This is a genomic window from Ancylobacter dichloromethanicus (genome assembly GCF_018390645.1).
Lineage (GTDB): Bacteria > Pseudomonadota > Alphaproteobacteria > Rhizobiales > Xanthobacteraceae > Ancylobacter > Ancylobacter dichloromethanicus.
In genome coordinates, this window is sequence record NZ_JAHBGC010000020.1 from 112,798 (window position 1) to 225,341 (window position 112,544).

General features: G+C 68.4%; 105 protein-coding genes and 2 tRNA genes (2 of these 107 only partly in view). 60 read left to right on the forward strand and 47 right to left on the reverse strand.

The features are described from left to right. The 5 genes from ilvD to KHC23_RS09270 form a co-directional block, all read right to left on the reverse strand. A protein-coding gene (gene ilvD / locus KHC23_RS09250) for a dihydroxy-acid dehydratase (protein ID WP_213371752.1) crosses the window boundary here: on the reverse strand, window positions 1-913 show its beginning. The gene continues 920 nt to the left of window position 1, outside the view; 913 of the gene's 1,833 nt are visible here — the first part of the coding sequence; its start codon is at window positions 911-913; its stop codon lies off the left edge, out of view. Window positions 914-1,019: 106 nt separating this feature from the next. Then, complete coding sequence (locus tag KHC23_RS09255; RefSeq protein ID WP_246544487.1) at window positions 1,020-1,331, reverse strand: hypothetical protein; 312 nt, start codon at window positions 1,329-1,331, stop codon at window positions 1,020-1,022. A 180-nt stretch (window positions 1,332-1,511) separates the two neighbouring features. Next, entirely contained in the window at window positions 1,512-1,841 is a 330-nt protein-coding gene (locus KHC23_RS09260; RefSeq protein WP_213371754.1) for a hypothetical protein, read from the reverse strand. A gap of 159 nt (window positions 1,842-2,000) precedes the next feature. Continuing rightward, window positions 2,001-2,243 (reverse strand): hypothetical protein, encoded by a 243-nt coding sequence (locus KHC23_RS09265; RefSeq protein ID WP_246544488.1) that lies wholly within the window; start codon window positions 2,241-2,243, stop codon window positions 2,001-2,003. Window positions 2,244-2,397: 154 nt separating this feature from the next. Continuing rightward, a tRNA-Ile gene (locus tag KHC23_RS09270) sits at window positions 2,398-2,473 on the reverse strand. A gap of 266 nt (window positions 2,474-2,739) precedes the next feature. Between KHC23_RS09270 and KHC23_RS09275 the strand changes: the two genes are divergently transcribed. Next, entirely contained in the window at window positions 2,740-3,459 is a 720-nt protein-coding gene (locus KHC23_RS09275; protein ID WP_213371756.1) for an SIMPL domain-containing protein, read from the forward strand. Here the strand turns inward: KHC23_RS09275 and KHC23_RS09280 are convergent. Together KHC23_RS09280 and KHC23_RS09285 are read right to left on the reverse strand one after the other, a co-directional pair. After that, window positions 3,438-4,409, reverse strand: a complete 972-nt coding sequence (locus KHC23_RS09280) for a diacylglycerol/lipid kinase family protein (RefSeq protein WP_213371758.1) — start codon at window positions 4,407-4,409, stop codon at window positions 3,438-3,440. The two genes, KHC23_RS09275 and KHC23_RS09280, sit on opposite strands and share 22 nt — an antisense overlap. A 185-nt stretch (window positions 4,410-4,594) precedes the next feature. Further along, entirely contained in the window at window positions 4,595-5,656 is a 1,062-nt protein-coding gene (locus KHC23_RS09285) for a tetratricopeptide repeat protein (protein ID WP_246544489.1), read from the reverse strand. A 195-nt stretch (window positions 5,657-5,851) separates the two neighbouring features. Between KHC23_RS09285 and KHC23_RS09290 the strand changes: the two genes are divergently transcribed. The 3 genes from KHC23_RS09290 (at window position 5,852) to KHC23_RS09300 (ending at window position 9,388) form a co-directional block, all read left to right on the forward strand. Further along, on the forward strand, window positions 5,852-8,179 hold the full coding sequence (locus tag KHC23_RS09290) for a TonB-dependent receptor (RefSeq protein ID WP_246544490.1): 2,328 nt from the start codon (window positions 5,852-5,854) through the stop codon (window positions 8,177-8,179). A gap of 86 nt (window positions 8,180-8,265) precedes the next feature. Then, window positions 8,266-8,949 (forward strand): Fe2+-dependent dioxygenase, encoded by a 684-nt coding sequence (locus KHC23_RS09295; protein ID WP_213371759.1) that lies wholly within the window; start codon window positions 8,266-8,268, stop codon window positions 8,947-8,949. 73 nt (window positions 8,950-9,022) lie between these two features. Next, a complete protein-coding gene (locus tag KHC23_RS09300; protein ID WP_213371761.1) occupies window positions 9,023-9,388 on the forward strand; it encodes a DMT family protein in 366 nt (121 codons plus the stop codon). Window positions 9,389-9,391: 3 nt separating this feature from the next. On the opposite strand, the gene KHC23_RS09305 is transcribed toward KHC23_RS09300, so the two are convergent. The 3 genes from KHC23_RS09305 to KHC23_RS09315 form a co-directional block, all read right to left on the reverse strand. Beyond that, entirely contained in the window at window positions 9,392-10,552 is a 1,161-nt protein-coding gene (locus tag KHC23_RS09305; RefSeq protein WP_373878506.1) for a PQQ-dependent sugar dehydrogenase, read from the reverse strand. Between the two features lie 212 nt (window positions 10,553-10,764). Next, window positions 10,765-11,109 (reverse strand): hypothetical protein, encoded by a 345-nt coding sequence (locus tag KHC23_RS09310; RefSeq protein WP_213371763.1) that lies wholly within the window; start codon window positions 11,107-11,109, stop codon window positions 10,765-10,767. A 130-nt stretch (window positions 11,110-11,239) separates the two neighbouring features. After that, window positions 11,240-11,881 carry a glutathione S-transferase family protein gene (locus KHC23_RS09315; protein ID WP_213371765.1) on the reverse strand — a complete coding sequence of 214 codons (642 nt, stop codon included), beginning with the start codon at window positions 11,879-11,881 and terminating at the stop codon, window positions 11,240-11,242. Window positions 11,882-12,025: 144 nt separating this feature from the next. Here KHC23_RS09315 and KHC23_RS09320 point away from each other — a divergent pair, with 144 nt between their 5' ends. The 4 genes from KHC23_RS09320 to KHC23_RS09335 all read left to right on the forward strand — a co-directional run bounded on the left by KHC23_RS09320 (window position 12,026) and on the right by KHC23_RS09335 (window position 15,903). After that, window positions 12,026-13,228 (forward strand): pyridoxal phosphate-dependent aminotransferase, encoded by a 1,203-nt coding sequence (locus KHC23_RS09320; RefSeq protein WP_213371767.1) that lies wholly within the window; start codon window positions 12,026-12,028, stop codon window positions 13,226-13,228. A 109-nt stretch (window positions 13,229-13,337) separates the two neighbouring features. After that, entirely contained in the window at window positions 13,338-13,829 is a 492-nt protein-coding gene (locus KHC23_RS09325; RefSeq protein ID WP_213371769.1) for a DUF992 domain-containing protein, read from the forward strand. A gap of 170 nt (window positions 13,830-13,999) precedes the next feature. Further along, window positions 14,000-15,004: a protein-methionine-sulfoxide reductase catalytic subunit MsrP gene (gene msrP / locus KHC23_RS09330; RefSeq protein ID WP_213371771.1), complete on the forward strand. Its 1,005-nt coding sequence runs from the start codon at window positions 14,000-14,002 to the stop codon at window positions 15,002-15,004. Between the two features lie 392 nt (window positions 15,005-15,396). Further along, entirely contained in the window at window positions 15,397-15,903 is a 507-nt protein-coding gene (locus KHC23_RS09335) for a DUF2380 domain-containing protein (RefSeq protein ID WP_213371773.1), read from the forward strand. A 21-nt stretch (window positions 15,904-15,924) separates the two neighbouring features. Here the strand turns inward: KHC23_RS09335 and KHC23_RS09340 are convergent, their stop codons facing one another. Both KHC23_RS09340 and trxB read right to left on the reverse strand, forming a co-directional pair. Then, window positions 15,925-16,824, reverse strand: coding sequence for a LysR family transcriptional regulator (locus tag KHC23_RS09340; protein WP_213373178.1), 900 nt, complete (start codon window positions 16,822-16,824; stop codon window positions 15,925-15,927). 47 nt (window positions 16,825-16,871) lie between these two features. Further along, on the reverse strand, window positions 16,872-17,852 hold the full coding sequence (gene trxB, locus KHC23_RS09345; RefSeq protein ID WP_213371775.1) for a thioredoxin-disulfide reductase: 981 nt from the start codon (window positions 17,850-17,852) through the stop codon (window positions 16,872-16,874). 274 nt (window positions 17,853-18,126) lie between these two features. Here trxB and KHC23_RS09350 point away from each other — a divergent pair, with 274 nt between their 5' ends. Genes KHC23_RS09350 through KHC23_RS09365 form a run of 4 tightly spaced genes read left to right on the forward strand, consistent with a single transcriptional unit; the run spans window position 18,127 to window position 21,165 of the window. Then, window positions 18,127-18,603 (forward strand): Lrp/AsnC family transcriptional regulator, encoded by a 477-nt coding sequence (locus KHC23_RS09350; protein ID WP_213371777.1) that lies wholly within the window; start codon window positions 18,127-18,129, stop codon window positions 18,601-18,603. Continuing rightward, entirely contained in the window at window positions 18,600-19,496 is an 897-nt protein-coding gene (locus tag KHC23_RS09355) for a glycosyltransferase family 8 protein (protein ID WP_213371779.1), read from the forward strand. The genes KHC23_RS09350 and KHC23_RS09355 overlap by 4 nt, the downstream gene beginning before the upstream one ends. Before the next feature lie 2 nt (window positions 19,497-19,498). Continuing rightward, window positions 19,499-20,122, forward strand: a complete 624-nt coding sequence (locus tag KHC23_RS09360; protein WP_213371781.1) for a methyltransferase domain-containing protein — start codon at window positions 19,499-19,501, stop codon at window positions 20,120-20,122. Then, window positions 20,119-21,165: an ELM1/GtrOC1 family putative glycosyltransferase gene (locus tag KHC23_RS09365; protein ID WP_213371783.1), complete on the forward strand. Its 1,047-nt coding sequence runs from the start codon at window positions 20,119-20,121 to the stop codon at window positions 21,163-21,165. The genes KHC23_RS09360 and KHC23_RS09365 overlap by 4 nt, the downstream gene beginning before the upstream one ends. On the opposite strand, the gene KHC23_RS09370 is transcribed toward KHC23_RS09365, so the two are convergent. The 4 genes from KHC23_RS09370 to carA all read right to left on the reverse strand — a co-directional run bounded on the left by KHC23_RS09370 (window position 21,162) and on the right by carA (window position 27,598). Next, complete coding sequence (locus tag KHC23_RS09370; RefSeq protein WP_213371785.1) at window positions 21,162-22,238, reverse strand: glycosyltransferase family 4 protein; 1,077 nt, start codon at window positions 22,236-22,238, stop codon at window positions 21,162-21,164. The two genes, KHC23_RS09365 and KHC23_RS09370, sit on opposite strands and share 4 nt — an antisense overlap. A gap of 20 nt (window positions 22,239-22,258) precedes the next feature. After that, a complete protein-coding gene (gene greA / locus KHC23_RS09375) occupies window positions 22,259-22,732 on the reverse strand; it encodes a transcription elongation factor GreA (protein ID WP_213371787.1) in 474 nt (157 codons plus the stop codon). Between the two features lie 145 nt (window positions 22,733-22,877). Further along, window positions 22,878-26,198: a carbamoyl-phosphate synthase large subunit gene (gene carB / locus KHC23_RS09380; protein WP_213371795.1), complete on the reverse strand. Its 3,321-nt coding sequence runs from the start codon at window positions 26,196-26,198 to the stop codon at window positions 22,878-22,880. A gap of 194 nt (window positions 26,199-26,392) precedes the next feature. Beyond that, a complete protein-coding gene (gene carA, locus KHC23_RS09385; protein WP_213371797.1) occupies window positions 26,393-27,598 on the reverse strand; it encodes a glutamine-hydrolyzing carbamoyl-phosphate synthase small subunit in 1,206 nt (401 codons plus the stop codon). A gap of 255 nt (window positions 27,599-27,853) precedes the next feature. Between carA and KHC23_RS09390 the strand changes: the two genes are divergently transcribed. The 3 genes from KHC23_RS09390 (at window position 27,854) to KHC23_RS09400 (ending at window position 29,418) form a co-directional block, all read left to right on the forward strand. Then, window positions 27,854-28,309 (forward strand): GatB/YqeY domain-containing protein, encoded by a 456-nt coding sequence (locus KHC23_RS09390; RefSeq protein WP_213371799.1) that lies wholly within the window; start codon window positions 27,854-27,856, stop codon window positions 28,307-28,309. Between the two features lie 78 nt (window positions 28,310-28,387). Then, complete coding sequence (locus KHC23_RS09395; protein ID WP_213371801.1) at window positions 28,388-29,113, forward strand: AzlC family ABC transporter permease; 726 nt, start codon at window positions 28,388-28,390, stop codon at window positions 29,111-29,113. Next, the gene (locus KHC23_RS09400) at window positions 29,110-29,418 is read left to right on the forward strand and encodes an AzlD family protein (protein ID WP_213371803.1); all 309 of its coding nucleotides are present in this window, start codon (window positions 29,110-29,112) and stop codon (window positions 29,416-29,418) included. Before KHC23_RS09395 ends, KHC23_RS09400 begins: the two co-directional genes overlap by 4 nt. A gap of 105 nt (window positions 29,419-29,523) precedes the next feature. On the opposite strand, the gene KHC23_RS09405 is transcribed toward KHC23_RS09400, so the two are convergent. Beyond that, on the reverse strand, window positions 29,524-30,072 hold the full coding sequence (locus KHC23_RS09405) for an SRPBCC family protein (protein WP_213371805.1): 549 nt from the start codon (window positions 30,070-30,072) through the stop codon (window positions 29,524-29,526). Next, a complete protein-coding gene (locus KHC23_RS09410) occupies window positions 30,069-30,449 on the reverse strand; it encodes an ArsR/SmtB family transcription factor (protein ID WP_213371807.1) in 381 nt (126 codons plus the stop codon). The genes KHC23_RS09405 and KHC23_RS09410 overlap by 4 nt, the downstream gene beginning before the upstream one ends. A 188-nt stretch (window positions 30,450-30,637) precedes the next feature. On the opposite strand from KHC23_RS09410, the gene dnaG reads away from it, so the two are divergent. From dnaG to KHC23_RS09425, 3 genes are all read left to right on the forward strand, one after another. Then, a complete protein-coding gene (gene dnaG / locus KHC23_RS09415; RefSeq protein ID WP_213371809.1) occupies window positions 30,638-32,575 on the forward strand; it encodes a DNA primase in 1,938 nt (645 codons plus the stop codon). Between the two features lie 175 nt (window positions 32,576-32,750). Then, window positions 32,751-34,751 (forward strand): RNA polymerase sigma factor RpoD, encoded by a 2,001-nt coding sequence (gene rpoD / locus KHC23_RS09420; protein ID WP_213371811.1) that lies wholly within the window; start codon window positions 32,751-32,753, stop codon window positions 34,749-34,751. A gap of 210 nt (window positions 34,752-34,961) precedes the next feature. Further along, entirely contained in the window at window positions 34,962-36,224 is a 1,263-nt protein-coding gene (locus tag KHC23_RS09425) for a glycoside hydrolase family 108 protein (RefSeq protein ID WP_213371813.1), read from the forward strand. 14 nt (window positions 36,225-36,238) lie between these two features. Here the strand turns inward: KHC23_RS09425 and KHC23_RS24640 are convergent, their stop codons facing one another. From KHC23_RS24640 to KHC23_RS09435, 3 genes are all read right to left on the reverse strand, one after another. Beyond that, the gene (locus KHC23_RS24640) at window positions 36,239-36,370 is read right to left on the reverse strand and encodes a hypothetical protein (RefSeq protein WP_271188604.1); all 132 of its coding nucleotides are present in this window, start codon (window positions 36,368-36,370) and stop codon (window positions 36,239-36,241) included. 119 nt (window positions 36,371-36,489) lie between these two features. Continuing rightward, on the reverse strand, window positions 36,490-36,669 hold the full coding sequence (locus KHC23_RS09430) for a DUF1328 family protein (RefSeq protein WP_213371815.1): 180 nt from the start codon (window positions 36,667-36,669) through the stop codon (window positions 36,490-36,492). 160 nt (window positions 36,670-36,829) lie between these two features. Then, complete coding sequence (locus KHC23_RS09435; protein ID WP_213371816.1) at window positions 36,830-38,197, reverse strand: MFS transporter; 1,368 nt, start codon at window positions 38,195-38,197, stop codon at window positions 36,830-36,832. A 98-nt stretch (window positions 38,198-38,295) separates the two neighbouring features. Here KHC23_RS09435 and KHC23_RS09440 point away from each other — a divergent pair, with 98 nt between their 5' ends. Continuing rightward, window positions 38,296-39,210, forward strand: a complete 915-nt coding sequence (locus KHC23_RS09440; protein ID WP_213371817.1) for an aldose 1-epimerase family protein — start codon at window positions 38,296-38,298, stop codon at window positions 39,208-39,210. 29 nt (window positions 39,211-39,239) lie between these two features. Here KHC23_RS09440 and otsA read toward each other — a convergent pair whose 3' ends face one another. The 3 genes from otsA to otsB are packed head-to-tail and all read right to left on the reverse strand — an operon-like array spanning window position 39,240 to window position 43,218. Next, window positions 39,240-40,661: an alpha,alpha-trehalose-phosphate synthase (UDP-forming) gene (otsA, locus tag KHC23_RS09445; RefSeq protein WP_213371818.1), complete on the reverse strand. Its 1,422-nt coding sequence runs from the start codon at window positions 40,659-40,661 to the stop codon at window positions 39,240-39,242. Beyond that, on the reverse strand, window positions 40,646-42,442 hold the full coding sequence (locus tag KHC23_RS09450; RefSeq protein ID WP_213371819.1) for a glycoside hydrolase family 15 protein: 1,797 nt from the start codon (window positions 42,440-42,442) through the stop codon (window positions 40,646-40,648). The genes otsA and KHC23_RS09450 overlap by 16 nt, the downstream gene beginning before the upstream one ends. Then, window positions 42,439-43,218, reverse strand: coding sequence for a trehalose-phosphatase (gene otsB / locus KHC23_RS09455; RefSeq protein ID WP_213371824.1), 780 nt, complete (start codon window positions 43,216-43,218; stop codon window positions 42,439-42,441). Before otsB ends, KHC23_RS09450 begins: the two co-directional genes overlap by 4 nt. Before the next feature lie 334 nt (window positions 43,219-43,552). On the opposite strand from otsB, the gene ettA reads away from it, so the two are divergent. Both ettA and tam read left to right on the forward strand, forming a co-directional pair. Continuing rightward, window positions 43,553-45,208: an energy-dependent translational throttle protein EttA gene (gene ettA, locus KHC23_RS09460; RefSeq protein ID WP_213371826.1), complete on the forward strand. Its 1,656-nt coding sequence runs from the start codon at window positions 43,553-43,555 to the stop codon at window positions 45,206-45,208. 25 nt (window positions 45,209-45,233) lie between these two features. Continuing rightward, window positions 45,234-46,001, forward strand: coding sequence for a trans-aconitate 2-methyltransferase (gene tam / locus KHC23_RS09465; RefSeq protein WP_213371828.1), 768 nt, complete (start codon window positions 45,234-45,236; stop codon window positions 45,999-46,001). 96 nt (window positions 46,002-46,097) lie between these two features. On the opposite strand, the gene KHC23_RS09470 is transcribed toward tam, so the two are convergent. Further along, the gene (locus KHC23_RS09470; protein ID WP_213371830.1) at window positions 46,098-47,120 is read right to left on the reverse strand and encodes a patatin-like phospholipase family protein; all 1,023 of its coding nucleotides are present in this window, start codon (window positions 47,118-47,120) and stop codon (window positions 46,098-46,100) included. Between the two features lie 254 nt (window positions 47,121-47,374). Between KHC23_RS09470 and KHC23_RS09475 the strand changes: the two genes are divergently transcribed. Continuing rightward, the gene (locus tag KHC23_RS09475; protein ID WP_213371832.1) at window positions 47,375-48,607 is read left to right on the forward strand and encodes a lytic murein transglycosylase; all 1,233 of its coding nucleotides are present in this window, start codon (window positions 47,375-47,377) and stop codon (window positions 48,605-48,607) included. A 16-nt stretch (window positions 48,608-48,623) separates the two neighbouring features. Here KHC23_RS09475 and prmB read toward each other — a convergent pair whose 3' ends face one another. After that, entirely contained in the window at window positions 48,624-49,565 is a 942-nt protein-coding gene (gene prmB, locus KHC23_RS09480) for a 50S ribosomal protein L3 N(5)-glutamine methyltransferase (protein ID WP_213371835.1), read from the reverse strand. A 263-nt stretch (window positions 49,566-49,828) separates the two neighbouring features. Here prmB and KHC23_RS09485 point away from each other — a divergent pair, with 263 nt between their 5' ends. Further along, window positions 49,829-50,143, forward strand: a complete 315-nt coding sequence (locus KHC23_RS09485; protein WP_246544491.1) for a hypothetical protein — start codon at window positions 49,829-49,831, stop codon at window positions 50,141-50,143. A 64-nt stretch (window positions 50,144-50,207) separates the two neighbouring features. On the opposite strand, the gene KHC23_RS09490 is transcribed toward KHC23_RS09485, so the two are convergent. The 4 genes from KHC23_RS09490 to KHC23_RS09505 are packed head-to-tail and all read right to left on the reverse strand — an operon-like array spanning window position 50,208 to window position 53,603. Next, window positions 50,208-51,035, reverse strand: coding sequence for an SGNH/GDSL hydrolase family protein (locus KHC23_RS09490; protein ID WP_213371837.1), 828 nt, complete (start codon window positions 51,033-51,035; stop codon window positions 50,208-50,210). 1 nt (window position 51,036) lies between these two features. Beyond that, window positions 51,037-51,834: an SGNH/GDSL hydrolase family protein gene (locus KHC23_RS09495; RefSeq protein WP_271188606.1), complete on the reverse strand. Its 798-nt coding sequence runs from the start codon at window positions 51,832-51,834 to the stop codon at window positions 51,037-51,039. An 11-nt stretch (window positions 51,835-51,845) separates the two neighbouring features. After that, window positions 51,846-53,036 carry an OpgC family protein gene (locus KHC23_RS09500; protein WP_213371839.1) on the reverse strand — a complete coding sequence of 397 codons (1,191 nt, stop codon included), beginning with the start codon at window positions 53,034-53,036 and terminating at the stop codon, window positions 51,846-51,848. Window positions 53,037-53,045: 9 nt separating this feature from the next. Beyond that, a complete protein-coding gene (locus KHC23_RS09505; RefSeq protein ID WP_213373181.1) occupies window positions 53,046-53,603 on the reverse strand; it encodes an HdeD family acid-resistance protein in 558 nt (185 codons plus the stop codon). A gap of 185 nt (window positions 53,604-53,788) precedes the next feature. Here KHC23_RS09505 and KHC23_RS09510 point away from each other — a divergent pair, with 185 nt between their 5' ends. Then, a complete protein-coding gene (locus KHC23_RS09510) occupies window positions 53,789-54,409 on the forward strand; it encodes an MOSC domain-containing protein (protein ID WP_213371841.1) in 621 nt (206 codons plus the stop codon). Between the two features lie 78 nt (window positions 54,410-54,487). Here KHC23_RS09510 and KHC23_RS09515 read toward each other — a convergent pair whose 3' ends face one another. Beyond that, a complete protein-coding gene (locus tag KHC23_RS09515; protein ID WP_213371843.1) occupies window positions 54,488-55,618 on the reverse strand; it encodes a L,D-transpeptidase in 1,131 nt (376 codons plus the stop codon). Window positions 55,619-55,778: 160 nt separating this feature from the next. Further along, window positions 55,779-56,321, reverse strand: coding sequence for a tRNA (N6-threonylcarbamoyladenosine(37)-N6)-methyltransferase TrmO (gene tsaA / locus KHC23_RS09520; protein ID WP_213371845.1), 543 nt, complete (start codon window positions 56,319-56,321; stop codon window positions 55,779-55,781). Between the two features lie 74 nt (window positions 56,322-56,395). Between tsaA and KHC23_RS09525 the strand changes: the two genes are divergently transcribed. The 6 genes from KHC23_RS09525 (at window position 56,396) to KHC23_RS09550 (ending at window position 63,710) form a co-directional block, all read left to right on the forward strand. After that, entirely contained in the window at window positions 56,396-57,394 is a 999-nt protein-coding gene (locus tag KHC23_RS09525; RefSeq protein WP_213371847.1) for an ArsR/SmtB family transcription factor, read from the forward strand. Next, window positions 57,394-58,326 (forward strand): methylenetetrahydrofolate reductase [NAD(P)H], encoded by a 933-nt coding sequence (gene metF, locus KHC23_RS09530; protein ID WP_213371849.1) that lies wholly within the window; start codon window positions 57,394-57,396, stop codon window positions 58,324-58,326. Before KHC23_RS09525 ends, metF begins: the two co-directional genes overlap by 1 nt. Window positions 58,327-58,377: 51 nt before the next feature. Next, the gene (locus tag KHC23_RS09535; protein WP_213371851.1) at window positions 58,378-58,608 is read left to right on the forward strand and encodes a hypothetical protein; all 231 of its coding nucleotides are present in this window, start codon (window positions 58,378-58,380) and stop codon (window positions 58,606-58,608) included. A gap of 163 nt (window positions 58,609-58,771) precedes the next feature. Next, a complete protein-coding gene (locus KHC23_RS09540) occupies window positions 58,772-59,149 on the forward strand; it encodes an endonuclease domain-containing protein (protein WP_213371853.1) in 378 nt (125 codons plus the stop codon). 11 nt (window positions 59,150-59,160) lie between these two features. After that, window positions 59,161-62,895 (forward strand): methionine synthase, encoded by a 3,735-nt coding sequence (metH, locus tag KHC23_RS09545; protein ID WP_213371855.1) that lies wholly within the window; start codon window positions 59,161-59,163, stop codon window positions 62,893-62,895. Window positions 62,896-62,900: 5 nt separating this feature from the next. Continuing rightward, complete coding sequence (locus KHC23_RS09550) at window positions 62,901-63,710, forward strand: LssY C-terminal domain-containing protein (RefSeq protein WP_213371857.1); 810 nt, start codon at window positions 62,901-62,903, stop codon at window positions 63,708-63,710. Window positions 63,711-63,796: 86 nt separating this feature from the next. On the opposite strand, the gene KHC23_RS09555 is transcribed toward KHC23_RS09550, so the two are convergent. Together KHC23_RS09555 and KHC23_RS09560 are read right to left on the reverse strand one after the other, a co-directional pair. Next, entirely contained in the window at window positions 63,797-64,567 is a 771-nt protein-coding gene (locus KHC23_RS09555; protein ID WP_213371859.1) for an outer membrane protein, read from the reverse strand. A gap of 115 nt (window positions 64,568-64,682) precedes the next feature. Further along, on the reverse strand, window positions 64,683-65,951 hold the full coding sequence (locus tag KHC23_RS09560) for an amidase family protein (protein WP_213371861.1): 1,269 nt from the start codon (window positions 65,949-65,951) through the stop codon (window positions 64,683-64,685). A 205-nt stretch (window positions 65,952-66,156) separates the two neighbouring features. On the opposite strand from KHC23_RS09560, the gene KHC23_RS09565 reads away from it, so the two are divergent. The 7 genes from KHC23_RS09565 (at window position 66,157) to KHC23_RS09595 (ending at window position 70,848) form a co-directional block, all read left to right on the forward strand. Continuing rightward, on the forward strand, window positions 66,157-66,399 hold the full coding sequence (locus tag KHC23_RS09565; RefSeq protein ID WP_213371863.1) for a hypothetical protein: 243 nt from the start codon (window positions 66,157-66,159) through the stop codon (window positions 66,397-66,399). Next, entirely contained in the window at window positions 66,396-66,584 is a 189-nt protein-coding gene (locus tag KHC23_RS09570; protein ID WP_213371865.1) for a hypothetical protein, read from the forward strand. Before KHC23_RS09565 ends, KHC23_RS09570 begins: the two co-directional genes overlap by 4 nt. Before the next feature lie 174 nt (window positions 66,585-66,758). After that, window positions 66,759-67,607 carry a pyridoxal kinase PdxY gene (pdxY, locus tag KHC23_RS09575; protein WP_213371867.1) on the forward strand — a complete coding sequence of 283 codons (849 nt, stop codon included), beginning with the start codon at window positions 66,759-66,761 and terminating at the stop codon, window positions 67,605-67,607. A gap of 5 nt (window positions 67,608-67,612) precedes the next feature. After that, the gene (locus KHC23_RS09580) at window positions 67,613-68,509 is read left to right on the forward strand and encodes a PhzF family phenazine biosynthesis protein (RefSeq protein ID WP_213371869.1); all 897 of its coding nucleotides are present in this window, start codon (window positions 67,613-67,615) and stop codon (window positions 68,507-68,509) included. An 18-nt stretch (window positions 68,510-68,527) separates the two neighbouring features. Continuing rightward, window positions 68,528-69,271, forward strand: a complete 744-nt coding sequence (locus KHC23_RS09585) for an NUDIX hydrolase (protein WP_213371871.1) — start codon at window positions 68,528-68,530, stop codon at window positions 69,269-69,271. A 64-nt stretch (window positions 69,272-69,335) separates the two neighbouring features. Further along, window positions 69,336-69,545: a hypothetical protein gene (locus KHC23_RS24765; RefSeq protein WP_309299168.1), complete on the forward strand. Its 210-nt coding sequence runs from the start codon at window positions 69,336-69,338 to the stop codon at window positions 69,543-69,545. A 13-nt stretch (window positions 69,546-69,558) separates the two neighbouring features. Continuing rightward, window positions 69,559-70,848: an amidohydrolase family protein gene (locus KHC23_RS09595; protein ID WP_213371873.1), complete on the forward strand. Its 1,290-nt coding sequence runs from the start codon at window positions 69,559-69,561 to the stop codon at window positions 70,846-70,848. Here the strand turns inward: KHC23_RS09595 and KHC23_RS09600 are convergent. Further along, window positions 70,845-71,681, reverse strand: a complete 837-nt coding sequence (locus tag KHC23_RS09600; protein ID WP_213371875.1) for an MBL fold metallo-hydrolase — start codon at window positions 71,679-71,681, stop codon at window positions 70,845-70,847. The two genes, KHC23_RS09595 and KHC23_RS09600, sit on opposite strands and share 4 nt — an antisense overlap. A 177-nt stretch (window positions 71,682-71,858) precedes the next feature. Continuing rightward, window positions 71,859-72,494, reverse strand: coding sequence for an MBL fold metallo-hydrolase (locus KHC23_RS09605; protein WP_213371877.1), 636 nt, complete (start codon window positions 72,492-72,494; stop codon window positions 71,859-71,861). Window positions 72,495-72,595: 101 nt separating this feature from the next. On the opposite strand from KHC23_RS09605, the gene lepA reads away from it, so the two are divergent. Both lepA and KHC23_RS09615 read left to right on the forward strand, forming a co-directional pair. Further along, window positions 72,596-74,401 carry a translation elongation factor 4 gene (gene lepA, locus KHC23_RS09610; protein ID WP_213371884.1) on the forward strand — a complete coding sequence of 602 codons (1,806 nt, stop codon included), beginning with the start codon at window positions 72,596-72,598 and terminating at the stop codon, window positions 74,399-74,401. A gap of 72 nt (window positions 74,402-74,473) precedes the next feature. Then, entirely contained in the window at window positions 74,474-74,665 is a 192-nt protein-coding gene (locus KHC23_RS09615; protein ID WP_213371886.1) for a YegP family protein, read from the forward strand. Between the two features lie 69 nt (window positions 74,666-74,734). On the opposite strand, the gene KHC23_RS09620 is transcribed toward KHC23_RS09615, so the two are convergent. Then, complete coding sequence (locus tag KHC23_RS09620; RefSeq protein ID WP_213371888.1) at window positions 74,735-75,118, reverse strand: PRC-barrel domain-containing protein; 384 nt, start codon at window positions 75,116-75,118, stop codon at window positions 74,735-74,737. A 174-nt stretch (window positions 75,119-75,292) separates the two neighbouring features. On the opposite strand from KHC23_RS09620, the gene KHC23_RS09625 reads away from it, so the two are divergent. Then, window positions 75,293-76,327, forward strand: a complete 1,035-nt coding sequence (locus tag KHC23_RS09625; RefSeq protein WP_213371889.1) for a L,D-transpeptidase — start codon at window positions 75,293-75,295, stop codon at window positions 76,325-76,327. 13 nt (window positions 76,328-76,340) lie between these two features. Further along, complete coding sequence (mepA, locus tag KHC23_RS09630; protein ID WP_213373182.1) at window positions 76,341-77,237, forward strand: penicillin-insensitive murein endopeptidase; 897 nt, start codon at window positions 76,341-76,343, stop codon at window positions 77,235-77,237. 157 nt (window positions 77,238-77,394) lie between these two features. On the opposite strand, the gene KHC23_RS09635 is transcribed toward mepA, so the two are convergent. The 3 genes from KHC23_RS09635 to KHC23_RS09645 form a co-directional block, all read right to left on the reverse strand. Further along, a complete protein-coding gene (locus KHC23_RS09635; protein ID WP_213371892.1) occupies window positions 77,395-79,035 on the reverse strand; it encodes a GMC family oxidoreductase in 1,641 nt (546 codons plus the stop codon). Between the two features lie 101 nt (window positions 79,036-79,136). Continuing rightward, on the reverse strand, window positions 79,137-79,964 hold the full coding sequence (locus tag KHC23_RS09640) for a lytic murein transglycosylase (RefSeq protein WP_213371894.1): 828 nt from the start codon (window positions 79,962-79,964) through the stop codon (window positions 79,137-79,139). A gap of 83 nt (window positions 79,965-80,047) precedes the next feature. Further along, window positions 80,048-80,791 (reverse strand): DUF3750 domain-containing protein, encoded by a 744-nt coding sequence (locus KHC23_RS09645; protein ID WP_213371896.1) that lies wholly within the window; start codon window positions 80,789-80,791, stop codon window positions 80,048-80,050. Between the two features lie 214 nt (window positions 80,792-81,005). Here KHC23_RS09645 and KHC23_RS09650 point away from each other — a divergent pair, with 214 nt between their 5' ends. Both KHC23_RS09650 and KHC23_RS09655 read left to right on the forward strand, forming a co-directional pair. Then, on the forward strand, window positions 81,006-82,391 hold the full coding sequence (locus tag KHC23_RS09650) for a malonyl-CoA decarboxylase (RefSeq protein ID WP_213371898.1): 1,386 nt from the start codon (window positions 81,006-81,008) through the stop codon (window positions 82,389-82,391). 102 nt (window positions 82,392-82,493) lie between these two features. Further along, window positions 82,494-83,714: an SAM-dependent methyltransferase gene (locus tag KHC23_RS09655; RefSeq protein WP_213371900.1), complete on the forward strand. Its 1,221-nt coding sequence runs from the start codon at window positions 82,494-82,496 to the stop codon at window positions 83,712-83,714. Between the two features lie 78 nt (window positions 83,715-83,792). Here KHC23_RS09655 and KHC23_RS09660 read toward each other — a convergent pair whose 3' ends face one another. Next, entirely contained in the window at window positions 83,793-84,452 is a 660-nt protein-coding gene (locus KHC23_RS09660) for a TetR/AcrR family transcriptional regulator (protein WP_373878501.1), read from the reverse strand. A 125-nt stretch (window positions 84,453-84,577) separates the two neighbouring features. Between KHC23_RS09660 and KHC23_RS09665 the strand changes: the two genes are divergently transcribed. The 4 genes from KHC23_RS09665 to KHC23_RS09680 all read left to right on the forward strand — a co-directional run bounded on the left by KHC23_RS09665 (window position 84,578) and on the right by KHC23_RS09680 (window position 90,392). Then, window positions 84,578-85,753: an HlyD family secretion protein gene (locus KHC23_RS09665; protein ID WP_213371902.1), complete on the forward strand. Its 1,176-nt coding sequence runs from the start codon at window positions 84,578-84,580 to the stop codon at window positions 85,751-85,753. Window positions 85,754-85,769: 16 nt separating this feature from the next. Continuing rightward, on the forward strand, window positions 85,770-87,341 hold the full coding sequence (locus KHC23_RS09670; RefSeq protein WP_213371904.1) for a DHA2 family efflux MFS transporter permease subunit: 1,572 nt from the start codon (window positions 85,770-85,772) through the stop codon (window positions 87,339-87,341). 553 nt (window positions 87,342-87,894) lie between these two features. After that, window positions 87,895-89,475 (forward strand): 2-isopropylmalate synthase, encoded by a 1,581-nt coding sequence (locus KHC23_RS09675; protein ID WP_213371906.1) that lies wholly within the window; start codon window positions 87,895-87,897, stop codon window positions 89,473-89,475. A 185-nt stretch (window positions 89,476-89,660) separates the two neighbouring features. After that, a complete protein-coding gene (locus KHC23_RS09680; protein WP_213371908.1) occupies window positions 89,661-90,392 on the forward strand; it encodes a DUF930 domain-containing protein in 732 nt (243 codons plus the stop codon). A 76-nt stretch (window positions 90,393-90,468) separates the two neighbouring features. Here KHC23_RS09680 and KHC23_RS09685 read toward each other — a convergent pair whose 3' ends face one another. From KHC23_RS09685 to KHC23_RS09705, 5 genes are all read right to left on the reverse strand, one after another. After that, the gene (locus KHC23_RS09685; RefSeq protein WP_213371910.1) at window positions 90,469-92,430 is read right to left on the reverse strand and encodes a DUF6600 domain-containing protein; all 1,962 of its coding nucleotides are present in this window, start codon (window positions 92,428-92,430) and stop codon (window positions 90,469-90,471) included. Between the two features lie 189 nt (window positions 92,431-92,619). Next, window positions 92,620-93,408 carry an aminotransferase class IV gene (locus tag KHC23_RS09690; protein WP_213371912.1) on the reverse strand — a complete coding sequence of 263 codons (789 nt, stop codon included), beginning with the start codon at window positions 93,406-93,408 and terminating at the stop codon, window positions 92,620-92,622. Further along, window positions 93,405-93,983, reverse strand: coding sequence for an anthranilate synthase component II (locus KHC23_RS09695; RefSeq protein WP_213371914.1), 579 nt, complete (start codon window positions 93,981-93,983; stop codon window positions 93,405-93,407). Before KHC23_RS09695 ends, KHC23_RS09690 begins: the two co-directional genes overlap by 4 nt. Further along, entirely contained in the window at window positions 93,980-95,407 is a 1,428-nt protein-coding gene (gene pabB / locus KHC23_RS09700; RefSeq protein WP_213371916.1) for an aminodeoxychorismate synthase component I, read from the reverse strand. Before pabB ends, KHC23_RS09695 begins: the two co-directional genes overlap by 4 nt. Window positions 95,408-95,546: 139 nt before the next feature. Then, window positions 95,547-95,933 carry a DUF4189 domain-containing protein gene (locus tag KHC23_RS09705; RefSeq protein WP_213371918.1) on the reverse strand — a complete coding sequence of 129 codons (387 nt, stop codon included), beginning with the start codon at window positions 95,931-95,933 and terminating at the stop codon, window positions 95,547-95,549. A gap of 281 nt (window positions 95,934-96,214) precedes the next feature. Between KHC23_RS09705 and KHC23_RS09710 the strand changes: the two genes are divergently transcribed. From KHC23_RS09710 to KHC23_RS09735, 6 genes are all read left to right on the forward strand, one after another. Continuing rightward, complete coding sequence (locus KHC23_RS09710) at window positions 96,215-97,201, forward strand: tripartite tricarboxylate transporter substrate binding protein BugD (protein ID WP_213371920.1); 987 nt, start codon at window positions 96,215-96,217, stop codon at window positions 97,199-97,201. 83 nt (window positions 97,202-97,284) lie between these two features. After that, entirely contained in the window at window positions 97,285-97,776 is a 492-nt protein-coding gene (locus KHC23_RS09715) for a tripartite tricarboxylate transporter TctB family protein (RefSeq protein ID WP_213371922.1), read from the forward strand. 15 nt (window positions 97,777-97,791) lie between these two features. Then, the gene (locus tag KHC23_RS09720; RefSeq protein WP_213371924.1) at window positions 97,792-99,291 is read left to right on the forward strand and encodes a tripartite tricarboxylate transporter permease; all 1,500 of its coding nucleotides are present in this window, start codon (window positions 97,792-97,794) and stop codon (window positions 99,289-99,291) included. Between the two features lie 134 nt (window positions 99,292-99,425). Beyond that, window positions 99,426-99,501: transfer RNA gene (locus KHC23_RS09725), tRNA-Lys, on the forward strand. Between the two features lie 644 nt (window positions 99,502-100,145). After that, the gene (locus tag KHC23_RS09730; protein ID WP_213371926.1) at window positions 100,146-100,334 is read left to right on the forward strand and encodes a hypothetical protein; all 189 of its coding nucleotides are present in this window, start codon (window positions 100,146-100,148) and stop codon (window positions 100,332-100,334) included. 66 nt (window positions 100,335-100,400) lie between these two features. Continuing rightward, window positions 100,401-101,297, forward strand: coding sequence for a transglutaminase family protein (locus tag KHC23_RS09735; protein ID WP_213371928.1), 897 nt, complete (start codon window positions 100,401-100,403; stop codon window positions 101,295-101,297). An 82-nt stretch (window positions 101,298-101,379) separates the two neighbouring features. On the opposite strand, the gene KHC23_RS09740 is transcribed toward KHC23_RS09735, so the two are convergent. Beyond that, complete coding sequence (locus tag KHC23_RS09740; RefSeq protein ID WP_213371930.1) at window positions 101,380-102,477, reverse strand: alkene reductase; 1,098 nt, start codon at window positions 102,475-102,477, stop codon at window positions 101,380-101,382. A 189-nt stretch (window positions 102,478-102,666) separates the two neighbouring features. On the opposite strand from KHC23_RS09740, the gene KHC23_RS09745 reads away from it, so the two are divergent. The 7 genes from KHC23_RS09745 to KHC23_RS09775 form a co-directional block, all read left to right on the forward strand. Beyond that, window positions 102,667-103,959 (forward strand): nicotinate phosphoribosyltransferase, encoded by a 1,293-nt coding sequence (locus KHC23_RS09745; RefSeq protein WP_213371932.1) that lies wholly within the window; start codon window positions 102,667-102,669, stop codon window positions 103,957-103,959. Between the two features lie 381 nt (window positions 103,960-104,340). Continuing rightward, window positions 104,341-105,630, forward strand: a complete 1,290-nt coding sequence (locus KHC23_RS09750; RefSeq protein WP_213371934.1) for an SH3 domain-containing protein — start codon at window positions 104,341-104,343, stop codon at window positions 105,628-105,630. A 130-nt stretch (window positions 105,631-105,760) separates the two neighbouring features. After that, a complete protein-coding gene (locus KHC23_RS09755) occupies window positions 105,761-106,753 on the forward strand; it encodes a Gfo/Idh/MocA family protein (protein ID WP_213371936.1) in 993 nt (330 codons plus the stop codon). Window positions 106,754-106,764: 11 nt separating this feature from the next. Next, entirely contained in the window at window positions 106,765-107,919 is a 1,155-nt protein-coding gene (locus KHC23_RS09760) for a DegT/DnrJ/EryC1/StrS family aminotransferase (RefSeq protein ID WP_213371938.1), read from the forward strand. Between the two features lie 144 nt (window positions 107,920-108,063). After that, the gene (gene murJ, locus KHC23_RS09765) at window positions 108,064-109,614 is read left to right on the forward strand and encodes a murein biosynthesis integral membrane protein MurJ (protein WP_213371940.1); all 1,551 of its coding nucleotides are present in this window, start codon (window positions 108,064-108,066) and stop codon (window positions 109,612-109,614) included. A gap of 137 nt (window positions 109,615-109,751) precedes the next feature. Further along, on the forward strand, window positions 109,752-110,984 hold the full coding sequence (locus KHC23_RS09770; RefSeq protein WP_213371942.1) for an efflux RND transporter periplasmic adaptor subunit: 1,233 nt from the start codon (window positions 109,752-109,754) through the stop codon (window positions 110,982-110,984). A 16-nt stretch (window positions 110,985-111,000) separates the two neighbouring features. Continuing rightward, on the forward strand, window positions 111,001-112,544 hold the start of the coding sequence (locus KHC23_RS09775) for an efflux RND transporter permease subunit (RefSeq protein WP_213371944.1). The gene runs 1,636 nt beyond the window's last position; only the first 1,544 of its 3,180 coding nucleotides appear in the window; it begins with the start codon at window positions 111,001-111,003; its stop codon lies off the right edge, out of view.

Consider the following 112,544-nt stretch of genomic DNA (forward strand, 5'->3'; position numbering starts at 1 on the left):
AGAGCCGGTCGATGTCGGCCATGGTGAAGGGCACCTCGCCCTCATGGGCGGCGGCGAGCAGGTGCAGCACGGTGTTGGTCGAACCGCCCATGGCGATGTCCAGCGTCATCGCGTTCTCGAAGGCGGCGAAGCTCGCCACCGCGCGCGGCAGGATGCTGGCATCGTCCTGCTCGTAATAGCGGCGGGCGAGGTCGACGATGGTGTGGCCGGCTTCGACGAACAGGCGCTTGCGGTCGGCATGGGTGGCGAGCGTCGAGCCGTTGCCCGGCAGCGCGAGGCCGAGCGCCTCGGTGAGGCAGTTCATCGAATTGGCGGTGAACATGCCCGAGCAGGAGCCGCAGGTCGGGCAGGCCGAGCGCTCGATGACGGCGACGTCTTCTTCCGAGATGCGGTCGTCGGCGGCGGCGACCATGGCGTCGACGAGGTCGAGCGCCTTGGTCTTGCCGTTCAGCACCACCTTGCCGGCTTCCATCGGGCCGCCGGAGACGAACACGGTGGGGATGTTGAGGCGCAGCGAGGCCATCAGCATGCCGGGGGTGATCTTGTCGCAGTTGGAGATGCAGACCATGGCGTCGGCGCAATGGGCGTTGACCATGTACTCGACACTGTCGGCGATGAGTTCGCGCGAGGGCAGCGAATAGAGCATGCCGTCATGGCCCATGGCGATGCCGTCATCGACCGCGATGGTGTTGAACTCCTTGGCGACGCCGCCCGCCGCCTCGATCTCCCGCGCCACCAGCTGGCCGAGATCCTTCAGGTGCACATGGCCGGGCACGAACTGGGTGAAGGAGTTGACCACGGCGATGATCGGCTTGCCGAAATCGCCGTCCTTCATGCCGGTGGCGCGCCAGAGGCCGCGCGCGCCGGCCATGTTGCGGCCATGGGTCGTGGTGCGGGAGCGATAGGCGGGCATGGAATTCCTCCAAACTCTCTGCCGCGCTTATGCCCCCCGCCTGCCTGTCGCGCAACCGTTTATGACGCGGCGATGATACCTGCGGGCACTGAAGCCCGGCTCCGGCTCACCGCCACCTGAAGCGCCGCTCGCGGCAGAGCTGGCCGACCAGGCACTGCGCCTCGTCGCGGGTCGGGATCCAGGCCGGCTTGGAGCGCTTCGACCGGCAATAGCCGGCATCGGTGACGAAGCGGTCATAGAGGTTCGGCCCGGTGCCGATGACCACGGCGCCCTCCCGCCGCACCAGCGCCCGCGCCTGCGCGCAGCTCATGGAGAGCGAGTTGGGCATGACCTGCGCCTGCGCCGGCGCGGCCGGCAGGGCGAGGAGGGCGGCAAACGCCGACATGGCCAGGACGTGCAGGGAGAAGGAGGCGGGCATGACAGGACCTTGTCGCGGCGCTCGTCATCGGTGGAACGGGGCGGTGTCGGGATGTCGACGCGGCACCGGACGTCAGGGACGAGCGCTGCGCGCCTTCGGTGTGTGTGCGGTTCCGCACGGAAGGGGCGGCCGCCATGGCCGTGCCGGCGCGCCGCCGCCACGGCCGGGGGGGATCGGCACCTACCTCCGGCACGCCGCCAGATAGGCAAGCATGCCGATTGTGAGCAGGCCGGCAAATGCCACGGCGGGATGCCGCCGGACCTGCTCCGCCACCTCGTCGGCGGCGTGCCGGGCGTGGCTGCCGGCTCCCTCGAGAAAATCGGCGCCGCCTGCCGCGGCGTAGTCGAGCGCGGCGCCGGCGCGGGAGGCACCGTGGCGGGCGTACCGGCCTGCATAATGGCGTATGCCGTCGCTGCCCCGGCTGGCCATCGCCCCCGCGAGCTTGGCGACGTCGCGGCGGAGGGCGTCCAGATCTTTCGAGATGGCGTCGAATTCGGAGGTGCTGGCCATGAGTGTGCTCCTGAGTCGGGTGGGGGAAACGCGGCGCGTCGCCGCTTGTTCCCGCCCCTGGAGTCCGTCCGGTGAAAGCCGGTTATCGGACGGGCTCCAGGTGTTTGTTTTTACGCATTTTCTTCACGCGAACCGGAACCCACTTCGCTCGAAAACGCTCTAGCCAGCGTCGCCTCCGATGGTCGGGACAAGCGGCGTCGCGTCGACCTCGATCTCGACCACCAACCGGCGAATATCCGGACAGCCCGACATCACGGCCCAGCCGTGAATAATGGCGGCGGCCTCGTCATAGGTCGGCACGACGGTCTGGAGCTTCATCGCAAGACGACCTTGCCGGCGGTCGAAGGCGATGCTCGAGGGCTCGACGTCAAATTTCCGGGCAAGCATGGGCTGAGCAACCATGGGCTAACCTCCCCATTGTAACAATCGTTAACAATGGGTGAACGAAAAGGTTCCACGATTTTGCGCGCAGGGCGGGGCGCAGCGGCCCCGCCCGACAGCGGCCGCCGCTCAAGGTTCCCCAGGGCCGGAAATCGGCGCGGCTTTCTCAAGGGATTGGTGGGCCCGGCAGGACTCGAACCTGCAACCAGACCGTTATGAGCGGTCGGCTCTAACCATTGAGCTACAGGCCCGTCCGAGGGCGCGCCGGAGTGGCGGGCGAGGGAAACTAGCAAAGGGGCGCGCCCGCGCCAACCGTGCCGGGCCGTTCGTCCACGTCGGCGTTGACACGGCCTGTGGGAAGGTGCGGAAAGCGCGACCAGATACGCGTTCGGCCGGCGCCGCCGCAATCCCGCCGCCTTCGCGAAGTGCTCTGGCGTGCCGCACCGTCATTCCGGCAGGTCAGACCAGGCGCCGACGGGTTCCAAGCCACGCCGGCACGTTCAAGGAAGTGAAAGACATGAAGCTCATCCGCGCCACCCTGTGCGCCGCCGCGCTGCTCGCCAGCCTGTCGCCGCTCGCCGCGCAGGACATCGCCAGTTCGCCGCGCCGGGCCACCCTCACGGTCTCCGGCGAGGGCAAGGCGAGCGCGGCGCCGGACATGGCGACCCTCACCTCCGGCGTGGTGAGCGAAGGCAAGACCGCACGCGAGGCGCTCGATGCCAATTCCGGCGCCGTGGCGGCGATGATCGACTCGATCAAGGCGGCCGGCATCGAGGCGCGCGACATCTCCACCTCCGGATTCTCGGTGCAGCCGCGCTATGCGCCGCAGAAGAAGGAGGACGACGCGCTACGCATCGCCGGCTATCAGGTGACCAATGCGGTGACCGTGCAGCTGCGCGATCTCGGCAAGCTGGGCGACCTGCTCGACCAGTTGGTGACCAGCGGCGCCAACCAGATCGGCGGCATCACCTTCGACATCGCCGAGCCGGGCAAGCTGGAAGACGAGGCCCGTGTCGCGGCGGTGAAGGATGCCCGCCACCAGGCCGGCATCATCGCCGAGGCCGCCGGGGTGCGGCTGGTGCGGGTCATTTCCATCGCCGGCGAGGGCGGGGTGCGGCCGATGCCGCAGATGATGATGGCGGCCCGCGCGCCGAAGATGGATTCGGTCCCGGTCGAGGCCGGCGAGACGCAGGTCCGCGCCGGCGTCACCGTGGTCTACGAGATCGAGCCGCTCTGAAGCCGGGCCGACCGCGACGCCGGGGCCACGGAGGTCCCGGCGGTTTCGGGGTCGCTTCCGTCGCGCTGCGGGATTAGCAGCTTCAGCCCGCGCGGCACGATCCTGTAGGTGAGCGGCATCGCCTCGCGGCCGAGTTCGCCGTCGGTCGAGACCCAGCTGCGGGCGCGGTTGGGGCGGCGCAGGACGATGTCGCGGCCGGTGAGGCTGATGATGCCGGGATTGTCGCGCCAATTGTCGGTCACCATGTCGGCGCCCGCCTTCAGCAGCGCCAGTGCGCCGCGATCCTCGGCGACGGTGAGTTCGAGCACGCCCTCGTCGAGCCGGCTGCGCCGCCAGCCCGGGCCGGTGAAGCGGTTGACCGACAGCAGCGCGGCGAAGGCATCGAAGCGGTGCGGCACGCCGTCCACCGTCACCTCAAGGTCGAAGCGCCCGCTGCGGCGCAGCGCGTAGACGGCGGCGATGGCGACGGCGAGAAAGCGCCAGAGCCCCCAGCGGCGGGCGGTTTCGCGGGCGCGGGCCATCTGGCTGAAGAAGCCCATGCCGGAAATGGTGTGGAAGCGCCGCCCGTTCAGCGTCGCGATGTCGATCTCCGCCGCCTGCGCGCCGCGCAGGGCGAGGATGGCGGCGGGCAGTTCGCGCGGCATGCCGATATCGGTGGCCAGCAGGTTGAGGGTGCCGAGAGGAAGGATGCCCAGCGTCTTGCCGGTGCCTTCCAGGCTCTGCACCGCCAGGCTCACGCTGCCGTCGCCGCCGCCGACGATGACGGTCTCGTGCGCACCCGTTCCGGAGCCGCGAATGGCCTTCAGCAGGTCCTTGCCGCGCAGCAGGTGGACCTCGACGGTCCGCCCCTCGCCGTCGAGTCCGTCGGCCACCAGGGCGCGCACCTCCTCGGCGTCGCGGTCGAGCAGGGTGCCGGCATTGGCGTTGAGAAGCACGAGAAGATGGGGCATGGGGAAAACCGGATTCGCGGGGCAATGGATACTCCCTTGCAATCGCGGTCGCGCAAAGGCGTTCCTTGAAGGAACAGACACCCGCCCGCGAGCGACGCGCCTGGCGACACGGCTGGGAGGGCGGGGACATGCCTCGGGCGGTGTCCGGCCGGACCCTGGTTTTCGCGTAGAGGCGGCACGGAATACTATGATTTGCCGATGATGCCGCGCGGCTGCCGGGCCGCGGCGGCGAGCGCCCGCAGCGCGGCGCGCAGCCATGCCCGCGCGCCGCGCGAAGGTCGCCCTGTGGCGGGGGCGGCGAGGGCGGCGCGGCCGGCGGATTCCGCGTCGCGGGCGTGCCGGAAGGCGCGGGCCGCGCCCTGCGGGTCGGGATGTCCCCCGAGCCCCTGCGCCAGCCCGGCGCCGAGCGCGCGCAGATCCTGCGGCGCGCCGCTCTCCGCCGCCCGTTCCAGCGCCCGCAGGGCGAGGCGGTGCAGTTGCGGGTGGGGGGCGCCGCGCAACGCTGCGCCGACATGGCGGCAGAAGGCCGGCACGCCGGCCTCGATGGAGCGGGCGAACCAGATCCGGGCCACGTCGAGCCGCCCGGTGCGCTCCAGCAGCAGGCGGGCATAGTCGAACTGGCCCCGGTAGTCGCCGCCCTCGGCGCCCCGCCGGTACCAGCGCAGCGCCGCCGCCGGCCGGGCCGGGCGGTCCCAGCCGAGTTCGAGATAGCGGCCGACCATGGTCATGGCCTTGGCATTTCCACCCCGGGCGGCGCGCGCGTACCAGCGCAGCGCCTGCGCGCGGTCGGCCACGGTGCCCCGGCCATCGAGCAGCAGCGTGGCGAGGTTGAACTGCGCCCAGCCATGGCCGGCTTCCGCCGCCTGACGATAATAGGGCGCCGCGCGCGCGGAATCGGCGGCCACGCCCCAGCCGAGTTCGTGGCACCGCCCGACCATGTTCAGTCCCTCGGCGCTGCCAGCGGCGGCGGCGACGTGGAACCAGCGCAGGGCGGCTTCGGGGTCCCGCGCCACGCCGTGCCCGTCCACCAGCATCTGGCCCCAGGCGATCTGGGCATTGACGATTCCGTTCAGCGCCGCCGCCTCCACCCAGCGGGCGGCCTGGCGGGGGTTCTCACTGATGCGCGCGTGCAACAGTTCGGGGCCGATCTGTGTCAGCTCTGTGAAGGAAATCCAGCCGTCCCGCATGCCGTTGCCGCCGTTCTGCGCGTGCCCGCGCGGCCGTATTGGCGCGCACGGGCCGTTCATTATCCTTGTTCCGTATAATCTCAATAGCGAAATGTTCTGGAGGGATGGGTATAGGCTGTGTTTTGAATAATTAAAAACTACTGTTTTTAGCTATTCTACCTTGTCTATGTTGGAACACATAAAAAACATAACGTTTGAAGCGCTTTGGATTCGTGGATATGAGCAAAAAAACGAAACATAAGGGGCTGGGATCAGATGAAGACCTTGAGGACGCTGCGCGATACTTCCCCCAACGCGGCCTGGACGGCGGGGCTCGCCGTGACCATGTCGGCGCTGCCGATGTTCGCCGCGCAGGCGCAGCAGGCGGCGACGCCCGCCACCGGGGAAGAACTGCCGACCGTGACGGTCGAAGGTGAAAACGCGCAGGCGAACACGCTGGAGGCCACGACCGGCATTTCGCGCCTGCCCGGCCGGGTCCAGGACATCCCGCAGACCGTTCAGGTCATCACCCAGCAGACCATGCAGGAACAGGGCGTGACCACGCTCGAACAGGCGCTGCGCAACGTGCCGGGTGTCACCGTCGGCATTGGCGAGGGCGGCGGCGGCATGAATGGCGACCAGTTCCGCATCCGCGGCTTCCAGTCCAAGGGCGACGTCTACATCAACGGCCTGCGCGATTTCGGCGTCTATGTGCGCGACAGCTTCGCCTATGAGAGCGTCGAGGTGCTCAAGGGCCCGTCTTCCGAGAGCTTCGGCGCCGGCACCACCGGCGGCGCGATCAACTCCACGCTCAAGCAGGCGCATCTCGGCGACAAGACCGACATCGAGGGCCAGTTCGGTACCGGCCCGCTCTATCGCGGCGTGTTCGACATCAACAAGCAGCTCGACGAGACCACCGCCCTGCGCGTCGTCGGCATGGTCAACGAGCAGGACGTGGCCGACCGCGACCATGTCGAATCGAACCGCTACGGCATCATGGCCGATCTCGGCTTCGGCCTCGGCACCGACCAGACCCTGCACCTGAACTATCTCTACCAGAACGGCTCGCGCACCCCCGATTACGGCGTGCCGATCGTCACGCCGAAATATGGCGACGTCGCGCGCTACGGCTCGCTCGGCAAGCCGGTGACCGAGTGGGGCGTCCCGCGCTCCACCTTCTACGGCAAGGTGACGGACCACGACGACACCGAAGCCAACATGTTCACCGCCAACTTCAGGCGCGAGGTGAACGACTGGCTGACCATCACCAACGATTCGCGCGTCGGCTATTACACCCGCAACTTCGCCACCACGGTGCCGGGCTGCTCGAACGGCGGTGCGCGTGGTCAGGAGCCGACCGAGGCGCAGTACGATGGCAGCTGCGTCCATGAGTTCCTGAACGGCGGGAACCCGGATATCTCCTTCGGCGGCGGCAATCCGGGCTTCGACCAGACCAGCTGGTCGGGCCAGAACGTCACCACCGCCATCGCCAAGTTCAACACCGGCTTCCTGCGCCACGAAGTGGTGGCCGGCATCGACATGTACATCGTCGACGACGAGCGCACGCTGATCTCGGTGGCCGGCGACAAGGGCACCTCCACCATCAGGAACCCGATCTACGCCAACACCACCGGCTATTTCCTCTACGCGAACCCGCTCGGCAACAATGGCCAGCGGGAGTCGACCGCAACCGATTTCGGCGCCTTCGTCAGTGACCGCATCTGGCTGACCGAGCAGCTCTCGATCCTCGGCGGTATCCGCTACGACAGCTACTCGGCCGACTACAGCTTCTGGTGCGTGGGCGCCACCTGCGCCAACGGCAGCGACAGCTGGACCAACGCCGAGAGCACCACCCAGTTCTCCAGCCCGAAGGCGAGCGTCATCTGGGAGCCGACGGCGAACCAGACCTACTATGCCTCCTGGGCGCGCTCCTACTCGCCGCAGGGCATGTTCCCGACCAACGACATCACCGTGGTCAACCCGACGCAGAACAACCTTGAGCCGGAAGAGAACGAGACCTACGAGATCGGCTTCAAGGTCTCGACGCCGGACGGACGGCTCGGCTTCACCGGTTCGCTGTTCCGGGTCGACAAGAGCAATGCCTACTATGTCGATCCCATCACCTTCGACACCGTCGAGACCGGCGAGAACCAGCGCGTGCAGGGCGTCGAGCTGGGCATGACCGGCAACATCACCCGCGCCTGGACCATCCAGGCCGCCTATGCCTATTACGACAGCGAGATCCAGACCTCGACGACGGCGAGCTATATCGGCAACGACGTGCCCTTCGTCTCGGAGAACAATTTCACGCTCTGGACCACCTATGAGCTGACCCAGGACGTGCTGACGCAGGTCCCGGGCAAGCTGATGATCGGCGGCGGCATAACCTATGCCAGCGAGTACTACACCAACAGCGCCAACACCGCGATCATCCCGGAAACCTTCTCGCTGGATGCGCTCATTTCCTACGAATACGAGAACTACCGCATCGCGCTGAACGCCTACAACCTGACCGACGAGCTGAACTACGCGGCCGGCTGGGGCAATCGCGCCGTGCCTTCCGCCGGGCGCACCTTTACCCTCACCGTGGGGGCGACCTTCTGATCGCCGCGATCACGACGTGACCGTCGCATCTCGGGGGAAGGCCGCTGTGCCGGCTTTCCCCCTCTTTTCGTTGAACGGACCGAGCGATGCTGATCCAGATTCCGGACATCCTGACCCCCGATGAAGTGGCCCGTTGCCGGCGCGTGCTGGAGGCCTCGCCATGGGTGGACGGGCGCGTCACCGCCGGCCAGCAGGCGGCGCTGAGCAAGCTCAACCTGCAGATTCCGGTGGAGTCGAAAGAGGCGGCCGAGCTGGGCGACATCGTGCTGCGGGCGCTGGGGCGCAACCCGATCTTCAATTCGGCGGTGATGCCGCTGCGCGTGCTGCCGCCGATGTTCAACCGCTACGATGTCGGCATGAAGTTCGGCGCCCATGTCGACGGCTCGATCCGCGCCGTTCCCGGCACCGGCATGCGGATGCGGGCGGATGTCTCCACCACCATCTTCCTGACCGCGCCGGAGGAATATGACGGCGGCGAACTCGTCATCGAGGACACCTATGGCGCTCATGAGGTGAAGCTGCCGGCGGGGCACGCGGTGGTCTATCCCGCCGCCAGCCTGCACAGCGTCAACGAGATCACCCGCGGCAGCCGCTGGGGCTCGTTCTTCTGGTCACAGTCGATGATCAAGGACCAGGAGCGGCGCACCATGCTCTATGACCTCGACCGCGCCATCATGGGCACGCGGGCGAGGCTGCCGGACGACGACCCCAGCGTGCTGTCGCTGGCCAATGTCTATCACAACCTGCTGCGCCACTGGGCCGAACTGTGAGGCCCACGGAAGCCGGCCATTGACGGCGGCCGGCCGGCGGTGATGCTCGGCGCATCGCAACCGGAATCCCCCCATGCCCGCTCTGTCGTCGCTGCTGCCGCCCACGCTGACGCCGATCCTGCTGCTGTTCGCCTCCAACGTCTTCATGACGTTCGCCTGGTACGGCCATCTCAAGCACAAATCGTCGCCGCTGCTGATCGCCATACTGGCGAGCTGGGGCATCGCCTTCTTCGAGTACTGCCTCGCCGTGCCGGCCAACCGCTACGGCTCCGCGGTCTATTCGACGGTGGAACTCAAGACCATGCAGGAAGTCATCACCCTGGTGGTGTTCGCCGGCTTCTCGGTGCTGTGGCTGAAGGAGCCGTTCCACTGGAACCACCTGATCGGCTTCGGCTTCATCGCGCTGGGCGCGTTCTTCATCTTCCAGAAATGGACGTGAGGCTCAGTCCGCCGGGGCGACGCGCAGCAGGCGCCCGTTGGAGGGATCGTCGGTGAGCAGCCACAGCGCGTCGTCCGGTCCCTGGCGGACGTCGCGGATGCGGGCATTGAGGCCGCCAAGCAGTACTTCCTCCCCGGTGACGCGTTCGCGCGCCGCGTCGAGCCGCAGCCGCACCAGCCGCGTGCCGGCGAGGCCACCGGCGAACAGGTCGCCCTTCCATTCGGGCATCAGCGTGCCGGTGTAGAAGGCGAGGCCCGAGGGGGCGAAAGAGGGGTCCCAGTATTTCACCGGCTGTTCCATCCCCGGCTTTTCCGTGCCTTCGCCGATCTTGGCGCCGGAATAGTCGCGGCCATAGGAAATGACCGGCCAGCCATAGTTCCTGCCGGCCTGCGGACGGTTCAACTCGTCGCCGCCGCGCGCGCCGTGCTCGATGGTCCACAACCGTCCGGTGGCGGGGTCGAGCGCCGCCCCCTGCACGTTGCGGTGGCCGTAGCTCCAGATCTCCGGCCGCGCGCCGTTGCGCCCGCGGAACGGGTTATCGTTCGGCGCCGTGCCATCCGGGGTAATGCGGACGATCTTGCCGATGTGGTTGGAGAGATTCTGCGCCTGCTCGCGCTGCGAGTAGCGGTCGCCCAGCGTGACGAAGAGCGTGCCGTCGCGGGCGAAGACCAGCCGCGAGCCGTAATGATTGCTGCCGCCCGCCGCCGGCGACTGGCGGAAGATCACCTCGACATCCTCCAGCCGGGCGTCGCCGCCCATCTCGACCAGCCGCCCGCGCGCCACCGAAGTGCCGGAGGCGCCCTCGCGCGGCTCGGCATAGGAGAGGAAGATAAGCCGGCTACTATCGAAATCCGGCGCCAGCGCCACATCGAGCAGGCCGCCCTGTCCGCGGGCGAACACCGGCGGCACGCCGGCCACCGGGGCGGAGACGGTGCCGCTCCTGCTGACGATGCGCAACGCCCCGGGCCGCTCGGTCACCAGCATGCGGCCGTCGGGCAGGAAGGCGAGGCCCCAGGGGCTGCGCAGCCCCCCGGCGACGGTCTCGACACTCAGCGGGCCGATGGAGGAGGGCACCTGCACCGGCGCCTGCAGCGATTGCGCGGCGGCCGGAACGGCGGCCGGCGTGGCGGCAAGGCAGGTCACCAGGACGAGTGAGGCGAGCAGCCGGCCGGCGAAGCTGGCCGGAGGGCGGGCCAGGACACCGGCCAGGACACGGACCAGGGTGTGTATCGGCGGACTCACGGGGCGCTCCGGGTTCGATTCCGAACCGTATGGTTAGAGCACCTGGCGCAGCGCGCCAACCGGCGACAGCCGCATAATGCCGTTACGGAACAGGGACGGGGCGCGGCGGCGCGCCCGGCGGTCACCGGCTGATTTCAGCCCTGCCGCCGGTCGATACGGGACCACTGGCCGGCGCTCTGCAGCGTGTTGCGCAGCATGAAGGTGGTGAGGCCGCACAGGCCGACAAAGGCCGCCAGCAGCACGGCGCCGACAGCAAGGCGCCCGTCCGAGGCGGCACCATGGGTGATCTCGAAGGCGGAAGCCCGCTGCAGGCCGAACATGCACAGCACAGCGACGATGGCGAAGGTCAGCGACAATACGACGCCGGCTTCCATGGCGGCACGTCGCAGCCGCCGGCCAGCCGTATGGCGCGTCGCGTCGGCCTTGCCGCTGCGGGGCGCTGGGGAGGCAGGTATCTGGCTCGACATCTGGTCCGACATGGCGAACTCCCTTCGATCCGTCCGGGCTGGTGCCCCTTTGGTGACGGTAAGTTGGGAGGGGAAGGCGGCTCCGGCTGGACGCCGGTTTGCGCAAGCCGGTGCCATTTCGGGGCCATTTCGAGGCAATTGGTTAAGCGATGTTAACCTGTCGGGCGACGTCTTCCGGGCGCCACTCCATGCCGACATGGCCGGGCTGTGCCGCCACCCGGTCGAGCCAGCCACGCAGGGCCGGGAAGGAGCCGAGATCGAAGTCGCCTTCCTGTGCCAGATGGGTATGGGCATAGAGCGCGATATCGGCGACGGTCAGGGTGCCGTCGATGAAGAAGGGGCGGCGTGCGAGGTGGCGTTCCATGACGCCCAGCGCGGCATAGCCTTCCTCCATCCAGCGGTCGATGTCGTGGGTGCGCAGGTCGCGCCCGCCGCGCACCAGCCTGAGCCAGAAGCGCGCCGCGCCGATGGAGGAATCGACGCTGTGCTGCTCGAAGAACATCCAGCGCAGCGCCTCCGCCCGCCCCAGCGGATCGTTGGGCAGCAATGGCGTGCCGTCGGCGAGGTAGAACAGGATGGCGTTGGATTCCGGCAGGTAGCGTCCGCCCGGCAGTTCCAGCAGCGGCACCCGGCCTTCCGGGTTCCTCATCAGGAATTCGGGCGTGCGGTTCTCCCCGCGCAGCAGGTCGACATCGACCAGCTCGAACGGCAGGCCGAGCCGGGAGAGCAGCAGCCGCACCTTGTAGGAGTTGCCGGAACTCTGCATGGCGTAGATCTTGAGCATGCAGAAAACTCCGGCAGATCGGTCTCGAAAGGCACCGCTTCAGGAAATCGCGGTGCCGACGCCGCTCGCAGGTAGGGAATCGCTTGCCGGGGCGCAAGGGCTCGACTAGTTGTCGCGCGCAAAACACCTCACGGGAGACCGGCCATGAGCCTGATATCCGCCGCCCTGAAGCGCATCAATCCCTCGCAGACCATCGCCATTTCCAACAAGGCGCGCGAGCTGAAAGCGGCCGGGCGAGACGTGATCGCGCTCGCGGCCGGCGAACCCGATTTCGAGACGCCGGACAACATCAAGGAAGCCGCCATCAAGGCGATCCGCGACGGCCAGACCCGCTACACCGCGGTGGACGGCATTCCCGAGCTGAAGGCGGCGATCGTCGCCAAGTTCAAGCGCGAGAACGGCCTCGACTACACGACGAGCCAGGTCACCGTCGGCACCGGCGGCAAGCAGGTGCTGTTCAACGCGCTGGTGGCGACCGTCGATGCCGGCGACGAGGTGATCATCCCGGCGCCGTACTGGGTCAGCTATCCCGATATCGTGCAGTTCTGCGGCGGCACCCCGGTGCCGGTGGAGACGAAGCTCGAGGACAATTTCAAGCTGAAGCCCGAGATGCTCGAAGCCGCGATCACGCCGAAGACCAAGTGGCTGATCTTCAACTCGCCGTCCAACCCGACCGGCTCGGCCTATTCGCGGACCGAGATGAAGGCGCTCACCGACGTGCTGGTGAAGCACCCGCATGTCTGGATTCTTACCGACGACATGTATGAGCACCTCGTCTACGACGACTTCGAGTTCGTCACCCCGGCGCAGGTCGAGCCGGCGCTCTATGATCGCACGCTGACCATGAACGGCGTCTCCAAGGCGTATTGCATGACCGGCTGGCGCATCGGCTATGCCGCCGGTCCGCAGGCGCTGATCAAGGCCATCGGCACGCTGCAGTCGCAGTCGACCTCGAACCCCAACTCCATCGCCCAGTGGGCGGCGGTCGAGGCGCTGAACGGGCCGCAGGACTTCATCGTCGCCAATAACAAGGTGTTCAAGGAACGCCGCGACCTCGTGGTCTCGATGCTGAACCAGGCCACCGGCCTCACCTGCCCGAAGCCGGAAGGCGCGTTCTATGTCTACCCCTCCTGCGCCGGGCTGATCGGCAAGGCGACGGCGGGCGGCAAGGTGATCGACACCGACGAGACCTTCGCCTCCGAACTGCTGGAGGCCGAGGGCGTGGCGGTGGTGCATGGCTCGGCCTTCGGTCTCGGGCCGGCCTTCCGCATTTCCTACGCGACCTCCACCAAGGATCTGGAGGAGGCGTGCCTGCGAATCCAGCGCTTCTGCGGCTCGCTCCGCTGAGGTAGAAGGGTATTGACCGGCCGGGAGGCGCGCCCCGGCCGGCAAGCGCCAAGGGGCGGGGGGCGCCGGTTCCCGAGAGCCGGCTGCGCGCCATCGTCAGGAGATCTGCATGTTCCGTACTGTTCTGTCGCGCGGGCTGCTCGCCACTGCGCTTGTTGCCGGCGCCGCCACCCTGGTCGCCGCGCCCGCGTCCGCCCAGACCAAGCGGGTCGAGGCCGGTTCGCTTGCCTGCACGGGTTCGAAGTCGGTGAGCTTCATCATCGGTTCCAAGCGTACGCTCGCCTGCACCTTCACCAGCGTCCGCGGCAAGAAGTACGCCTATGAAGGCAGCATTCGCCGCTGGGGTCTCGACCTCGGCGTGACCGGCCGCAACATCCTGCTGTGGAGCGTGCTGGCGCCGTCCAGGGGCGTGCGCTCGTCCGATCTCGACGGCACCTATGTCGGCGTCTCCGGCAGCGTGGCGCTCGGCGTCGGCGTGGCCGGCAACGTGCTGGTCGGCGGCTCGAACAAGACCATCGCCCTGCAGCCGGTCAGCATCGAAGGCCAGACCGGCGTCAATGTCGCGCTCGGCGTCGGCGACCTGCGCCTCGTTTCCAAGTGAACCGAGCGGCGCCCGGTCCCACGGGACCGCGCCGGCATAAGCTGAAAAAGCCCCGAGGCCCGGCGCATCCCGCCGGGCCTTCTTTCATTTTGCACGAGAAATTGAAACAGCGTCTGAAATAAACCGGCCGGTTCCAGCGTACTCTCCTTGTCATCCAAGAGGAGCCTGCCATGCCGATACGCCGTCGCCGGTCCTGGGACCTGCCAGAGAGCGCGGTCACGCCCGAAGCCACCTATCTGTCCCGCCGCAACCTGCTCGGCGCGGGCGTCGGCCTGCTGGGGGTCGCCGGCCTGTCCGCGGCGCTCTCCCCGTTCGCCGATGCCGCGCCGGCCCCCGGCGACCCGGCCAACGACCCGACCCGGGATCTCTACCCGGCGCGCAAGAACCCCGCCTTCACCGCCGGCGACCGGCCGATCACGCCGGAGGAGATTTCCGGCAACTACAACAACTTCTACGAATTCGGCTCCGAGCGCTCCGCCTACCAGATCGCCGACGTCGCCGCGCGCATGCCGCGCCGGCCGTGGACGGTGAAGATCGACGGAATGGTCGAGACGCCGCGCGAGGTCGGCATCGACGACCTCATCCGTGCCATGTCGCTGGAGGAGCGCATCTACCGCCATCGCTGCGTCGAGGCATGGTCGATGACCGTGCCGTGGACCGGCTTTCCGGTGAAGGCGCTCGTCGCCTATGCCAAGCCGCTGTCGGGCGCCAAATATGTGCGCTTCGAGACCTTTATGAACCCGGAAGTGGCGCTCGGCCAGCGGCGCTTCATCTACCCCTGGCCGTATATTGACGGGCTCACCATGGCGGAGGCCAATAACGACCTCGCCTTTCTGGTCACCGGCATTTACGGCAAGCCCGCGCCCAACCAGTTCGGTGCGCCGCTGCGCCTCGCCGTGCCGTGGAAATACGGCTTCAAGTCGGTGAAGTCGATCGTGCGCATCTCCTTCGTCGCGGAGCGGCCGGTCGGGCTGTGGGAGCAGGTGCAGGGCCGGGAATACGGCTTCTGGGCCAATGTGAACCCGGCGGTGCCGCATCCGCGCTGGAGCCAGGCCACCGAGCGCGACATCGGCACCGGCGAGCGCCGCCCGACGCTGATCTATAATGGCTATGGCGAAGAGGTCGCGGGCCTCTACAAGGGCCTCGCGGGCGAAGGCAACAAGCTGTTCATGTAAGAGACGGCCGACGGAAGATGAAACGGCCGGCCCCCTGGTGCCGGCCGTTTTCATTTGCGGCGGCGGCAGGAACGAAAAAGAAAATGGCCGGATCCAAAAGGACCCGGCCAAGTTTTCGCCGCCGAAGCGGCGAACCTTCCAGAGGGGAACAGCCGAAACGGGGAAACGTCTCGGTGTCTCCCTCCATATGGTCAAAGACCGGGCATTCTGCAATGAATTATGCCCGCATGGCAGGCATGCGTTATTGCATTGAACCTTTCTTACGCCTGTCATTGCCCGTAAATTGAGCTGCCGATTACCTCCGGCTGCCCTCGAGTCTTGTGCAAACTGGCGGATTGGCGCCTCATTACGCCAACCGCCGCCGCAGAGCGGCCGCAGCACGGAGGAATGCCATGCCCGTTTTTCGCCTCGTCACGGCGTTTGGCTGCGTCGTCCTGTCACTGCCGCTGCTGCTCGCGCCGGGCAGTGCGGGTGCGTCGGCGCTGGTCGCGGTGGCCGATATCGGCTTCACCGATTCGTCCGGCGAGGCGGGGGACCAGCGCGCGGTGCATGAGGACCGCCGCCGGGGGCTCACCGAAGGGGTGCGGGCGGATATCGGGCGGGAAGGGAGCCTTGAGAGCCTGCCGCTGCCTTGCGAGGCCGCCTGCCGGCTGGATGCGGAGGGGGTGGAGGTGCTGCGCCAGCGCGCCAGGCAGGCGGGGGCGGGCTTCCTGCTGGTGGGCAGCGTGCACAAGATGAGCACGCTGATCCTGTCCCTGCGGGTGGCGGTGCTCGATGCCGACACGGGAAAGCTGGTGTTCGAGCGGCTGCTGAGCTTTCGCGGCGACAATGACGAGGGCTGGCGCCACGCCGGCGACTATGTCGCCCGCGAAGTGGCGGAACAGTTGCCGGCGCAATGAGGGCGACCCAATGAGGGCGGCTCAGAAGCTCCAGCGCTGCGCCTTGGCGACGAGGAAGTCGCGAAACACCTGGATACGCGCCACCGAGCGCATTTCCTGGGGGTAGACGAAATACGCCTCCAGCGTCGGCGTGGTGCGCTCGGGGAAGAGTTGCACCAGCGTGGCGGAATCCTCCAGCAGGTAGTCCGGCACGATACCGATGCCGACGCCGCGTTCCACCGCCCGCTTGAGGCCGAGAACGTTGTTGACCGAGAGCGCCGGCATGCGGCCTTCCTGGTCGTCCTCCAGCCCGGCCCGTTCCAGCCAGTTCAGCCCCTGGAAATAGGAGGGGATGGGGCCGCCGAGCAGGATGATGCGGTGCTTGTCCTTGTCGAGCTCGTCCAGCGTGCGCGGGTGGCCGTTGCGCTTGAGGTATTCGGCCGAGGCGAAAGCGTGGAAATGCACGGTGAACAGCTTGCGCTGGATCAGGTCCGGCTGCACCGGCTGGCGCAGGCGGATGGCGACATCGGCCTCGCGCATGGCAAGGTCGAGTTCGTCGTCGGTAAGGATCAGCGTGATGCGGATGTCGGGATAGAGTTCGAGAAACTCGCCGATCCGCGCCGTCAGCCAGTGGGTGCCGAGGCCCATCGTGGTGGTGACGCGCAATTCGCCGTTCGGCTTCTCGCGCGAGTCGGTCAGCTTGGCCCGCGCCGCCTCCAGCTTCATGAAGACTTCGTGCGCGGTGCGGTACAGCAGGTCGCCCTGCTCGGTCAGGATCAGCCCGCGCGCATGGCGGTGGAACAGCGGGATGTTGAGTTCCTGCTCCAGCGCCGAGACCTGCCGGCTCACCGCCGATTGCGACAGGCCGAGAGCTTCGCCCGCATGGGTGAAGGAGCCGGCCTCCGCCGCGACGTGGAACACTTTGAGCTTGTCCCAGTCCATGTCGCGGGCGCGATTGGCCTTGTTGTCCATCCGGCGGGGGCCCTCGTTCATTCGGCGGCTTGCGCGAGTGGCTCGCGGGCGGCGAGAAAGCGCTCGACCTCCAGCGCGGCCATGCATCCCATGCCGGCGGCGGTCACCGCCTGGCGGAAGATGTCGTCGGCGACGTCGCCGGCGGCGAACACGCCCTCGACCGAGGTCTGGGTGGAATCGGGCACCGTCCAGACATAGCCGCTCGGCTTGAGCTTGAGCTGGCCCTGAACGAGGTCGGTCGCCGGGGCGTGGCCGATGGCGATGAACACGCCATCCGCCGCCCGCTCGGAAAGCGCGCCGGTGACGACATCCTTCAGCACCACGCCGGTGACCTTGGGCGGCTCGTGCTGACCCTTCACCTCATGCAGGGCGGCGTTCCACACCACCTCCACCTTGGGGTGGGCGAACAGGCGCTCCTGCAGGATCTTCTCGGCGCGGAAGCTGTCGCGCCGGTGCACCACCGTCACCTTTGAGGCGAAATTGGTGAGGAACAGGGCTTCCTCGACCGCGGTGTTGCCGCCGCCGACCACGACGACTTCCTTGCCGCGGTAGAAGAAGCCGTCGCAGGTGGCGCAGGCGGAAACGCCATGGCCGCGATAGGCCTGCTCGGAATCGAGATCGAGCCAGCGGGCCTGCGCGCCGGTGGCGAGGATGACGGTCTCGGCGATCCACACCGTGCCGGAATCGGTCTCGGCGCGGAACGGGCGGGAGGAGAGGTCGAGCCGCGTTACCAGGTCGTTGACGATGCGGGTACCCATCTTCTCGGCCTGGGCCTGCATCTGCTCCATCAGCCACGGGCCCTGGATCGGATCGGCGAAGCCGGGATAGTTCTCGACATCGGTGGTGATGGTGAGCTGGCCGCCGGGCTGGATGCCCTGGATCAGCACCGGCTCAAGCATCGCCCGGGCGGCATAGACGGCGGCCGTGTAGCCCGCCGGGCCCGAGCCGATGATCAGGACCTTGGCGTGGTTGGCCGGGCTGATGGAGGGGGCCGACATGGGAGGCTCGCTGTGTTGCGGCGACGTGCGTCGCCGGATCGGGAAATCAGGCCGGATGGCATGCGCATGAGCGCCATGCAAAGGACGCCGCGTAAGCCATGCGAAAATGTAGGGGCTGACCTGGGCAACCGCAAGGCAGACGCCTGCTATCCATTAGTTTTCCAGAAGGAAGATTGCGCGAGGCCCGCGCGCAAGATAATTGCTCTCGCCGGCCGCTGCTCTATCGTCGCGGCCGAAGGCGCGCCGCCTCGGCCGCCGCACACGGAGACGCCCCTTGGTTCGCCGCATCGACGCCATCGACTGGAACATCCTGCGCGAGTTGCAAGGCGATGGCCGCATTACCAATGTGGAGCTGTCCCAGCGGGTCGGCGTTTCCGCGCCGCCCTGCCTGCGCCGCGTCCGTTCGCTGGAGGAAGAGGGCATCATCAAGGGCTACCGGGCGCTTCTCGACGAGAAGAAGCTCGGCTTCGACCTGATGGCCTTCGCCATGGTGCACCTCGTCAGCCAGGCGGAGGGCGACCTCTCCGCCTTCGCCGCGCAGGTGGAGCGCTGGCCGCTGGTGCGCGCCTGCTGGATGCTCTCCGGCGAAACCGACTTCATCCTGCTCTGCGTCGCCCCGGACCTTCGCACCTTCCAGAACTTCGTGCTGGAGCTGACCGGCGCGCCGAATGTGCGCAACGTGAAAACGGCGCTCACGCTGAAGCAGACCAAGGACAGCGCGGTCGTGCCGATGGAAGGGGAATCCGCTTGATCGTCGCCACCGCGACCGACACCGCCTATGTCGAGCTGACCGGCGTGATGCTCGCCTCGCTCGCCGACAAGGCGGCGGGCGATTTCACCTCGGTCCACGTGTTCTGCGACGCGGTCAGCGAACAGGACAAGGCGCGCCTCGCCGCCGCCTATGGCCTCGCCAACATCGTCTTCGTCGACCTGACCGACGACATGGTCCGGCATTTCGCCGCGCGGCCGGTCAACCACCACCTCTCGCGCACCGCCTATGCCCGCATCCTGATGCCGCTGAGCCTCGCCGAGGCCACCGGGCGGCTGTTCTACATCGACTGCGACACGCTGGTGAACGCGCCGCTGGCTCCGCTCGCCACCCTGCCGATGCAGGGCTTCGCGCTGGCGGCGGTGGACGACATCGCCCGCCAGGTGCCCGAGCGCCACGCCAAGCGCAATCGCGACATCGGGCTGCCGGAGGCGATGCGTTATTTCAACAGCGGCGTGCTGCTGATCGACCTCGACGCCTGGCGGCGCGAGCGCGTGTCCGAGCGCACGATCGACTTCATCAACGACCATCCCACCCTGCCGATGATGGACCAGGACGCGCTCAACGGCGCGCTTCAGGGCGCGTGGCTGCCGCTCGACGAGCGCTGGAACCTGCACCGCCGGCTGGAGAAGGGCGTCTACACCGACGATCCGGCGATCTGGCGCGAGGCCCGTATCGTCCACTTCATCGGGCAGGTGAAACCCAACTACACCGACTGCAACCACCCCGCGCGCGAGCTGTTTCTCGCCTACCGCGCCCGCACGCCCTTCGCCTCCGTGCCGCTGAAGACCAGGTTCGGACGCAAGGTGGAAAAGCGCGGGCGCAAGCTGCGGCGGTTCTTCGGCAAGCTCAAGCGACGCGTTTTCGGAGCCTAGGGATGGCACATAGTCTGGTCGACGAATATGCGAAGCTGCATGCGCGCCACCGCTATGGCGCCACGGCGCGGCACGCGCTGGCCGACATGCTGCCGCACATCATGGCGCTTCGACCCTCCTCGCTGATCGATTTCGGCTGTGGCCAGAGCAATCTGGCCTTTCTCATCGCCGCCAAGGCGGGCATTGCCGAGATCCATCGCTACGATCCGGCGATCCCGGAGATTTCCACCCTGCCGGGCAAGCGGGTGGAACTGGCGGTGAATGTCGACGTGATGGAGCATATCCCCGACGAGGAGATCGACGCGGTGCTCGCCGCCATCGCCGCCTCCGCCGCGCACGCGCTGTTCGTCATCGACACCGGCCCGGCCAAGATGCTGCTTTCCGACGGGCGCAACGCCCATGTCTCGCAGCATGGCGCGGACTGGTGGCTGGCGCGGCTCAAGCCGCATTTCCCTGACATCCGCGAGATGCCGATCCACCGCCGCGCCCGCGTCGCCTTCAAGACCTGGGACGGCGAGGTGAGGGGGCTCACCGGCCTCGCCGTGCGGGCGCGCGAGCGGGTGATCTACCGCACGCAGAAGCTGACCCGCTCGGCGCGGCGCAAGCTGTTCGGGGCGCGCCGGTGAAACTGCTGGTCCTGCGTGACAAGAAGCCGGGGCATTTCAACCAGGCCGAAGGCGTCGCGCTGGCGGTCGGGCGGCTCGCCCCCACCGAGGTGGCGCGGCTCGACATCCGTCCCACCTGGTTCGCCCATGACGATGTGCGCAAATTCATCATGCGCCGCTATGGAAGCGACGCGCGCAAATGGCTCCGGTCCATGTACGCCATCGAGGCGGAGAGCCTTGAAAAGCCGGATGTGATCATCGGCTCGGGCCGGCCGACCATCGCGGCGGGCATCCTCCTCAGCCGGGCGTTCGGCGGCGTGCCGTTCCTCTATTCCGGCGGCATCGGCGGCTATGATACGCGCGAGGTCAGCCTGATGATCGTCGCCTCGCCGCGCGCGGCGGGCAATCCGCGCTCGGCCTGGGCGCCGATCCCCTCCATTGTCGACCCGGCCGATTATCCCGCCCCGCGCCGGCTCGCCGCGCTGGGGGACCTCAAGGGAGCGGAGATCGCGCTGCTGGTCGGCGGCACCGCCTATCGCAAGGAATGGCCGCAGAATGAATGGGATGCGCTGATCGCGCTGGTCCGCGCGGTCGCCCGCGAACATGGCGTGCGCTGGCGGGTGACCACCTCGCGCCGCACCCCGGACGAGGTCGGCACGCGCTTCGCTCAACTGGCCGGGGAGGGCGTGCTGGCGGAGTTCATCGACTACCGCGGCGCCGGACCGGGCTCGGTGCGGGCGCTGTTCGGGGCGGATGCCGTTGTCGTCACTGAAGATTCCATGAGCATGCTGGTCGAGGGGCTGACGGCGCGGCGCCCGGTCATCGGCCTGCGCTCGGCCAGGGTGCATGATGGCTATGCCAGCGAGGCGATCTCCGCCTGGGCGGCGAAAAGCTGGGCGGCGCCGTCCTTCGGCCCGAGCCTCGCCGTCCTGCCGCTCGGCACGGTGGGCGCCGAACAGTTCGCTAACTCGTTGATAAACCTGGAGCCGCCGACGCTGGACGTGCGCGGGGAGATTGCCCGGCTCGTCGCCCCGGTGCTCGGGCTCGCCGCGCCGCCGCGCTAGGCGGACGCCCACACCTGCTCGTAGACGGCGTTGATCTTCGCCGCCTCGACCTCGATCGAATGGGTCGCGACGACGTGGTGCCGGGAGGCTACCGCAACTGCGGCCGCTGCTGCTTCGTCAAGCTGCAGAAAGGCCTTCACGGCGGTGGCCATCTCGCCGACATCGCCGGGCGGCACGATGGCGCCGGTCTCGCCCTCGATCACCAGTTCCTCGAAGGCGCCGACCCGCGTCGCCACCACCGGCACGGCGCAGGCCATCGCCTCCAGCGGGGTGACGCCGAAGCCCTCCCAGCGCTGCGGGGCGACATAGAGGTCGAGCGCGCGGTACCAGCGGGCGATGTCGGAGGTCGCGACCTCGCCGGGAAAGAGGAGGCGGTCGGCGAGGCCGGCCTTCTCCACCTTGGCCCGCTGCTCGGCGAAGAAGGCGGTGTGCGCGGAGGTTGCCCGCCCCAGCACCACGCCGCCCCAGCCGGGATGATCGGGCAGCAGCCGGATCAGCGCGTCGACGAACACGTCGGTGCCCTTCTGGGCGCGGATGCGGCCGAAGCAGCCGATCATCCTGAGATCGCCCGGCAGGCCGACGGCGCGGCGCGCTTGCGCCTTGTCGGGCGCGGGGGCGAAGCTGCCCATGTCGATGCCGTGATGGATGACGGTGGACGGGCGCTGGAGATAACCCGCCGTCTTCTCGGAGGTGGCGATCACCGCGTCCATGCGGGAGATCAGGAAACGGCTCCAGCGCGTGTGCCAGCGCTGCGAGGCGGAGGTGAAGACCAGCCCGAGCTTCATGCGCAGGAGATCGCGCAGCACCACGCCGGCCAGCATTTCCACGTTGCGCCGGGCGTGCCAGATGCGGACGGGACGGCGGGCTGGCCGGCGCCAGAAATGGCGCAGGTCGGCCAGGCCGATGCGGGGCACGGCTTCCGCCAGCCCCGGCCCGAAGGCGGCGATGCCCACTTCGCCCGCCTGATAGGGCAGCACGCGCTCCAGCGTCGAGGTGACGCCGGAGAGGCGGCGCTTGAAATTCGGCGCCACGACTTCGAGCCGTGCCGGATCGATCGCCGCCTTCTCCGTCATGTGGGAATGCGCCCGGCCGGTCAGGCGAAGCGGACGTCGGCGATCTCGTAGGAGCGGGCGCCCTTGGGCGTCACCACCTCCACCGAGGTGCCGAGCTTCTTGCCGATCAGCGCGCGGGCCATGGGCGAGGAAATGGAGATGCGCCCGGCCTTGGCGTCGGCTTCCATGTCGCCAACGATCTGCCAGACGCGCTCTTCCTCGGTGTCCTCGTCGATCAGCTTGACCGTGGCGCCGAACATCACCGTGTCGCCGGTGAGCCTGGCGACGTCGATGATCTCGGCGCGCGACAGCTTGTCCTCAAGCTCGGCGATGCGGCCCTCGTTCAGCGCCTGCTGTTCCTTGGCGGCGTGGTATTCCGCATTCTCGGACAGGTCGCCATGGGCGCGCGCTTCCGAGATGGCCTCGATGATGCGCGGACGCTCGACCTGCTGGCGGCGCTTGAGTTCATCTTCCAGCGCGGCGTGGCCGCCGGCGGTCATCGGAATCTTTTCCATTGGTCTGTTCTTGACCTCCCAAAAGCAAACGAAGCCCCCGCGGGTGCCTGATCAGGGCCATCGGCCTCGTCTCAGCACCCGCGCGGGCTTAATCGTGATGTCCGGAAGCCGCCCGCGCCGCGAGGCGCCGACGGGCTCGACCGGGTTAGAAATAGTCCTGCAGGGCCCGCACTTCCAGATCGCCGCCAATATAGGCCTTGATCCCGCGCGCCGCTGCAATCGCTCCTGATAGCGTGGTGTAGTACGGCACTTTATGCAAGAGGGCGGCGCGGCGCAGCGAACGCGAATCCGCGAGCGCCTGCGCGCCCTCGGTGGTGTTGAAGACGAGTTGCACCTCGCCGTTCTTGATCGCGTCGACAATGTGCGGGCGGCCTTCCAGCACCTTGTTGATCTTGGCGCTGGGCACGCCGTTCTCGACCAGGAAGCGCTGGGTGCCGGAGGTGGCGATCACCTTGAAGCCGAGCGAGACAAGAAGCCGCGCCGCGTCGAGGATGCGCGCCTTGTCGCCGTCCCGCACCGAGACGAACACGGTGCCGGAGGTCGGCACCTTGGTGCCGCCGCCGAGCTGGCTCTTGGCGAAGGCGACGGGGAACGACCTGTCGAGCCCCATCACCTCGCCGGTGGAGCGCATTTCCGGGCCGAGCACCGTGTCGACGCCGGGGAAGCGGGCGAAGGGGAACACCGCTTCCTTCACCGCCACATGGTCGCCGGCGAACGGCTTGAGCCCGAACGAGGCCAGCGCCTCGCCGGCCATGATGCGGGCGGCGATCTTGGCGAAGGGCTGGCCGACCACCTTGGCGACGAAGGGCACGGTGCGGGAGGCGCGCGGATTGACCTCCAGCACGAAGACCATGCCGTCCTTGATGGCGTACTGGACGTTCATCAGCCCGCCGACGCCGAGCGCCAGCGCCATCTTGCGGGTCTGCGCCTCCAGTTCGGCGATCATCTCCGGCGACAGCGAGTAGGGCGGCAGCGAGCAGGCCGAATCGCCGGAATGGATGCCGGCTTCCTCAATGTGCTCCATGATGCCGCAGATGAAGGTATCCTTGCCGTCGGCGAGGCAGTCCACATCCACCTCGATGGCGTCGGAGAGGTAGCGGTCGAACAGCAGCGGGTTCTTGCCCAGCAGCGTGTTGATCTGCCCGGTCTTGTCGTTGGGGTAGCGGGCCTTGATGTCGTTCGGCACCAGCCCCGGCAGCGTCTCCAGCAGGTAGTCGCCGAGCTGGCTTTCCTCGTGGATGATCTGCATCGCCCGCCCGCCCAGCACATAGGAGGGGCGCACGACGAGGGGGTAGCCGAGTTCGGCCGTCACCAGCCGCGCCTGCTCGACCGAATAGGCGATGCCGTTGGCCGGCTGGCGCAGCTTGAGCTTGTCCAGCAGGGTCTTGAAGCGGTCGCGGTCCTCGGCGAGGTCGATCGCCTCCGGCGAGGTGCCGAGGATCGGGATCTCCGCCTCTTCCAGCGCGCGGGCGAGCTTCAGCGGGGTCTGGCCGCCGAACTGCACGATGACGCCGTGCAGCGTGCCGCTGGAGCGCTCGCGCTCCAGTATCTCGATCACGTCCTCGGCGGTCAGCGGCTCGAAATAGAGCCGGTCGGAGGTGTCGTAGTCGGTCGACACGGTCTCCGGGTTGCAGTTGACCATGATGGTCTCGTAGCCCGCATCCTTCAGCGCGAAGGCGGCATGGCAGCAGCAATAATCGAACTCGATGCCCTGGCCGATGCGGTTGGGGCCGCCGCCGAGAATGGCGACCTTCTTCGCGTTGGTGGGGCGCGATTCGTCGGCCGGGACGCCGGCGAACGGCATCTCGTAGGACGAGTACATATAGGCGGTGGGGGCCGCGAACTCGGCGGCGCAGGTGTCGATGCGCTTGTAGACCGGGCGCACGTCCAGCGCGCGGCGACGCGCCGCCACGTCGCTTTCCGAGAGGCGGGCGAGGCCGGCGAGGCGCGAATCGGAGAAGCCCATGGCCTTGAGCCGGCGGAAGGCGCCGGCGGTCTTCGGCAGCCCGTGGGCGCGGACCTTGGCCTCGGTGTCGACGATCTCGCGGATCTGTTCGAGGAACCACGGGTCGATCCTGCAGCCGGCGTGGATGGCCGCGTCGTCAAGGCCGAGGCGCATGGCCTGCGCCACCTTGAGCAGGCGGTCCGGCGTGGGGGTGCCGAGCGCGGCGCGCACCGCGTTCCGGTCGTCGCCGAGGCCGAGGCCCTCGATCTCGATCTCGTCGAGGCCGGTGAGCCCGGTTTCCAGCGAGCGCAGCGCCTTCTGCAGCGATTCCTGGAAGGTGCGGCCGATCGCCATCGCCTCGCCGACCGACTTCATCGAAGTGGTCAGCGTCGGTTCGGCGCCGGGGAACTTCTCGAAGGCGAAGCGCGGAATCTTGGTGACGACATAGTCGATGGTCGGCTCGAACGAGGCCGGGGTGGCGCCGCCGGTGATGTCGTTGGCGATCTCGTCCAGCGTGTAGCCGACCGCGAGGCGCGCGGCGACCTTGGCGATGGGAAAGCCGGTCGCCTTGGAGGCCAGCGCCGAGGAGCGCGAGACACGCGGGTTCATCTCGATGACGATCATCCGGCCCGTTTCCGGGTCGATGGCGAACTGCACGTTGGAGCCGCCGGTCTCGACGCCGATCTCGCGCAGCACCGCCAGCGAGGCGTCGCGCATGATCTGGTATTCCTTGTCGGTCAGCGTCAGCGCCGGAGCGACGGTGATGGAATCGCCGGTGTGGACGCCCATCGGGTCGATGTTCTCGATCGAGCAGACGATGATGCAGTTGTCCGCCTTGTCGCGGACGACCTCCATCTCGTATTCCTTCCAGCCCAGCACGCTCTCTTCCACCAGCACCTCGTTGGTGGGGGAGGCGTCGATGCCGCGCTCGATGATCTCGATATATTCCGACTTGTTGTAGGCGATGCCGCCGCCCTGGCCGCCCATGGTGAAGGACGGGCGGATGATGGCCGGCAGGCCGATCTCGTCCAGCGCCTCCAGCGCCTGCGGCAGGGTCTTGATCTGGCGCGAGCGCGGCGTGTCGAGGCCGATCCGGGTCATCGCGTCGCGGAACAACTCGCGGTCCTCGGCCTTGTCGATGGCCTCGGCGGTGGCGCCGATCATCTCGACGTCATATTCGTCCAGCACGCCCATCTTGCGCAGCGACAGCGCGCAGTTGAGCGCGGTCTGGCCGCCCATGGTCGGCAGCAGGGCGAAGCCGCCGGGGACGGCGTGGCGCTCCCGGGCGATGATCTTGGCGACGATTTCCGGGGTGATCGGCTCGATATAGGTGGCGTCGGCCAGATCCGGGTCGGTCATGATGGTCGCCGGATTGGAATTGACCAGAACCACCCGGTAGCCCTCGGCCTTCAGCGTCTTGCACGCCTGGGTGCCGGAATAGTCGAACTCGCAGGCCTGCCCGATGACGATGGGGCCGGCGCCGATGATGAGGATGGTGGAGATGTCTGTGCGTTTCGGCATCGGGTCCCGTGCGGCTCGCGCATTGTCCGGGCGCACGAAAAAGGACGCGTCGAGAACGCGTCCTTGGGCGGACCCGGATTGAACTTTCTGGGCGGGGTCACGCCCCGCAATTGGGGGCTTCCCTTAAACCAGATTCCCTCGCGGGGGAAGGGCGCCCTTTGCCGGCGTCCCTCCCGGTGGCGGAAGAGGCCCGCTCAGGCCGCCCTCTTGTTGTTCGCGATCATCTCGACGAAGCGGTCGAACAGGTAGTGGCTGTCCTGCGGGCCGGGGCTCGCCTCGGGGTGGTACTGCACCGAGAACACCGGGCGGTCGGTCAGCGCGATGCCGGCATTGGAGCCGTCGAACAGCGAGACATGGGTCTCGGTGGCGGTGGCCGGCAGGCTGTCGCGGTCGACCGCGAAGCCATGATTCATCGAGGTGATCTCGACCTTGCCGGTGGTGTTGTCCTTCACCGGGTGGTTCGCGCCGTGATGACCCTGGTGCATCTTCACCGTGCGGCCGCCGACCGCGAGGCCGATCATCTGGTGGCCGAGGCAGATGCCGAAGGTCGGCACGCCGCGCGCGATGATCTCGCGGATCACCGGCACCGCATAGGCGCCGGTCGCCGCCGGGTCGCCGGGACCGTTGGAAAGGAACACGCCGTCCGGCTGGAGGGCGAGAATCTCCTCCGCCGAGGTGGTGGCGGGCACCACCGTGACCTGGCAGCCGGCGCGGGCCAGCAGGCGCAATATGTTGCGCTTGATGCCGTAGTCGACGGCGACGACATGGTGGGCCGGCGCGGTCTGCCGGCCGAAGCCGTCCGGCCAGGTCCAGGTGGTCTCGTCCCAGGAAAAGCGCTGGGCGGAGGTGACCATCGGCACCAGGTCCATGCCTTCGAGGCCGGGCCAGGCGGCGGCCTCCGCCTTCAGCGCCGGCAGGTCGAACTGGCCGTTCGGCGCATGGGCGATCACCGCGTTGGGCATGCCGCCGTCGCGGATCAGCGCGGTCAGCGCGCGGGTGTCGATACCGGAAATGGCGATGATGCCGCGCGCCTTCAGCCACGCGTCGAAATGGCGCGTGGCGCGGTAGTTCGACGGGTCGGTGATGGCGGAGTGCAGCACCACGCCGCGCACCCCGGAGGCGCCGGCCATCGAGATGGTCTCGACGTCGTCCTCATTGGTGCCGACATTGCCGATATGGGGGAAGGTGAAGGTGATGATCTGCCCGGCATAGGACGGATCGGTCAGCACTTCCTGATAGCCGGTCATGGCGGTGTTGAAGCAGACTTCGCCCACCGCCTGGCCGGTGGCGCCGAGGCCGAAGCCTTCGAGGACCGTGCCATCGGCCAGGACGAGGACGGCGGTTGCGAGCGGCTCGGCCCACACCTCATCGCCGGTGTGCTGTTCAGCGCTACCGTTCATTGATCTTGTTCCCTGTCATCGTGTGCCCTAATTAGTCCGTTGCCGCGCCGGATGCCAGCCTCCCCGCTGCGTATCTGGCCCACGAATTGCGGATGGCTGCGCCGGAACCCGGGCGAGGCGCATCCGGACAGGAAGCGGCGACCGCCGGAATGGGCCGAGATCCCATGGGGCGAACATCCATTGGCGCGAGCGGCGTGCGGCCCCGGAAGCGGGCTCTGGCGCGCCGGCTCGCGGTTTGCAGGAAGGCTGGCCAACGTGCTGCGCGACGACATCAACACCTCGCTGAAAGAGGCCATGAAGGCTCAGGACAAGCGGCGCCTCGGCACGCTGCGCCTCGTCAATGCCGCGATCAAGGACCGCGACATCGAGGCGCGCGGCCATGGCAAGGACCCGCTTTCCGACGACGAACTGCTCGGCCTGCTCGCCAAGATGATCAAGCAGCGCGAGGAATCGGCGAGGGTCTATGAGGAAGCCGGCCGCGCCGATCTTGCCACCCAGGAGCGCGAGGAGACCGCGATCATCCAGGGCTTCCTGCCGGCGCAGATGACCGAAGCCGAAGCGCAGGCGGCCATCGCCGCCGTCATCGCCGAGATCGACGCGCGCGGCCTCAAGGACATGGGCCGCACCATGGCGGCGCTGAAGGAGCGCCACACCGGGGTGATGGATTTCGCCAAGGCCAGCGGCACGGTCAAGGCGCTGCTCACCGCCTGAGCCGACGACGACGGCAGCCGGCCTCGCCGGCAAGCCGTCGTCTTCACGTCCTCCGCCTATACCTCCGCGTACCCCGCCATGGCTCCAGCCTCCCAACCACGCCCGCCCGGGGCCACGCTGACAGCGGCGGGGTGCTGGCGCGGGGCGCGGGCTATCCTCGCCGTGCTCCCCCCGGTGTTCGTGTTCGGCGTCGCCTTCGGCATCGCCGCGCGCGGCGTCGGGATCGAGGGCTGGGTCGCCGCGCTGATGAGCATGGCCGCCTTCGCCGGCGCGGCGCAGTTCGCCGTGCTGGACCTGTGGACGAGCCCGGTGCCGTGGCTGCCGCTGCTGGTGGCGACCTTCGCCATCAATGCGCGGCACATCCTGCTCGGCGCGTCGCTGCGGGGGCTGTGCCGGGGGCTTCCGGCGTGGAAGGTCTACGGCGCGATGGCGCTGCTCAGCGACCTCAACTGGGCGGCGCTGATTGCCGCCGAGCGGCGCGGCGAGCGCGACCTCGGCTATCTCGTCGGCGGCGGCGCGCTGATGTGGGTGACCTGGGTATCGGCGACCGTGATCGGCGCGGTGGCGGGCGGGCTGACGCTCGACGACGTGAAGACCTATGCGCTCGACCTCGTGCTGGTGGCCTTCTTCGCCACCACGCTGGTCGGGCTGCGGCGCGGGCGCGTCGACGACCTGCCCTGGCTGGTCGCCGGGCTGGCGGCCTTGGGCGCGGTGTGGTTCCTGCCGCCCAACTGGCACGTGATGGTGGGCGGGCTTGCCGGGGGCCTCGCCGGTCTCATTCGCGACGAGCTGAAGCGGCCATGAGCACCACCAATGCGCTGCTCGTCGTCCTCGCCATGGCGCTCGTCACCTATGCGACGCGGGCGGGCGGCATCTTCCTGGTCGGCTTCGTGCCGATGTCGGCCCGCACCGAGAATTTCCTGCGCTATCTCGCCGGGGCGGTGCTGGTGGCGCTGGTGGTGCCGGCGACGGTGCGCGGCGGGCCGGAGGGCTATGTGGCCGTCGGCGTCGCCATCCTCGCCCGGCTGGTGCTGCGCAAGGCGCTGCCGGCGATCGCGCTCGGCATCCTCGCCGCAGCGCTGTGGCGTGGCTATATGGGCGTGAGCTGACCGCTGGGGACAGCGGGGGCGATGGGGCCGCTGCACGGTCAAGCGCCGCTCACCGCCTGAGCGGAATCGGCCGGGACCGGCCCCGGCCGCGTTCTGGCCCCCGCCTTATTCCGGCAGACGCTGTTCGTATTCGTCCCGGTAGCGGGCGACGAGCGGCCAGAAGGCCGGGCGTTCCTCATGTGCCAGTTCGGCTTCCAGCAGGGCGAGGTGCGAGTGCCAGCCGCCGGCCACGCCCAGCCGCGTGCTGCGTTTGACGAGGCGGCGATGGGTGACGGTGAGCAGCACCCGCTCGCCGCGCGGGGCAAGCTCGAAAGTGACGTCGGATTCGGAGGGCGAGCCGGTCTCCCAGGTGAAGTGCAGCAGGCGGTTGGGCTCGCAGGCGATCACCACGCCCTGATTGTGAAACTCGCCGGAATGGCAGGCGAAGCGCTCTGGCGGGGGCTCGTCGCCGCCGAGTTCACCATTGCGGAAGACGAGATCGACCGCGCCGCCCGGCACCAGTTCCATCGGGCCGGCGGCAAGCCAGAGCCGGCGCTTCTCCGGCTCGGTGAGATAGGCCCAGACCCGTTCGATCGGGCCGGGCAGCAGGCGCTCGAAGCGCAGTGTGTCGGCAGCCTGCAGGGTGGCATAGCCATTGGCGGCATGGGTGTTCATCTGTCGTCTCCCTTGGGTTCGGATGAAGGCACGATTTCGCGATCCGGCTGGCGCAGCAGGGCATCGAGAGCGTCGAGCCGCTCGGTCCAGAAGCGTTCGTAGAAGCTCAGCCATTCATGCGCCTCGGCCAGACGGTCGGGCTGGAGCCGGCACAGATGCTGCCGGCCCCTGATGTCGCGCGTCACCAGTCCCGCCGCCTCCAGCGACTTGATGTGCTTGGAGGCGCCGGCCAGCGACATGGCGAAGGGCTCGGCGAGTTCGCTCACCGTGCGCTCGCCCGAGGCAAGGCTTTGCAGCATGGCCCGCCGCGTCGGATCGGCGAGGGCGTGGAAGACGTGATCGAGCCGGCTGCCGGCGATGTGCATATGTTCAACCATGTGGTTTAATATCTGCGCACCGACGGTGATTGTCAACCGAATGGTTGAGAATTGGCGGATTTTTTCTCCGGTGAATAATGGGGATTGCGGGAGGAGTGTCGGACTGCCACTTCAGAGCACTGGCGCGACCAACCGGCCTGCCTCTTGCCTGCTAGAAGGGGCGTTCCGACCGAAGGATCGAATCCTCCATGCGCTTTCCGCCCTCGTTCCTCGACGAGATACGTACCCGCCTCCCGGTGTCGGAGGTGGTGGGTAAGCGCGTGCAGCTGAAGAAGCAGGGGCGCGAATGGCGCGGTCTGTCGCCGTTCAACCCGGAGAAGACGCCGTCCTTCTATGTCAACGACCAGAAGGGCTTCTACCACTGCTTCTCCTCCGGCAAGCATGGCGACCAGTTCGACTTCCTGATGGAGGTCGACGGCCTGCCCTTCCCGGAGGCGGTGGAGCGGCTGGCCTCGATGGCCGGCGTGCCGATGCCGGTGCAGTCGCGCGAGGAAGAAAAGCGCGAGAGCCGGCGCAAGACGCTGCACGAGGTGATGGAACTCGCCGCGCAGTATTTCGAGGCGGCGCTGCAGGGCCGCGCCGGCGCCAAGGGGCGCGGCTATCTCGCCGATCGCGGCCTCGGCCCCTCGGTACAGGGGCGGTTCCGGCTCGGCTATGCGCTGCCCGAGCGATTCGCGCTGAAGGAGGCGCTGGGCGCGCGCGGCGTGCCGGTGGAGGACATGGTCGAGGCCGGGCTGCTGATTTCAGCCGAGGACATCGCCATCCCCTATGACCGGTTCCGCGACCGGGTGATCTTCCCGATCACCGATTTGCGCGGGCGGGTGGTGGCCTTTGGCGGGCGGGCGCTGGAAAAGGACGTGCCGGCCAAGTACCTCAACTCGCCGGAAACGCCGCTCTTCCACAAGGGATCGCTGCTCTACAACGGCTTCAACGCCCGCGCCGCCGCCCATAACGGCGCGCCGGTCATCGCGGCGGAGGGCTATGTCGACGTCATCGCCCTGGTCGAGGCCGGCTTTGCCGGGGCGGTGGCCCCGCTCGGCACCGCGCTGACCGAGGAGCAACTGGCGCTCCTGTGGAAGATGGCGCCCGAGCCGGTGCTGCTGTTCGACGGCGACAAGGCCGGCCGCCGCGCCGCCTGGCGGGCGATGGACCTCGCTCTGCCGCATCTCAAGCCGGGCATGAGCCTTTCCTTCGGCCTGCTGCCCGAGGGGCAGGACCCGGACGATCTGGTGCGGGCCGGCGGGCGCGAGGCGGTGGACGCGGTGCTGGCGCAGGCCCGCCCGCTGGCCGATGTGCTGTGGGCGCGCGAAATGGAGAGCGCGAGCGTCGACACGCCCGAGCGCCGCGCGGCGCTGGAGGCGCGGATCGGCGAGATCGTGCGCGTCATCGGCGACGAGACGGTGCGCAAGCATTACCGCAGCGAGCTTCTGGAGCGCTTCCGCCGGCTGTTCGCGCCGGTGGCGGTGAAGGGCGAGGGCGGGCGCCGGAGCGGCGGCGACTATCCGGGCCGCTACGCCGGCAGAGGCGGCGGGCGCCGGCCGGTCGCCGGCGGGCGCGGCCTGCCGGGAGGGGGCGTGGGCGAGACCATGCGCCGCTCGGCGCTGGTGCGCGGCACGGCGGCGGAAATGCCGCGCAACGAGGCGCTGCTCCTGTTCGCGCTGATCAACCATCCCTGGCTGATCGACCAGTGCGCCGAGGAACTCGCGGGCCTGTCGCTGGCCAACCGGGAGATTGCCGAACTGCGCCGGGCGCTGCTCGATGCCCATATGGAGGGCGACGCCGAGGAGCCGGCGCGGCTGGAGGCCCGGCTGGAGGCGCAGGGCTTCGCCCCGCTGGTCGCCCGGCTGGCGCGCCTCGCGGTGGCGCGGCACGACTGGCCGGCCTTTTCCGATGCCGGACGGGTGGATGTGGAGTTGTGGTGGCACCAGCGGCTGGTCTTGCACCGGCGGGGCCACGCCCTATCTAAGGAACTGAAAGAAGCCGAGAAGCGCCTGGCGGAGGAGCCCACGGAGATGAATTGGGCGCGCTTTCTCGACGTACAAAGTCAGCTCGCAGCACTTGACGGAACCGAAGCTTTGGTAGAGGGGTTCGGCGCCGCGTCGGGTCGCCCGGCGCGGACGATGTAACGGGTCCCATTGGGCTGCTCGCCCGCGCGTCTCCCGCCGCGTGGTGCGCGTAGCCCTGTTTGCGTCTCTCGCCGGCCAAAGCGCGGGACGCGGGTTGAACGATCGAAGGGCGGTGCCGTACGGGCCGCCATCGTACGCCGGGGCGCAGGTCGCCGGCGCTTGAGGAGCACAACGCATGGCGAAGCAGGCAGCGGAAGCGACGGAAGCCCCCGAGAAGGACGGCGACACCCCGGACAGCCCGTTGCTGGACCTTTCGGACGCTGGCGTCCGGAAGATGATCAAGCTCGCCAAGAAGCGCGGCTATGTCACCTATGACGAACTGAACGAGGTTCTGCCTTCCGAGCAGAACACCTCCGACCAGATCGAGGACATCTACGCGATGCTCAACGAGATGGGCATCAATGTCGTCGAGGCCGAGGAAGCCGAGGCCGAGGCGGAAGGCGAGGAAGCCCCCGCCGAAGCGGCCGAGGAAGAGGAAGAGAGCAGCGGCGAGCTGGCCGAGACCGGCTCGCGCACGGTCATCCGTTCCGAGACCAAGTCCGAGCCGGGCGAGCGCACCGATGACCCGGTGCGCATGTATCTGCGCGAGATGGGTTCGGTCGAGCTGCTCTCGCGCGAGGGCGAAATCGCCATCGCCAAGCGCATCGAGGCCGGCCGCGAGGCGATGATCGCCGGGCTGTGCGAGAGCCCGCTGACCTTCCAGGCCATCATCATCTGGCGCGACGAACTGGTCGAGGGCAAGGTCCTCCTGCGCGACATCATCGACCTGGAGGCCACCTATGCCGGCCCCGAGGCGAAGAACGGCCCGATCGTCGAGGGCGGCACGCTCGCCCCCGAGGCCGAGGAGGAGCGCGAGCCCACGCTCGGCGAGAGCATCGCTTCCGACGACGACGACGACATGGAGAATTCCCTGTCGCTGGCGGCGATGGAGGCCGAGATCAAGCCGAAGGTGCTGGAAACCTTCGATCGCATCGCCGATGCCTACAAGAAGCTGCGCCGCCTGCAGGACCAGAACGTCGAGTCCAAGCTGAAGAACGAGAGCCTCTCGCCCTCGCAGGACCGCAAATACAAGAGCCTGAAGGACGCGCTGATCGTCGACGTGAAGTCGCTCTCGCTCAATCAGGCGCGGATCGACAACCTGGTCGAGCAGCTCTACGACATCAACAAGCGCCTCGTCTCGCTGGAAGGCCGGCTGATGCGCCTCGCCGAGAGCTTCGGCGTCTCGCGCGAGGACTTCCTGCGCCAGTATCAGGGCTCCGAGCTCGACCCGAAATGGGTCGCCCGGGTGAAGAACCTCACCTCGCGCGGCTGGAAGGGCTTCGTCGGCCAGGAACTCGACGGCATCAAGGATCTGCGCTCGGAAATCCACGCTCTGGCCACCGAGACCGGGCTGGAGATCCAGGAATTCCGCAAGATCGTGCAGATGGTGCAGAAGGGCGAGAAGGAAGCCCGGCAGGCGAAGAAGGAAATGGTGGAGGCCAATCTGCGCCTCGTCATCTCCATCGCCAAGAAGTACACCAATCGCGGCCTGCAGTTCCTCGACCTGATCCAGGAAGGCAATATCGGCCTGATGAAGGCGGTGGACAAGTTCGAGTACCGCCGCGGCTACAAGTTCTCGACCTATGCCACCTGGTGGATCCGGCAGGCGATCACCCGCTCGATCGCCGACCAGGCCCGCACCATCCGCATCCCGGTGCACATGATCGAGACGATCAACAAGATCGTGCGCACCTCGCGCCAGATGCTGCACGAGATCGGCCGCGAGCCGACCCCGGAGGAACTGGCCGAGAAGCTCGGCATGCCGCTGGAGAAGGTGCGCAAGGTCCTCAAGATCGCCAAGGAGCCGATCTCGCTGGAGACGCCGATCGGCGACGAGGAAGACAGCCACCTTGGCGACTTCATCGAGGACAAGAACGCCATCCTGCCGATCGACGCGGCGATCCAGAGCAATCTGCGCGAGACCACGACGCGCGTGCTGGCCTCGCTGACCCCGCGCGAGGAACGGGTGCTGCGCATGCGCTTCGGCATCGGCATGAACACCGACCACACGCTGGAAGAGGTCGGCCAGCAATTCTCGGTGACGCGCGAGCGTATCCGCCAGATCGAAGCCAAGGCGCTGCGCAAGCTCAAGCATCCGAGCCGCTCCAGAAAGCTGCGGAGTTTTCTGGACAACTGATGATCCGTAGGTTGCGCCCGCTCCTCGACGATTGAGCCTCGCGCGACGGTCGGGACAGACGAACTTGAAAAAGGCGGCCCGCAGGCCGCCTTTTTGCGTCAGCGGCCGTTGCGGGGGCACGACCGGGTCGCCATCGCGCCTGTCGCAGATGCAACCTTGACAAGTGGTATTATTCGACAGCAATCTTAGGTAGCAACATTGGGGGCTGCCATGAATCCGCTTGTCGTGCTGGCCGGTTCGCTTCTGCCTGAAATCCTCAAACTGGCATTCGGACCCCGGTCGGGCCCGATCATCGAGGCCGTCAGCAACGCGGTGGAGGCCGCCACCGGCACGAAGGACCCGCAGAAGGCGCAGGCGCAGCTCGCCGCCGACCCCAAGCTCGCCAGCGAGCTCAAGCTGGAACTGGCGCGCATCGCCGCGCAGGGCGAGGAGGCGCAGCGCCAGGGCGAGCTGGAGGCGTTGCGGCTCACCATCGAGCGCGAGAGCCGCGCCGCGGCGAGCGACCTTGCCCAGCGCGAGCGGGACGACAAGGACCGCGCCGGCGCGCGCGACACGTTTCTGGCGCTGGCCAGCGCGCGCAATCCGCTCGCCTGGGCGCCGGTCGTCATCTCCATCGTCATCGTGGTGGGGTTCTTCTGGATATTGTGGGTGCTGCTGCAGCCGCTCACCCCCGACCGGCAATCACCCTTCACCAGCAACGCGCCGCTGCTCCAGCTCATCAACATCGTCATTGGCGGCCTGGTCTCGGCCTTCGCCACCGTGGTCAGCTATCACCTCGGTTCCTCCGCCTCCTCGCGCGCCAAGGACACCGCGTCCTTCGAGCTGCAGGGGCGGTTCGCCGACCAGGCCGGCACCGCGATCCGCGCGCAGGTGCGTCAGGCGGAGGAGATGGTGGCCGGACGCCCCGCCGGCGCGTCGCCCGCCTCCGAGGCCGCCCGGACCGACGCGGCCGCCGCGCGCTTCCAGGCGTGCCTGGAGATCGTCTTCGGAGGCGAGGGCGGGTTCTCCAACGACACGTTCGATCCCGGCGGCGCAACCAAGTTCGGCATCACCATCCGCACGCTCTCGGCCTATCGCGGCGAGGAGGCATCGGTGGACGACGTGGCCAAGCTGACAAAGGAGGAAGCCCGCGACATCTACCGGTCGATGTACTGGAACGTGATGAAATGCGAGCAGCTTCCGCCGGGCGTCGATCTCGTCGTGTTCGACCACGGCGTCAACGCCGGTCCCGCCCGTGCGGTGAAGATGCTGCAGAGCGTCGTGGGCACCGCGCCCGACGGCTCCATCGGCCCGGTGACGCTGGAGGCGACGCGCCGGCGTGACGCGGTCGACATCGTCCGGCGCCTTTCCCAGGCGCGGCGCGACTTCTATGAGGGGCTGGACAAGGCTCGGTTCGAGAAGGGCTGGATCAACCGCGCCAACAAGGTCGAGCAACTCGCCCTCGGCATGGCCAGCGCGCAGAAGGCCGCCTGATCGCCCGCGCGCGCTCATTCGCCGGGAAGCGGATGGTTCTTGCGGCGCGTTGCCTTGGTGCTGGCCTCGACATAGGCCAGCGCGGCGGCGAAGCCGGTGAAGGCGATCACGACTCCGGCGACGAAGATAAGCGATTCGATCGGCATGACATCCTCCGCGGGTAGTTTCCCGGAGGCTAGCGCGATGGCGACGGGGCGCCTTGCGGTAGGTCAATGCAGCGCGGGCGGCGGCAGCGCGCCCGCCCCGGACGAATGGCGGCGCGCCGTCAGGGCGCCGTCACCGCCTGGTCGACCAGCATGGCGAAGCCGATCAGCAGCAGGAATCCGAGGAAGAACAGCCCGAACAGCAGCAGCGAGATCCTGCGGGCCAGCGCCGACACGCCGGTGAAGCCGACGGCGCCGGCGATGACCGAGATCACGAGGAAGATGACGGCATACTTGATCATGCGGGCCCCCCAGATGCGCAGCGTCAACGGCCGGTCGCCGGATCTGTTCCTCGCAGCCTAGCGCATTTTCCAGCGACGTGAGTTCCGGTTCGCGTGAAGAAAATGCGCCAAAACAAACACCTAGAGTTCATCCGGTAGCCCGGCTTTCACCGGATGGGCTCTAGGCGCCGTCGGAGCGCCCGTCCTGCTCTGTAGGGAAGGGGGCGTCGGGCGCGGTGTCGTCCGGCGCCGCGGCCGGCCCGGTCGAGGATGGCGCGGGCGAGGCGGCACGGCGCCAGCGCAGCCGCGACGGCGCCGGGCGCGGCGTGTCGCGAGGCTCCTTTTCCGGCCGTGGCACGGTTCCCGTCGCCGCCGAGGCGATCGGCTCGCTGGTGATTTCGCCCTGCGGCGTGCGCTCGCGCAGGAAGATGCGCCAGAGCACGAACAGCAGCAGCAGCGCATAGGCGGCGGCGGTGAAGAAGAACAGCCCCCCCGGCCCGTAATGCTGCATGCCCAGCGAGGCGAGGGCGGGACCGACCACCGAGCCGATGCCGTAGAGCAGCAGCAGCCCGGCGGCGGTTTCCACCGCTTCCGAGGGGGCGGTGCGGTCATAGGCATGGGCGGCGGCCAGCGAATAGGCGGGCAGCGAGAGCGCGCCATAGACCATGCCGAGCAGGCTGAGGCCGAGGAGGTCGAAGGGCAGCGCGCCGAGTGCGAGGCCGGCCAGCAGGGCGCCGACCAGCAGCGCGGCGAGGATGCGGCGCCGGTCGATGCGGTCGGAGAGGAAGCCGATCGGCCACTGCGCCAGCGCGCCGGCCACCACCACCGCGCTCATGAAGGTCGCCGCCCCGTCGGCGGTCAGGCCGCTGCCGATGCCGAAGATCGGCCCCAGCGACCAGAGCGAGCCATTGGTGAGGCCGATGGCGAAGCAGCCGACCATCGCCACCGGCGCGGCGCGGAACAGCCGGGGCAGGCGGATGCGCGCGGTCTCGATCGGCGCCGGCTGGGTGCTGGAGCCGATCGCCACCGGCAGCGTGGCGAGCGAGAACAGGATGGCGGCTATGGCGAACAGGTCGAAGCTGCGCACCGGATAGACGGTGATCATCATCTGGCCGGCGGTCAGCGCGGCGTAGTCGACGATGACATAGGCGCTCATGACGAAGCCGCGCGTCTGGTTGGTGGCGCGGTCGTTGAGCCAGCTCTCGATCACCAGATAGAGGCCGGCGAAGCAGAAGCCGGTGATGGCGCGCAGCACGAACCAGGTGATCGGCTCGATGAACAGCGGGTGCGCCATCATCATCGCCACCACGCCGGAGGTGAGCGCGGCGAAGGCGCGGATATGCCCGGTGCGGCGCACCAGATGCGGCACGGCGAGGCAGCCGACCACGAAGCCGAGATAATAGCTCGACCCCAATATGCCGAGATTGATGGCGCTGAAGCCCTCGAAGGCGCCGCGCAGCGGCAGCAGGGTATTCTGCAGGCCGCTTCCGGTAACCAGAAAGAACACGCCGAGCAGGAGCGCGGCGACAGGGCCGAGAGTCTGGGCCATGATGGAAACCGGACGATGAGGGTGACGGGGGTGCGGAATCACGGTTCCGCTAGGTCCGGTTAGCCCTGATCTTTGGCGAAGTCGAGACGGGGATTGGTATGGGTGAGGGGCCGGTGAAGCTGAAATCGGATTATCTGGAGGCGGACATCTCGCCGCAGGGCGCGGAGATGGTGGGCTTGCGGGATCGCGACGGGCGCGACCTGCTGTGGAATGGCGACCCGGCGTTCTGGACCGGCCGCGCGCCGCTGCTTTTTCCCATCGTCGGGCGGCTGCCGAACGACCAGTTGCTGCATGAGGGCAATGTCTATGCGATGGGCCAGCATGGCTTCGCGCGCCGGCGCGCCTTCACCCTGGAGGAGGCGACGGAGCATGAGGTGCGTCTGGCGCTTCATGCCGACGACGAGACGCTGAAGCAGTACCCGTTCCCGTTCTCGCTCACCGTCACCTACACGCTCGCCGAGGCGACGCTGTCCATCAGTGCGGTGGTGGCCAACACCGGCGAGGCGACGCTGCCGGCCAGCTTCGGCTTCCATCCCGCCTTCCGCTGGCCGCTGCCCTATGGCGGCACCCGGGCCGACCACCGGCTGGTGTTCGAGAAGGCGGAGGCGGAGGCGATCCATCGCCCGGTCGGCGGGCTGCTTTCCACCGCGACCGAGGACAACCCGGCGGTGGACGCGATTCTGGAGCCGACCGACGCGCTGTTCGAGCGCGACGCGCTGATCTTTCTCGACCTGCGCTCGCACCATGTGCGCTTCGGCGTGCCGGGCGAGCCGGGGCTGGAGGTGGCGTTTCCCGACATGCCGCATCTCGGCATCTGGTCGAAGCCGGATGCGCCGTTCCTGTGCATCGAGCCCTGGGCCGGCTATGCCTCGCCCGAGGTGGGGCCGGCCGAGTTCATGGAAAAGCCCGGCCTGTCGCTCATCGCCCCCGGGGAGGCGAAGCGCTTCGGCATGGCGATACGCTGGATGCCGGATGTCGGGCGGTTGATCGGGCCGCACGAGGCCGGGGGCTAGCTAGAGCCGGCGACGCGCCCCGGTCGCGGTCACAGCGGCCGGGCGTTGGCGCGCGGCTCCGGGGTCTCGCCGAAATGGTCGGCGACATGGGTGAGTTCGTCGATGAAGCGCTCGCACCAATGGTGGATGGTGTTGTTCTCCACCCTGTCCATGTTGGTGCGCCAGCGCTCGCGGCGCTCTTCGAGCGGCATGGCGAGGGCGCGGTGCATGGCGTCGGCCATGCCCTCGATGTCATAGGGATTGACCAGCAGCGAGCCCTTCATCTCGTCCGCCGCCCCGGCGAAGCGGGACAGCACCAGCACACCGGGGTTCTCCGGATCCTGCGCGGCGACATATTCCTTGGCGACGAGGTTCATGCCGTCGCGCAGCGGCGTCACCACGCCGACCCGCGAGCGGCGGTAGATGGCGGCCAGCGTGGCGCGCTGGAACGGGCGGTTGAGGTAGCGCAGCGGCACCCAGTCGAATTCGGCGAACTCGCCATTGATCGCGCCGGCGAGTTCCTCCAGCTCGCGGCGCAGCGACTGATACTCGGCGACCTCGCTGCGCGAGAGCGGCGCCACCTGCATCATCGTCACCGTGGAGCGGTGCTCGGGATAGCCGCGCAGCAATTCGCCGAAGGCGGCGAACTTGCCGGGCAGGCCCTTGGAATAGTCCAGCCGGTCGACGCCGACGGCAAGGGTGCGGCCGGCGAGGCTCTCGTCGAGGCGCCGCTCCTCGTCGCTGCCGACCGACTTGCGCGCGTCCCGGACGAAGGCCTCGGCGTCGATGCCGATCGGGTAGGCGGCGACGCGGAAGCGCCGGTCGCGCAGGCCCACCGTGCCGCCGGGGGCGATCCAGCCGCGCACTTCGGAGGAGATGTAGGTGAGCAGCGCGCGCACGTCGTTCTCGGTCTGCAGGCCGACGAGATCGTAATGCGACAGGTCGTTCACCAGCGCGGCATGCGAGGGCAGGCTGAGATAGACCTCGGGCGTCGGCCACGGAATGTGGTGGAAATAGCCGATCCGCCCCTCGAAGCCGAGCTTGCGCAGTTCCGCCGCCAGCGGGATGAAGTGGTAGTCATGCACCCAGATGATGTCGTCGGGCTTGAGCAGCGGCAGCAGCGCGCGGGCGAAATGCTCGTTCACCCGCCGGTAGCCCTCCCAGTCCGCCTTGCGGAAGGTCAGCAGCCCGAGCCGGTAATGGCACAGCGGCCACAGCGTGCCGTTGGCGTAGCCGGCATAATGGGCGCGCTGGTCCTCGGGGTCGAGGGTGAGCAGCGCATAGGTCACGCGGCCGGAACGGAAGATTTTCGGCGTGTCGGGCGGGTTGACCACGGTCTCGCCGCTCCAGCCGAACCACAGGCCGCCGCGCTGGCCGAGCGCCTCGCGCAGCGCGACGGCGAGCCCTCCCGCCTTGGCCGCGCGCTCCTTGGGCGACGCTACCCGGTTCGAGACGATTACGAGCCGCGCCAAAAGGCTTCCTCCCATGTCTTCGACAGCCGCATCGCGGTGTCGATCAGGCCGACCATCGAATAGGTCTGCGGGATGTTGCCCCACAATTCGAGGGTCTGGTTGTCGATGTCCTCGGACAGCAGCCCGGCCGGGTTGCGCCGCGCCAGCAGGCTGGTGAACATCTCCCGCGCCTCGTCGCGGCGGCCGATCAGGTCGAGCGCGCCGGCGTACCAGAACGAGCAGATGGTGAAGGAGGTTTCCGGCAGGCCGAAATCGTCCTCGCCGGCGTAGCGCATCAGGTAGCCGTTGCGTTTCAGTTCGCGCCCGATGGTCTCCACGGTGGCGATGTAGTGCGGGTCGTCCGGGCGCACGAAGCCGAGTTCGGCCAGCAGCAGCAGGCTGGCGTCGAGCTGGCCGTCCTCCTGCGCGTCGACGAAGCTGCCCATCTTCTCGTCCCAGGCGAAGGACATGATGCGGGTGCGGATCTCGTTGGCGTGCCCGGACCAGAAACGCGCCCGGTCGGGCAGATCCAGCACCCGGGCGATGCGCGCCAGCCGGTCGCAGGCGGCCCAGCTCATCACCGCAGAGAAGGTGTGCACCCGGCGCTTGCCGCGCAGCTCCCACAGCCCGGCATCCGGCTCGAAGGCGAATTCCACCGCCCGCGCCCCGACCCCTTCCAGAAGCTCGAACAGCGCCTTGTCGCCGCGATTGGGCAGGCGTTCGTCGAAGAACATCTGCGCCGCCGCCAGCACGACATGGCCGTAGCCGTCATTCTGCACCTGCTCGCCGGCCTGGTTGCCGACGCGCACCGGGCCCATGCCCTGGAAGCCGGAAAGCGCGGGGGCGAAGCGCTCCTCCAGCGGCGTGCCGGGCACGATCGAATAGACCGGGGCGAGGCGGCCGGACGGCTCGGAGGCGATCACCGTGGTGAGGTAGCGTATGTAGTCCTCCATCGTGCGGGTGGCGCCGAGAATGTTCAGCGCCCGCACGGTGAAGTAGGAATCGCGCAGCCAGCAGTGGCGGTAGTCCCAGTTGCGGATCGAGTGCGGCGCTTCGGGGATCGAGGTGGTGAGCGCGGCGACGATGCCGCCGGTCTCCTCGAAGGCGCACAGCTTCAGCGAGATGGCGGCGCGGATCACCGCGTCCTGCCACTCATAGGGAATGGAGAGGTAGCGCACCCATTCGTGCCAGTATTCGCGGGTCTTCTCCTCGAAGCCGCGGGTGGTGTCGGCGATGCTGGAGGGGAAGGGCTCGTCCGGCCCCAGCACCAGCGTCGCCGCCCGGTTGAGCACGAAGGGCCGCTCCTCCATCAGATAGACGATGGGCAGGTCGGTGGTGGCGCGCAGGGTGACGCTGTCGCCGGAGAAGCGCATGTGGTTGGAGCCGCGCACCGGCGCCGGGCGCTGTTCGCCCCAGTTGAAATGCGGGCGCAGGCGCAGCGTCACCCGGCACATGCCGGTGATCGGCTCGATCCGGCGCACCAGCGTCGCCGGGCGGTAGATGCGGTCATAGAGCTTGAAGCGCGGGGCGAAGTCGGTGATCCGCAGCCTCGCGCCCTGGTCGTTCTCCAGAATGGTTTCGATGATGGCGGTGTTGGCCTGATAGCGCCGCGTCGCCTTGACCTGCCCCTCCAGCACCACGTCGCAGAAACCGGCCTCCGGTTCGGCGCCGCCGAGCAGCGAGGAGAAGATCGGGTCGCCGTCGATGCGCGGCCAGCAGCACCAGGCGATGCGGCCATTGGGGTCGATCAGCGCCGCGATGGTGCCGTTGCCGATGGCGGCCAGATCGAGATTGGTGCTCACGAATTCACGCGCTCCAGTGCGTTGGGAAGGTCGGTCAGCCAGCGGCGCACCTCGCCCGGCGAGGCCAGCCTGAAATCGGCCTGATCGGTGGGGCGGGAGCCGACCGCCAAAGCGAGGCCGCCGGCGGCGCGGACGGCACGGAAACCGTCCTCGTCGGTCACGTCGTCGCCCAGGAACACCGGGCGGCGGCCGGTGAACAGCGCCGAATTCATCAGCTGCTCGACCGCCGTTCCCTTGTTGCGCCCGGCCTGCCGCACCTCGATGACGCATTTGCCCTTGAGGAATTCGACGCCGCCGTCAATGCCGGTGCCGATCTCCATCACCTTGTCCATGATCGCCTCGCCGAATTGCGGCACGGCGCGGAAATGCACCGCCAGCGCCAGCGGCTTGTGCTCCACGAACACGCCGGGCCAGGCGGCGAGCACCTCGTCGAGCGCCTGTTCCAGCGGCTTGCGCCATTTCGGCAGCGGGATCGGCACCGAGGGAGCGTCGGGGGCGAGCCGCACCTCCGCCCCGTGCTGGCCGGAGGCGGCGAGCCGGGTCGGGGCGAAGCGGTGGTCCATCCAGTCGATGGTGCGGCCCGACACCAGCGCCACCGCGCCGTCGAGCGCGAGCTGGAGCCGCGCCAGAAGGTCGGGCAGATCGGTGGGAATGCTCACGCCCTCGGGATGATCGGCATGTTCGATCAGGGTGCCGTCAATATCGAGGAACAGGGCCCAGTCGGGCTGTGGCAGCAGGGTGGTGCCGTATTCGGGTGCGGTTCGTGATCTCGCCATGCTGTCGGTATACCTGCCAGGCTCCGGATCGTTGAGGTAATATGGTAGCAATCGCGTTCGGCGTCACCGCCGGCCTGCTGTCAACGCCCAATGCGCGGCGGCGTTCCGGTACCCTTGCGGAAAACCGGCAGGGTGGAAACTGAAATCCGCGGGCGGCCGGCCCGGCGTTGGCGGGCGTGCCGTCGCGGCCTTCGACGCGCGAACGGGGCGGGGGCGCACCGTCCGGCCTTGCCGCTCACCGGGGAGCGGTTTACATAGCGGCCGACCCCACACCCGTTCACGCCGCGGCAGCGCGGCCCGATATCGGCTCGGCCCGAACGCGCAGGATTTGGACATGGCTTCGTATCAGTACGTCTACCACATGCACGGCATGACCAAGGCCTACCCGGGCGGCAAGAAGGTGCTCGACAATGTGCACCTCTCCTTCTACCCGAACGCCAAGATCGGCATTCTCGGCCCCAACGGCTCGGGCAAGTCCACCCTGCTCAAGATCATGGCCGGGATGGACAAGGATTTTTCCGGCGAGGCCTGGGTCGCGGAAGGCGCGCGCGTCGGCTACCTCCCGCAGGAGCCGCTGCTCGACCCCGCCCTGTCGGTGCGCGAGAACGTCATGCTCGGCGTCGCCAAGCAGAAGGCGATCCTCGACCGCTACAACGAACTCGCCATGAACTATTCGGACGAGACCGCGGACGAGATGACCGCGCTGCAGGACGAGATCGAGGGCCAGGGCCTGTGGGACCTCGACAGCAAGGTCGACCAGGCGATGGACGCGCTCGGCTGCCCGGAGGAAGGCTCCGACGTCACCAAGCTCTCCGGCGGCGAGCGGCGCCGCGTCGCGCTGTGCCAGCTGCTGCTCTCGCAGCCCGAGCTGCTGCTGCTCGACGAGCCCACCAACCATCTCGACGCCGAGACCACCAACTGGCTGGAAGGCCATCTGCGCGCCTATCCCGGCGCGATCCTGATCGTCACCCATGACCGCTACTTCCTCGACAATGTGACCGGCTGGATCCTCGAACTCGATCGCGGCCGCGGCATCCCCTATGAGGGCAACTATTCCTCCTGGCTGACGCAGAAGACCAAGCGGATGCAGCAGGAGAACCGCGAGGACGAGGCCCGCCAGCGCGCGCTCGCCTCCGAGCAGGAATGGATGGCGGCCTCGCCCAAGGCGCGCCAGGCCAAGAACAAGGCGCGTATCCAGCGCTATGACGACCTGGTGAAGAAGGCGTCGGAGAAGGGCCCGACCACCGCGCAGATCGTCATTCCGGTGTCCGAGCGGCTCGGCAACAACGTCATCGAGTTCGACGGCCTCACCAAATCGTTCGGTGACAAGCTGCTGATCGACAACCTCTCCTTCAAGCTGCCGCCGGGCGGCATTGTCGGCGTCATCGGCCCGAACGGCGCCGGCAAGACCACGCTGTTCCGCATGATCAACGAGCTGGAAAAGCCCGACTCCGGCTCGATCACCATCGGCGAGAGCGTCCAGCTCGGCTATGTCGACCAGAACCGCGACGCGCTCGACGACAAGAAGACCGTGTGGGAGGAAATCTCCGGCGGCAACGAGGTGCTGTATCTGGGCAAGCGCGAGATCAATTCCCGCGCCTATTGCGGCGCCTTCAACTTCAAGGGCGGCGACCAGCAGAAGAAGGTCGGCATGCTCTCGGGCGGCGAGCGCAACCGCGTGCATCTGGCGCGTATTCTCCAGCAGGGCGCCAACGTCCTGCTGCTGGACGAACCGACCAACGACCTCGACGTCGAGACGCTGCGCGCGCTGGAAGAGGCGCTGGAGGACTTCGCCGGCTGCGCGGTCATCATCTCGCATGACCGCTTCTTTCTCGACCGCATCGCCACCCACATGCTGGCCTTCGAGGGCGAGGGCCATGTCGAGTGGTTCGAGGGCAATTTCCACGACTACGAGGAAGACAAGAAGCGCCGCCTCGGCGTCGACGAGATCATCCCGCACCGGATGAAGCACAAGAAGCTGACGCGCTGACCACATGACCGGACGGAGGGCGGCGATGGCCGAAGACTGGAACCCCGCCCTCTATCTCAAATTCGAGGACGAGCGCACCCGGCCGCCGCGCGACCTGCTGGCGCGGGTGCCGCTGAGCCAGCCCCGCCTTGTGGTCGATCTCGGCTGCGGGCCGGGCAATTCGACCGAGCTTCTGGTCCAGCGCTGGCCCGGGGCCGAGGTGACCGGGGTCGACAATTCCCCCGCCATGCTGGAGCAGGCCCGCGCGCGCCTGCCGGGCGCCCGCTTCGAGCTGGGCGATCTCGCCAACTGGCAGCCGGCGGAGGGCACCGACCTGCTGTTCGCCAACGCCGTGTTCCAGTGGGTGCCGGACCATCTCGACGTGCTGGCGCGGCTGGTGGCGGCGCTGCCGCCGGGCGGCGCGCTGGCGGTGCAGATGCCTGATAATGTCGAGGAGCCCTCGCACCGGCTGATGCGCGAGACCGCCGCCAGCGGGCCCTTCGCCGGCCGCCTCGACGGCGCGGCGCGGGACCTGTTGCCCTCCGTCGGCGCCTATTACGACCGGCTGGCGCCGCTGGCCCGCCATGTCGACATCTGGCACACGCTCTACAACCACCCGCTGGACGGCGCGCCGGCGATCGCCGACTGGTTCCGCTCCACCGCGCTGCGGCCCTATCTCGCCGCGCTGGAGGAGGGTGAGCGCCGCGCCCTCCTCGCCGACTACACGGCGCGGCTGGAAAAGGCGTACCCCGCGCGCGTCGATGGCAAGGTATTGCTGCGCTTTCCCCGGCTGTTCGTCGTCGCGGTGCGGTGAGCCGGCACCGGGCCTACTGTCGCGCCCGTGGGGCGCCGTCGGAGCCTTTCCGACGAACCTTCACGCGAGCCGGACTCCGCTTCGCTCGAAGAGGGGCTAGCCCCAAAAGGCCTTCATCTCCGCCACATCGGCCCGCCCGCGTTCCTCGCCATTGGCGATGCAGGGCGCAATCCACTTTGGGTTCATGATGCTGTCGACATGGGAGACGCCCGGCAGCAGCCCGACCACCTTCAGAACCACATCGGTTCCCTGTGTCTTGAGGTCGGCAACCTCCTGCTGGAGCGTGTTGGGCAGGCCGGAGGTCCTCAGCCCGACCTTCGAGGCGTCGGAACTGCCGTCGGTCAGCGAGATCACCAGTGCCCTCTTTACGCCCGCCACCACGTCGCAATGCGTGCTGGTCTGGCAGATGCCGCCATCCATGCACAGGCGGTCCTGCAGCCAGGTCGGTCCCATGGAGCCCGGCAGCGAGGAACTCGCGGCACAGGCGTGGTTCGCCTCGATTCCCGATGTGTGAGAAACAATGAGGCGCTCGCCCGTGTAGCAGTCAATGGCCGTGGTGTAGAGCTTGGGCGAGGGCCACGTCTCTTGGCCTATCAGCTTCTTCACGGCGGTGTAATAGCTGTCCGGACCGGCGGCATTGCGTGCTGCCAGCGAGGCGCGCCCGATCGCCTGGATGGTGGCCGGATCGGCCTTTGAGGCGGCGGCGGCCATGTGCCGGGCGCGAAGCTGGCTGACATTGGGTGCCATGGTCGGGATCAACTCGGCAAAAAGATCCGGATATTTTCCGAGAAACGCCATTTCGTCGCCGAACTGATCCAGATGACCCGCAGTCAGCACGGCGCCAAGGAGAGAGCCGGCCGAGGTTCCCACCACGATGTCGGCGGTGGCGAGATCGACCCCTCCCGCACGCAGCGCGCGGATATAGCCGGCCATCCACGAGACGAGATAGGCACCGCCGCCGCCGAGCACGAGGCCACGTTCCTTGCCGGTGCCGAGGCGTGGCGTATAGGGAATGGGATGGGCGAGCCCGTCATTCCACGCATCCGTGTCGGGTTTGGCAGGTGTTGTGGCGCCGGGAGTTCCACTGTCGCCGGAAGATTGGGCCCGAGCGCTGGTCATGGGATTGAAAAGAGCGCCAGCGGCGCTCGCGATCAGAAGATCACGACGCTTGAACATCAATGCAATAGGCCCCTCACCTCGTTGCGATCCCTTCAACTGCGATGGTCTGTTCCAAGTAAAACATTACCGTCGCGGGGTATCAACCCGCATGACCCGCTTTTTCCGTGCAATGTCCATCGGCGCCCGTCGGCAGACTCCGACCCGGCATCCCGCCACGGTTCACAGCCGGGGGCGATCCGGGTTATCTCAGGGGCATGATGATCCGATCGCTCCGCCTGTCGCTTCTCGCCGCCGCCCTTTCACTTCTCTTCCTCGCCGCGCCGGCCCTCGCCGATGCCGGTTTCGACCGCTGGCTGGCGGCGCAATGGCCGGCGGCGCAGGCAATGGGCATTTCCCGCGCCACCTTCGCGCGCGAGACCGCCGGGCTGGAGCCGGATTACGGGCTGCCCGACCTCGCGCTGCCCGGCAAGCCGAAGGCGCCGGACCGGCAGGCGGAATTCGTGCAGACCCCGGCCGCCTATGTCTCCGACAAGGCGATCGCCAGCTATGCCGCGCGCGGGCGCAAGCTCGCCCGGCAATATTCCGCCGAACTCGACGCCATCGAACGGCGCTTCGGCGTGCCGGGGCCGATCCTGCTCGCGATCTGGGCGCGCGAGACCTCCTATGGCGGCGCCAAGCTCAGCCATGACGCGCTGCGGGTGCTGGCGACGCAGGCCTATGTCGGGCGGCGCAAGGACGAGTTCCGCGCCGAGTTTCTCGCCGCGCTGAAGATCCTCGACGAGGGGCACGTGACCCGCGCCGGGATGAAGAGTTCCTGGGCCGGGGCGATGGGGCTGACCCAGTTCCTGCCCACCGGCTACCTCGCCTATGGAGTCGATCTCGACGGCGACGGCACCGCCAATATCTGGACGTCGGTGCCCGAGGCGCTGGCCGCCACCGCCAGCCTGCTGGCCGAGAAGGGCTGGCGGAAGGGCAGGCGCTGGGCCTATGAGATCACGCTGCCGGCCGGCTTCGACTGCACGCGGGCGGAGCCCGAGACCACGCTTCCCATCGGCGAGTGGCTGAAGCGGGGGGTGAAGATCGCCGACGGGCGCCGCGTGCCGCCCTCCGCGCTGAAGGACGAGGCGTCGATCATCATGCCGGCGGGGCCGCACGGGCCGGCCTTCCTGACGCCCGCCAACTACTTCGTGCTGAAGAGCTACAATTTCGCCGACCTCTACGTGCTCTATGTCGGCCATCTCGCCGACCGCATCGAGGACGACCGGCCCTTCGCCCGCGACTGGTCGGACATCGCGCTGGTGAAGACCCGCGATCTCGAATTCATGCAGAAGGTGCTGGCCCGCGAGGGCTATTATGCCGACAAGGTCGACGGCAAGGCGGGGATGAAGACCCGCGCCGCGCTGGGCGCCTACCAGAAGGCCAATGGCCTCGCGCTCGACTGCTGGCCGGACGCCGCGGTGCTGCAGCACATGAAGCGCGGCGGGTAAGGCCGGGCCCGACGCCTCAGCGCGGCATGCGGTTGATGACGCGCAGGTCGGTGGTGACCGCGAGATCGACGGCGGAGAGCCAGAACACCTCGCCCTCGCTGTCCTCGGTGTCGAGCCAGAGGAAGGGAAGGTTGGGGTATTCGGCCTCCAGTATCGCCTTGCCGGTGCCGATCTCGCAGATCATGCCGCCGCCGGACGACAGATGGTCGGGGGCGGCGGCGAGGATGCGGCGCACGATATCCAGCCCGTCCGGCCCGCCATCGAAGGCAAGGCTCGGCTCGTGGCGGTATTCCGCCGGCAGCGCCGCCATCGCCTCTGCGTCGACATAGGGCGGGTTGGTGATGATGAGGTCGTAGACCTCGCCGCCGAGCGGGGCGAACAGGTCGCCCTCGATGAGCCGCACCCGCTCGCCCAGCCCGTGCTCGGCCACGTTCTCGGCGGCCAGGGCGAGGGCGTCGGGCGAGAGGTCGACACCGTCCACCCGCGCATTGGGGAAGGTCATGGCGGCGAGGATGGCGAGACAGCCCGAGCCGGTGCACAGGTCGAGCACCCGGCCCACCGTCTCCGGCTGCGGCACCAGCGAGAAGTCGCCGCCGGTGAACAGTTCGCCGGCCATCAACTCGCCGATGAAGGAGCGCGGCACGATGGCGCGCGGGTCGGAGCGGAACGGCACGCCGCCAATATAGGTCCTGCCGAGCAGGTAGGCCGCCGGCTGGCGGGTGGTGCAGCGCCGCTCGATGAGGTCGGCGAGGCGGGCGCGTTCCTCCCCCGTCAGCCGGGCGTCGAGCCAGGGCGAGAGGTCGTCCACCGGCAGGTGCAGCGCTTCCAGCACCATGAACGCTGCCTCGTCCAGCGCCTCGCCGGTGCCATGGCCGAAGGCCAGCCGGGCCGCGGTGAAGCGGCTCACCGCGTAGCGCACGAAATCCCTGACCGTGCGCAGATCGTCCGCTGCCGTCATTGCATGTCTCCCGGTTTGGCGCCCACCGTCAGCACGGCGGGGCGGCGAATGCAAGCCGGGGGCATGTCCGCCTGGGGATAGCCGCCCGGGATAGCCTTGCGCGGCGACGTCGGGCCGCGCCGGCACGCGCGGGCTTGTCATCGCCGCGTGACAAGCCTGCCCCAGCGCCAGCGAACACGCGGGCTTGTCATCGCCGCGTGACAAGCCTGCCCCAGCGCCAGCGAATGCGCGGGCTTGTCATCGCCGCGTGACGGGACGATAGGATGAAGCCCACTCACGCATGGGGAATCCGCATGGCCGAGGTGCCGGACGACGAAATCACGCTGGTCATCGACCGTTCGGTCGCTGTCGTGCTGTTCGAGTTCCTCTCGCGCACGGTGGATGATGCCGATGGCGAGGCGCTGGTCGACTTCATCGAGGACGAGGCGGAGATTCCCGCCTTGTGGGCGCTGCTGGCAGGGCTGGAAAGCGTGCTGACCGAGCCGATGGCGGAAGATTACGAGCGCCGCGTGGTGGCGGCCCGCGACGCGGTGATGAAGCGCTTCGGCGGGGCGTTTTCCGGCAAAGGCGACGATTAGAGCCGGCAACGATTAGAGCCGGTGACGACTGGAACCGGTGACGACTGGGGCGGTTGACTGCGCCTCAGGGCGTCGCGCCGGCCGGCGCCGCCTTGGGGGCACCGGTCGTGTTCGAGCGCACATCGGCGGAACGCTGCTGCGATTCGATGTTGGCGACGACGGCGCGGCCGAGGTCGCGGGCGAAGCAGTCATAGCCCCAGTCGTTCATGTGGAACCTGTCCTTCCAGAGGAAGGAGTCGAAGCCCATCGACGCCTTTTCATGCCAGTCGCGCATCAGCGCGAAGCGATGATAGACCGCCACGCCTTCCTCGGCGGCCACGCTGGCGATGAGGTTCACCATCGGCCCGCTATCGGCGTCGGCCAGCACGCGCGGCGCGTATTGCGGGTCGACCAGCACCAGATCGGCGCCGATCGCCTTCACCCGCGCGATCGCCTGGTGCAGCAGGCCGGCGGCGGAGGCGAGGCCGCCGTCGCGGAACAGCGCGTTCACCCCGGACTGCCAGATCACCAGCGTCGGCGTGTAGGCGGCGACGTCGGTGTCGAACCGCGCCAGCATCTCGGGCGCGTCCTGCCCGTTGATGCCGCGATTGACCACCGTGATGTCGGCGCCGGGAAAGCGCGCGCGCAGCAGGGCCTGCAGCCGGCTGGGATAAGAGGCGCCCGGCGCGCTGGCGCCGGCCCCGGCGGTGGACGAGGAACCGATGGCGACGATCACCACCTTCTCGCCGGCGCGCAGCCGGGCGGCGGTGCGGGCGAGCGGCGCGTTCAGCCGGGCCGGCGTCTTCGAGGAGGGGCAGCCGGCCGGGATCACCGTCTGGCCGAGAGCCGGCGGTGCGGCGGCGGCGAGGAGGATGGCGGACAAGGCGAGCGGGGCGAGAAGGCGCAGAGGCATGTCAGCGGGAACCGAGCGTTCGCAGGTCGACGCCGTCGACGATCATGCCGACCAGCAGGCGGCCGATGCAGCTATGCACATCGTCGAACAGCGAGGGCGAGGGGCGGGCGGTGTCGAAGTCGAAAATGCCCTCGTCGGCCCAGAAGCGCATGATGGCGTAGCGGTCGAACAACGGCACCCCGCCCAGCCGCGCCGCCCAGCGCAGGGCGTTGTTATAGGCGGCGGCGTCGAAGGCGAAGGCGGTGCGCGGGCTGTATTGCGGGCTGACCAGGATGACGTCGGCGCCGGCCCGGTGGGCGTAGCCGATGCCGGTGTCGACGGCGTCGGAAAAGGCCGAGGTGTCGGCGCCGAGGATGGCGTCATAGGTGCCGGTCTGCCAGATCATCAGCGCCGGGCGGGTTTCCTCCAGCACGGCCGGCAGCGCGCCGAGGATCGTCTCGGCGGTCGCGCGCGGCTCGTGGCGGGTGGTCACCACGATGCCGCCTTCGGGGTAGCGGGCGCGCAGCGTCTCCTCGATATAGCTCGGGAAACTGCGCCGGCCCGCCGTCGGCGGCTTCCCGGGGATGGCGGGGCCGGATTTGGAGCTCCCGGCGCGCTTGGGCAGGGTGGCGCTGTTCACCACCAGAATGGTGGTGGGCTCCTTGCGCTCCAGCGAGCGGGCGAGGCGGGGCAGGGCGAAGCCGGCCCTGGTGAGGACGGAGGGCGCCGCGCACACCTTTCCCGTCTCGGCACCGGCACGGGAGGCGCCGCCCAAGGCAATGAGACTTGCGAACAGAACACCCCAGATCCAGCGTTTCACGTTGAACCGCGCTAACCAGCCCTCTTGCGCGCGGCCCTGTCGCGCTCGGCGCGAGCATACCACGACAGCAAGGCCGAGAGACCTACCATGAAGGCGATACCGGCCACGCTCAGCGTCAATTGCATGAAAACCGTGCCGGAGACCTCGTTGAGCACGAAATGTGCGGCAAAAGAAAGGAAGACGCCGAAGCAGAACACCTCAAGCGAGTGCTGGCCGCATATTATCATCGGCTTCAGCAGCCGCCAGTACAGGAAGGGCGAGTGCACCGGTATCAACCTTACCACCACCACGGCCAGCGCGAGGAAATGGGCGAAGCGCAGCACCGACAGGTCGGTCTTGCTGATCGGGTAGATGATGTTGCCGATCGCCTCCGGCACGAAACCCTCCATCGGCGGCCAGTACCAGCTCGTCACCACGGCGAGCGACAGGACGAGATAGAGTACCGATAGGGCGAGGATGATCCGCGAGTGCACCAGCCCCGCCAGCCGGTCGCTGCCGCCCAGCCCGCACCAGCCGCCGAACACGAACATGAACTGCCAGCCGAAGGGATTGAAGAACCACGTCCGGTCGTCGGGATAGCCGGTGAGGTTGAAGCCCCACACCTGCACCGCCAGCCACAGCAGGAAGGAGGCGGCAAGCGTCGCGTCGGCCCACCGCTTCAGCGCCCACAGGATCGGCGGAAAGGTCGCCAGCAGCACGATGTAGAGCGGCAGCACGTCCATATTGGCGGGGCGGAACTTGAGCAGCAGCGCCTGCACCAGCGCCACGTCGGGCTCGGCGAGAAACTGCAGCGCGCCCATCTCCTCGGCGTAGAGCGGGTTCTCGAAGCTGCCGACGACATAGGAAATCTCGGCGAGATAGATCACGAACAGGAAGATGAAGGCGACATAGAGCTGCCAGGCGCGGCGCAGGATGCGCGCCGAGGTCACCATCACCCCGCTGCTGTCGAGCTGGCGGCCATACACCATGGCGGCGGTGTAGCCGGAGATGAAGACGAAGATCTCGGTGGCGTCGGAAAAACCGAAATTGCGGTTGGTGATCCAGTTCGCCACGTTGTTGGGCACATGGTTCAGGAAGATGAACCACAGCGCCAGCCCGCGGAACAGGTCGAGCCGCAGGTCGCGGCCGGAGGGGGCGGGCGGGGCCGGTCTTTCGACCGGCTCCGCGGAACTGTCCGCCGTCGCGGCACCTGTCGCTGCCACCGGCGCAGGCTATTTCTTCAGGCCGAAGCCGAGGAACAGCACGGCGATGCCGTTGAACACGAGGTCGATGCCGAGCAGCAGGCCGAGCACCCACAGGCCGCTCACCGGCCAGCCGGCGATGATCTCGATGCCGAGCAGGATGGCGATGACGGCGGAAAAGGCGATCCAGCCCCAGCCATCGGCCGGGCGCAGCTTGAAGGCCGCGACCAGACGGAACGCGCCGCCGACGATGAGCGATACGCCGAGGAACAGGGTCAGGAATTCCGCCGCGACCATCGGCACGAAGATGCAGACGAGCCCGGCGGCGAGGAACAGCAGCCCGTCGAGCAGCCAGAAGAGGAAGGACCCCCAGGTCTTGACCTGGAAGGCATGGATGACCTGGGCGCCGCCGGCAACGGCCATCATCACGCCGATATAGAGCACGGACACCACCGTGCTGAGCACGAGATTGCCCAGCGCGATCGCGCCGGCGATGACCATCAGCAGGCCGAGGGCGACGAACCACCCCCATTTGGCGCGCAGTTCGGTCAGATGGCCTGCGACCATGCCGCCTGGCGATGGCGTCATGGAATCCGTTTGCAAAGACATGCGGTCGATCCTCATCCTTGCTCGCCACGCCGGCAGCGCGGTAACGACGTTCCGGCTCCGGAGTTCCAGCGACTCGTCCTGAACGAGCGCGCTATCCTATAGGCAGGGCCGCCAGAGCTGTAGTCATGGAATAAACGGATATCGAACCGGTCGGGAGAGCGCCGATGAACGCCGCTGACGAGGGCCCCGCGCGCGACCTGTTCGGCGCCCCGGCGGCCATCCCCGCCCGGCGCCTCGGTGCGCGGCTGGCGCGCACGCTGATCGCCGACGGGCCGGGCTTCGCCACCCGCGAAGTCGCGGAACTGGCGCTCACGCTGGAAGGCATTGCCGGCGACCGCCATGCCGGTTTCGCCCGTGCCGCGGATTCGCGCGTGCCGTGGTACCCGCGTGGTACGCCGATCCGCAATGCGCGGCAGGTGTCCCTCGTCGCGCCGGACGAACTCGCCGAGATCGCCCGCCGCCTCGGGCTGGCGGAACTGCGGCCGGAATGGATCGGCGCCAATCTGCTGATCGAGGGTGTGCCGCGCCTCACCGGCCTGCCGCCGGGCACGCGGCTGCATTTCCCCGGCGGGGCGGCGCTGGTGGTGGAGGGGGAGAACGCGCCCTGCCGCCATGCCGGCGCGGCGATCGCGGCGCAGACCGGGCAGGGCGGCGCCGAACTCGGCTTTGCCCAACGGGCCAAGGGCCTGCGCGGGCTGGTCGCCTGGGTCGAGCGGGCCGGCACGCTTGCCACGGGCGCGGCGCTGGAGGTGCGGGTGCCGGAACAGCGGATCTGGACCCCCTGAACGCGCGCCGGCCGGATCAGGTGGCGATCCGGCCGGCGTGAATGTTCAAGAGCGGGCGCGGCGGCGGGCGCCATCGGTTCAGCGGACGGCGAAACCGGTCTCGGCCACCGGCATGGCCGCTGTCGGCGCCACCGAGCCGGTGGTGGCCGGTGCGCCATTGGACGCGGTGGCGGCGGGCGCATTGCCGGGCAGCACCACGACCTTGGTGCCGACCTTCACCCGCTCGTACAGGTTCTCGACATCCTCGTTGAGCATGCGGATGCAGCCCGACGACATGAACTGGCCGATGGTGGAGGGCTGGTTGGTGCCGTGGATGCGGTAGATGGTGCCGCCGAGATACATGGTGCGGGCGCCGAGCGGGTTGCCCGGGCCGCCGGCCATGAAGCGCGGCAGATAGGGCTGGCGCTCGATCATTTCCGCCGGCGGGCGCCAATCGGCCCATTCCGCCTTGCGGCTGATCTTCTCGGTACCGGACCAGGTGAAGCCCTCGCGGCCGACGCCGATGCCGTAGCGCTCGGCCTTGCCGCCGGGCAGCACGTAATAAAGGTAGGTGTTGGGGGTGTCGATGACGAGGGTGCCGGGGGCTTCCTTGGTCGCATAGTCGACGATCTGGCGCTTCAGGTTCGCCGGCAGCTCCTTGGGCGGGCCTTCCTCCGGCTGGTCCTCCGGCGGCAGCATGGCGACGCTGGAGCCATTGGCGCCGGCGGAATTGGCGCCGTTTGCCGGCTGGCCATAGGGCGCGGGCTGGCCATAGGCCGGCTGCGCGGCGGCTCTGTCGCCATAGGGCGAGGCCATGCCGGCCGGCGGCTGGCCGGAATAGGCGCCCGGCGGGTAGCCGGTGGGCTGGTGCGAGGGGTCGGCATAGGGCGCGTTGGCCACCGACGCGGCGCCAGGCTGCTGCGCGGTGACGCCGGGCGCCGGCTGCGCATAGGGATCGTGCACGCCGGGCGGGGTCGTGCCGTAGGCGGCCTGCGGCTGGCCGTAGCTCGGCGCCGGCGCGCCGCCGGACGGGGCGCCATAGGGATCGTAGGCGGCGGGAACTTCGACATTCTCGACCGCGCGGCTGCCGGTGGCGGCATCATAGGCCGACCCGTCGAGCGCGGCAGGGTCCTGCTGTTCGGCAGGATAGTACTGGGCTCCGGCGGTGCCGACCGATGCCAGTACCGAGAAGGCGACAGCGGGAACGAAACCGAGGCGAACGACCATCATCAAGCCTTAATCGAATCTGTCGGCGCGGAAATGCGCGAATGTTTTCTGCCAAGGGGAATGACGCAGGATCAAGGCAGGTTCAAGACCATAACCCGTCACGAAATGGAGCGTTCCCGCGTGGCAGGCGCGCGGCGCGGGGCCGATGTTTTCGCGCCACACCTCACCCAACGGCAGGTGAATCGTCGGTCTCGCGGCGGTCGCGGTGCCAGCCGACCACCGCCTCGGGGTGGCAGTCGGTGGAGGCGAAATAGGGCTTGATGTCGAGCAGGGGCGTGCCGTCGAGGCAATCGGGCCCGATCACCGACAGGCGCCCGTCCGCGATGCCCAGCAGCCGCACCGCGCTGAGCGCGATGGGGTTGGGCCGCGCCGGGCTGCGCAGCGCGAAGGTGCCGCGCCCCCGGCCGTAGCGGCGCGGCACCTGCACCACCAGATTGCGCGGCGCCTTGTCCATGAAATAGAGCAGCCAGAGATGGGTGGTGCCCTCCAGCCCCTGCAGCGCCGGCCGGTAGGGCGGGTCGATCTCGACGGTGCAGACCGCCCGCGCTTCATGCGCGTTCTTCGGGCATTCGGACCGGTGCGTCCAGGGGGTGCGGATGCGGCCGATGAAGTGCAGCCCGGCGTCCGGGATCGCCGGCAGTTCCACGGTGACCTCGCCGGGGCGCACGCCGAAATCGCCGGGGCCGTTCACGTTATCGTCGGTCATGCGGATCGCCGGCCCTCTTGCGTCGCGTCGAAATAAGACATAAACATATCTTTATATCTTTCTTGGAGGTCTCGTTGTCCGGTTCCCCGCTCGGTTTCGCGTTGCTGCTCGACGGCCTCAAGGCGGCCGGCGAGGACACGCGGCTGCGCCTGCTGGCGCTGATCGGCGAGGGCGAACTGACCGTGTCCGAGCTTACCGAGATTCTGGGCCAGTCGCAGCCGCGAATCTCGCGCCATCTCAAGCTGCTGGCCGAGGCCGGGCTGGTCGAGCGGTTCCGCGAGGCGAGCTGGGTGTTCTACCGCCGCGCGGTCGACACCCCCGGCGCCGCGCTGACCGACGCGCTGCTGGAGCTGATGGCGCCGGAGGACGACACGCTGCTGCGCGACCGCGAGCGGCTGGAGGCGGTGCGCGCCGCCCGCGCCGCCCATGCGCAGGCCTATTTCCGCGCCCATGCCCATGAATGGGACGCCATCCGCGCCCTGCACGCGCCCGAGGCGCAGGTGGAGGCGGCGATCCGGCAGGCGCTGGCGGGCGGGCGCATTGGCAGCCTGCTCGATCTCGGCACCGGCACCGGGCGCATTCTGGAGCTGTTCGCCGACGAGATGGAGCGCGGCGTCGGAATCGACCTCTCGGCCGAGATGCTGGCGGTGGCCCGCGCCAATCTCGACCGTGCCGGGGTGCGCAACGCCACGGTGCGGCAGGGCGACATCTACAATCTGGCGCTGCCGCGCGATTCCTTCGACGTGGTGATCGTCCACCAGGTGCTGCATTTCCTTGAGGACGCGCCGCGCGCGATCAAGGAGGCGGCGCGGGTGCTGCGCCCCGGCGGGCGGATGCTGGTGGTCGATTTCGACCCGCACGACCTCGAATTCCTGCGCGAGCAGCACGCCCACCGCCGGCTCGGCTTCGCGCCCGAAATCATGGAGAGCTGGCTCAGCCAGGCCGGTCTCGCCCCGCAATCCCATCGCCTGCTCGCCCCGAAAGGGGAGGGCCGGCTCACCGTTTCGCTCTGGCTCGCCCGCGACCCCCGCGTCGCGCTGGCGCAGGCCCCACAAAAGCAGGAGGTCGCCTGATGTCGTCGGATGTCGAGCGCCGCAGCCGCCGCGCCGGCGGGCGGCCGATTTCGGTTTCGTTCGAGTTCTTCCCGCCGAAGACGCCGGAAATGGAGGCCACGCTGTGGAACTCCATCACCCGTCTGGCGCCGCTGGCGCCGAAATTCGTCTCCGTCACCTATGGCGCCGGCGGCTCCACGCGCGAGCGCACCCACACCACGGTCGAGCGCATCGTCAAGGAAACCCGGCTGGCGCCGGCCGCCCACCTCACCTGCGTCTCCGCGACGAAAGGCGAGGTCGACGAGGTGGTGCGCGGCTATTGGGACGCCGGGGTCCGCCATATCGTCGCCCTGCGCGGCGACCCGCCGGGAGGCGTCGGCCAGGCCTATGAGCCGCATGGCGAGGGCTACCGCACCACGGCCGATCTGGTCGCCGGCATCCGCCGCAGCGCCAATTTCGAGGTGTCGGTCTCGGCCTATCCCGAGAAGCATCCGGAGAGCCCGAGCTTCGACACCGATCTCGACATCCTCGCCGCCAAGGTCGATGCCGGGGCGACGCGGGCGATCACCCAGTGCTTCTTCGACAACGACCTGTACTTCGCCTTTCTCGACAAGGCGCGGGCGCGCGGCATCGACGTGCCGATCGTGCCGGGCATTTTGCCGGTCTCGAACTTCAAGCAGGCCAAGAACTTCTCGACCAAGACCGGCACCTTCATGCCGGACTGGCTGGCGGCGCGCTTCGAGGGTCTCGACAACGACCCCGAGACCCGCAAGCTGATCGCCGCCGCCGTGGCGGCCGAGCAGGTGTTCGATCTGGTGGATCGCGGCGTCACCGAGTTCCACTTCTACACGCTCAACCGCGCCGACCTCGTCTACGCCGTCTGCCACCTGCTGGGCATCCGCCCGCCGCAGGAGGCGGGAGCGGGCGACGGCAAGGGACAGGCGGCGGCATGAGAAATTCGCAGTGGGATGCCATATAGTGGGGGCATTCCACGGAGACGGTCGATGAGCGAGCCGGACAACTTCATCCTGCAGCCGCTGCGCGAGATCCGCGCGGAGATGAACGCGGGCTTCGAGAGCAACACTCGTCGCTTCGATACGGTCGAAGCAAAGATCGAAAGCCTGAAGCAGGCCATGCACGGCGAACCCGTGCTCGGCCGTTACGCCTCCGCCGAATTCGAAGACCGGATCGAGGCCATCGAGAAGCGTCTCGACAAGCTCGAAAAGGGTCACTGACCTGTAACGCGACGGCGGGACGGCGTCGGGCCAGACGCTTCGCGCCCTTGCCCCTCACCCCAACCCTCTCCCCGAAGGGGAGAGGGAGTAGAAGGGGGGTCGGGATCTGGCTTAACCTCTCCCCGTGGGGGAGAGGTCGGCGCGCAGCGCCGGGTGAGGGGCCATGAACTGCCGGATTGATCGAGCCCGTCGTCTCAGGCGCGATCAGACCGATGTGGAGAAGAAGCTGTGGTCCCATCTCAGAGACCGGCAGCTTGACGGTTGGAAATTTCGGCGCCAAGTGCCGATCGATCGATATGTCGTCGATTTTCTCTGTGTCGACGCGAGGCTGGTCGTTGAACTCGACGGCGGACAGCACGCCGCCGAGCGAGACATGCAAAGAACGCGGTTGATCGAAGCCTGTGGCTATCTGGTCATCCGCTTCTGGAATAACGACGTGCTGACGAACATTGACGGGGTTCTCCTGCGCATCTTTGAAACGCTGCGCACGGTCACCCCTCACCCCAACCCTCTCCCCGACGGGGAGAGGGGACAAGAATGACGGTGAGTGCCATGACCTTAGCCGCCTCCGATACCCTCTCCGCCCTGCATCAGGCCGCTCGCGAGCGCATTCTCGTGCTCGACGGCGCCATGGGCACGATGATCCAGCAGCTCAAGCTGGACGAGGCCGGCTATCGCGGCGCGCGGTTCCATGACTGGCCGCAGGACGTCAAGGGCAATAACGACCTGCTCAACCTCACGCTGCCGGACGCGGTGCGCGACATCCACCTCGCCTATTTCCTGGCCGGGGCGGACATCGTCGAGACCAACACCTTCTCCGGCACCACCATCGCCATGGCCGATTACGGCATGGAGAGCCTGGTGCACGAGATCAATTTCGAGGGCGCCCGCCTCGCCAAGGAGGCGGCGAAGCTTGCCGAGGCCAAGGACGGTCGCCGCCGTTTTGTGGCCGGCGCCATCGGCCCGACCAACCGCACCGCCTCGATCTCGCCGGATGTGAACGACCCCGGCTTCCGCGCCACCTCGTTCGACGAGCTGGCCACCGCCTATGGCGCGCAGGCGGCGGCGCTGCTCGACGGCGGGGCGGACCTGCTGCTGATCGAGACCATCTTCGACACGCTGAACGCCAAGGCGGCGATCTTCGCCATCGAGCGGCTGTTCGAAGAGCGCGGCATCCGCGTGCCGGTGATGATCTCGGGCACCATCACCGACCTGTCCGGCCGCACCCTGTCGGGCCAGACGCCGGCGGCGTTCTGGAACTCGCTGCGCCACGCCCGGCCGTTCTCCATCGGGCTCAACTGCGCGCTCGGCGCCAAGGAGATGCGCGCCCATATCGACGAGTTGTCGCGCCTCGCCGATACCTTCGTCTGCGCCTATCCCAATGCCGGCCTGCCCAACGAGTTCGGCCTCTATGACGAGAGCCCGGCGGCGATGGCGAAGCTGGTCGGCGAGTTCGCCGCCTCGGGGCTGGTGAACATCGTCGGCGGCTGCTGCGGCACCACGCCGGACCATATCCGGGCGCTGGCCGAGGCGGTGGCGCCGCACGCGCCGCGCGTCATCCCCGAGATCGAGCCGATGCTGCGGCTGTCGGGGCTGGAGCCGTTCGAGCTCACCCCGATCATCCCCTTCGTCAATGTCGGCGAGCGCACCAACGTCACCGGCTCGGCCCGCTTCCGCAAGCTCATCACCAATGGCGACTACGCGGCGGCGCTCGCCGTGGCGCGCGACCAGGTGGAGAACGGCGCGCAGGTCATCGACATCAACATGGACGAGGGCCTGCTCGATTCCGAGAAGGCGATGGTGACCTTCCTCAATTTGCTCGCCGCCGAGCCGGACATCGCCCGCGTGCCGGTGATGGTCGACTCATCGAAGTGGAGCGTCATCGAGGCCGGGCTGAAGTGCATCCAGGGCAAGGGCATCGTCAATTCGATCTCCATGAAGGAGGGCGAAGACGCCTTCCGCCACCATGCGCGGCTGGTGCGCGCCTATGGCGCCGCCGTGGTGGTGATGGCCTTCGACGAGAAGGGCCAGGCCGACACCTATGAGCGCAAGGTGGAGATCTGCTCCCGGGCCTACCGCATCCTCGTCGACGAGGTCGGTTTTCCCCCGGAGGACATCATCTTCGATCCCAACATCTTCGCGGTGGCGACCGGCATCGAGGAACATGCGGGCTATGGCGTCGCCTTCATCGAGGCGACCCGCGCCATCCGCCAGCAACTGCCGCACGCCCATATCTCGGGCGGCGTGTCGAACCTGTCCTTCTCGTTCCGCGGCAACGAGCAGGTGCGCGAGGCGATGCACGCGGTGTTCCTGTATCACGCCATCTCGGCGGGCATGGACATGGGCATCGTCAATGCCGGCCAGCTCGCGCCCTATAGCGAGATCGAGCCGGAACTGCGCGAGGCCTGCGAGGACGTGGTGCTCAACCGCCGCGACGACGCCACCGAGCGCCTGCTGGCGCTGGCCGAGCGCTTCAAGGGCGGCGGCCGCGAGAAGAAGGAGGCCGACCTCACCTGGCGCACCTGGCCGGTGGAGAAGCGCATCGCCCATGCGCTGATCAACGGCATCACCGAGTTCGTCGAGACCGACACGGAAGAGGCGCGCCAGTCGGTCGCCCGGCCGCTGCACGTCATCGAGGGGCCGCTGATGGCCGGCATGAACGTGGTCGGCGACCTGTTCGGCGCCGGCAAGATGTTCCTGCCGCAGGTGGTGAAGTCCGCCCGGGTGATGAAGCAGGCGGTGGCCTATCTCATGCCCTTCATGGAGCAGGAGAAGCTCGACAGCGGCTCGACCGAGGATTCCTCGGCCGGCAAGGTGCTGATGGCGACGGTGAAGGGCGACGTGCACGACATCGGCAAGAACATCGTCGGCGTCGTGCTCCAGTGCAACAATTACGAGGTGATCGACCTCGGCGTGATGGTGCCGGCGGCGAAGATCCTCGAGGTCGCCAGGGCCGAGAAGGTCGATATCATCGGCCTCTCCGGCCTCATCACCCCCTCGCTCGACGAGATGGTGCATGTCGCCGCCGAGATGGAGCGCGAAGGCTTCAACGTGCCGCTGCTGATCGGCGGGGCGACGACCTCGCGCGTCCACACGGCGGTGAAGATCGCCCCGCAATATGTACGCGGGCAGGCGGTCTACGTCACCGATGCCAGCCGCGCGGTGGGCGTGGTCTCCAACCTGCTGAACGACAACACCAACGCCGATTATGTCGCCAGCCTGCGCGCCGAATACGCCAAGGTCGCCGACGCCCATGCCAAGTCCGACCGCAACAAGGTGCGGGTGAAGCTGGCGGATGCCCGCGCCAACGGGCTGGCGCTGGACTTCAGCACCTACGACGCGCCGGTGCCGACCTTCCTCGGCACCAGGGTGTTCCAGGAATACGATCTCGGCGAGCTGGTGCCCTATATCGACTGGACGCCGTTCTTCCAGTCCTGGGAACTGACCGGCCAGTATCCGCGCATTCTCGACGACGAGAAGGTGGGTCCGGCGGCCCGCGCGCTCTATGACGACGCCCGCAAGATGCTGGAGACCATCGTCGCCGAGAAGTGGCTCACCGCCCGCGCCGTGGTCGGCTTCTGGCCGGCCGGCGCGGTGGGCGACGACATCGTGCTGTTCGCCGACGACAGCCGCGCCAGCGAGCTCGCCACGCTGCACACGCTGCGCCAGCAGATGGCCAAGCGCGAGGGGCGCACCAATCTGGCGCTGGCCGATTTCATCGCCCCGACCTCGTCCGGCGTGCCCGATTACATCGGCGGCTTCTGCGTCTCGACCGGCTTTGGCGAGCCGGAGCGGGCGGAGGCCTTCAAGGCCGCGCACGACGACTATTCCGCGATTCTTCTCAAGGCCTTGGCGGACCGTCTTGCCGAAGCGTTCGCCGAGCGCATGCACGAGCGGGTGCGCAAGGAATTCTGGGCTTATGCGCCGGATGAAGAACTTAAGAATGAGAATCTGATTCAGGAAGCCTATCGCGGCATCCGCCCGGCGCCGGGCTATCCGGCGCAGCCGGACCACACGGAAAAGGCGATTCTTTTCAGGCTGCTCGACGCCACCGCTCAGATCGGAGTCGAGTTGACGGAGAGCTTCGCCATGTGGCCGGGAGCGGCGGTGTCGGGGCTGTATTTCGCCCATCCCGAGGCGTCCTATTTCGGCGTCGGCCGCATAGAGCGCGACCAGGTCGAGGACTATGCCGCGCGCAAGGGCATGAGCGTGGCGGAGGCCGAGCGCTGGCTCGCCCCGGTGCTCAACTACAACCCGCTCGGTGCCGCCTCGCTGGCGGCCGAGTAGCGGCGATGAGCGCGCTCGACGGCGACACGCGACGGGTGCTGCTCTGGGCGCTGTTGGCGTTTCTGGTCTGGGCAGCGGCGGCCTATGTGATGCTGCCCCGGCTGTGGCGGCATCACGAGCACCAGCCCGGCATCAAGCACATGCCGATGGTGACGCAGACGAAGCAGGGCATTCCCGGCGACCCGATCAATGTCGGGCTGGTCGGCAGCCAGGACGACGTCCTCCAGGCGATGAACGCCGCCGGCTGGATGCCGGCCGACCCGGTCACGCTGAAATCCAGCCTCGCCATCGTCGGCTCGGTGCTGCTGCGCCGGCCCGACCCGCAGGCGCCGGTGAGCCCGCTCTATTATGAGGGCCGCGTCGAGGACCTCGCCTTCGAGAAGGAGGTCGGCCGCAGCGCCGACAGGCGCGATCATGTGCGGTTCTGGAAGGTGCTCGACATGGGCAAGGATGGCGGGCCGGTGTGGCTGGGCTCGGCCACCTATGACCGTGGCGTCGGCCTCAGCCACTATACCGGCGCCGTGACCCATCACATCGGGCCCGATGTCGACCAGGTGCGCGGCCTGCTGGTCGATGACCTCAAGGGCGCCGGCATGGTGCGCACGATCTATCAGGTGACCGGCCTCGGCCCGACCCTGTTCGGCCGCAATGGCGGCGGCGACCGCTACTACACCGATGGCGAGGTCTGGTTCGCCAAGCTGACCAGCGACGGCGCCAGGAACCCGAACCCGCCGACGATCATCGCGCCGCCGCCGGCGGTGGGGATGAAGGACGCGGTGTGGAGCGCGGCCGCCTCGCTGCTCGGGGTGGACTGAGGCGGCGGCGCCGGGCTGGCGTCGAACGCAAAAGCCCCGGGCGCGGGCGCCCGGGGCTTTCCTCGAAATCGCAGAGGCCGCGGCGATCAGAACTTGTAGTTCACGCCGGCCTTGAGGGTCTGCATGGTCATGTCGATCTTGGTGTTGGCGGCGCCATCCCAGTTGATGTCGCCGAGATCGGCATAGAGATACTCGGCCTTGACGGTCCAGTTGTCGGTCACGGCGTATTCGACGCCGCCGCCGATCGTCCAGCCCCACAGCGTCTCGCTGCGCGAGGCGGTGCCGGACAGGCCGGGAATGTAGGCGCCGTCGACATAGGAGGTCCAGTTCTCGTCGACCTTCACATTGGCCCAGGCGAGACCGCCGGTGAAATAGGGCAGGAAGCGGTCCATGGCGTAGCCGACGCGGCCGCGCACGGTGCCGAAGGCTTCGATCTTGGAGGTGATCGAGCCGAAATCCTGGAAGGTGGGGTCGCCGCCATCGGCGGCGGTGTAGCTCAGCTTGTCTTCCAGCGCGCCGAAGTTGAAGTCGGCTTCAATGCCGAGAACGACGTTGTTCTCGAGCTGGTAATTGTAGCCGATCTGCACGCCGCCGGACCAGCCGGACGGGTCGGAGCCACCGCTCAATGCCGCCGAATCCCAGCCGCCATAGTAATAGGCGAGGTAGTTGCCCCAGGGGGCCGAACCGTCGCCCCAGCCATAGCCGACATTGCCGCCGAGATAGACGCCGGTCCAGGTGAAGACCGGTACATAGGCGATGGGAGCCGCCTTGACCGGGTAAGCCATATCGGCCGCGAAGGCGGGAACGGCAAGCGCCGCGCCGGCAAGGCCGCCGAGAAGAAGAGATTTGATACGCATGGGTACGCCCCCCGAGGAAATTGAGAGGCCCCCACATTAACGCCCTGTGCTTAACAAACCCTCACGCCGGGGCAACCGCCATGCGAATTGTCGCCCCGCCACAGGCGGTTGCCGGTCAGGCGGCGGTGATCGCCCGCTCCAGGAACCGCCCGACCTGCATCAGTTCCCGGTCGCGCCCGAAGCGGCCGAGAAGCTGGACGCCGATCGGCAGGCCGGTGGCGCCGGTGAGGCCGGTGACGTTGAGGCACGGGCCGCCGGTCAGCGTCCACAGCCGGTTGAAGGCCGGCGAGCCGGTCGTGGCGAAGCCTTCCGGCGCCTCGCCGGCGACCGAGAAGGTCAGCAGCGCATCATATTCGGCGAACAGGTCGGCGAGCGCGTGGCGGGCGCGGCGGGCGGTGCGCCGCGCGGCGTCGTACCGCTCGGGGGTGATGGCGGCGGCGCCCTCGAGATAGGTCGCCAGCGTCGGGGAGAGCGCGTCGCGGTGGCGGTCCCACTCGTCGGCGAAGGCCAGGCTGGCCTCATAGCCCTGCACCGCGACCGTCGCCTCGTCGGCGGCCTCGATCGCGTCGGGCAGATCCAGCGCGGTGACGCGGGCCCCGGCCTTGCCGGCGGCGGCCGCCGCCGCGTCGAGCGCGGCATGGGCGTCGGCGGCGGCGAGATGGGCGCGCGCGGTCTTCACCACGGCGATGCGCGGGGCGGGGTGGTCCTCGTCGAGCGAGAAGTCGCGGCCGGTCAGCGCGCCGGCGGCGAAGGCGACGTCCGCGACATGGGCGCCGAACAGGCCGATCGTGTCGAGCGACCAGGCGAACGGCTTCAGCCCCAGCACCGGCAGCAGCTTGAAGGAGGGCTTGTAGCCGGTCACGCCGCAGAACGAGGCGGGGCGGATGATCGACCCGCCGGTCTGGGTGCCCAGCGTGATCGGCAGCATGCCGGCGGCCACCGCCGCGGCGGAGCCGGCGGAGGAGCCGCCCGGCGAGTGGGTGAGCCGGCGCGGGTTGCGGGTCACGCTCGGCTGCATGAAGGCGAATTCGGTGGTCACCAGCTTGCCGGCGATGAGCCCGCCGGCGCGCGCCGCCATGCGCACGATGGCGGCGTCGGTGGTCGGCCGGTGGCCGGCAAAGAGCTTTGAGCCACGCTCGGTCGGGAAGTCGACCGTATCGAGAATGTCCTTCACGCCGACCGGCAGGCCGGCCAGCGGCGTCGCGGCCAGCTCCGGCGCGCCGGCGGCCGCGACCAGCGCCGGCAGATCGAGGCTGGCAAAGGCCCGCACCTCGTCCTCCCGGGCGCGGATCGCCTCGGCGCAGCGTTCGGCGACATCGACCGGGGAGAGGCGTCCGGCATGGACGGCCTGGGCGAGGGCGGCGGCGGAGAGCATCTCTGTCATGGGTTCAAGCCTCTCGCATGCGCCACGGCGGCGGGCAAGAGCCCGACGTCGTCGGCGACAGGCTTTTGCGCCCCGCCGGCGGTCGGTGGCCCCGCGAACGACCCCGCGAACCGTGCGCAACCGACAAGGGGCGGGGCATCGGAAAGAATCTGGCATGCCGTATGCAGCAAATTCGGCCCGTCGATGTTTTGAGGGATTTGCGCCGATGCCGATCGTTCTCAACTGTTCCGCCGACCTCGCCCGCAGGCTGATGACGTCGCCGCGTCCCAGCTACTGGGGCAATCTCCACGCCATTCTCGTCAAGGCGCACGACCCCTCCGCCGGGGTCTATCACTGGCCGCGCGTGGCCGAGACCGACGAGATGAAGGGCATGGGAGCGCAGCCGACCGCGAGCCCGAACCCGGGCAGCCTCGATCCCGGCAGCCGGAAGATGGGAGACGGGCAATGAGCCATCTCGTCCTTACCATCTGCCTGCTCGCCAATCCGGGCGCCTGCCGCGAGGAGCGCGTCGCGACGGAGGCCCGCGCGGCGCTGCCGCTGGAATGCACCGCCGCCATGACCGAATGGGCCACCCGGCACCCAGCCTGGAGGGTGGTGAAATGGCGCTGCGGGCTGGTCGAGCGCGACATCTGAGGCGGCGAACCGGCGAAGGCTTTCGGTCGCTGTCCGCCCGTGGGCACGGGCACACGGCCGGGCGGGTGTCGACCCATCGCTTGCGCTTATGCGACCCGTGCGCAATTTTCGTTTGAGCGCTTGCGTTTAGGGCGCTAAGCGCGGATCGTCTGCAAACGGTCGGGGCGCGCACGCATGAATATTCTGTCGATCCAGTCCTGGGTTGCCTATGGGCATGTGGGCAATGCGTCCGCCATGTTCCCCATGCAGCGCCTCGGGCACGAGGTGTGGGGCCTCCACACCGTCCAGTTCTCCAACCACACCGGCTACGGCGCGTGGCGCGGCGAGGTGTTCGGCGCCGAGCTGATCCGCGAACTGGTCGGCGGGCTGGAGGACCGCAACGTGCTGCCGCGCTGCGACGGCGTGCTGTCGGGCTATATGGGCACGGCCGAGATCGGCGACGCCATCCTCGACACGGTGGGGCGGGTGAAGGCGGCCAATGCCGAGGCGCATTACTGCTGCGACCCCGTCATCGGCGATGTCGGGCGCGGCGTGTTCGTGCGGCCGGGCATTCCCGAGTTCATGCGCGACCGTGCCGTGCCGGCGGCCGACCTGATCACGCCGAACCAGTTCGAGCTGGACTATCTCTCCGGCCGCTCCTCCACGACGCTCGGCGAGGCGGCGGCGGCCTGCGACGCGGTGCACGCCAGCGGCCCGCGCGTCATCATGGTCACCAGCCTGCACACCGAGGACACGCCGGCGGATGCCATCGACCTGATGGCGTCCGGGCCGGACGGACGGTTCCGGGTGCGCACGCCCAAGCTCGACATATCGGCGAACGGCGCCGGCGACGCCATCGCGGCGCTGTTCTTCGTGCACTGGAAGGCGACGCACTCCACCGCCGAGGCGCTCGCCAAGGCCGCTTCCTCGGCCTATGGGCTGCTCGCCCGCACGGCGGCGGCCGGCTCGCGCGAGATCCTGACCGTCGCCGCCCAGGATGAATTCGTCACCCCCTCCCGTCTCTTCACGCCGGAGAAGATCTGACCGCCATGGCCCGCCGCTTCGTTGTGCTCGACGTCTTCACCGACCGGACGCTGTCCGGCAATCCGCTGGCCGTCGTGCTCGACACCGAGGGGCTCGACGGCAACCACATGCAGGCCATCACCCGCGAGTTCAACCTGTCGGAGACGGTGTTCGTGGTGAAGCCGCAGGAGGCGGAGAACCGCGCGCGGCTGCGCATCTTCACCCCCAACCACGAACTGCCCTTCGCCGGGCACCCCACCGTGGGGGCGGCGGTGCTGCTGGCGCTGCGCGACGGGGTGACCACCTCGGCCGATTTCGTGCTGGAGGAGAATGTCGGCCCGGTGGCCTGCCATGTGGCGGTGCGGGGCGAGCATTCCGGCAGCGCCACCTTCACCGTGCCACGCGTCCCCGAGATCGTCGACGCCGCGCCGATGAGCCGGGAAGACTGCGCCCAGGCGCTCGGCCTCGACACGTCGGATATCGGCTTCGACGGCTATGGGCCGGCGGTCGCCTCGGCCGGCGTGCCCTTCGTCTGCGTGCCGCTGGCCTCGCGCTCGGCGCTGGCGCGCATCAGCCCCAGCGCGGCGCGGCTGATCTCGACCTTCGGCGGCGGCGCCGATTCGGTCTATGTGTTCTGCCGCGACGAGGATGGCGAGGGCGATTTCCGCGCCCGCATGTTTGCCGCCAATATGGGCATTGACGAGGATCCGGCGACCGGCTCGGCGGCCGCCTCGCTGGCGGCGGTGCTGCACGCCGGCGAGCAGCCGGGCGAGGGCTTCCATGCCTTCGACATCCTGCAGGGGGTGGAGATGGGGCGGCCCAGCCTGGTGCGGCTCGGGCTCCAGGTCGAGGGCGGCGCGCTCACCGCCGTCACCATCGGCGGCGGCGCGGTCATCGTCTCGGAAGGCGTGCTGCATGTGTGAGCGGCAGGCGGGCGGGTGATGCCCGCGCCGGCGGACGAGCTGCGGCTTACCGCGCTCGACCGGGTGGAGGCGCGCCTGGCGCCCGCCCCCGCAACATTCTCCGACGCCGAGCGGGCGGCGATCGACGCCCATTTCGCCGCGCGGCAGGCGGCCAATCCGGCGCTGTGGAACGGGCGCGTGCTGCTGCTCGCCGGCCACCGTTTCGAAGGGCGGACCCTCACCGCTCGTTATGCCGAGAGCGACTATGCCTCGCTGCTCTGGCTGCTGGCGCGCGACGGCGCCCATCCGCGACTGCGCGCCTCCTTCGCCATGGGCGCGCTGCGCGGGGCCGATGGCGGCTTCGTCATGATCCGCATGGCCGGCTGGACCGCCAATGCCGGGCGCGTCTATTTCGCCGCCGGCACCCCCGATCTCACCGATGTCACCACCGAGGGGCAGGTCGACCTCGAAGGCAGCGTGCTGCGCGAGATCGAGGAGGAGACCGGCCTCGTGGCCGCCGACCTCACGCTGGCGTCCGGCTGGACCGCGATCCATGACCGGCGCCGGGTGGCGCTGCTGCGCCAGATCCGCGCGCGGGAGGACGCGGCGGCGCTTGCCGCGCGCATCCGCCGCTTCGCCGCCGGCGAGGCCCGTCCGGAGATCGACGAGGTGCTGGTGGTGCGCGGCCCGCAGGACCTCCACGCGGCGATGCCGCCAACGGTGCGGCTCTTTCTCGCCCATGCGTGGCAACAGGGCTGGGGACCGGCCACCCGGGGGCCGTGACGTCCCGACCAGACCGCTCGAAAATGCCGCGGGCTCGCTCGGTCCGGGCGAAGGCGGCGCCCGGATGGGGAGGCCGTCGATCGGGCCGATCCTCGCCCGGCAGACCGGCCTCACCCTGCTGGCCTTCGCCCGCGTCGGGCGGCTCGCCTTCGTGCCCGGCCGGCCCTTCCTCGGGCTGCCCTATATTTTCTCGATTGCCGCGCTAGTGCTGGCAGCCCGCCGCGCGGACGATCCGCGCGCGCTGATGAAGCCCTGCTTCGAGGGCCAAAGGTGAGACTGGAGCCGCGATGAGTGTCGACCTGCTGGTGAAGAATGCGCGCCTGCCCGACGGGCGGACGGGAATCGACATCGCCTGCGAAGGCGGCCGCATCCTTGGCGTCGAGCCGGGCATCGACATGGAGGCCGGGCGCGTCATCGAGGCCGACGGCAAGCTGGTGGCGCCGCCCTTTGTCGACGCGCATTTCCACATGGACGCGACGCTCTCGCTCGGCCTGCCGCGGCTGAACGAATCCGGCACGCTGCTGGAGGGCATCGCGCTGTGGGGCGAGCTGAAGCCGACGCTGACCCATGAGGCGGTGATCGAGCGGGCGCTCGCCTATTGCGACCTCGCGGTGAGCCAGGGGCTGCTCGCCATCCGCTCCCATGTCGACATCTGCGACGACCGGCTGCTGGCGGTCGAGGCGCTGCTCGACGTGCGCGAGAAGGTGAAGGACTATATCGACCTGCAGCTCGTCGCCTTCCCGCAGGACGGCTATTACCGCTCCCCCAACGCGCAAGCGAACCTCATCCGCGCGCTCGACATGGGCGTCGACGTGGTCGGCGGTATCCCGCATTTCGAGCGTAGCATGGCCGACGGGGCGGCTTCGCTCAAAGCCCTGTGCGAGATCGCCGCCGCCCGCGGCCTGCGCGTCGACATCCATTGCGACGAGAGCGACGACCCGCTCTCGCGCCATATCGAGACGCTGGCCTATGAGACCCGGCGGCTCGGCCTCAACGGCCGGGTGGCGGGCTCGCACCTCACCTCCATGCATTCGATGGACAATTACTACGTCTCCAAGCTGATCCCGCTGATCGCGGAAGCGGGCGTGCACGCCATCGCCAACCCGCTGATCAACATCACCCTGCAGGGTCGGCACGACACCTACCCCAAGCGGCGCGGCATGACCCGGGTGCCGGAACTGCGCGCGGCCGGGGTCAATGTCGCCTTCGGCCATGACTGCGTGATGGACCCCTGGTACCCGCTCGGCTCCGGCGACATGCTGGAGGTGGCTCATATGGCGCTGCATGTCGGCCAGATGACCGCGCGCGAGGCGATGGGCTGGTGCCTCGAGGCGATCACCACCAATCCGGCGGATATCATGGGGCTCGACGGCTATGGCCTGGCGCCGGGCTGCAACGCCGATTTCGTCGTGTTGCAGGCGGCCGATCCGGTCGAGGCGATAAGGCTCAAGGCCACCCGGCTGTTCGTGGTGCGGCGCGGGCGGGTGATCGCCGAGGGCGCCCCGCGCGTCTCGGTGCTGGACCTGCCGGGCCGGCCGGGTCTGGTCGACCCCTCCGCCTACGCGCCGGTGGCCTAGCCGCCCGGCGGCAGCACGATCACTGTCGGTTTCCTCGGCAGGGTCTCGCGCGAGAGCACCAGTTCCGGGCTCTCGCGCCGCTCGATGGCGTAGTCGCGGCCGGCGAAGCGGGTGAGGAAGTTCTCCAGCGTGCTCTCGTTGAAATAGTGCATCGGGATCACGACCGGCGCCTCCAGCGATTTCAGCACCTCGATCATGCCGTCAATGTCCAGCGTGTAGCTGCCATCCACCGGCGCCAGCACCACGTCGAGCCGGCCCAGCGCGCCGATGTCGTCATGGGTCAGGGTGTGGTGCAGGTGGCCGAGATGGGCGATGCACAGGTCGGCGGCGCGAAACACGAAGATCGAGTTGCCGTTGCGGATGGTGTCGCCGCGCCAGTCGCGGATATTGGTCTGGAGGTTGCCGACCCAGAGGTCGTCGATGTCGAGGTCGTAATGCACCGGGTCGCGATCCTCGCGCCAGCCCTTGAGCACATGCTCGATGCCCGGATCGGGGTTCAGCGAGTAATGGGTCGAGTGCGCCCGGTTCATGGTGGCGACGCGCGGCACCATGGCGGGCCGGACATAGTCGTTATAGTCGGTGGCGACGGTGACGCCGCCGGCGGTTTCGATCAGGAAGGTCGAATGGCCGATATAGGTCAGCCCGACCTGGCGCGGCGCGACATAGGCGGCCGGGACCGTGCGGGGCGCGAGGCGCTGCAGGAACGGGTTGCCCGCCACCAGCTTCGGGCAGCGCTCGGCCTGGGCGAGGGCGGGCGTCGTGCCGGCCGATAGCGCGAGGCCGAAGAGGAGGGCGGACCAGAGGACGGCGATACGCGGCAGGGGGCACTGCATGGGCGAGGCTCCGGGCTGGCGTCCCGGCGATCATCGACGCTCCCTTGCGTCAGCGCGAGTAACAGTTTCGTGGCGAGAGGCGGTGTCGCCCGCGTCGACCCGGACGGCCTGCATGCCAATACCGCCATCATCCCCGGGCCGAGCCGGCCGCGACGGCCTTCCTGGCGGAAACCCCGTTCAGCGCAGGAACGGGTTGGTGCGCTTTTCCAGCGCGATGTTGGTGGCGTTGCCATGGCCCGGCAGCACGGTGAAGGCGTCGCCCAGCGGCAGGATCTTCTCCTTGATGCCCTTGATCAGCAGCGGGCCGTCGCCATAGGGAAAATCGGTGCGCCCCACCGAGCGCTGGAACAGCGTGTCGCCGACGATGGCGAGCCGGTTGTCGCGGTTGACCAGCACGATATGGCCCGGCGTGTGGCCGGGCACGTGCAGCACCTCGAAAGCGACGCCGCCAATGTCGACCGCGTCGCCCTCGTCGAGCCAGCGGGAGGGAGTGACGGCGCGGCCGGGAATGCCTGTGCGCTCGCCATCGGCCGGCAGGCTGTCGAGCAGGAACTTGTCGCCCCGGTGCGGGCCCTCGACCGGGATCTTCAGCGTTTCCGCCAGTTCGGCCGCGCCGGCGGCATGGTCGATATGACCGTGGGTGAGCACGATCTTCTCGGCCGTCACCTCCAGTTCCTCCAGCGCCGCGAGGATGCGCGGCAGGTCGCCGCCCGGGTCGATCACCGCCCCCCGCTTGGTGGTCTCGTCCCAGACGATCGAACAGTTCTGCTGGAACGGGGTGACGGGAACGATGGCGACCTTGAGTTCGGGCATGGGGGCTCCTTGGCGACAGGCCGCCGGAATGTGGTCGATCACATGCCGCCACGCAAGGCGGTGCCTTGTAGCGGTTCGGCGCCAATGCTATCCCGCCCGGCATGAGCACCGAGCCGATCGCCAACATCCGCAACTTCTCCATCGTCGCCCATATCGACCATGGGAAGTCGACTCTCGCCGACCGCCTGATCCAGAGCACGGGCGGGCTGACGGCGCGCGAGATGTCCGAGCAGGTGCTCGACAGCATGGATATCGAGCGCGAGCGCGGCATCACCATCAAGGCGCAGACGGTGCGGCTGGCCTACAAGGCGAAGGACGGCAAGGACTACGTCCTCAACCTCATCGACACGCCCGGCCATGTCGACTTCGCCTATGAGGTGAACCGTTCGCTCGCCGCCGTCGAGGGCTCGCTGCTGGTGGTGGACGCCTCGCAGGGCGTCGAGGCGCAGACATTGGCCAATGTCTATCAGGCCATCGACAATAATCACGAGATCGTGCCGGTCCTCAACAAGGTCGACCTGCCCGCCGCCGAGCCGGACAAGGTGAAGGCGCAGATCGAGGACGTGATCGGCCTCGACGCCTCCAACGCCATCCTCATCTCGGCCAAGACCGGCCTCGGCATTCCCGACGTGCTGGAGGCCATCGTCACCCGCCTGCCGCCTCCCCAGGGCGACCGTGCGGCGCCGCTGAAGGCGCTGCTGGTCGATAGCTGGTACGACGTCTATCTCGGCGTCGTCGTGCTGGTGCGCGTCGTCGACGGGGTGATGAAGAAGGGCCAGCGCATCAAGATGATGCAGACCGGCGCCGTCTACGAGGTCGACCGGGTCGGCGTGTTCACGCCCAAGCTCACCGTGATGGCGGAACTCGGCACCGGCGAGATCGGCTTCCTCACCGGCTCGATCAAGGAAGTGGCGGACACCCGCGTCGGCGACACCATCACCGAGGAGAAGCGCCCCACCGCCGAGGCGCTGCCCGGCTTCAAGCCGGCGCAGCCGGTGGTGTTCTGCGGCCTGTTCCCGGTCGATGCCGCCGATTTCGAGGACCTGCGCGCCGCCATGGGCAAGCTGCGGCTCAACGATGCCAGCTTCTCCTTCGAGATGGAGACCTCGGCCGCGCTCGGCTTCGGCTTCCGCTGCGGGTTCCTGGGCCTGCTGCATCTGGAGATCATCCAGGAGCGGCTGGAGCGCGAGTTCAACCTCGACCTGATCGCCACCGCGCCCTCGGTCATCTACGAGATCGAGATGAACGACGGCAGCGTGATCGACATGCACAACCCGGCCGACATGCCGGACGTGGTGAAGATCAAGGAAATCCGCGAGCCGTGGATCCGCGCCACCATCCTCACCCCGGACGATTATCTCGGCTCGGTGATCAAGCTGTGCCAGGACCGGCGCGGCAGCCAGATCGAGCTGACCTATGTCGGCTCGCGCGCCATGCTCACCTATGACCTGCCGCTCAACGAGGTGGTGTTCGACTTCTACGACCGGCTGAAGTCGATCTCGAAGGGCTACGCCTCGTTCGACTACCAGATCACCGATTACCGCGTCGGCGACCTGGTGAAGATGTCGATCCTGGTCAATGCCGAGCCGGTGGACGCGCTGTCCATGCTGGTGCACCGCACCCGCGCCGAATATCGCGGCCGGGCGATGTGCGAGAAGCTGAAGGACCTGATCCCGCAGCACCTGTTCCAGATCCCGATCCAGGCCTCGATCGGCGCCAAGATCATTGCCCGCGAAACCATCCGCGCGCTACGCAAGGACGTCACCGCCAAGTGCTATGGCGGCGACATCACCCGCAAGCGCAAGCTGCTGGAGAAGCAGAAGGAGGGCAAGAAGAAGATGCGCCAGTTCGGCCGCGTGGAAATCCCCCAGGAAGCCTTCATCGCCGCGCTCAAGGTCGACGACTGAGCCCCGCGCTACCCAAGGCCGCGGTTTCGTGCTGACATCGGCCTCCCTGCGCCAAGGAAAGGGAGGTTGGGCATGTACAAATTCGAAGTCTACAAGGACAAGGCGGGCGAGTTTCGGTTCCGGTTCCGCGCCTCGAATGGCGAGGCGATGTTCTCGTCGGAAGGCTACAAGGCCAAGGCGTCGGCGCTGAGCGCGATCGAGTCGATCAAGAAGAACGCGCCCGGCGCCGAGACGGTCGACATGACGAAGGAAGCGGAGAGCTGAGCGCATTCCCCCGCGCATGAAAACGGCCGGGCTTTCGCCCGGCCGCGTCAAGAAACCCTGTCCGCGCCGTCAGATGACGTAGGGCGGGACGTGGTAGTAGTCATTGACCTTGCGGTCCCAGTCGCGGTCCTCCCACGAGCGCTCGTCGGCGCTGGCGTGGCGCGGGGCGCCGCTCAGTTGTTCCTCGGTGATATCGACGACATAGCCGTCGAGCACCCCGTCATATTTCAGCAGCGACCAGGGCAGCGGGTAGTAATCCTCGCCGAAGCCGAGGAAGCCGCCGAAGCTCATCACCGCATAGGCGGTCTGGCCGGTCAGCTTGTCGATCATCACCCGATCAATGGCGCCGATGCGGTCGCCGTCGGGGCGGTAGACGGCCGTGCCTTCCACCTTGTCGCTGCCGATCAGCGTGCGGGTCTCGCGCGCGTCGACATTCTGGTGCGTCGTCTGCATGTTAGCCTCCCATATTCGACAACTTCACCGGGGCAACGTCGGGACAGGGCGGGCGGTTCCCGAAACGTCGGGCAAAGCGCAGGCGAGCGGCGCCGACCTAGCCGGAATTAGCCGGTTGGCGGCGGGCCCCGGACCCCGATATCGTCGCGCCGGTTGGCGAGGGAGAATCACGACATGTCGGACGAGGCGGGTGGCTTTCGCACCGTGAGCGGCTTCCGCGCGGATCGCCGCCGGATACTGAGCCTGGGCGGGGCGGCGCTCGTGGTGGCGGCGGGCGGGCTGGTGCCGGCACACGCCCAGCAGGGGGCGCCCGCCGAGGTGGAGGCGCTGAAGCCGGGCCAGTATCTCTGGTATCCCGATCGCGCCCCGGAGGGCTTCGTCGCCATCATCGTCTCGCTGCCGGAGCAGCGCTGCTATGTCTACCGCAATGGCGTGCGTATCGGCGTCTCGACGGTCTCGACCGGCAAGAGCGGGCACGAGACGCCGGCCGGCGTGTTCGTCATTCTGCAGAAGGATGTCGATCATCATTCCTCGATCTATGACGACGCCTCGATGCCCTATACCGAGCGTCTGACCTGGTCGGGGGTGGCGCTGCATGCGGGCGGGCTGCCCGGCTATCCGTCCTCGCATGGCTGCATCCACCTGCCGTTGCAATTCTCCAAGCTGCTGTTCGGCGTCACCCATTACGGCACCCCGGTGATCGTCGCCGACGCCCATTCCCAGCCGGTCGACGTGCTGCATCCCGGCCTGGTGCTGCCGGCGGACGCCACCGCCGCGATCGAGAAGGACGATCCGAAGAACGCCGACGGCACGCCCGACAAAGAAGCGGCGCCGGACCCGACGGCCGACGTGGTGGCGATGATCGTCAGCCAGGCCGACATGGCGCTCACCGTCCTCAAGGACGGGGCGGTCGCCTTCACCGCACCGGTGACGATCCGCGACCCGCAGACGCCGATCGGCAATGTGGTCTATGTGCTGAAGAATGTCGGCGGCGAGGTGTCGTGGACCGCGCTGTCCTTCGAGGGCAATGGCGCGGCGGCTGGCAGGTCGGCGGGCGCGATCGACCGTGTCACGGTGGCGGCGAGCGCCAATCAGCGCCTCGCCGCGCTGCTGGTGCCCGGCTCGACGCTGTTCGTCACCGAGCTTTCCGCCCGGCCGGACACCCGCTCGGACAAGGATTTCGTCATCATGTCGCAGGCGATGAGCTGAGGGGAAGGCGATGATGCGGGCGATGTGGTGCCGGGCCGGGCTTGCCGCGATCGCCCTCGCGCTCGCCGCGCCGGCCGGCGCGCAGACCGTGCCCGCAGGCCGGCTCGACACGCTGCCGGCCAAGCAGGTGTTCGGCGCGCAGACGGCGTCGGCGCCGCTCGCGGCCCGCGCCATCGGCTTCTATTCCAAGGGGTGTCTGGCCGGGGCGCAGGCGCTGCCGGTGAACGGGGCGACCTGGCAGGCGATGCGGCTGTCGCGCAACCGCAACTGGGGCCACCCGAACCTCATCGCCTTCCTCGAACGGTTCTCCGCCAGGGTGGCGGAGGTCTCGCCATGGCCGGGCATCCTCGTCGGCGACCTCTCGCAGCCGCGCGGCGGGCCGATGCTCACCGGCCATGCCTCGCACCAGATCGGCCTCGACGCCGACATCTGGCTGACCCCGATGCCGAAGCGCGAATTCTCCCGCGAGGAGCGCGAGAACATCTCCGCCACCATGGTGGTGCGCAAGGACCGGCGCGACGTCGACGCCGCGGTGTGGACGCCCGCGCATGTCGCGGTGATCAGGGCCGCGGCGCAGGACCCGGAGGTCGAGCGGGTGCTGGTGAACGCCGCGATCAAGAAGGCGCTGTGCCGCGACGCGAAGGGCGACCGCGCCTGGCTGCAGAAGGTGCGGCCCTATTGGGGGCACGACTACCACATGCATGTGCGGCTCTCCTGCCCGGCCGGGGCGAAGGACTGCCGCCCGCAAGACCCGGTGGTGCCCGGCGAGGGCTGCGGCAGCGCGCTCGACTGGTGGTTCTCTGCGGGAAACCTCAATCCGAAGCCGCCGAAGGTGCCGCCCAAGCCCAAGCCGCCCCTGCTGGTGAAGGACCTGCCCGAGGCCTGCCGTCAGGTGGTGCTGGCGCCGTGAGCGGAGGGCGCCTGCGGCGCCTCGTTTCCCCCGGGTCCCGGCGCGGCGCTCCGCCTTCGGCTGCGCTGGGCCGGGACAAGGGGGAGCGGCCCGTTCCCCGGACAAGCCGCGCTTGCGCGGCGCCGATCCGGGACCCAGGGCCGGGCGGAGGGCTGGGCTACCCCCGCCCATCCTCCAGGATCATCCCGGCCGCCTTCTCGGCGATCATGATGGTCGGCGAATTGGTGTTGCCGGAAACGATGGTCGGCATCACCGAGGCGTCCGCCACCCGCAGGCCGTCTATGCCGAATACCCGCAGCCGGGCGTCGACCACCGCCATCGGGTCGGAGGGCAGGCCCATCTTGGCGGTGCCGACGGGGTGGAAGATGGTGGTGCCGATGTCGCCGGCGGCGCGGGCGAGGGCTTCCTCGCTGTCGTCGAAGCCCCTGCCGGGCAGGAACTCGTCCGGCGCGAAGGGCGCCAGCGCCGGCTGGGCGACGATGCGCCGGCCGGTGCGCAGGCTGTCGGCGGCCACCCGGCGGTCCTCGTCGGTGGCGAGGTAATTGGGCCGGATCAGCGGCGCCGCCGCACTGTCCGCGCTGGCGAGCGTCACCTGCCCCCGGCTGGTTGGGCGCAGATTGCACACGCTCATGGTGAAGGCGGGGAAGCGGTGCAGCGGCTCGCCGAACTTGCCGAGCGAGAGCGGCTGGACGTGGAATTCGAGGTCGGCGCGCTCCACCTCCGCCCGCGAGCGGGTGAAGATGCCGAGTTGCGAGGGCGCCATGGTCAGCGGCCCGCGCTGGAACAGCGCGAAGTCGAGCCCCATCTTCGCCCGGCCGAACAGCGAGTGGTACTGCTCGTTCAGCGTCGGCACGCCGGAAACCTTGTAGATCATCCGCAATTGCAGATGGTCCTGCAGATTTGCGCCGACGCCGGGGCGGTCGAGTGCCACCTCGAGGCCGTGCTGCGCCAGTTCCTCGCCCGGCCCGATGCCGGAGAGCTTGAGCAGGTGTGGCGAGCCGATGGCGCCGGCGGCGAGAATCACCTCGCCACGCGCCCGGGCGATCCGCGTCACCCCGTTCTGGCGGTAGACGACGCCGGCGGCGCGCCCGTCCTCGATCAGCACGCGCTGCGTGTGGCAGCCCGTCTCCAGCCGCAGATTGGCACGCGACAGCACCGGCTTGAGGAAGCCGCGCGCCGCGCTCCAGCGGAAGCCGCGCTTCTGGTTCACCTGGAAGTAGGAGGAGCCCTCATTGTCGCCGGTGTTGAAATCCGGGATCGGCGGGATGCCGGCCTGCTGCGCCGCCACCCGCACGGTGTCGAGCAGCTTCCAGGTGAGGCGCGGCGCCTCGACCCGCCATTCGCCGCCCCCGCCGTGGAATTCGGCGCTGCCGAGATAATGGTCCTCATGGCGCTTGAAGACGGGCAGCACATCGTCCCAGCCCCAGCCGGACAGGCCGAGCTGGCGCCAGTGGTCGTAATCGGCGGCCTGGCCGCGCATGTAGATCATGGCGTTGATGGCGGAGGAGCCGCCAATGGTCTTGCCGCGCGGGTAGTTCAGCGCGCGCCCGTTCAGCCCGGCTTCCGCCTGCGTCTTGAAGCACCAGTCGGCGCGGGGATTGCCGATGGCGAAGAGGTAGCCGACCGGGATGTGGAACCAGATCCAGTTGTCGCGCCCGCCGGCCTCCAGCACCAGCACGCGGCGTTTCGGGTCGGCCGAGAGCCGGTTCGCCAGCACGCAGCCGGCCGAGCCGGCGCCGACCACGATGTAGTCATACGTTTCGGCGGAATCGGTCGGGGCAGCGGTCACGGCGGGCACCTGGGCAGCATCACGGGAGTGCGATAAAGCCGCCCGGCTTCCCGCGCGGCAAGCCGAAATCCCGCGCAAGGGCTGTTCGCAAACGCCCGCTCTGGGAGAGCCTAGTTGCGCAGCTTGCGGGCGAACAGGCCGATGGTTTTGGCGTAGACCTCCGCCTTGTTCCAGCCGAGCAGGGCCTGATAGTTCGGCTCGCCCGGCCCCCAGCCGGCGCCCGCGCGCCAGCCATGGCCGCGCAGGTAGTTGGCGGTGGAGGCCAGCACGTCGGGGGCGCTGCGCACCAGGTCGGCGCGGCCATTGCCGTCGAAATCGACCGCGAACTTCACATAGGAGGAGGCCAGGAACTGGGTCTGGCCGATCTCCCCGGCCCAGGCGCCGCGCATCTCGTCAAGGGTGAGGTCGCCATGCTGGTAGATGCGCAGCGCGTCGAGAAGCTGGGCGGTGAAGAAGCCGGAGCGCCGGCAGTCATAGGAGAGGGTGGCAAGCGAGCGCATGATCGACATCTTGCCCTGGTTGACGCCGTAATCGGTCTCCAGGCCCCAGATCGCCACCAGCACCTCGCCCGGCACGCCGTAACGCTGCTCGATGCGGGCGAGGGTGGAGGCATATTGCTTGAGCTTCTGCTTGCCCCGGGAAATGCGCCCGGAACTGATCCGGTTGGCGGCGAACTGCTCGAAGCTCATCTTGAAGTGCTTCTGGTTGCGGTCGAGCCGGATCACGGTGGTGTCGTAGGTCACCCCGTCCAGCGCGCGCAGCGCCGTCGGCCTGATGCCCTGCGCCTGCGCCTCGCGCTTGAACGCCGGCAGCCAGGCGGCAAAGCCGGAGGCGTCATTGCCGCAGGGCGCCGCCAGCGCCGGCGCCAACATCAATGGAAGCCCGCAGACCGCCGCGAGGCCGCTGCGCCACACCTGCCTGAAAATGCCCGTGATCATCCCCGCCCCCTGCCGTTGTCCGTGTTGCCAGCATGACGCAGGCGGATGAACGGGTCGTTTCACCTCCGCGTCATTGGCGGTGCTCAGATGCCGATGCGCCCGAAGCCGGGCAGCTTGATGCCGGGCCGGCGCAGGTCGAGCCCGGCAACGGCACCGAGCAGGTTGAACTCGATCCCCTCCACCCAGGCGAGGGTGAGGCCGGCATAGCCGTCCAGCGAGACCCGCAGCCCGGTGCGCGAGGGGGCGAGGCCGAACCAGCCGCCATCGACCGGGTAGTCCTTGCCGATGGCGGTGGGGGGCAGGGCGACGGCCATCTCGGGAATCCGGCCGATGACATGGGCGACGAAGCTGTTCGAGTTCGGGCCGGGCCAGACATGGTAGTCGCCGGCGTCGCCATAGGGGTAGGAGGCGATGGCCGCCCGCAGCTTCGGGATCAGCCGCTCGGCATCCGCGCCGGTGGCCTCGAACACGATCTCCGGGTCGTTGCCATACCAGCGCCCGTCCGGCGCGTAGCTGTTGTGGCGGATCGGCCGGCCCCAGCCGACCTTGTCGTAGCGCTCATAGGCCCTCGCGCCGGGCTCCTTGAACACGATCCAGCTATGCACGGCGAAGATGCCGCGCCAGCGGCCGACGCGGGCGGCATAGATGCGCACCATCGCCTCGGGATGGGCCTCCGCGGCCGGCAGCGTGCCGGTGCTCGACCAGTCGGCGGTGCTCCAGCTGCGCGTCCAGTCGGTGGTCTGCCACTGCACCAGCGCATGGGCGCCGAGCGGCAGGGCGAAGAGCAGCAGAAATCCGAGAAGCATGAGGCGGAGGGCTTTCAGCATGGCCGCCGAAGATGCCCGCGGAGGCCTGCCATTTAAAGGGGCGGACGCGGTCGCGCGCGAAAACGTGTCCGGCGGGGACGCGCCCCGGTGGCCGTGGCCGGGCCGCCCGGCCACGCGGCGTCTTGCGCGAGTCGTCGCCTGAGGGTCAGATGGCCGAGGTCGGACGGCCAAGGGTCGGACGGCACGGCGGGCACGCGCGAACGGGAGGGGCGGCATGGACGGCGGAACCAGCTTCTTCGGCGACCTGCTTGGGTCGATCGCCGAGCGCGGGCGCTCGCTGCTCGATCTCGGGCGCGAGCGGCGCCCGGCCGGCGCGGCGCGGGCGGCGAGCGTCACGCAGCTCTGCGAGCGCCTGCTGTCGGGTCGGGGCGAGGCCTCCGGCGTCGCGCTGGCGCAGGAGATACTGGCCGCCTATGGGAGGCTGCGCAGCGGCGAGCGGATCGCCTTCTTCGAGACGCTGGCGACCTCCTTCGGGCCCGATGCGGCCCGGCTGGACAAGGCGCTGGCCGCCTATGCCGCCGCGCCGGACGCGCGCAGCGTGGCCGAACTGCACGCCGCCAGCGAGCCGCGCCGGCAGGAGCTGATCCGCCGCTTCAACCTCGCGCCCGGCGCCACCGCGCGGCTGGTGGCGATGCGTGCCGACCTCATCGGATTCCTGCCGCGTCGCCGCGATCTCGCCGAGGTCGACCGCGACTTCACCCATCTCTTTGCTTCGTGGTTCAATCGGGGGTTTCTCGTGCTGCGCCGGATCGACTGGTCGACACCCGCCAATGTGCTGGAAAAGATCATCCGCTATGAGGCGGTTCATGAAATCCGCGACTGGAACGACCTGCGCGCCCGCGTCGACAGCCCGGACCGGCGCTGCTACGCCTTCTTCCACCCCGCGCTGGTGGACGAGCCGCTGATCTTCGTCGAGGTGGCGCTGACCCGTGAGGCGCCCTTCGCCATCGCCCCGATCCTCGCTACCGGACGCACACCGCTGGCGCCGGAGGCGGCGCGCACCGCCGTGTTCTATTCCATCTCCAACTGCCAGACCGGGCTCGGCGGGGTCAGCTTCGGCAATTTCCTGATCAAGCAGGTGGTGGCGGAAATCTCCCGCGAATTTCCCAATCTGCGCGAATTCGTGACCCTCTCCCCGGTGCCCGGCTTCCGGGGCTGGCTGGAGGCGGAGATCGCCGACCCGGCCTCGGCCGTGCTGACGCCGGACGACCGCGCCACGCTGGCGCTCTTTGCCGGCGACGAGCCGCCGGAGGAGGCGGCGCGAGACCGGCTCCGCCCGGTCATCGAGGCGCTGGCGGCGCATTATTTCCTGATCGCACGCTCGGCGAAGGGCAAGCCGCTCGACCCGGTGGCGCGCTTCCACCTCGGCAATGGCGCGCGGCTGGAGCGGATCAACCCGTTCGGCGACCTCTCCCGGCGCGGCATGGCGCAGGCCTTCGGGCTGATGGTGAACTACCGCTACCTCATCGAGGACATCGAGAAGAACCACGAGGCGTTCTTCGACCGCGGCACCATCGTGGCGAGCGCGCCGGTGCGCAAGCTGCTGCGCCATGAGGAGCCACCCCGGCAGCCGGCGCTGCGGGAGGCGGCCGGGCGATAGGCGGTCGGGCGATAGGCTCGCGCGCGCTTGACAGGGCAGGGGGCCTTATGCCCGATGCCGGCAGGCGGACCGGCGGGGCTCGCCGGGCAGGCGGAGCGTTCCATGCGGTTTCTACCCCATCTCCTGAAGCGGTTCGTCCATAAGGGCCGGCTCACCCTCATCGAGCCGGACGGCACGCGCACCGTCTTCGGCAGCGGGCAGGACGGGCCGGACGTGGTGATGCGCCTGCACGACGACAGGCTCGACCGCGAGCTGTTCTTCAATCCCGAGCTGGTCTCCGCCGAGGCCTATATGGATGGCCGGATCACCTTCGAGGACGGCTCGTCCGTCTATGACTTTCTCTCGCTGTTCTCGGTCAACCGGGGCGGCCTCGCCTCGCATCCGGTGCAGCAGGCGCTGCGGCGGAGCTGGCGCGCGCTCAAGCGCTGGCACCAGTCCAACCCGCTGGGGCGCTCGGCCACCAACGCGCAGAGCCATTACGACCACCCGCCGGAATTCTACCGGCTCTGGCTCGATTCGCGGATGATCTATTCCTGCGCCTATTTCCCGACCCCCGACGCCTCGCTGGAGGAGGCGCAGGAGGCGAAGCTGCGCCACATCGCCGCCAAGCTGAAGCTGGAGCCGGGCATGCGGGTGGCCGAGATCGGCTCGGGCTGGGGGGCGCTCGCCATCTATCTCGCCCAGCTCGGCGTGCATGTCACCGCCATCAACGTCGCCACCGAGCAGCTCGCCGAATCGAGGAAGCGGGCCGAGGCAGCCGGGGTCGCCGACCGCATCACCTTCTTCGAGCGCGACTATCGCGAACTGACCGGCAGCTTCGACCGCATCGTCTCCGTCGGCATGATGGAGCATGTCGGAGTCACTCATTTCGACGAGTATTTCGGCACCATCAAGCGGCTGCTGGCGCCGGGCGGCTTCGCCATGATCCACGCCATCGGCCGCATGTCGCCGCCCGGCTCGACGGCGCCGTTCATCCGCAAGTACATCTTCCCCGGCGGCTATGTGCCGGCGATGTCGGAGGTGTTCACCTCGCTGGAGCGGGTCGGGCTGTGGACCGCCGACTGCGAGATTTTGCGGCTGCACTATTACTGGACCATCCGCCACTGGCGGCTGAACTTCGAGGCCAGGCGCGGCGAGGTCGTCGCCATGATGGGCGAGCGCTTCGCGCGGATGTGGGAATTCTATCTGGTCGCGGTCGAACTCGGCTTCCTCAACGGCTCCAACATGGTGTTCCAGCTGCTGCTGTCGAACGAGCGCGACGACGTGCCGGTGATCCGCGACTTCATCGTCGACGAGGAGCGGGCGCTGGCCGCGCGCGGGTGAGGCAAGGCCGGCATTCCGCCGGCCGCGCGCCCGCCACGTTCCGCCCGCCACGTTCCGCCTGCCGCCAGCCGGCTGCCGCTATGTCCGGGGCTGCGTGCCGTAATAGGACAGGAATACCCGCACGGCGCGCTCGACCGTTTCCTCGATCTGCGCCGGCGTGGGCTGTTCACCGACACCGAAGAGCAGGCCCTTCACGCTGTTGCTCTGGCACAGGTTGAAGAACTCGTAGGCGGCGGCGAGATCGTCGTCGATCCGCAGCCGGCCGAGATCGGCCTGCCGGCGCAGCAGGGCGGCCAGCCGCTGGCCGCCATGGCAGGGGCCGGCATCGAAGAAGGTGCGGCCGATGCGCGGGAATTTCTCGGCGATGGCGATGACCATGCGCACCATGCGGATCTGGTCCGGCTGCACCATCATGGTCATGAAGGAGATGCCGAGGCGGCGCAGCAGCATCTCCACGTCGTCGCCCGACGGGTCGACCTCGAACAGGCGCTCGGCCGAGCGGGTGCGGTCATTGTGCACCAGCGCCTCGAACAGCTCTGCCTTGCTGGCGAAGTAGACATAGATCGTCGCCTTGGAGACGCCGGCGGCCTTGGCCACTTCGTCCATGCTGGCGCCGTCGAAGCCCTTCTCGAAAAAGACCTTCCGCGCGCCGTCGATGATCTCGCGGCGCTTGGACGATTCCGGCTCGGCGTGCGGCGCGGCGGCGGGCGTTTCGGTGTCGATCATGGTCATGGTCATGGTTACCCTCGGCCTTCTGATAGGGCGCCTGGGGCGGGCTTGTCAAAGCACTTGACTAAACAGTTTAGTTTGATATGTAAAGCAATAAGTGAACTGAACGGTTTAGTTGCAAACGGGAGGGCGGCATGGCTCAAGCGGAAATCAAGGCGATACCCAGCGCCGAAGCCGAGCGCCCATACGGCAGCGAGCCGATCCCGATCACCGCGCGCAAGACGGCGCCGGAGACGGCCCGCCCGTCCGAGCGGGCGGAGGAGCCGACGCCGAAGCGCGTGCGTTCTCGCAAGCCGCTGATATTCGGCGCTGTTCTGGTCGCGGCGTTAGCCGGCGGCGCCTATTACGGGCTCAACTGGTGGCAGGTCGGACGCTTCCTCGTCTCCACCGACGATGCCTATGTCGGCGCCGACACCTCGATCCTCGCCGCCAAGGTGGGCGGCTACATCGTGGGGCTGGACGCCGAGACCAACCAGACCGTCAAGGCCGGGGACGTCATCGCCCGTATCGACGATGGCGATTACCGCCTGTCGCTGAGGGCGGCCGAGAACAGGATCGCCACCCAGCGCGCGACCGTCGCCCGCTATGGCGAGCAGATGGCGGCGGCGAGGGCGCAGGTCGACCAGGCCCGGGCGCAGCTCGTCGCCGACGAGGCGGAGTTGCAGCGCACCGAGCTGGAATTCGGCCGCCAGTCGGAACTGGTCAAGTCGCAATATTCCAGCCGCGCCACGCTCGACAATGCCCGTGCCGATCGCGACAAGGCAAAGGCGTCGGTGGACGCGGCAAAGGCCGCGGTGGCCTCGGCCGAGGCCAACGTGACGGTGCTCGACGCCCAGCGCACCGAGGCGATGCGCACGCTCGACGAGCTGAACACGGCGCGCGACCAGGCCCAGCGCGATCTCGACTTCACCATCGTGCGCGCGCCCTTTGACGGTGTCGTCGGCAACCGCGCGGTGCAGGTCGGGCAACTGGTGCAGGCCGGCACGCGGCTCGTCGCGCTGGTGCCGATGTCTCAGGTCTATGTCGACGCCAATTTCAAGGAGACCCAGCTTGCCGGCCTCCGTCCCGGGCAGAAGGTCGATGTCGAGGTCGACGCCTATCCGGACGAGACCTTCCACGGCGAGGTGGTCAGCGTCGCGCCGGCCTCCGGCTCGGTGTTCAGCATGCTGCCGCCGGAGAACGCCACCGGCAACTTCACCAAGATCGTGCAGCGCGTGCCGGTGCGGATCGAACTCGACGCCGCCGCCCGCGCCAAGGCGGAACTGCGCCCGGGCATGTCGGTGGTCGCCACCATCGACACCCGCTCCTGAGACTGAGGAGGGCCCCATGTCGGACATAACCGCCCCATCGGGAGCCGCCCCGCGCGCCGCCTCCTCGGAGGGAAGGCGCATGTTCGCCTTCCTGTGCATGGTGTTCGGCATGTTCATGGCGATCCTGGATATCCAGATCGTCTCGGCCTCGCTGTCCGAGATCCAGGCCGGGCTGGCCGCCTCGTCGGACGAGATTTCCTGGGTCCAGACCAGCTACCTCATCGCCGAGGTGGTGATGATCCCGCTGTCCGGCTTCCTGTCGCGGGCGCTGTCGACGCGCTGGCTGTTCGCCGCCTCGGCGGTGGGCTTCACGGTGATGAGCTTGATGTGTGCGACGGCGACCTCGATCAACGAGATGATCGTCTATCGCGCGCTGCAGGGCTTTCTCGGCGGCGGCATGATCCCGACCGTGTTCGCCGCCGCCTATTCGGTGTTCCCGCGCGAGAAGCAGGGCGTGGTCGCGCCGCTGATCGGGCTGGTGGCGACGCTGGCGCCGACCATCGGCCCGACCATCGGCGGCTATCTCACCGACCTGTTCTCCTGGCACTGGCTGTTCCTGGTCAACATCATCCCCGGCATCTTCGTCATCGTCACCACGGTGACGCTGGTGGATTTCGACGAGCCCGACCTCGCCTTGCTCGACCGGTTCGACTGGTGGGGGCTGCTGTTCATGGCGGGTTTCCTCGGCAGCCTCGAATTCGTGCTGGAGGAGGGGCCGACCAATGACTGGTTCGAGGACCGGGCGATCGCCTTCTTCGCCGTCGTCGGCACGGTGTCGGCGGTGTCGTTCTTCGCCCGCGTCTTCATGGCCCGCGAGCCGGTGGTGGACCTGCGCGCCTTCGCCAACCGCAATTTCTCGGTCGGCTCGGCCTTCAGCTTCGTGGTCGGCATCGGGCTCTACGGGCTGACCTATCTCTACCCGCTCTATCTGGCGCGGGTGCGCGGCTATTCGGCGCTGATGATCGGCGAGACCATGTTCGTCTCCGGCCTCGCCATGTTCCTGTGCGCGCCGATCGCCGGCCGGCTGATGGGCAAGGTCGATCCGCGACTGATGATCGCCTTCGGATTCGGCGCCTTCGCGGTCGGCACCTGGCAGGTCACCGGGCTGACCCAGGACTGGGATTTCTGGGAACTGCTGGTGCCGCAGATCCTGCGCGGCGTCGGCATCATGATGGCGATGATCCCGATCAACAACATCTCGCTCGGCACCCTGCCGCCCGACCAGCTCAAGAACGCCTCGGGCCTGTTCAACCTGATGCGCAATCTCGGCGGCGCGGTGGGGCTCGCCCTCATCAACACCGTGCTCAACGACCGCTGGGACCTGCATCTGGCGCGGCTGCACGAGAATGTGCAGTGGGCCAATGCGGCGGCGGTCGAGCGGCTGGAGGCGATGACCCGCGCGCTGTCGGCCATGGGATCGGACGCGGGAACGGCGGCGCTGAAGACGATGGCGGGGCAGGTGCGCATCCAGGCCGAGGTGATGGCGTTCTCGGACGTCTTCCTCGTGCTCACCGTCCTGTTCGTCCTGCTGTTCTTCGCCGCCCCGCTGCTGCGCCGCCCTACCCACAAGGTGGAAGGCGGGCACTGAAGCGATCTCCCACTCGCCCTGTCCGGGCCGGGTCGAAACGACCGCAGGCCCGGAAAGGGCGGGGAGGGACGTCATGGCCGGACCCTGTCCGGCCATCCACCCTTTCGGGAAGGTCGCCCCCCCCGACCCGAAAACGTGGATGCCCGGTCCCAGCCCGGCATGACGTCGCCACGGCGTGGCCGGGCCGGTGGGCCGCCGCCGGCTGCCCCTCACGCCCACCCCTTATGCCCACCCTTGGCGCCCACCCTTGCCGTTTCTCCCGCGCTCGGCTACACAGCTTGCACCAGAGCAACCTCGCGAGAGCCGAGCCGTGACGAATTCGTCCGCCCGCCGTTCTTCCGCGACCCCGGCCGCCCAGCGGTTTGCGGGGAAGGCTCTGATTGCGTCCGGGCTCCTTCTTCTTAGCCGCCCCTGAGGGCCGGCCGGGCTTCGTGCCTGGGCGCTCAGGGGACGACGCCTCCACCATCCGCCGAACAGTCAGATTTGCGCCGGACGATGCCTTGAGGGCCCCAGAGCCCCGGCTCCCGGCGCCGGAGCCGAGAAGGAAGACCCCATGTCCACCCCGCAGGACCATGTCAGCCCCGACCGTGTCGTCATCTTCGACACTACGCTGCGCGACGGCGAGCAGTGCCCCGGCGCCTCGATGACGCTGGAAGAGAAGCTGGAGGTCGCCGACCTGCTCGACACGATGGGCGTCGACGTGATCGAGGCCGGCTTCCCCATCGCCTCCAATGGCGATTTCGAGAGCGTCGCCGAAATCGCCCGCCGCGCGAAGAACGCGGTGATCGCCGGCCTCGCCCGCGCCATCCCCGTCGACATCGCCCGCGCCGGCGAGGCGGTGAAGGCGGCCCGCCGCCCGCGCATCCACACCTTCGTCTCGACCTCGCCGATCCATCTGGAACACCAGATGCGCAAGACGCAGGATCAGGTGATCGACATCATCGCCGGCACGGTGGCGCAGGCGCGCAACCTCGTCGACGATGTCGAATGGTCGGCGATGGACGCCACCCGCACCCCGATCGACTATCTCCAGCGCTGCGTGGAAACGGCGGTGAAGGCCGGCGCCACCACCATCAACCTGCCGGACACGGTGGGCTACGCCACCCCGTCCGAATATGAGGCGATGTTCCGCCAGGTGCGCGCCTACATCCTCGACCGGGTGCCCAATGGCGAGCAGATTGTCTTCTCCGCCCACTGCCACGACGATCTGGGCCTCGCCGTCGCCAATTCGCTGGCGGCGCTGGCTGGCGGCGCGCGGCAGATCGAATGCACCATCAACGGGCTGGGCGAGCGCGCCGGCAATGCGGCGCTGGAAGAGGTGGTGATGGCCATCCGCACCCGCGGCGACGTGCTGCCCTTCGCCACCGGCATCGAGGCGACCCTGCTGACCCGCGCCTCCAAGCTGGTCTCGGCGGTCACTTCGTTCCCGGTGCAGTACAACAAGGCGATCGTCGGCCGCAACGCCTTCGCCCATGAGAGCGGCATCCACCAGGACGGGATGCTGAAGAACAACACCACCTACGAGATCATGACCCCCGACAGCGTCGGCGTGTCGAAGACCTCGCTGGTGATGGGCAAGCATTCCGGCCGCGCCGCCTTCCGCGACAAGCTGAAGGCGCTCGGCTACGAGCTGGGCGAGAACGCGCTGAACGATGCGTTCAGCCGCTTCAAGGAACTCGCCGACCGCAAGAAGGTGGTCTATGACGAGGACATCGAGGCGCTGGTCGATCACGAGATCGCCGTCGCCCATGACCGCATGAAGCTGGTCTCGCTGACCGTCATCGCCGGCAGCCACGGCCCGCAGCGCGCCACCATGAAGATGGAAGTCGACGGCGTCGTCATCACCGAGGAATCGGCCGGCAACGGCCCGGTGGACGCGACCTTCAACTGCATTCAGGCGATCGTGCCGCACGAGGCCAAGCTGGCGCTCTATCAGGTCCACGCCGTCACCGAGGGCACCGACGCGCAGGCGGAAGTGTCGGTGCGGCTGGAGGATGGCGACAAGGCGGTGACCGGGCGCGGCTCCGACCCCGATACGCTGGTCGCCTCGGCGCAGGCCTACATCATCGCGCTCAACAAGCTGGCCACCAAGCGCGGCAGCCTGAACGCGCAGGCGCAGCCGGCGGCGGAGTGAAGGCGGGCGCCGCAGGGGCGCCGCGTTCACCGTTTTCGTGGTCGCACACACACGCCGCGTCGCTTCCGGCGCGGCGTGTGTGTACGCTTCCCGCGTTGCTGCGCGCGGTACGGCCATAATGCTGCCGGGACCGTCGCCGATGGCTGTCGGGACCATCGGAGGCTTCCCATGCCGGCCTTTCCCGCATGACGCTCGTCCCGTCCATGCCGCGCGCCGAGAGCGCATCGCTGGACATGGGAGAGCGCCGGCCGTTTTCCGGCCGGTCGCGGGCGGATCTGGCATGGCTGGCGGTGTCGGCGGCGCTGCATCTCGCCTTGCTCGCGGCGGTTCTGCTGGCGGGTGCCCGAAGCTTGCCGGCGCCGGCCGAGCCGCTGGCGCTGGAGACCGAGATCATCAGCTCCCGCGACTTCGCCGCCCTGCGCGCGGCACCTTCTCCGGCTGTGTCTTCACCTTCGGCGGAGGCGTTGCCGCGCACCGGCCGGGCGTCCGCGCCATCGCGCGCTCGCCCCGCAAAGCCGGCCGACCCGCCGGACATGGTGCACCCCTCGCGGATGCTTTCCGAACAGGCGCTGGGCAATCCCCGCAGCCGGGGCCTGCGCCGCGAACTTGAGCATCTCGGCGACGAGGATCGCCTCGCCCAGCTCTGCGATCTCGAAGCGATGGAGCAGATACACGCCTGGCGGCAGGATTTCCGACCTGACCGACTGGTCGACTACGCCTTGGACGACACGAAGACGGAAGGCGCCGTTCTCATCGCCGATGGCGGGGCGTTTCGCAGCCAACACACATGGTACGAGGTATCGTACCGATGCGAGTTGGACGAGGCGCGGCGCAAGATTGTCGCCTTCGCCTTCCGGGTCGGTGACGCCATCCCGCGCGAGCAATGGGTGGCCTACAATCTTCCCGCCACGCATTGATCGTGGGCGCCCTTTCGGGCGACCCCACGTCTCGACCGTGCCCGGCTGAAGGGCCGGGCGCGGCTTTGCCGGTGGTTTACTCCGCGCCGGGGGGCACGGGCGGCTTGCCATCGGGCTTGCCGCCCTGCGGGCGCGGCGGCGCGGGCTGCTGGCGCGGCGGCTGATTTGGCAGCGGCCGGGCCTGCTGCGGGGGCCTCTGCTGCACCTGCTGCTGCCGCTGTTGCACCTGCTCCTTAAGCTGCTGCTGGCGCTGCGGCTGTTGGGCGCGCTGCTGATCCTTCTGCGTCTCCAGTTTCTGCTGGGTCTGCTGGCGCTGGAGGTCGCGCTGCTTCTGTGCTTCGCCCTGCTTTTGCTGGCGCTCCTGTTGCCTGGCGCGCTGCTGCTCCTGCTGCGCCTCCTGCTTCTGCTGGGTCTGCTGGCGCTGGAGGTCGCGCTGCTTCTGTGCTTCGCCCTGCTTTTGCTGGCGCTCCTGCTGCCTGGCGCGCTGCTGCTCCTGCTGCGCCTCCAGTTTCTGCTGGCGCTGGGTCTCGCGCTGCTTGCGCACTTCGTCCTGCTTCTGCTGCTCCTGTCCCGCTGTCGGAGCGGAGGGACGGTTGGCGTCGGGGGGGCCGTCGCGGCGCGGCGCTTCGCCCGGCCGGCCGGGAGGCTGCCCAGCGCGCTCCGGCCCGGGGGCGGGACGTGTCTGCGGGGTGCCGGCGGCCTCCGGACCCGGCGGCCGGCCGGGAACCTGGCCCCGAGCCTGGCCTGGAGTCTGGCCCGGAGTCCGGCCGGCATTCGGGCGCGGATCGGGCCCGCTTGGGCGGCCCGCATCCGGCGCGCCGGGGCGATCCGGGCCGCCGCCAGGCGGCAGGCCGGCGGGGCGCGCCTTCAGCGCCCGCTCGGCCCGGAGGCGCTGTTCGGCCCGCGTTTTCTCATAACTCTGGCGGCGCTTCTCCAGGGCTTCGCGCTGCTGGCGCTGCAAGGCATCGGCGCGCGCGGCCGCCTGCCGGCGCTCGTCGCGCAGGCCGTCCGCCCGCTCGCGCTGGAGGTCGCGGACCTCGCGGCGGTAGCGGTCGGGATCGTCGAAGCGGCGGTCGCGCAGCTCGCGCCGGCGATCCGGCTGCAGCAGGTTCAGCAGCGCCACCGAGGGGGCGAGAAAGCCCGGCACATCGCGGTCCTCGCGCACATATTGGCGGATCAGCGGGCGCCGGTCGGGCTCGATCTCGCGCACATAGCGCGGCGGCGGGCTCCGGCGGGCGCCGAAGTCGAGGCGCGGGGCGAAAATGCCGAGGCTATTGCTGCGGCCGTCATAGAAGATGTCGTCGCGGCGGTCGACATAATAGACCTCGCGGGCGACCAGGCGCTCGCGGACCGGCGCGTCGAAGCCGCTGGTGCCGAAGCCGCGATTGACATAATAGCCGTCGTTCCAGCGCGGCTCAAAGGCGTCCGGCGCTGCCTGAAGGTAGATGTTGATCTCGGGGATCGGCGCCACATGCGCGGCGAGGTTCTCCTCGGCGATGTAACGGTCCTCGACGAACACCCAGCTTTCCGCCACCGGCGGGGCATAATGATCGGGCCGGCCGATGGCGTAGCCGGGACGGTCCGGCGCCACCGGCGCCCAGCCGGTACGCCCGCCGCCGCGCCGCCAGGTCACCCAGGCCGGCGCCCAGGTGTCGCCGGGCACCCAGAACCAGCCAAAGGCGGGGTCGTAGCCCCAGCGCCCGTAATGATAGGTCGCCCAGCCGAACGGCTCGTAGGATTCCCAGTACCAGCCATAGGCGTCGGTCCAGACCCAGCGGCCCTCCTGATAGGGGCGCCAGCCGGGCCCGACATCGGCCGGGATGAACACATACTGGTAGTCAGGATGCTCCACCCAGGTGCCGTACTGGCCGAGCTGGTCATAGAACAGGTCGACATCCATGGTGGCCCCGCCGCCCTGCGGGCCGGCCTGCGCCAGCTGCACCGGGGCGGTCTGCGCCAGGGCGGAGAGCGTGGCGACGCTGGCGAGCAGGCTGGCGCCCAGCCCGGCGGCGAGCATGGGGCGTTTCAGGCGAAGCATGGGGCACCTCCGGCGGCTTGCAGTGCCTTTCAACGTCGTGGTCGCGCAATGGTTTCAAATAATCAGAGACGACATTGCCCTTTTGTTCGGGACGAAATTCCGCCATGTCAGATAGTGTCAGAAATATGATGACGCAAACTTCACGTCCTTCTGTCGGCAAATGAAAAGACGTGAAGGAGGCAGGGGGAATTATCTGTCATTATATTCGGTTCGAAGTACAAGTTCCTGCAATCTGTTGACCATGTCGGTGCCGTCTCCCAGTAAAGCGCCGTCCAGCGAGCGGACGGGGCGCAGAAAGCGCACCGAGTTGGTCACGAACACCGCGTCCGCCCCGGCCAGCGCCTGCGGTGCCAGCGGGCGCTCCTCGACGGCGATCCCGAGCGCGGGCGCGGCCTCGATCACCAGCGCGCGCATGATGCCGGGCAGGCAGCCCTCGGCCAGCGAGGGGGTGATCAGCCGGCCGGCGATGAGCGCGAAGACGTTGGCGATGGTGGTGCAGGCGACGCGGCCCTTTGTGTTGAGGATCAGCGCGTCGTCGACCCCCGCCGCCGCCGCCTCGCGCGCGGCGAGGATGTGGTCGAGATAGCCGAGCGTCTTGAGGTTGGTGGTGGGCGAGTATTCGTTGCGCCGGCCGGTGGCGGTAATCAGCCGCGCCGGTTGGCCGAGCAGGGCGGGGGTCCACGGCGCGGTGGAGACAATGAGCGTCGGCGCGCCGGCGCTGGCCGGCCACAGCCCGCGCGCGGCCGTTCCCCGCGTCACCGTGGTGCGGATGATGGCCGGCGCCGGGGTGAGCGCGCCGTCGAGGGCGGCCTCGATCGCCCCGGCCCCGATGGCGATGCCGATCGCCTGCGCCGCCGCGACCAGCCGCGCGACATGGCGGGCGCGGGCGAACACGGCGCCGTCCCGCGCCAGCGCGGTGTCGAACACGCCGTCGCCGAGGGTGAAGCCGCGATCCTCGCTGCCGACCGTCCCGCTCACGCCGCGCTCTCCCGCGCCAGCTCCAGGAAATTCGCCATCAGCTCGTAGCCCTGCCGGGTCAGCACCGATTCCGGGTGGAACTGCACGCCATAGGTGGGGTGCGCGCGATGGGCGAGGCCCATGATCTCGCCATCCTCGCTCCAGGCGGTGGCCATGAGCGCTGCGCTCTCGTCCAGTTCCACCGCCAGCGAATGGTAGCGCCCGGCGGGGAAGGGCGAGGGCAGGCGGGCGAAGACATCCGTGCCGGCGTGGCGGACCGGCGAGGCGCGCCCGTGCATCGGCTGCTTCGCCCGCACCACCCGCCCGCCAAAGGCCTGGCCGATGCATTGGTGGCCGAGGCAGATGCCGAGAATGGGCAGCCGGCCCGACAGCGCGCGCACCGCCTCCAGCGAGATGCCGGCCTCGTTGGGCGAGCAGGGTCCCGGCGAGATCACCAGCGCCTGCGGGCGCATCCGCTCGATCGCGGCGAGGTCCAGCGCGTCGTTGCGGGCGACCGTGACCTCCTCGCCGAGTTCGCCGAGGTAGCGCGCCACGTTGAAGACGAAGCTGTCGTAATTGTCGATCAGCAGGATCATGGCAGCACCTCCGGGGCGAAGGCGCGAAAAAGCCGCTCGGCCTTGGTCAGGCTCTCGGCGTGCTCGGCCGCCGGGTCGGACAGGGTGGTGATGCCGCCGCCGACGCCGAAGCTGGCGTTGAACCCGCCCGGTCCCTTCTCCACCGTCACCGTGCGGATGGCGATGTTGAAATCCATCGTGCCGTCGAAGCCGATATAGCCGATGGAGCCGCAATAGACCCCGCGCGGGCGCCCCTCCAGTTCGCGGATGATCTCCATGGCGCGTATCTTCGGCGCGCCGGTGATCGAGCCGCCGGGAAAGGAAGCCGCCATCAGGTCGAGCCCGTCGCGACCCTCCTGCAGCGTGCCGGTCACCACCGAGACGAGGTGATGCACATTGGCGTAGGTCTCCAGCCCGCACAGGCGCGGCACCTTCACCGTGCCCGGCCGGCAGACCCGCGAGAGGTCGTTGCGCAAGAGGTCGACGATCATCACGTTCTCGGCGCGGTCCTTCTCGCTGGCGGTGAGTTCGCGGCCGCGGAAGGCGTCGAGCGTCGGCTCCACCGAGCGCGGCACCGTGCCCTTGATCGGGCGGGTCTCCACCTCGCCGCCCTGAAGCTTCACGAAGCGTTCGGGCGAGGACGAGGCGATGATGCGGTCCTCGCCGGCGATCAGCGCCGCGAAGGTCGCCGGGTTGGCGCGGCGAAGCCGGTCGTAGAGCGCGAGCGGGTCGAGGCTTCCCGCCATCGCCTCGAAGCGCTGGGTGAAATTGGCCTGGAAGATGTCGCCGGCGCGGATGTAGTCGATCACCCGCGCCACCGCGCGGCGATAGCCTTCGGCGTCGAAATTCGAGCGCCAGCCCTCCACCGTCACCGGCGGGCCGAGCGGGGCTTCGGGCGCCGCCAGCCGCGCGCTCGCCTCGGCCAGCCGCTCGCGGGCGCGGCGGGCGCGGCGGGCGGGGGCGCTCTCCGGCCAGCCGGTGGAAATGAGGAAGGCACGCTTGGCGACGACGTCGAAGGTGGCGACGACGTCGTAGAAGCCGAAATCGACCTCCGGCCCTTCGCCGGGCTCGGGCTGCGGGGTCGGGAAGCGGTCGAACAGGCGGCCGGCCTCATAGGCGACATAGCCCGCCGCCCCGGCCTGAAAGCCGGCCTCGCCGGGCAGGCGCGGCTGGGCATAGGCCTTGAGCCGCGCGCGCAGGGCCTCCAGCGGGGCGCCCTCCTCGCGCTCGCCGTTCCAGCGCGGCACGCCGGCCTCGACACGGAAGCGGCCGAACGGCTCGGCCATCACATAGGACCAGCGCCCGAGCAGGGGGTGGCGCATCGCGCTGTCGAGAAAGGTGAGGCCGGCCACCGGCGCGCCTTCCCGGCGGCCGAGCCGGCGCGCGGCCTGCCACGGGTCCTGCCAGGCGATTTCGACGACGAGGGGGGGCGGCTCCTGAATCATGCATGGAATATGGAACGTCGCGGCCCGCCTTCCTAGAGCACCCGCTGACAACCGGGCCGGCGCCACGCCGTCCGGCGACACGGGCGGCCGGACGGGCTGGCAATCCGAAACGGTACGTCGATCCGAAGCGGTACGGCGCTCAGAGGATCGACGAGGGCGCGCAATAGGTGTCGTGGATATTGCACCCTTCCGCGCCGGTCGCCGCGCATTCCCGTATCGCGCCGTTCTGCGATTGCGCGCGCGAGGTGCCCGAGGCCAGGCCCAGCCGGTCCCGGCTCGTCGCGCGGGCCAGCGAGACGCACATATTCGCGCCGGACATGGCGACCTCGCAGTCGGTGGCGCCGCCGGTCTGGCACTCCGACATGGCCTTCGCCCGGACTTCGGCATCCGAACCGCCTTTGGCGAAGCCGACGGTTCCGGTCGATTTGCTGTAGGCGGCGGCCACATAGGTTGCCTCATCGGCAAGGGCCTGCCCGCTGAGGGCGAGGGTCAGGGCGATCAGGGCGGCGACAGGTCTAATTCTCATGCGGGGGCCTCCGGCTGGATTTTCCACCGGCCGCAGGAGTTCGAAAGGGGACCGGCCGGCGGATTATGGCACTCCGGTGTGGCATTTGTCTGTACGCTCCGGACAGGATCGACGCCCGCGCCGCCGCTTCGGGCGGTGGCGCTCCCGGACGCCTTGGACCAAAGCGTCACTTGACGCCCCGTCATGCGGATGATGGCTTATCGGGTCTCACGACGGCGTTTCGCGAAGGCAGGCGCGGTCACATAAAAGTACTGCGAAAAATCAGGTCTCGGGAGGGACGCATGACGACACTAAAGGGGGTTGCCGCCGGCCTGGCGGCGCTGGCGCTCGGCGCCCTGCCGCTCGCGGCCGCGAAGGCGCAGGATTTCCCAAGCCGGCCGGTGACCATGGTCGTACCGTTCGCGGCCGGCGGCCCGACCGACACGGTGGCGCGCCTCATCGCCGAATCGATGTCGCGCTCGCTCGGCCAGCAGGTGGTGGTCGAGAATGTCGGCGGCGCCGGCGGCACGCGCGGCGCCGGGCAGGTGGCGAAGGCCACGCCGGACGGCTACACCATTCTTCTCCACCATATCGGGCAGGCGACGGCCGCCACGCTGTATCGCAAGCTGCCCTACAACGTGCTGACCGATTTCGAGGAGGTCGGCCTCGTCACCGACGTGCCGATGACCGTCATCGGCAAGTCGACGCTGGAGCCCAAGGACGCCGCCGAACTGATCGCCTATGTGAAGGAGAACAAGGACGCGGTGATCTACGGCAATGCCGGCGTCGGCTCGGCCTCGCATCTGTGCGGCATGCTGTTCATGTCGGCGCTGGGCACGCAGATGACGACGGTGCCCTATCAGGGAACCGGCCCGGCGATGAATGACCTCGTCGGCGGCCAGATCGACCTGCTGTGCGACCAGACCACCAACACTACCGGCCAGATCAAGGCCGGCAAGGTGAAGGCCTATGGCGTCACCACCAAGGAGAAGGTGAAGTCGCTTCCCGACATCCCGACCCTCGATGCTTCCGGCATGCCCGGCTTCGAGGTCGCGGTCTGGCACGGGCTGTACGCGCCCAAGGGCACGCCGAAGGCGGAGATCGACAAGCTGAATGCCGCCCTCGTCACCGCGCTGCAGGACCCCAAGGTCATCGCCCGCTTCGCCGATCTCGGCACCGAGCCGGTGGCGCTGGAGCGCGCCACGCCGCAGGTGCACCAGGAGTTCCTCGCGGCGGAAGTCGCCAAGTGGAAGCCGGTGATCGAGCAGGCCGGCGTGTTCGCCGACTGACGACACGCCTCTCCCCTCCCGCCGGCCTGCCGCATCGACGCGGCGGGCCGGCGCCTCCGTTCCCGCCCGGCGGATAAGGTGCCATGACGCGCTTCGTCAAAAGTCCCAAGGAGGTCGCCAGCGGCCTGCTGCTCGTCTTCCTCGCCGCCTTCTTCGCCTGGCAGGCGATGGGGCTGCCGATGGGCCGCGCGGTCCGCATGGGGCCGGGCTATTTCCCGATGATCCTCGCCGGTCTCCTCGGTCTGTTCGGCCTCATCGTCCTTCTCTCCGGTCTTACGCTCCACCCGGTGGAGGACGAGGACGAGACGCAGCGCATCGGCTTCAGCCGCTGGCCATGGGTGCCGCTGGGACTCGTGACGCTCGCACTGGTTGTGTTCGGCCTCGGCATCCGCCCGCTGGGCCTGGGGCCGTCCATGGGGCTGGCGGTGTTTCTCTCCACCCTGGCGAGCCGGCGCTTCAGGCTGACCACCGCGCTGCTCTCGTCCTTCATCATGGTGGCCTTTTCCTGGGCCGTGTTCATCAAGGGTCTCGGCCTGCCGCTGCCCATGCTGGGCCCGTGGCTCGGCGGTTACTGAGCGGGAGCGGGCCACATGGAAATCTTCGACAATCTCGCCCTCGGCTTCTCCGTCGCCGTCAGCTTCCAGAACATCTTCTACTGCTTCATCGGCGTGCTCCTGGGCACGCTGATCGGCGTGCTGCCGGGCCTTGGCCCGGTGCCGACCATCGCCATGCTGCTGCCGATCACCTTCGGCCTGCCGCCGGTCTCGGCGCTGATCATGCTGTCGGGAATCTATTACGGCGCGCAGTATGGCGGCTCGACCACGGCGATACTGATCAACCTGCCCGGGGAGAGTTCCTCCGTCGTCACCGCCATCGACGGCTATCAGATGGCCCGCAAGGGCCGCGCCGGGGCGGCGCTCGCCACCGCCGCGCTCGGCTCGTTCTTCGCCGGTTCGGTGGCGACCTTCCTGCTCGCCGTGTTCGCCCCGCCGCTGGCCGATCTCGCGCTGAAGTTCGGTCCGCCGGAATATTTCGCCCTGATGGTGCTGGGCCTGGTCGCCTCCGTGGCGCTCGCCGCCGGCTCGGTGGTGAAGGCGCTGGCGATGGTGGTGCTGGGCATCCTGCTCGGCCTGTCCGGCCAGGACGTCTATACCGGCACGCCGCGCTTCACCTTCGACATGCTGGAACTCGCCGACGGCATCGCATTCGTGGCGCTGGCCATGGGCGTGTTCGGCATCGGCGAGATCGTCCGCAACCTGGAGGATGAGCACACCCGCACCGTCATGGTGCAGAAAGTGAAGGGGCTGCTGCTCTCCAGGGACGACATCAGGCGCATCATCGGTCCCATCCTCCGCGGCACCTTCATAGGCTCCTTCCTCGGCATCCTTCCGGGAGGCGGGGCGATCCTCTCATCCTTCTCGGCCTATTCGATCGAGAAGAAGATCTCCCGCCACCCGGAGCAGTTCGGCAAGGGCGCGATCGAGGGCGTGGCGGGGCCGGAGAGCGCCAACAATGCCGGTGCGCAGACTTCGTTCATCCCGATGCTCACCCTCGGCATCCCGTCCAACCCGGTGATGGCGCTGATGATCGGTGCGCTGATCATTCAGGGCATCGTGCCGGGGCCGAATGTGGTGAACGAACAGCCGACCCTGTTCTGGGGCATCATCGCCTCGATGTGGATCGGCAACTTCATGCTGGTGGTGCTGAACTTGCCGCTGATCGGAATCTGGGTGCGGCTGCTCACCGTGCCCTACCATATATTGTTTCCGCTCATCGTCGGCTTCTGCTGCATCGGCGTCTACAGCGTCAACAATAACGCCATCGACGTTTTCACCATGGCGCTGTTCGGGGTGGTCGGCTACGTGCTGGTGAAGCTCGACTGCGAGCCGGCGCCGCTGCTGCTCGGCTTCATCATCGGGCCGATGCTGGAGGAGTATCTGCGCCGCGCCATGCTGATTTCGCGCGGCGACCCGACCGTGTTCTTCACCCGGCCGATCTCGGCGACCATGCTGGGGCTGGCGGTGCTCGCACTGGTGGTGGTGCTGTTGCCCTCGGTGCGCAAGAAGCGCGAGGAGGCGTTCCAGGAGTAGTCTCCCCCGACGTTTGCCATAAGCCGTTTCAGCGATGGGCTGGGGAAAGATCAGGAAGCGGACCCGACCCTATGGACAGGCCCATAGGCCTCTGCTACACGACCCCCCGTCCGCAAGGCTACGGTCTGCGGCGGGGGCGCATAGCTCAGTTGGTAGAGCAGCTGACTCTTAATCAGCGGGTCCTAGGTTCGAGCCCTAGTGCGCCCACCAAATTCCGATCCTTCGGAGTTTTGGCGGAAACCCGAGGTGAATATCGCTTCGCCCGGGCTGGAATGTGATAGGTAATTCCGGCCCGATGGTCCCCTTCGATGAGGGGCATTTTTTACTCTTACTTTTGTGCCATGACGGTTTCTTGACCGGACGACGCCTGCGCGTTGCCGCATGAATGTGGTGATCACAGGCGGTCGTGCTCCGGCCGGTCCGCTCGGGGAGGCGACATCATCGACCAGTCATCCGTACTTTGTGCCCATTGCCAGCGCTGCGGGAGGCGGTCCGCGCTAGGGCGTGCCGACGCGTCGGCGCTGGCACCGCCGGCCAATGGAGAAGCGCGGCCGCGCCTGCGCTGCGATATGTGCGGGGGACGACAGGTCAAGCTGTTCAACGCCAGCGGGCCGGTCGAGATGCTGGCTTTTCTTAACGGCCGGATATGAGGCGAGGGCCTCCCTGCACACCCCCCGCGTGCCTTCGAAACGAATGCCGAGTTCGCGCGTTAGGCTTCGCAACAGGCAAACAGGCGAGGCGTTGCGATGGCACATCCGACGAATGAACCCGGGTCCACCGCGGGAAGACCTTCCGACGAGTCGGCCAACACAGGGTTGTCAAACGATCAGGGGACCCCGCGGCCGGTCGGTGGAATGGGCGCCAAGCCGGCGCCAGGTCCGACCGGCCATGCGGACGAGCGTACGCGTCTTGTTGATCGCACGCCTGGTTTGGCCAGCGTGCCCGGTGCACTCGCCACGCCGTCGGAGCGCCGTTATTCCTTTCATGCGCTCATTGCCATGGGCATTCTGGGCTTTACTCTTGGCCGGCTGTTTTCCCGCTGAACCAACTGCCGGCGGCACCGCGCGGGTGGTGGACGCACCGCCCGCTATTCCGCCTGGGACCCGATCATGCAGACCCTGACCGTCCGACACATCACCCGCTACAGCTATGCCAACCCGGTTACCTTTCACGCGCATAGGCTCATGCTGCGGCCGCGCGACAGCCATGACCTGCGTCTGGTGGGCGCGGAGATCGCGCTGTCGCCGCATGGTACGATGCGCTGGATCCACGACGTGTTCGGCAATTCCGTTGCCATCGTTGAATTCCCGGAGCCGTCGAACGAGCTTGAGATCGAAAGCGTGCTCACGCTGGAGCGGTATGGCCTCGGCGGCCTCGTCTTCGAAATCGAGGAAAGTGCCAAAACGTACCCGTTCGTTTATTCGCCGGATGACCGCATCGACCTCGGCCGCATGCTGGACCCGCATTACCCCGACCCGAACGGCGAATTGGAGGGCTGGGCGAAAGGCTTCGTCGCCGCGCGCCCGACCGACACGATGGCGCTACTGACCGACATCAACAACAGCATCCACCAGAACTTCAGCTACAATCTGCGCATCGAAGAGGGCACGCAGGCACCGCTCGATACGCTGCATCTCGGCACCGGCTCTTGCCGCGACTTCGCGCTGCTGCTGATCGAGACCGCCCGCGCGCTGGGCTTCGGCGCCCGCTTCGTGACCGGCTATCTCTACGATCCGGCACTCGATGGTGACGAGTCCACGGTGGTGGGCGCCGGCGCCACCCATGCCTGGGCGGATATTTACCTGCCCGGGGCAGGGTGGGTCGAATTCGACCCGACCAATGGCACGATCGCCGCCGACAACCTCATCCGCGTCGCGGTCACCCGCGATCCCAGCCAGGCGGTGCCGGTGGCGGGTGGCTTTACCGGCATGACCGGCGACTATCTTGGCATGAATGTCGAGGTGTCTGTGCGCTCGGGGCGGCCGGAGGCGCCTCTGGCAGCCTGAGCCGACGAGGCGCGGCGGCAAACGCGTCGATAGGAAAGGCCCGCCGGTTGGCGGGCCTTCGTGTGTCTGCGCGGGCGTCCGTTCAGGCGTCGGCCTTGTCCAGCGTCGGGTAGTCGATATAGCCCTCGGCACCGCCGCCATAGAGATGGTCGCGGTCGAGTTCGTTGAAGGCGACGCCGCGGCGCAGGCGCTCCACTGCGTCGGGCGAGGAGACGAACGGCTTGCCGAAGGCGACGAGGTCCGCCTTGCCGCTGGCGACGGCGGCCTCGGCCAGCGCCTTATCGTAGCCGTTATTGACCATCCAGGTGCCGCTGAAGCGGGTGCGGAGCGCCTCGAAGTCGAAGTCCGGCACGATGTCGCGTGGGCCACCGGTGGCACCCTCGATCATGTGCACATAAACCGGGTGCAGGCTCTCCACGACGTCGAGCACATGGTTGAACAAGGGCTGCGGGTCGCTGTCGGTCATGCCGCTGGCCGGGGTGACGGGAGAAAGCCGCAGGCCGGTGCGCTCCGGCCCGATCTCGGCGGTGACCGCCTGCAGCACCTCCGTCAGGAAGCGGGTGCGGTTCTCGATCGAGCCGCCATAGGCGTCGGTGCGTCTGTTGGCGCCATCGCGCAGGAACTGGTCGATCAGATAGCCGTTGGCGCCGTGGATCTCCACACCGTCGAAGCCGGCGAGGAGGGCGTTGGCCGACGCCTTGCGGAAATCGTCGACAATGCCGGGAATCTCCTCCAGCGTCAGGGCCCGCGGCTCGTCGACATTGGCATAGCCATTGTTGACATAGGTCTGGGTCTCGGCGCGCACGGCGGAGGGGGCGAGAGGAGCGGCGCCACCCGGCTGCAGCGAGCGGTGGGAGACGCGGCCGACATGCCAGAGCTGCACGAAGATGTGGCCGCCGGCGGCGTGGACGGCGTCGGTGATCTTCCTCCAGCCCTCGATCTGCGCCTCAGTGAAGAGCCCGGGCGTGTCCTGATAGCCCTGGGCGGTGGCGGAGATCTGTGTGGCTTCGGTGATGATCAGCCCGGCGCTGGCGCGCTGGCGATAATACTCGACCGCGAGCGGCGAGGGGACGAGGCCGGCGCCGGCGCGATTGCGCGTCAGCGGGGCCATGACGATACGGCTGGACAGAGTGATTCCGCCGAGACGATAGGAATCGAAGAGGGACTTTATGGCCGCCAAGATGCGCTCCTGTCCGTTGGGGGGCCCGTATCTCAATACGGGGGTCGAAGCGCACTTAAGAGCGGCACGGGCCGGTTCCAAGGGGTAAGGCACGGCGATTGCGCTTTCGCCTCCTGATGCGCCTGACCGCTAGGAGATGCGGCCCGCCATCGGCTAGAAGGGGTGGCCGGGCAAACGGGACCTTTCCGCATGATCGACATCGCGTCGCGCGTCTACAATCACACTTGGAAGATCGACCCGATCGTCCGTTCCGTGCTCGACACGGATTTCTACAAGCTGCTGATGGCGCAGACGATCTACCGCCGGCACTTCCACACCCGCGTCACTTTCGGCATCATCAACCGCACCAAGAGCGTGCGCATCGCCGACTTCGTCGACGAGGGGGAACTGCGCGAGCAACTCGACCATGTGCGCACGCTGTCGCTGACACGCGGCGAATCGACGTGGCTGCGCGGCAACATGTTCTACGGCAAGCGGCAGATGTTCTCGCCGGACTTCATCGCCTGGCTGGAGACCTTTCGCTTTCCCGCCTATCACCTGGAGAAGCGCGAGGGCCAGTACGAGTTGACCTTCGAGGGGCCGTGGATCGAGACCACCATGTGGGAGATCCCGGCGCTTGCCATCATCAACGAACTGCGCTCGCGCGCCGTGCTGCGCAGCATGGGACGCTTCGAGCTGCAGGTGCTCTACGCCCGCGCCATGACGCGGGTGTGGGAAAAGGTCGAGCGGCTTAAGGCGCTGGGCGGCGCCGGCGTCGCCGATTTCGGAACCCGCCGCCGCCATGGCTTCCTGTGGCAGGACTGGTGCGTGCAGGCCATGATGGAGGGGCTGGGCGAGAGTTTCCTCGGTACCTCCAACTGCCTCATCGCGCTGCGGCGCGAGGTCGAGGCGACCGGCACCAACGCCCACGAATTGCCCATGGTCTATGCCGCGCTGGCTGACACCGACGCCGCTCTCGCACAGGCGCCCTACGAGGTGCTGGCCGACTGGCAGCAGGATTACGAGGGCAACCTTCTGGTCATCCTGCCCGACACGTTCGGCACCACCCATTTCCTCGAACGGGCACCGGACTGGGTCGCGGGATGGACCGGCATCCGAATCGACAGCAAGGACCCGATCGAAGGCGGCGAGGAGGCCCTGCGCTGGTGGCACGCACGCGGGCAGGAGCCGACGCAGAAGCTGGCCATCTTCTCCGATGCGCTCGACATCGGTGACATCGAGCGCATCTACCGGCACTTCCGCGGCCGCATGCGCATGGGTTTCGGCTGGGGGACCCTGCTCACCAACGATTTCCGTGGCTTCGCGCCGGACGGCCGTCTCGATCCCATCTCCATCGTCTGCAAGGTCATCTCGGCCGATGGGCGCCCGACAGTGAAGCTTTCCGACAATTCCACAAAGGCCATGGGGCCAGCCGACGAGATCGCCCGCTACCAGCGAATCTTCGGCGCGGTCAACGCACCGTCGCGGGTGGTGCTGGTGTAGGGAAGTCGAGATTTTCCCGCAACTTGCCGCGCTTGACGGGATAAGTTGATGGCTTCGCCGGAAGCGCGAGGCCAAGAGTTGCCGCAATCTTTGTTCATAAGGAAATTTCCGGCATGTGACATTCTTGCATCAAGATGGCAAATGCCGGTAAGTTGTCAGCCGTCGCATTCGAAGACGGTTACGGAACTCGGTCGGAAGCCCTCGGGTGCCGGCCCGAACGGACTGGAAGAACCCATGCGAAGTGGTCAGCGCTGCGCCAACGACCTTGCCGCCAGTGTCGGGCGACACTTTCGGGATGGGTGCCATGCCGAAGCTGTCACATTTGCGACCGATGCCCGCAGCTTCCTCCGCCTTTTCCCTGTAGCGTAGAGTCTCCGCGCCATGCCCACGTCATCGCAGGAGCCGCGCGGAACCGGGCTCTCCTCATCGCTTGTCTCGGACTTCCGGTCCATTCTCAGCACGCTTGAACAGGAAAAGTCCGGCGGCCACCCGGAGGAGGGGGCGGCCCATGAGGGGGCGTCTCCGGCCGCGCCTTCTGCCGCCGCCACGCAGCGCAGCGCCCGCCCGGCCGGCGCTTCCTCGCCCCGCTCCCTCGGGGATGTGCGCAGCCGCATCGCCGCTCTCGGCGACATGGGCGATGTTCTGACCGGCCGTGCCGCCGGGTCGAACCCGAGTTCCAGGACGGCGCCGACCGGCGGGCCGACCGCCGATGCCGCCCAGGCTGCCCGCCGCCGCAGCTTCGGCAGTTCGGCGCGCCCCGCTGGCGAGACCGACGCCCGGCGCAAACGCAGTGCCTCGAAGGACGTCATTACCTGGCAGCGGCTGGGCCTGCTCGCCGTCTTCATGGTGGTGGTCGGCGGTGGCGCGGTGATGCTGCAATCGCTTGCCGCGCGCGAGGAAGCGAAGGTGGCGCCCGAGGTCATCGGCAATGCAGCGGTGGCCAGCGTCGCGCCCTCTGCCCAGTTGCCGGACGCGCGCAACGTCGCTTCCGCCCGGACGGTGGAACTGGCCGGGTCCGCCATTGAGATCGCCGTGCCGACGGCGGCGGCCTCGTCGGTCCTTGCGAACAGCCCGCCCTCGGGCAGCCTGCCACCGATTCTGTTGAATGCGTCAGGCCGGTCCGACGCAGCCGCGAATCCCATTTCCGTAGCTCCCGAGGCTACGGCTTTCGCCGCACCGGAGCCTGCCGCGACGGCCCTTGTGCCGGCCGTCGCAACGGACGACATGACCGAGCCGGCCGTTGCTGCTTCTGACGCGGGGGCCGAGCCGGTAGCCGCAACGTCCGTGACGCTGCCGAAGGAGCCTCCTCTGCCGCCGGTGCGAGCGGTGGAACGCGAGGTGGCGGCGACGGCTCCGGCCGTGCCCGTGGAGGCGGCGGCCGAAGCCGTCGACGAGGGCGTTCTGCCCGCGGGCTTCGGCGGCGAACCGATCGGAACCGCTGTCACGCGGCGGCCGGTGACTATGCGCGCGGCGCCGAAGAAAGGTGCAACGGCCATCGGCAATCTACCGGGCGGCCAGAAGGTCGAACTCGTCACCTGCCAGCAATGGTGCGAGATCATCGTCGAGGGCAAGCGCGCCTTCGTCTACAAAAGCTTCGTCGACACCAGCGGCGTGGCGAGCGCCGCGGCTGCTGCCGAGGCCACGGACGAAGAAGCCACCGTCACCGAGTGACGACAATCGGTAACAGGTTGAAGCAATTAGTGAAGCCTTTGACGCCGCTTTGGGATTCGGCATCTCTCGCCACCCTCGGGACTGCGTGTTAGACCGCCGTCGTCAGATTCAGACGGAAGGATATTCCCGAATGGTGAAGGACCGGGGCGGGGCGGCAAAGCCCGTTCGCGTCGGCGTCGTTGGCGTCGGCATCATGGGTTACAACCATGCCCGCGTGCTCACCGATTTGCCGGGCGCCGAACTGGTCGGTATCGCCGATCCGGACGCCGGCCAGCGCGAGAAGGTGGCGGCGCTGCTCGGCTGCCACGCCTTCGCCAGCCTCGACGAACTGGTGGCGCAGGGGGCTGACGCGCTTATCATTGCCGCGCCCACGCATGTTCATCATGACGTCGCGCTCAGGGCGATCGATGCCGGCATGCACGTGCTGGTCGAGAAGCCGATTGCGCCGACGGTCGCGGAGGCGGAGGCCATCGTCGTCGCCGCCAGCGCGAAGGGCGTGGCGCTGGTGGTCGGCCATGTCGAGCGCTTCAATCCGGCGGTCGAGGCGGTGAAGAACGCTATTCGCGACGAGGAAATCCTCTCCATCGGTATCACCCGCGTCGGACCGTTTCCCCCGCGCATGTCGAATGTCGGCGTGGTGATCGACCTCGCCGTGCACGATATCGACCTGATCTGCCATTTCACCGGCTCGCACATCACCGAGGTGCAGCCCCAGATCAAGGCGGCGGTGGCCGAGCGCGAGGACATCGCTTTGCTGCAGTTCCGCACCGCCAACGGCGTGCTGGCGCACATTAACACCAACTGGCTGACGCCGTTCAAGGCACGCACCGTGCATGTCGCTACGCGCAAGAAGTATGTGATCGGTGATCTGTTGACCCGGCAGGTTACGGAGTATTTCGACTACAAGCCGGACGGCAGCTACTCGATGCGGCATCTGCCGGTGGCTTATGCCGAACCGCTGCGGCTCGAACTGCTGCGCTTCCTTGAAGCGGTGCGCGGCGATCGCCAGCCGGCCGTGACGGGCGAAGATGGCGTGGCCGCCATCGCCACCGCCATGCGCTGCCTCGAACCCCTTGAGCCGCCTGCCGATCCGGTGCCGCTGCGCGCCCGCGCCGCCGGCTGAGAGGAAGACCGATGAATTCGCATGTGAAGACCGATCAGGCTCCGATCCCCTTCGTCGACATCGCGGCGCAGCGGGCGCGGCTCGGCACCCGGATCGACGATGCCGTGGCGCGCGTGCTCGCCCATTGCCGGTTCATCAACGGGCCGGAAGTGACCGAACTGGAACAGCAACTGGCCGCCTTCGCCGGGGCCAGGCATGCCGTTGCCTGTTCCAGCGGCACCGATGCGCTGGCGATGATCCTGATGGCCTGGGGCGTGAAGCCGGGCGACGCGGTGTTCTGCCCGGCCTTCACCTTCTGCGCCACCGCCGAGGTGGTGCCGTGGGTGGGGGCGACCCCGGTCTTCGTCGACATTCTCGAAGACACCTTCAACATGGACCCGGCCAGCCTGGAAGCCGCCATCGCGGTGGCAAAGCGCGAGGGGCTGACGCCCAAGGTCGTGGTGCCGGTCGACCTGTTCGGCCAGCCCGCCGACATGGACGCCATCGCGGCGATCGCCGGCGCGAACGGGCTCAAGATGCTGTGCGACACGGCGCAGGGCTTCGGCGCCACCTGGAACGGCCGGCGCACCGGCTCCTTCGGCGACGCCACCGCCACCAGCTTCTTCCCGGCCAAGCCGCTCGGCTGCTATGGCGATGGCGGCGCGGTGCTCACCGATGACGACGACCTCGTGCCGGTGCTGAAGAGCGTGCGCGAGCACGGGCAGGGCGTCGACAAATACCAGAATGTGCGGCTCGGCATGACCGGCCGGCTCGACACTATTCAGGCGGCGGTGCTGCTGGAGAAGCTGGCGATCTTCGAGGACGAGATCGCCGCCCGCCAACGCGTCGCCCGCCGCTACGATGCGGCGCTGGCGGATGTGTGCACGGTGCCGGCGGTGGATGCGCGCGCCACCTCGGTGTGGGCGCAGTACACGATCCGGCTGCCGCACGGCGTGCGCGACGGGCTGGCGGCGGCGCTGCAGAAGGAAGGCGTGCCGACCGCAGTATATTACCGTCTGCCGATGCACCGCCAGCCGGCCTATGCGCAGCACCCAACGGCAGGCAACGGCCTGCCGGTGTGCGAAAAGCTGGCGGGCGAGGTGATCAGCCTGCCGATGCACCCCTATCTCGACGAGGCGGCGCAGGACCGCGTCATCGCCGCGCTGCGCCGCGCGCTCGGCGCCTGAGGCAGCGGGCGGCTTCCGCCAGCCGCAACTTGCGCCAGCCGTAACTTCCGGCAGCGGCGACTGGCGGGGCGCGGGCGGGGAGGCTAGCTTTCGCTGCGTGCCCGATTCGGGCTTCCGGCCGCTTTTCCGCTCCCTCGGCATCCCATGATACGCAGCATCTTCACGGTCGGCGGCTGGACGCTCCTCTCGCGGCTAACTGGGTTCGTGCGCGACATCGTCATGGCCGCCGTGCTCGGCGCCGGCCCGCTGGCGGACGCCTTCTACATCGCCTTCCGGCTGCCCAACCATTTCCGCTCCATCTTCGCCGAAGGGGCGTTCAACACCGCCTTCATCCCGGCCTTTGCGCGGGTGAAGACGGTGGAGGGCGAGGCGCAGGCACGGAAATTCGCCGACGGCATCCTGACGGGGGTGGTGCTGGTGCAGCTCGCGCTGCTTGCCGTCGCGCTGCTGGCGACCGGCTGGGTTGTAGCGACGCTGGCGCCGGGCCTGTCCGACGATCCCGAACGCTTCGCCCTCACGGTCGACTTCACCCGCATCACCTTTCCCTATCTCGGGCTGATCGCGGTGGTGACGCTGGTCGGCGGCGTGCTGAACGCCAATGACCGGTTCTGGGCGGCGGCAGCGGCCTCGATCCTGCTCAACGTGGCGATGGTCGGCACGCTGAGCGCGGCCGGGCTGTTTCCCACCGCCGGCCATGCGGCGGCATGGGGGGTGCTGATCTCCGGTTTCCTCCAGCTCGGCCTGCTGGTGTTCGATGCGGAGCGGCACGGGCTGGGTGTGCGCTTCGGCCGGCCACGGCTCGATGCCGACATGCGGGCCTTCCTGGTCGCGCTGGGGCCGGCGATCATCGGCTCGGCCGGCGTGCAGCTCGCGCTGTTCGCCGATACCATCATCGCCTCCTTCCTGCCGGAGGGCGCGGTGGCGGCGCTGTTCTATGCCGACCGCATCAACCAACTGCCGATCGGGGTGGTGGGCATCGCGGCGGGCATCGTGCTGCTGCCGGAGATGTCGCGGCGGATCGCCGCCGACGATCTGGAGGGCGCGCGCTTCGCGCAGTCGCGGGCGATCGAGCTGACGCTGCTGCTGGTGCTGCCATTTCTGGCCGCTGCGCTGACGATCCCGGAGATCATCATGCGCGGGCTGTTCATGCGCGGGGCGTTCACGCCCGAGGCGGCGGCGTCGGCGGGGGCAACGCTGGCCGCCTATGGCGTCGGGCTTGCGCCGTTCGTGGTGGTGCGCGCCTTCATGTCACCCTTCTATGCGCGCGGCGACACCCGGACCCCAGTGCTGGCGACACTCGGCGCGGCGGTGGTCAATATCGGGCTGAAGATCCTGCTGATGGGCAGCCTGGCGCAGGTGGGGCTGGCCTTCGCCACTTCGGTCGGCGGCTGGATCACCGTTCTCGTGCTCGCCATTCTGGCCCGCTGGCGCGGCTATGAGTGCGGCGACGGGCAATTGCTGCGCGCGCTGCCGCGGCTGGCTCTGATCGGTGCGGCGCTCGCCCTGACTCTGTTCGCCACCGCGCAGGTCGCCGGGCCCCGGCTGGCGGGGTTGACCTATGGTCGCGACGAGGCACTGCTGGTATTGTGCGTTGCAGCAGGGGGGGCGGTCTACGCGGCGCTGGTGCTCGCGCTCCTGGGCCGGCGCTACCTGATACAGCTTTTGCGCGGACGCCCTGCGGCGAGCCTCTCGTGACGATTTATTGCTTACGCGGTGCAACAAAACTGTGATAGTTCGCACCGTCGTCAGCGGCTCCGAATGCGGGGCGGACCCCTGACATGCGATCTCGGGACATGTCCCGAAATGCCCGAACAGCCTTTTCGGAGACGGATATGATGACCGCGCTGCCGCGCTTTTCCCTGGCTGCACTTGCCCTCGCCGCTCTCGCCCTGGCGGGCTGTTCCGAGCAGGATCAGGGGCAGCAGGCGGCACCGCCGCCGCCGACCGTGACCGTCGCCAAGCCGACCACGCGCACCATCACGGACTATGACGAGTATGTCGGCCGCTTCGCCGCCGTCGATCTGGTGAATGTCTATGCGCGGGTCTCGGGCTATCTCGAAAGCGTGTCGTTCACCGACGGCCAGATCGTGAAGCAGGGCGACCTGCTGTTTACCATCGACAAGCGGCCATTCCAGGTGGCGCACGATCAGGCCAAGGCAAATCTGGAGCGGGCGCAGGCCCAGCTCGACTTCGCCCAGTCCGACCTGCAGCGCGCCCAGACCCTGATCGACGACAAGACGTCGAACGCCATCTCCAAGCAGGCCTATGATCAGAGGTTGCAGAGCGAGCGCACGGCGCGCGCGGACGTGGCCGCCGCGCAGGCGGCGATGCAGGCGGCGCAGCTCGATCTCGACTTCACCGAACTGCGCTCGCCCGTGACCGGCCGCATCGGCGACCGCAAGGTGTCGGTCGGCAATCTGGTCACCGGCGGCTCGGGCGGCACCAACACCAACACCCTGCTCGCCACCATCGTGTCGCTGGACCCGATCTATTTCGAGTTCACCTATGACGAGGCGTCCTATCTGCGCTACCAGCGCATGGCGAAGGAAATGGGTGCCAAGGGGACGTCGATCCCGGTCAAGCTGGCGCTGATCGACGAGAAGGGCTTCACTCACGAAGGCAAGCTCGACTTCGTCGACAACCAGATCAGCGAAGACACCGGCACGATCCGCGGCCGCGCCACCTTCGCCAACCCGGATGCCGTCTTCACCCCCGGCATGTTCGGCCGCATCGAGGTGCCGTCCTCGGCGCCGCATCAGGCGCTGCTGGTGCCGGATGTCGCCATCGGCACCGAGCAGACGCGCAAATTCGTCTATGTGCTGCAGCCGGGCGACCAGCCGCAGGCGCCGCAGATGAAATACGTCACGCTCGGCCGCGCCCATGACGGCCAGCGCGTCATCAATAGCGGCCTCGACAAGGACGACCTCGTTGTCGTCAACGGGCTGATGCGCATCCGTCCGGGTGCGCAGGTGGTGGGCAAGCTGGAGGCCCCGCCGGCCACCCCGGCCGCCGGCACGGGAACGGCCGACGACGCCAAGCCCGCCGCCACCCCGCCCGCGAACTGAGCGCGGAGGCGTCGCCATGAGGTTCTCACACTTCTTCATCGATCGCCCGATCTTCGCCTCGGTGGTCTCCATCGTGGTGATGATCCTGGGCGCCGTCGCCTATGTATCGCTGCCGGTGGCGCAATATCCCGACATCGCCCCGCCGGTGGTGAATGTCACCGGACAGTACCCCGGCGCGAGCGCGGAGACCGTGGCCGACACGGTGGTGGCGCCGATCGAACAGCAGATCAACGGCGTCGAGGGGATGCTCTACATCTCCTCCAACTCGACGGCGGACGGGCGCTTCTCCATCGCGGTGACCTTCGACATCGGCACCGATCTCGATATCGCGCAGGTGCAGGTGCAGAACCGCGTCGCCACGGCGACGCCGCGGCTGCCGCAGGACGTGCAGCAGATCGGCGTGACGGTGGCCAAGTCGTCGCCGGATATATTGATGGTGGTGAGCCTGTTCTCGCCGGACGATTCGCGCGATTCACTGTTCATTTCCAACTACGCCAACCTGCAGATCAAGGATCAGCTCCAGCGCGTGCCGGGCGTCGGCTCGATCACCGTGTTCGGCTCGCGCGACTACGCCATGCAGGTGTGGCTCGACCCGCTGAAGCTGCAGGCGCTGAACCTGACCGCAGGGGACGTGACGGCGGCGCTGCAGGCGCAGAATCTTCAGGTCGCCTCCGGCGTGCTGAACGCCCCGCCGGTGCCGAACCAGATGGGCTTCCAGGTGGCGGTGCGCACGCTCGGCCGCCTGTCGACGCCGGAGGAGTTCGGCAACATCGTCGTGCGCGAGACCGGCAACGCGGTGGTGCGGCTGCGCGACGTGGCGCGGATCGACATCGAGGGGCAGGACAATTCCTCGATCTCCTATTTCGACTCAAAGCCCTCCGTGGCGCTCGGCATCTTCCAGCTGCCGGGCTCCAACGCGCTGGCTACCGGCAAGGCGATCGAGGCCGCCATCGCCGAAATCGCCAAGGGCTTCCCGCCCGGCGTGACCTATTCGACCGCCTACAACCCGACCCAGTTCATCGCCGAGTCGGTCAGCGCGGTCGAGCACACGATCCTCGAGGCGATCGTGCTGGTGGTGATCGTGGTGGTGCTGTTCCTGCAGAGCTGGCGGGCGGCGATCATCCCGATCCTGGCGATCCCGGTATCGCTGATCGGCACCTTCTTCATCATGAGCCTGTTCGGCTTCTCGCTGAACAACCTGTCGCTGTTCGGCCTCGTGCTGGCGATCGGCATCGTGGTCGACGACGCCATCGTGGTGGTGGAAAGTGTCGAGCACAACATCTCCACCGGGCTGAGCCCGCGCGACGCCGCCTACAAGACCATGGACGACGTGGGCGGGGCGCTGGTGGCGATCTCGCTGGTGCTGGCCTCGGTGTTCATCCCCTCGGCCTTCATCACCGGCATTTCCGGCGAGTTCTACCGCCAGTTCGCGCTGACCATCGCCGGTTCGACGCTGATCTCGCTACTGGTGTCGCTGACGCTGTCGCCGGCGATGTGCGCGCTGCTGCTCCGGTCGCACAAGGGGCCCGAGCACAAGCCGGCCTGGTATGCGCGGCCGAT

Coding starts and splice junctions, on each gene's coding strand:
- KHC23_RS09255 (WP_246544487.1), bottom strand. CDS start 1,331: ATGCCCGCCTCCTTCTCCCTGCACGTCCTGGCCATGTCGGCGTTTGCC.
- KHC23_RS09260 (WP_213371754.1), bottom strand. CDS start 1,841: ATGGCCAGCACCTCCGAATTCGACGCCATCTCGAAAGATCTGGACGCC.
- KHC23_RS09265 (WP_246544488.1), bottom strand. CDS start 2,243: ATGGTTGCTCAGCCCATGCTTGCCCGGAAATTTGACGTCGAGCCCTCG.
- KHC23_RS09275 (WP_213371756.1), top strand. CDS start 2,740: ATGAAGCTCATCCGCGCCACCCTGTGCGCCGCCGCGCTGCTCGCCAGC.
- KHC23_RS09280 (WP_213371758.1), bottom strand. CDS start 4,409: ATGCCCCATCTTCTCGTGCTTCTCAACGCCAATGCCGGCACCCTGCTC.
- KHC23_RS09285 (WP_246544489.1), bottom strand. CDS start 5,656: ATGAACGGCCCGTGCGCGCCAATACGGCCGCGCGGGCACGCGCAGAAC.
- KHC23_RS09290 (WP_246544490.1), top strand. CDS start 5,852: ATGAAGACCTTGAGGACGCTGCGCGATACTTCCCCCAACGCGGCCTGG.
- KHC23_RS09295 (WP_213371759.1), top strand. CDS start 8,266: ATGCTGATCCAGATTCCGGACATCCTGACCCCCGATGAAGTGGCCCGT.
- KHC23_RS09300 (WP_213371761.1), top strand. CDS start 9,023: ATGCCCGCTCTGTCGTCGCTGCTGCCGCCCACGCTGACGCCGATCCTG.
- KHC23_RS09310 (WP_213371763.1), bottom strand. CDS start 11,109: ATGTCGGACCAGATGTCGAGCCAGATACCTGCCTCCCCAGCGCCCCGC.
- KHC23_RS09315 (WP_213371765.1), bottom strand. CDS start 11,881: ATGCTCAAGATCTACGCCATGCAGAGTTCCGGCAACTCCTACAAGGTG.
- KHC23_RS09320 (WP_213371767.1), top strand. CDS start 12,026: ATGAGCCTGATATCCGCCGCCCTGAAGCGCATCAATCCCTCGCAGACC.
- KHC23_RS09325 (WP_213371769.1), top strand. CDS start 13,338: ATGTTCCGTACTGTTCTGTCGCGCGGGCTGCTCGCCACTGCGCTTGTT.
- msrP (WP_213371771.1), top strand. CDS start 14,000: ATGCCGATACGCCGTCGCCGGTCCTGGGACCTGCCAGAGAGCGCGGTC.
- KHC23_RS09335 (WP_213371773.1), top strand. CDS start 15,397: ATGCCCGTTTTTCGCCTCGTCACGGCGTTTGGCTGCGTCGTCCTGTCA.
- KHC23_RS09340 (WP_213373178.1), bottom strand. CDS start 16,824: ATGGACTGGGACAAGCTCAAAGTGTTCCACGTCGCGGCGGAGGCCGGC.
- trxB (WP_213371775.1), bottom strand. CDS start 17,852: ATGTCGGCCCCCTCCATCAGCCCGGCCAACCACGCCAAGGTCCTGATC.
- KHC23_RS09360 (WP_213371781.1), top strand. CDS start 19,499: ATGGCACATAGTCTGGTCGACGAATATGCGAAGCTGCATGCGCGCCAC.
- KHC23_RS09370 (WP_213371785.1), bottom strand. CDS start 22,238: ATGACGGAGAAGGCGGCGATCGATCCGGCACGGCTCGAAGTCGTGGCG.
- greA (WP_213371787.1), bottom strand. CDS start 22,732: ATGGAAAAGATTCCGATGACCGCCGGCGGCCACGCCGCGCTGGAAGAT.
- carB (WP_213371795.1), bottom strand. CDS start 26,198: ATGCCGAAACGCACAGACATCTCCACCATCCTCATCATCGGCGCCGGC.
- carA (WP_213371797.1), bottom strand. CDS start 27,598: ATGAACGGTAGCGCTGAACAGCACACCGGCGATGAGGTGTGGGCCGAG.
- KHC23_RS09395 (WP_213371801.1), top strand. CDS start 28,388: ATGGCTCCAGCCTCCCAACCACGCCCGCCCGGGGCCACGCTGACAGCG.
- KHC23_RS09400 (WP_213371803.1), top strand. CDS start 29,110: ATGAGCACCACCAATGCGCTGCTCGTCGTCCTCGCCATGGCGCTCGTC.
- KHC23_RS09405 (WP_213371805.1), bottom strand. CDS start 30,072: ATGAACACCCATGCCGCCAATGGCTATGCCACCCTGCAGGCTGCCGAC.
- KHC23_RS09410 (WP_213371807.1), bottom strand. CDS start 30,449: ATGGTTGAACATATGCACATCGCCGGCAGCCGGCTCGATCACGTCTTC.
- dnaG (WP_213371809.1), top strand. CDS start 30,638: ATGCGCTTTCCGCCCTCGTTCCTCGACGAGATACGTACCCGCCTCCCG.
- rpoD (WP_213371811.1), top strand. CDS start 32,751: ATGGCGAAGCAGGCAGCGGAAGCGACGGAAGCCCCCGAGAAGGACGGC.
- KHC23_RS09425 (WP_213371813.1), top strand. CDS start 34,962: ATGAATCCGCTTGTCGTGCTGGCCGGTTCGCTTCTGCCTGAAATCCTC.
- KHC23_RS24640 (WP_271188604.1), bottom strand. CDS start 36,370: ATGCCGATCGAATCGCTTATCTTCGTCGCCGGAGTCGTGATCGCCTTC.
- KHC23_RS09430 (WP_213371815.1), bottom strand. CDS start 36,669: ATGATCAAGTATGCCGTCATCTTCCTCGTGATCTCGGTCATCGCCGGC.
- KHC23_RS09435 (WP_213371816.1), bottom strand. CDS start 38,197: ATGGCCCAGACTCTCGGCCCTGTCGCCGCGCTCCTGCTCGGCGTGTTC.
- KHC23_RS09440 (WP_213371817.1), top strand. CDS start 38,296: ATGGGTGAGGGGCCGGTGAAGCTGAAATCGGATTATCTGGAGGCGGAC.
- otsB (WP_213371824.1), bottom strand. CDS start 43,218: ATGGCGAGATCACGAACCGCACCCGAATACGGCACCACCCTGCTGCCA.
- ettA (WP_213371826.1), top strand. CDS start 43,553: ATGGCTTCGTATCAGTACGTCTACCACATGCACGGCATGACCAAGGCC.
- tam (WP_213371828.1), top strand. CDS start 45,234: ATGGCCGAAGACTGGAACCCCGCCCTCTATCTCAAATTCGAGGACGAG.
- KHC23_RS09470 (WP_213371830.1), bottom strand. CDS start 47,120: ATGACCAGCGCTCGGGCCCAATCTTCCGGCGACAGTGGAACTCCCGGC.
- KHC23_RS09475 (WP_213371832.1), top strand. CDS start 47,375: ATGATGATCCGATCGCTCCGCCTGTCGCTTCTCGCCGCCGCCCTTTCA.
- prmB (WP_213371835.1), bottom strand. CDS start 49,565: ATGACGGCAGCGGACGATCTGCGCACGGTCAGGGATTTCGTGCGCTAC.
- KHC23_RS09485 (WP_246544491.1), top strand. CDS start 49,829: ATGAAGCCCACTCACGCATGGGGAATCCGCATGGCCGAGGTGCCGGAC.
- KHC23_RS09490 (WP_213371837.1), bottom strand. CDS start 51,035: ATGCCTCTGCGCCTTCTCGCCCCGCTCGCCTTGTCCGCCATCCTCCTC.
- KHC23_RS09505 (WP_213373181.1), bottom strand. CDS start 53,603: ATGACGCCATCGCCAGGCGGCATGGTCGCAGGCCATCTGACCGAACTG.
- KHC23_RS09510 (WP_213371841.1), top strand. CDS start 53,789: ATGAACGCCGCTGACGAGGGCCCCGCGCGCGACCTGTTCGGCGCCCCG.
- KHC23_RS09515 (WP_213371843.1), bottom strand. CDS start 55,618: ATGATGGTCGTTCGCCTCGGTTTCGTTCCCGCTGTCGCCTTCTCGGTA.
- tsaA (WP_213371845.1), bottom strand. CDS start 56,321: ATGACCGACGATAACGTGAACGGCCCCGGCGATTTCGGCGTGCGCCCC.
- metF (WP_213371849.1), top strand. CDS start 57,394: ATGTCGTCGGATGTCGAGCGCCGCAGCCGCCGCGCCGGCGGGCGGCCG.
- KHC23_RS09535 (WP_213371851.1), top strand. CDS start 58,378: ATGAGCGAGCCGGACAACTTCATCCTGCAGCCGCTGCGCGAGATCCGC.
- KHC23_RS09540 (WP_213371853.1), top strand. CDS start 58,772: ATGAACTGCCGGATTGATCGAGCCCGTCGTCTCAGGCGCGATCAGACC.
- metH (WP_213371855.1), top strand. CDS start 59,161: ATGACCTTAGCCGCCTCCGATACCCTCTCCGCCCTGCATCAGGCCGCT.
- KHC23_RS09550 (WP_213371857.1), top strand. CDS start 62,901: ATGAGCGCGCTCGACGGCGACACGCGACGGGTGCTGCTCTGGGCGCTG.
- KHC23_RS09555 (WP_213371859.1), bottom strand. CDS start 64,567: ATGCGTATCAAATCTCTTCTTCTCGGCGGCCTTGCCGGCGCGGCGCTT.
- KHC23_RS09560 (WP_213371861.1), bottom strand. CDS start 65,951: ATGACAGAGATGCTCTCCGCCGCCGCCCTCGCCCAGGCCGTCCATGCC.
- KHC23_RS09565 (WP_213371863.1), top strand. CDS start 66,157: ATGCCGATCGTTCTCAACTGTTCCGCCGACCTCGCCCGCAGGCTGATG.
- KHC23_RS09570 (WP_213371865.1), top strand. CDS start 66,396: ATGAGCCATCTCGTCCTTACCATCTGCCTGCTCGCCAATCCGGGCGCC.
- pdxY (WP_213371867.1), top strand. CDS start 66,759: ATGAATATTCTGTCGATCCAGTCCTGGGTTGCCTATGGGCATGTGGGC.
- KHC23_RS09580 (WP_213371869.1), top strand. CDS start 67,613: ATGGCCCGCCGCTTCGTTGTGCTCGACGTCTTCACCGACCGGACGCTG.
- KHC23_RS09585 (WP_213371871.1), top strand. CDS start 68,528: ATGCCCGCGCCGGCGGACGAGCTGCGGCTTACCGCGCTCGACCGGGTG.
- KHC23_RS24765 (WP_309299168.1), top strand. CDS start 69,336: ATGGGGAGGCCGTCGATCGGGCCGATCCTCGCCCGGCAGACCGGCCTC.
- KHC23_RS09595 (WP_213371873.1), top strand. CDS start 69,559: ATGAGTGTCGACCTGCTGGTGAAGAATGCGCGCCTGCCCGACGGGCGG.
- KHC23_RS09600 (WP_213371875.1), bottom strand. CDS start 71,681: ATGCAGTGCCCCCTGCCGCGTATCGCCGTCCTCTGGTCCGCCCTCCTC.
- KHC23_RS09605 (WP_213371877.1), bottom strand. CDS start 72,494: ATGCCCGAACTCAAGGTCGCCATCGTTCCCGTCACCCCGTTCCAGCAG.
- lepA (WP_213371884.1), top strand. CDS start 72,596: ATGAGCACCGAGCCGATCGCCAACATCCGCAACTTCTCCATCGTCGCC.
- KHC23_RS09615 (WP_213371886.1), top strand. CDS start 74,474: ATGTACAAATTCGAAGTCTACAAGGACAAGGCGGGCGAGTTTCGGTTC.
- KHC23_RS09620 (WP_213371888.1), bottom strand. CDS start 75,118: ATGCAGACGACGCACCAGAATGTCGACGCGCGCGAGACCCGCACGCTG.
- KHC23_RS09625 (WP_213371889.1), top strand. CDS start 75,293: ATGTCGGACGAGGCGGGTGGCTTTCGCACCGTGAGCGGCTTCCGCGCG.
- mepA (WP_213373182.1), top strand. CDS start 76,341: ATGCGGGCGATGTGGTGCCGGGCCGGGCTTGCCGCGATCGCCCTCGCG.
- KHC23_RS09640 (WP_213371894.1), bottom strand. CDS start 79,964: ATGATCACGGGCATTTTCAGGCAGGTGTGGCGCAGCGGCCTCGCGGCG.
- KHC23_RS09645 (WP_213371896.1), bottom strand. CDS start 80,791: ATGCTGAAAGCCCTCCGCCTCATGCTTCTCGGATTTCTGCTGCTCTTC.
- KHC23_RS09650 (WP_213371898.1), top strand. CDS start 81,006: ATGGACGGCGGAACCAGCTTCTTCGGCGACCTGCTTGGGTCGATCGCC.
- KHC23_RS09655 (WP_213371900.1), top strand. CDS start 82,494: ATGCGGTTTCTACCCCATCTCCTGAAGCGGTTCGTCCATAAGGGCCGG.
- KHC23_RS09660 (WP_373878501.1), bottom strand. CDS start 84,452: ATGACCATGACCATGATCGACACCGAAACGCCCGCCGCCGCGCCGCAC.
- KHC23_RS09665 (WP_213371902.1), top strand. CDS start 84,578: ATGGCTCAAGCGGAAATCAAGGCGATACCCAGCGCCGAAGCCGAGCGC.
- KHC23_RS09670 (WP_213371904.1), top strand. CDS start 85,770: ATGTCGGACATAACCGCCCCATCGGGAGCCGCCCCGCGCGCCGCCTCC.
- KHC23_RS09675 (WP_213371906.1), top strand. CDS start 87,895: ATGTCCACCCCGCAGGACCATGTCAGCCCCGACCGTGTCGTCATCTTC.
- KHC23_RS09680 (WP_213371908.1), top strand. CDS start 89,661: ATGACGCTCGTCCCGTCCATGCCGCGCGCCGAGAGCGCATCGCTGGAC.
- KHC23_RS09685 (WP_213371910.1), bottom strand. CDS start 92,430: ATGCTTCGCCTGAAACGCCCCATGCTCGCCGCCGGGCTGGGCGCCAGC.
- KHC23_RS09695 (WP_213371914.1), bottom strand. CDS start 93,983: ATGATCCTGCTGATCGACAATTACGACAGCTTCGTCTTCAACGTGGCG.
- pabB (WP_213371916.1), bottom strand. CDS start 95,407: ATGATTCAGGAGCCGCCCCCCCTCGTCGTCGAAATCGCCTGGCAGGAC.
- KHC23_RS09705 (WP_213371918.1), bottom strand. CDS start 95,933: ATGAGAATTAGACCTGTCGCCGCCCTGATCGCCCTGACCCTCGCCCTC.
- KHC23_RS09710 (WP_213371920.1), top strand. CDS start 96,215: ATGACGACACTAAAGGGGGTTGCCGCCGGCCTGGCGGCGCTGGCGCTC.
- KHC23_RS09715 (WP_213371922.1), top strand. CDS start 97,285: ATGACGCGCTTCGTCAAAAGTCCCAAGGAGGTCGCCAGCGGCCTGCTG.
- KHC23_RS09720 (WP_213371924.1), top strand. CDS start 97,792: ATGGAAATCTTCGACAATCTCGCCCTCGGCTTCTCCGTCGCCGTCAGC.
- KHC23_RS09730 (WP_213371926.1), top strand. CDS start 100,146: ATGGGCGCCAAGCCGGCGCCAGGTCCGACCGGCCATGCGGACGAGCGT.
- KHC23_RS09735 (WP_213371928.1), top strand. CDS start 100,401: ATGCAGACCCTGACCGTCCGACACATCACCCGCTACAGCTATGCCAAC.
- KHC23_RS09745 (WP_213371932.1), top strand. CDS start 102,667: ATGATCGACATCGCGTCGCGCGTCTACAATCACACTTGGAAGATCGAC.
- KHC23_RS09750 (WP_213371934.1), top strand. CDS start 104,341: ATGCCCACGTCATCGCAGGAGCCGCGCGGAACCGGGCTCTCCTCATCG.
- KHC23_RS09755 (WP_213371936.1), top strand. CDS start 105,761: ATGGTGAAGGACCGGGGCGGGGCGGCAAAGCCCGTTCGCGTCGGCGTC.
- KHC23_RS09760 (WP_213371938.1), top strand. CDS start 106,765: ATGAATTCGCATGTGAAGACCGATCAGGCTCCGATCCCCTTCGTCGAC.
- murJ (WP_213371940.1), top strand. CDS start 108,064: ATGATACGCAGCATCTTCACGGTCGGCGGCTGGACGCTCCTCTCGCGG.
- KHC23_RS09770 (WP_213371942.1), top strand. CDS start 109,752: ATGATGACCGCGCTGCCGCGCTTTTCCCTGGCTGCACTTGCCCTCGCC.